Consider the following 111,819-nt stretch of genomic DNA (forward strand, 5'->3'; position numbering starts at 1 on the left):
GTACTTGGCGGTTAAATCCTTTCGGCGTGTTTCTTGGTGTCTCGGCTTATTGATGCTTTCTGGTCCATCGACTTTCCGCCATCCAGGGGAGAAAGCCCGTGGAGTTCCATTGGCCGCCCCTGATCAGGTCCCTGCTGGATCCTTCCCGTTATCCCCACCCCGTCTCACGGGTCGAGGTGGTGGAGACGCACATCTCCTACGTCCTGCTCACCGGCGACTACGCCTACAAGGTCAAGAAGCCGCTCGACCTGGGCTTCCTGGATTTCTCCACCCTGGCCAAGCGCCGGCACGGCTGCGAGGAGGAGCTGCGCCTCAACCGGCGCACCGCACCGGGGCTCTACCAAGCGGTCCTGCCCATCACGGGGAGCCCCGAGGATCCCGAGCTGGACGGCGCGGGGGAGCCCAACGAATACGCCGTGCGCATGGTGCAGTTCGACCCCGCCCTGCGCGCCGACCGCTGCCTGGAGCGGGGAGAGCTGGGTGCCGCGGAGATGGCGGATCTGGGCGAGCGGGTGGCCGAGCTCCATGAGGGGGCCCGCCAGCCGGCACCGGACCAGGAATACGGCACCTGGGATGCGGTGCGGCGGGACCAGCGGGAGAACCTGGAGCAGCTGCGCGCGGAGCTGCCGGGGCTCGGCCTGGAGGAGGAGCGCTTCGCGCACCTGGCGGCCTGGGTGGAGGGGTTCCTGGAGAGCCACGGCGACCTGTTCGGGGAGCGCCGCAGCACCGGGCGGGTCCGGGAAGGGCACGGCGACCTGCACCTGGCCAACCTGGCTCTCCTCGACGGCGTCCTCACGCCCTTCGACGCCATCGAGTTCGACCCCGCCCTGCGCTTTACGGACGTCATGGCCGATGTGGCCTTCACCTGGATGGACCTGCGGTTCCGGGAGCGGCGGGACCTGGCGGTGCCCTTCCTGAATGCCTACCTCGAGGCGGGGGGCGATTATCCGGGGCTGCGCCTGCTGCCGTTCTACACCGTCTACCGCGCCCTGGTGCGCGCCAAGGTGGCGGCCCTCCAGGCCGGCGAAACGGAGGACCCGGAGCGGCGGGGACGCCTGCGGGAGGAGGCCCTGCGCTATTTCGCCCTGGCCGAATCCGCCGCCGGGGAGAACGCGGCCATGCTCATCATTGCCCGCGGCGTGACGGGGGTGGGGAAGAGCCTGGTCTCGCGCCCCCTCCTCGCCCGCCTGGGCGGGGTGCGGATCCGCTCGGACGTGGAGCGCAAGCGCCTCGCGGGCCTGGAGCCCGAGGCGGGCAGCGGTTCGGCGGTGGGGGGCGGCATCTACGGCGAGGAGCTGTCGGCGCGGACCTATCAGCGCCTCCTGGATCTCGCCCGTCCGGCGTTGGCAGCCGGCTTCCCGGTCTACCTGGACGCCACCTACCTCGCCGGTGAACGGCGGCGGGCGGCCCACGCCCTGGCCGCCGACCTGGACGTGCCCTACGTCATCCTGGACCTGCACGCCCCCGAGGCGGTCATCCGTGGCTGGCTGCGCGAGCGCGCCGGCCAGCAGGGGGTGGTCTCGGAGGGAAACGAGGCGGTCCTGGAGCATCAGCTGGCCCATCAGGATCCCCTGGACGCCGACGAGCAAGCCCACGCGGTACCGGTGGATACCAGCCGGGAGCTGGATTTCGACGCCCTCGCCGCCGAGGTGCGGCGGCGCGCGGCCCCTGCCAACGGCGGGGCCTAGCGAGCCCCGCCGACGGCCCCCGGGCTAGAAGAGGTCGTCCATCATCTCCGAGGATCCGGAATCCCGGCGCTCGCCGCTTCCGCCCCCACGGTCGTTCTCCTCCTCCCCGGATCCGCCGTCGGAAGCCACGGAGGCGGGCCGGGGCGTGGTCTCAGTGGGCGCGTTGCCCTTCCGGAAGTACTCGAAGAGGGTCTCCTCGCTCCAGGGAGCGGCCAGCTTGCCGGTCTCCGCGTCGATGCGCACGTTCACCACCCCTTCGGGCTGCTCGAATTCCCGCACCTCGCGGCCCTTCAGGGTCTGGCGCATGAAGTCCACCCAGATGGGCGCCGCCGCCCGGGAGCCGGTCTCATGGCTGCCCAGGGTCTTGGGCTTGTCGAAGCCCACGTAGGCCCCACCCACCAGCTCGCTGGAGAAGCCCAGGAACCAGGCGTCCCGCTGGGCGTTGCTGGTGCCCGTCTTGCCGGCCAGGGGTAGCCCCAGGCGCTTGGCGCGCCATCCGGTGCCCCGCTCCACCACGCCGCGCAGCATGCTCACCATCTGGTAGTTCACCTGCGGGGAGAGGACCCGCTCGGGCCGGATGGAGGGGTGGAACCGCATCTCCGGGTTTTCGGTCTGGGCCTCGGGGTCCAGCTCCCCGGGGCTGCCGGCGCGATGGCACTGGATGCAGCCCGAGCGGGCGAGGTTCCGGGTGACCGGTTGCCCGTGGCGATCCTCGATCCGCTCGATGAGGATGGGGTCCACCTGCAGGCCGCCGTTGGCGAAAACCGCGTAGCCGCGCACCACGTCCATCGGCGCAACCGAGGCCGAGCCCAGGGACAGGGACAGGTTCCGCGGCAGGACGTCCCGGTCGAACCCGAACCGGGAGGCGAAGTCCAGGGCGTAATCGGTCCCGATGTTGCGCATCAGGCGGATGGTCACCAGGTTGCGGGAGTGCTCCAGGCCCTGGCGCAGGCGCGTGGGGCCGTAGAATTTCTGCGAGTAGTTCTCCGGCCGCCAGCGGGTCTCCAGGGCCTCGTCCTCGAAGACGATGGGCGCGTCGTTGATGAGGGTGGCCGGGGTCATGCCCTTGGACAGGCCCGCGGCGTACAGGAAGGGCTTGAAGGACGAGCCGGGCTGCCGGCGCGCCTGGGTGGCCCGATTGTAATGGGACCGCCATTCATCGAAGCCACCGATCATGGCTCGGATCTGCCCGGAAGGGGGATCCATGGCCACGAAGGCCCCTTGCACCTTGGGGACCTGGCTCAGGAACCACGGCCCGTTGGGGCGCTTCTCCAGGCGGATCACGTCGCCAGGGGACAGGACCTCCGCCGCCGTCTCCGGCTCCGGCCCGCGCTCGGTGGGCGATTTATAGGGCCGCGCCCAGCGGATGCCGTCCCAGGAAAGGGTGATCTCGCGGCCATCGGCCAGCAGGACGCGGGCGCTGCGGGGCGGGTCCTCTTCGGCGGCCGTATCCTCCTCCCCCTCCCCAGTACCGAGATACAGGACCACCCCGGTCTGTAGCGGGCCGATGGGCCGGAGCTTGGCCAGGCGCTCGAGCAGCGCCTGGCGGATCCCCACCCCCGCGCCGGGCCGGTCGAACGTGAACCCGGTCCCACCACCGCTCTCAGTGGTGGGACCGGGGAGCGCCGTATCCCGGACCAGCTCCTCAAGGTCCCAGTGGTCCTCGGGGCCCCGGTAGCCGTGGCGGTAGGTGTAGTCCAAGAGGCCCTTCTGAACGGCCTTGCGCGCCTGGTGTTGCATGTCCGGGTCCACCGTGGTGAAGACCCGGAACCCTTCCGTATAGGCCCGTTCCTTGCCGACACGCTCCACCATTCGCCGGCGCACCTCCTCTGCCACCTGGGGCATGGGGTTGGTTACCGGGCTATGGCTCCGGGCATGGACGGGAGTGGCCAGGGCCTTCTCCACGGCCTTCGGGCTGGCCTTGCCGGTATCCCGCAGGCGCCGTAGTACGTAGTCCCGGCGCTCGCGGGCCCGCTCCGGATTGTTGACGGGGTTGTAGCCGGAGGGGGCCTTGGGCAGCCCGCCGATCATGGCCCGTTCGGCCAGGGTCAGCTCGTGGACGGATTTCCCGTAGTAGTTCTGGGCGGCGGCCTCCACCCCGTAGGCCCCGTTGCCCAGGTAGATCTGGTTCAGGTAGAGGTGCAGGATCTCGGCCTTGGTGAGGCGCTCCTCGATGCGGAAGGCGAGCAGCATCTCCTTGAGCTTCCGCATGATCTTGCGTTCGCGGGTCAGCAGGAAAGTCCGGGCCACCTGCTGGGTGATGGTGGAGGCCCCCTGCACCGGCGCGCCCGCCTTGATGTCCGCGATCAGCGCACGAATGATCCCCGGCACGTCGATGCCGGGGTGGTCGAAGAAGCTGGAGTCCTCCGCCGCGAGGAAGGCGTCCTTGAGCTGTTCGGGGATGGCCTCGGGCGGCAGGGGCAGGCGCCGCTGGCTGCCGAACTCGCCGATGAGCTGCCCGTCCCGGGCGAAGACCCGCATGGGGGTCTGGGGCTCGTAGTTGGTCAGCTTGGTGATGGGCGGGAGCTGGGAGCTCAGCCAGAGATACCCCCCAAACCCGCTAACCGCCCCGATGAGGAGAAAAACCCCTGAAGCGATCAAGATTCGTCTGAGGAAAGTGGGCATTATGCGCCTGCGGGTTGATTGTTAATACAAATCGGACTTGTCTTGGACGCCCATGAGCGGTCCGGGTTCCAGGGGTGTGGGTTGTTTCCCTTAAGGGTCTTCCCTGATATAAAGGGCAGGTCCGAATAATACCAAAACGTGTTTTCCGGGAAAGCGGCCCGCCCATGGCCAAGCTGTACAACAAACCCCTGTTTGGGCTCGATCTCTCCACCACCGGCGTCAAGGCCGTGGATCTGGAGCGGCGGGGCCGTACCTACCGTCTGCGCGGATTCGCCACCGAGCCCCTGCCCTCCGGGGCCATCAGTGACCACGCGGTGGTGGACCCCGACGCGGTGTCCGCCGCTATCGGCCGGGCCCGCAAGGGCGTCAAGGCGCGCACCAAGTTCGTGGCCGCCAGCGTAGCGGGTGCCGCCGTGATCACCAAGAAGATTTCCATCCCCGCCGGGCTGGAGGAGTCCGAGCAGCAGTCCCAGGTGGAGCTGGAGGCCGACTACCACCTGCCGGCGGGCATCGAGTCCATGTACCTGGACTTCCAGGTGCTCGGCCCGGATCCCGCCGACGAGGCGAACCAGCTCGAGGTCCTGCTGGTGGCCTGCAAGCGGGACGTGGTGGACGGCCATCTGGAGGCCATCGAGAAGGCGGGCCTGAAGGCCTCCGTGATCGATGTGGACCCCTTCGCCGTGGAGAACGCCTTCGAGCTCGGCGCCCCCGAGGACTATCTGGAGCAGACGGTGGCCCTGCTGAACATCGGGGCACAGGTGACCAACATCAACGTGCTCCATCGCGGCCAGTCCATCTTCACGCGCGACCACTACTTCGGCGGCCAGCAGCTCGTGGAGTCCATCGCCGAGTCCTACGGCTGGCAGGAGGCCCAGGCCGAGCAGCGCTTGGCCCGCGGGGACCTGCCCGAGGACTACACCCAGCGCGTCCTGGACCCCTTCCTGCAGAACCTGGCCATGGAGATTGGCCGCAGTCTGGATTTCTATGCCTCCAACCAGCCCGAGCACCCGGTGGACCGGGTAGTGGTTTCCGGGGGCTGCGCCCTCCTGCCCGGGGTGGCCGAAAGCCTGGAGGCGCAGCTCGACGTCGGGGTGACCGTCGCCAACCCCTTCGCGGGGATGAAGGTGGGGGGGGGCCTCAAGCGTAACGGCCTGGAGCAGGTGGCGCCCCGGCTGATGGTGGCAACCGGCCTCGCCCTGCGGAGCTTCGACCCGTGATCCGCATCAACCTTCTCCCCTACCGCGAACAGCGCCGCAAGCTCCAGCTGATGCGGGACGGCTTGGGCGCCGGGATCTTTCTGGTGATCGTGCTGGGCCTTTTGGCGGCCACCTACTTCCACCTGCAGAAAGTGGAGAGCCAGCATAAGGCCCGGGTGGAGTACATGCAGGCGGCCCTGGCCGATATCCGGGACAAGCTGGACGAGGTGGACCAGCTGAAGGAGCAGCGCCGGGAGCTGATGAGTAAGCTGAAGCAAATCCGCAAGCTCCAGAAGGGTCGGGACCTGTCCGTGCGCCTGTTCGAGAACCTGGGTGGGGCGGTGCCCAAGGAGGTTTCCTTGAGCTCCGTTCAACAGACGGAAAAAGGCCTGCAGCTGGAAGGGACCGCGCGCACCAACAACGACATCTCCAGCTTCATGCGGCGCCTGGAGGCCTCCGCGTTGTTCACCGATCCCGACCTGGAGGTGATCACCGGCGGCAACCGGGACGGGGGATCCGTCAAAAGCTTCAAGATGGGGGTGAAGCTGGTGGAGCCCGGCGACGGCGAAACCGACGGGAAGAAGGGGTAAAGGGGGCACATGGACGTCCAGGACCTGAATCTCGATGCCGCCCTGAACGCCCCCGATTGGGTCAAGGCGGTGGCCCTGCTGGTGCTGACCGCCCTGATCGGGGGCTCCTTCTGGTGGTTCGTGTACCTCCCTCACCAGAAGGAAGTGGCGGAGATGGAGCAGCGGGTGCAGAGCCTCACCGCTCAGTACCAGAAAAAGAAGCGCCAGGTGGCCAACCTCCCGGTCCTGCGTGAGCAGTACGAGAAGCTGGAGAAGCGGATGGAGGGCGCCCTTGAGCAGCTTCCCGACCGCACGGAGGTGGCCGACCTGCTGGATGCGGTGAATGACGTGGGCAAGGCGGAGGGGCTGGACTTCAAGCTGTTCCGACCTGCGGACGAGGTCCCCAAGGGGTCCTACGCCGTCCTTCCCGTGGAGCTGGAGGTGCGCGGCACCTTTGACGCCATGGGGCGGTTCCTAGCGGCCACCGCCTCCCTCCCCCGGATCGTGAACGTCGGGGACATGCAGCTGAGCGGGGCCAAGGGGGGGGAGCTTACCCTGAAGGGCCGGGCCCGGACCTACCGGTTCCTGGGCGAGGACGAGCAGTCGAAGGGTAAGAAGAAGTGAGCGTGCGCAGCGCCCGAGCGGCTGTACTGGGGACGGCGATCCTTCTGACAGGCTGCGGCGGCCAGGAGGATCCGGTTGCGGATTTGCGAACGATGGTGGAGAAGCCTCCGCCGCCGCCGGACGAGGAGGAGGCGGCCAAGCCCCTCCCGGACCCCGTGGAGCCCACCGACGTGGCCTTCCAGGAGCCCAAGCGGTCGCCCTTCGAGCCGTTTCACCAGGAACGGGAGCCGCGAGAGCGACGGAGCCAGGGGCCTCAGCCGGATACCGACCGGCAACCGGGCCCGCTGGAGGATTTCGACCTGGGCACCCTGGAGATCGTGGGGACCATGAAGGTTCCCGGCGAGGGTTGGCAGGCCTATGTACGCGCCCCGGACGGCATCGTCCATACGGTGACGGTGGGCGATTACATGGGCAAGCAGTACGGAGAGGTGCGGGAGATCGGCCCGGATAGTCTGACGCTCCGGGAGCTGGTGTCGCGCGGCCAGGGCCGCTGGGAGCCGCGCAAGCGCACCGTGGAGATCGAGTCAAGAGGGGGATGACATAGTGGCTGGGCGGATTTCTTGGTTAACCGCCGCGTTTCTGGTGTTCCTGGCGCAGGCCCTGGTCTCCACGGCTGCCATGGCCGAGGTGCAGGTGAGCAAGGTGGAGCTGTTTGAGGAAGGGGAAGAGACCGGCCTGCTCCTCACCGGAGACGGTCCCCTTACCTACCGCCTCCTCTCCCAGGAGGAGCCTCCCCGGGTGCTGGTCCAGCTCCCGGACGCCGCCATCGAGGAATCGGCCCTTCCCGAAACCGCCTCCGAGGGGCTGGTGGAAGAGCTTACGCTCCACACCTCGGAGGGGCAGCCGCCGCGTCTGGAGCTTCGGCTAAGCCGGGTGGCGGAGGCCTCGGCCACCCGGGAAGGGGCCGCCTTGGCCATCACCTTGGCCCCCGCCAAGCGGACGAACCCGGCTTCCGCTGAGATGGAACGGGAGCCCGAACCGGAGCCCCAGCCGTTGCAAGCGCGTCCGGAGCCCGAAAAGGATGCGGGGCCGCTGACGCTTGAGGACTTCGATCTGAAGGAGGGGGCGCAAGGGGCCTCCCTGACCCTGAAGACCAGCCGGGAACCGCGGCAGTTTCAGTCCTTCCAGCTGGACGACCCCCGGCGGCTGGTGGTGGACCTCCAGGACGCCAAACTGGGCGTTTCGAAGAACCGTCATCCCCAGAACCACCCCCTTATCGAACGGGTACGTTTCGGCCAGGGCAGCGACCACGCCCGGACCGTCCTGGACCTGAAGGGCCAGGTGACCCACAACCTGGAGCCCGCCCCCGAGGGCTTGCGGGTGTCCCTGCGCCGGCCGAGCAGGAGCCAGGACGGCCGGGAGGTGACAGATGTGGACTTCACCGTGGGCCCCGAGCCGGATGTGGGCCGGGTGGAGCTGTCGCTGGACAGTACCGGGGCGGAGGCCCAGGTGCAGCTGGAGGAAGGCCGGGTGGTGATGGACCTGCCCAAGACCCGCCTGCCCGAGGAGCTGGAGAAGCGCCTGCAGGTCACCGATTTCGGTACCGTGGTGGAGAGTGTGGATCTCTACCAGCGAGAGGACGCCGTCCGGGTGGTCGCCTCCGGCAAGGGCCCCCTGGAGCCCACCACCTACCAGCTGGACGACAAGCTGGTGCTGAACGTCGGCAAGCGGGTGTCGCAGGAGGCCAAGAAGGGTCCGGAGGCCACTGGTGAGCCCTACCAGGGCGAGAAGCTCAGCCTCAACTTCCAGAACATCGAGGTGCGCCAGGCCCTCAACATCCTGGCCGACTTCGCCGACCTCAACATGGTGGCCAGCGATAGCGTGGGCGGCCAGCTCACCCTGCGGCTCAACGACGTGCCCTGGGACCAGGCCCTGGACATCATCCTCGATAGCCAGGGCCTGGGCATGGACCGCCGGGGCAACGTGATCCGCGTGGCCCCGCAGGCGGAGCTCCAGCAGCAGGCCCAGCAGGAGCTGGAGGCCGAGCAGAAGCGCCGGGAGCTGGTGCCGCTACGGACCGAGATCCTCCAGATCAACTACGCCAAGGCCTCCGAGGTGAAGGCCCTCCTGGAAAGCCAGGGCGAGGGCGAGGGCGGCATGCTCTCCCGGCGCGGCAGCATCAGCGTGGACGAGCGCACCAACAGCCTCCTGGTGCGGGAAACCCCGGAGCAGCTGCGGGCCGTGCGGCAGATGGTGGAGAAGCTGGACCGACCCACCCGCCAGGTGATGATCGAGGCGCGCATCGTGAAGGTGAACACCTCCTTCGAGCGGCAGATGGGGGTGCGCTGGGGCGGCTTCCACACCGACACCACGGGCTTCGAGTTCCCCAATCGTCTGGACTTCTCCGGCTCCCTGAGCGGGGCCCAGAACGCCGAGCCGGACCTGGCCGTGGATCTCCCCGCCGCCGGCGTGGGCGGCGGCGCCGCCGGCAGCCTGGGGATGCGCCTGGGCCACATCGCCAACAACACCACCCTCGACCTGGAGCTGTCGGCCATCGAGGCGGAGGGCAACGGCAAGATCATCTCCAGCCCCCGGGTGGTGACCTCCAACCAGCAGGAGGCCACCATCAAGCAGGGCACGGAGATCCCCTACCAGGAGGCCACCTCCTCCGGAGCCACCAACATCAGCTTCCAGGAGGCGGTGCTGAGTCTGGGGGTCACGCCGCAGATCACCCCCGACGGCAGCCTCATTCTGGACGTGGAGGCCAGCAACGATAGCGTGGCCCAGAACACCGCCGCCGGCCCCGCCATCGACACCGAGGAGGTGGAGACCCAGGTGCTAGTGGACGACGGCGAGACCCTGGTGATCGGCGGCATCTACGCCAAGGCGGAGCGGGAGGACGAGACCGGAGTGCCCTTCCTGCGGAAGATCCCGCTGATCGGGGCCCTGTTCCGCAGCCGCACCACCACAACCCAGAAGGACGAGCTGCTCATCTTCCTGACCCCGCGCATCGTCGAGGACAAGGCCACCGGGGGACGGCAGGTGAAACAGGACCAGAGCTGAGCCCGGGCGGATGGGTTCAGGAACCATTGAAAAAAGGGGGAATTATGGGATTACGGGGACCACCAGGAACGTTGAAAGGGGTACAACATGCGCTTACGGGGAGGCGCCAGGCTCGCTATGGCCGGGGCGGTAGTTAGCGTTGTTTTAGGGGCTGGTCTTACGGGCTGCGGGGATGCGGATGAGAGCTCCGGGGATCCCGCCTACATTGTAATGTCGGGCGGGACCCATGTAGTGAAGGAAGGCTCGGAGGGAAACCTCCGTTATAAGGATCCATGGACGGTTCTGGTCACCTCAACGGATGGGCAGCCTGTGGAAGGGGCAGTGATAAACCTGCGAGTGGTGACAACAAGCTATACGAAGGGGGTGAGAGAGTGGGACACAGAAAAAGAATTCTGGAAGATTGAGCCAACCGCTGGCCCCTGTGCGAACGAGGACCGGAACCTTAACGGAACGCTGGATTCCGGGGAGGACGCAAACGGCAACGGGGTGCTCGATCCTCGCAATGTGGCCACATTCTCGGGCAATGTGGAGACAACGGAGGAGAGCAACGATTCGGTGACGGTGGGCCGAATCACCACCGATGAGCGAGGCTATGCGGACTTCTTCGTGGTGTACGGCACCGAATTCGGCCATTGGGCCACGGTCAGCCTAACCGCAGAAACACAGACCACCGGTACCGAGGGATCGCAGAGCCGGGCCTTTGGGCTCCCGGTGGCGCAGGAGGATGTGGAAAAACAGGACGAACCTCCGGTAGGGGAAATCAGTCCCTTTGGGGATGGGGCCAGTTGCTGAAGGTTTTCAATGCATGAATGTGGGCCGGACAAGCCTTTCTTGGTGGGCCCCATGGGCTCGGGCAAGTCCACCGTGGGCCGGGCTCTGGCCCACCGCCTGGGGGTCGAGCTGGTGGACCTGGACGCCGTCATCGCGGAACGGGCCGGCTGCGCCATCCCGGAGATCTTCGCCGCCGAGGGCGAGGCGGGCTTCCGCGACCGCGAGCAGGCGGCGCTGGAGGAGGTGGTTGCCCGCCCCGGGCCCCTGGTGGTGGCCACCGGCGGCGGGGTGGTGCTGCGGGAGGCCAATCGCCGGACCATGGCGGCGAACGGCACCGTGGTCTATCTGCGCGCCGACGTGGAGACTCTGCTGGAGCGAACGGCCGGGGACGCCAACCGTCCCCTGCTGCAGGTGGACGACCCCCGGGCGAAGCTGGAGGCCCTGCAGGCCGAGCGCGAGCCCCTCTACCGCCAGGCCCACCTGATTGTGGACACCCCCGGCCGCACCGCCCAGGAGGTGGCCGAGGAAATCCTCGCCCGCCTGGATTCCGCCGATCCGGGCGCGGTAGACTAGCCCTCAAGCGGCCCGCATCTAGAGCCCGGCTCGGCTTCCGCCATAGGCGCACCCGCTGGGCCCGCCTCCTGCGGTACCAACCACGACCCTATCCCCACCCCAAGCTCCAGAGCCCATGAAGACCCTCACCGTCGACCTCGGCGAGCGCAGCTACCCCATTCACATCGGCCCCGAGCTCCTCGGCGCGGGCGAGCTGATCGCGGCGGCCCTGCCGACCCCACGGGCGGTGATCGTCACCAACGAGACGGTGGGGCCCCTGTACGCGCAGCGGCTGGCCGAGGGGCTGGAGGCCGCCGGGATCAAGGTGGTGGCCCGGACGGACCTGCCCGACGGGGAGCAGCACAAGAGCCTGGCGACCCTGGAGACCGTGTACGACCGGCTCCTGGAGAGCCGAGCCGATCGGCAGACGGCTGTTATCGCCCTGGGCGGCGGCGTGGTGGGGGACCTGGCCGGCTTCGCCGCGGCCACCTACCAGCGCGGGGTGCCCTTCGTCCAGGTACCCACCACCCTGCTGGCCCAGGTGGACGCAGCCGTCGGCGGCAAGACGGCGGTGAACCACCCCCGGGGCAAGAACATGATCGGCGCCTTCTACCAGCCGCGGGTGGTGGTGGCCGACATGGATACCTTGGCCACCCTGCCCGACCGGGAGCTGCGCGCCGGGTTTGCCGAGGTGGTCAAATATGGCCTGATCCGGGACCCGGCGTTCTTCGCCTACCTGGAGGAGCAGGCCCCGGCCATTCTGGGGCGGGACCCGGGGGCCCTGACCGAGGCCGTCTACCGCTCGTGCCGCAACAAGGCGGAGGTGGTGGCCGCCGACGAGCGGGAGGCCGGCCAGCGGGCCCTGCTCAACCTGGGGCACACCTTTGCCCACGCCATCGAAACGGGGACGGGTTACACCGATTGGCTCCACGGCGAGGCGGTGGCGGCGGGCATGGTGATGGCCGCCGAGACCTCCCGGCGCCTGGGCTTTCTCTCCGAGAACGCCGTGACCCGCACCCGGGCCCTGCTGGAACGGTCCGGGCTGCCGGTGGCGGGCCCCGCCGGCCTGTCCACCGACCGCTACCTGGAGATCATGGGAGTGGACAAGAAGGCCGCCGGGGGAAGGGTGCGCTATGTCCTCCTCGAGGATATCGGGCGGGCCTTTGTCACCGCGGAGGTTCCCGAGGCCACCGTGCGCGAGGCCATCGAAGCCTGCCGCTGACCCTCCGCCTCTGCCCGCCCCGCTTTGACTCCCGTCAACGCACCCCGGTTGGGCAATGGTAGCCTGGGACTGCGGGTAGTGGAGGAGCGTTGACACCCCAGCCCCGCCAACCGTAGGTTGAATCGCAAATGATCCAGGACTTCTTTCATGGCGTCGGCAATGGACTCCTGCTGCTGATCGGCATCGCCTTGACGGCGCTGTTCATCCTCTGGGTGACCCTGCCGTTTCTGGTGCTTCAGCTGGTGCGCTCCAACCGCGCCTTGACCGAGGAGGTTCGCCGCCTGCGCCTCCTGCAGGAGAACGACGAGGAGGAGGCGGAAGACGGCCCCCAGAGCCACCAATAAGGAGGGTCTAATGGCGACCGAGGTGGACTACCTGGACGAGGAGCTGGCCCGGCAGAACGGGCACTTCCAGAACCTGCTGGAACGCCACCGCAGCCTCGATGACCGGATCGACGAGCTCGAGGACGGGCGCGGGCACGTGGACGACCTGGAGCTGAGCCGACTCAAGCGCGAGCGGCTGTACGTGAAGCAGCAGCTGGAGTTCATGCGAAGTAGGCTGCGGGCACAGGCCCAATAGGGACACGGATCCAGAGGAAAAAGGGCGCATTACGCGCCCTTTTTTTGTACACTCGGGGGCCTTGCGGGAACCTCCCGACCGACCCGACCACCATGTTTCCGGCAGGGGTGAGCCATGCTGGCGCGCGACGTTATGAGCACCGATTTCTTCATCCTGACTCCGGACGCACTCGTCCACCAGGCGCTGGAGCCGGTCTGGGAGAACCGCCGGCGGGAGCTGCCGGTGGTGGAGGAGGGGCGCTTTCTCGGGGTGCTGACCATGCGCGAGCTGATCCGTCAGGCGCTGCCCTCCTACATCCGCAACGACCGGCATTTCGCCAATCTCACCTTTGCCCCGGACCTCCACCAGGTCACCGACCGTCTCCAGGAGTTGGGCCAACGGACGGTGCGCGAGGTCATGAGCCGGGAGGTGCGCAAGGTGGGCCCCGACACGGCCCTCCTCGCCGTGGCTACGGCCCTCATCCGGGACGAGGACAAGGAGGCCCGCAATGTCTGGGTGGTGGACGACGGCCACAAGCTGGTGGGGCAAATCTCCGAATGGGAGGTGATGCGCCACATCTTCGGGAGGCTGGATTTCAGCAGCTAGCAAGGACCGCCCGCCAGGGCGCCCACCAGGAACCACAGAGCTAGGGAATCACGGGCAATGCAAACCAGCCACGGGGGAAGCCACGACAGCACCTCACAGGTCCTTCTCGGCCTGGATCCTTTCTGGATGGCCACCGCCGTCTTCGTGCTGAGCTACGTGGTCATCATGACCGAGCGCATCAACCGGGCGGTGGTGGCCCTCATCGGCGCCGGCCTCCTGATCGTCCTCGGCATCCTGCCCCAGAGCACGGCGGTCGCCGGCATCGACTTCAACACCATCGGCCTGCTCACGGGCATGATGGTGATCGTGGCCATCAGCCGGCAGAGCGGCGTGTTCCAGTACCTGGCCATCAAGTCGGCGAAATGGGCCCGGGGCCGACCGTGGGGCATCCTGGTGATGCTTTCCATTGTCACGGCGGTCCTGTCTGCGCTGCTCGACAACGTCACCACCGTGCTCCTGATCGTGCCGGTGGCGCTGCTCATCTGCGACGAGCTGGAGATCAACCCCTACCCCATTTTGCTGGCCCTGATCATGGCCTCCAACGTGGGCGGCACCGCCACCCTCATCGGCGACCCGCCCAACATCATGATCGGCACCCAGACCGACCTGACCTTCAACGACTTCCTGTTCAATCTGGCTCCCATCGTGCCGCTGATCTTCGCAGTCACCCTGGTTCCCCTGTACCTCATCTACGGGCGCTACATGGGGGCCAGCGAGGAGGGCATGCAGCGGGTCATGGCCTTCCGCGAGCGGGACGCCATCACCGACCCGGGCCTGCTCAAGCGCTCCCTGCTGGTGGTGGGGCTCGTGGTGGTCGGCTTCATGATGCACCACAGCCTGGGCCTGCAGCCGGCCACGGTAGCCATGTTCGGCGCGGCCCTGCTCCTGCTCCTCTACACCGTGGGCCTGGCCCCCGACGAGGCCAGCGAGCGCGTGCACAACATCTTCGCCGAGGTGGAGTGGGTCACCATTTTCTTCTTCGTGGGCCTGTTCATGCTGGTGGCCGGCATCGAGCACGTGGGCCTGTTGGAGCTGATGGCGGACAAGGTGCTGGCCGCCACCGGCGGGGACTTCATGGCCACCAGCTTCGCCATCATGTGGGTATCGGCCGTCGCCTCGGCGATCGTCGACAACATCCCCTTCGTGGCCACCCTGATCCCCATGATCAAGTCCATGCTGCCCGCCTTCCAGGAGGCGGGCCTGCAGGGCGCGCCGGAGAGCGCCATCTGGTGGTCCCTGGCCCTGGGAGCCTGCCTGGGCGGCAACGGCTCCCTGATCGGGGCCTCGGCGAACCTCATCACCGCGGGCTTCGCGGAGCGGGCGGGCCACCCCATCCGCTTCCTGCCCTTCCTGGCCGTCGCCTTCCCCCTGATGCTCCTGCAGGTGGCGATCGCCAGCTTCTACGTCTGGTACCGTTACTTCTAGATCCCGGCGCCGCCCGCGGGCCGGCGCCCCTTTCCCGTCCAGGATGCAGCGAATGACGCGCCCCGAGAACGACACCTTCCTGCGCGCCTGCCGGCGCGAGCCCACCCCCTACACCCCGGTCTGGCTCATGCGCCAGGCGGGGCGCTACCTGCCCGAGTACCGCCGGGTGCGCGAGCAGGCCGGGGACTTCATGAGCCTGTGCCGCAGCCCGGAGCTGGCCACCGAGGTGACCCTGCAGCCCGTGGACCGACTGGGGGTGGACGCTGCCATCCTGTTCTCGGACATCCTCACCATCCCGGCCGCCATGGACCGGGGCCTGCGCTTCGCCCCCGGCGAGGGCCCGGTGATCGACTACCCCGTGCGCAGCGCGGCCGATGTGGATGCCCTGCCCATCCCCGACCCCGGCGAGGAGCTGCGCTACGTCCCGGACGCGGTGGCCGCCATTCGCAAGGCCCTGAACAACCGGGTGCCGCTCATCGGCTTCGCCGGCTCGCCGTGGACCCTGGCCACCTACATGGTGGAGGGCGGCTCCTCCAAGACCTACGGCACCATCAAGCGGCTCGCCTACGACGAGCCCGCCGTGCTGCACCGCCTGCTCGACAAGCTGGCGGTGGCGGTCACCGACTACCTGAACGCCCAGATCGAGGCCGGGGCCCAGGCGGTGCAGATCTTCGACACCTGGGGCGGCGTGCTCACCCCGCCCGCTTACCGGGAATTCAGCCTCACCTACATGCAGCGGATCGTGAACGGCTTGAGGGCGGTCAACGACGGGGAGCGGGTGCCCGTGATCCTCTTCACCAAGGGGGGTGGGCCCTGGCTGGGGGACATGGCCGCCACGGGCGCCGACGTTCTCGGCCTGGACTGGCAGACCGACCCCGCCGACGCCCGCCGCCGGGTGGGCGGCCGGGTGGCCCTGCAGGGCAACCTGGACCCCACCGTGCTCTACGCCCGCCCGGAGCGCATCGAGCGCGAGGTGGCCCGCACCCTGGACGCTTTCGGTCCCCAACCGGGGCACGTGTTCAACCTGGGCCACGGCGTGAACCCCGACGTGCCTCCGGAGCACGCCGAGGCCTTCGTGGCGGCGGTCCACCAGCTCAGCCGGCGGGACTAGGCGGGCCGCCCCGCCGAACCGGCGGGGAACGTCCCGCCCTCCGCCCGGGTCCATACAAGCGGGCCCCGCACAGCGCAGCGCAGGAGACACGGCCATGGCCGACCAGCAGGTGGAATTCGCCCTCGACCTGATCCGGAAGTACGACAAGAGCGGCCCCCGCTACACCTCCTACCCCACCGCGCCGCAGTTCCACGAGGATTTCGGCCCTGAGGCCTACGAGGAGGTGGCCCGGGCCACCAACGCGGAGGCCCCCAAGCGGCCGCTGTCGCTGTACTTTCACATCCCCTTCTGCGACACGCTGTGCTTCTACTGCGCCTGCAACAAGATCGCCACCAAGGACCGCTCCAAGGCGGTGACCTACCTGGACTATCTGTTCAAGGAGATCGAGCTGCAGGGGGCGCTGTTCGACGGCGACCGACCGGTGGATCAGCTGCACTGGGGCGGGGGCACCCCCACCTTCCTGAATCCCGACCAGATGCGGGCCCTCATGGCCAAGACCGCCGAGCACTTCCGCCTGCGCGACGACGACAGCGGCGAGTACGGCATCGAGGTGGATCCGCGCGCGGCGGACTCGGCCACCATCGCCGCCCTGCGCGAGGTGGGCTTCAACCGCCTGTCGGTGGGGGTGCAGGACTTCGATCCCAAGGTGCAGGAGGCGGTGAACCGCATCCAGCCGGCGGAGCAGACCTTCGCCGTCATCGACGCCGCCCGCCGCGAGGGCTTCCACTCCCTGTCCCTGGACCTCATGTACGGCCTGCCCTTCCAGTCGCGGAAGACCTTCGCCCACACCCTGGAGCGGGTCCTGGAGGCCCGCCCGGACCGGCTGGCGGTGTTCAACTACGCCCACCTGCCGGACCTGTTCCCGCCCCAGCGCCGCATCCGCGACGAGGACCTGCCTGCGCCGGAGGAGAAGCTCGAAATCCTCCAGTACACCATCGAGCGCCTCACCGCGGCCGGCTACGTCTACATCGGCATGGACCACTTCGCCCTGCCCGACGACGAGCTGACCCGGGCCCAGCAGCAGGGCCAGCTGCACCGCAATTTTCAGGGCTACTCCACCCACGCCGATTGCGACCTGGTGGCCATGGGCGTCACCGCCATCGGCAGCGTGGGCGCCACCTACAGCCAGAACGTGCGCACGCTGGAGCCCTACTACGCGGCCCTGGAGGCCGGCGAGCTGCCGGTGTTCCGCGGCTACGAGCTGACCGGCGAGGACCGCCTGCGCCGCGCCGTGATCACCCGCCTCATGTGCGACTTCGCCCTGGACTTCGACCGGGTGGAGGCGGACTGGGGGGTGGACTTCCGGGAGCACTTCGCCGCCGAGCTGGCGGACCTAGCGGAGATGGCCGCGGATGGGCTCATTGAGCTGATGGAGCGGGGTCTGACGGTGACGCCGCGGGGCCGGCTGCTCATCCGCAACATCGCCATGGTCTTCGACGCCTATCTGCGGGCCAAGGAAGGCGCCCAGCGCTACTCCAAGGTCATCTGAGCGGTAGCGTGGCTCCGCCCTCCCCCGGCTCCGTTGGTCGGACCGGGGGTTTGCTTTACCCTTGCCTTCCCCTTTCCAGCCGAGCGGTAGCGCGCCTATGGACCTCCCCCTGCAGGCCTTCGTCTTCGACTTCGACGGCGTGATCGTGGACAGTGAGCCGGCTCACTACCGGGCCTTCCAGGCGGTGCTGGAGCCCCTCGGACAGGGCTACGGCTGGGACGAGTACCTGGCGCACTACATCGGCTTCGACGACCGCGACGGGTTCCGGGAGGCCTTTCGCCGGGGCGAACGGGAGCTCGCCGAGGCGGATCTGGAAGGCCTGATCGAGGCGAAGAGCGCGGCCTTCGACCGCGAGCTAGCCGCCGGCCTGGAGCCCATCCCGGGGGCGGTGGAGTGCGTGCGGCGTCTGGGGGAGCTCCTGCCCCTGGCGGTATGCAGCGGGGCGCTGCGCCAAGAGATCGAGCCCACCCTGGCGGCCCTGGGCATCGCCGAGGAATTCCGGGTGGTGGTTTCCGCCGAGGACGTGGCCCACAGCAAGCCGGACCCGGCCAGCTACCGTCTGGCCGTGGAGCGCCTGGGCGAGAGCCTGGGAAAGCCCCTGGAGCCGGCCGCCTGCGCGGCCATCGAGGATACCCCCACGGGGGCGGCCAGCGCCCGGGGCGCTGGCCTGTGGGTGGTGGGCCTGGACCGCGGGGGAGACGCGGGGCTGGAGCAGGCCCACCGCGTGGTGCGGGAACCGGCCGAGGTGGACGCCGACCTGCTCGCCGCCCTCGGCCGGGGGGAGCAGGCCTAGCCTTCTCCCTTCCCGTGCTCGCGGGGGACCACCACCAGGTGGATGGCCTCCAGCTGGCGCTCGGGCCCCTGCTCGTCGGCCACCTCGAAGGAGCGGTGCTCCACCTCCTGGTAGATGGCCGCCACCTGATCCCCCTCGCGGATTTCCCCCAGCTCGACCGGGCTTCCGTCGGGCCAGCGGATGTCCGTCTTGTTCGTTACGTAGAGGTGGGTGCCGCCCATGCCCAGGATGCCGCCGATGGTCAGCTCGTGGGTCAGCGGCCGAATTTCGTGGACCGCCGCCGAACAGGCCCCCACCTTGCCGGTGGCCCGGGCCCAGCCGGCGTCCTCATCGGGCACCATATCCCGTCGTACCCCCGCGTTCGGGTCGCGGTTCACCTCGAAACCGGTACCCCAATGCTCGTTGATCGCCATGCCAGTCCTCCGTATATGGTCGGAATCGAGCGAGCTCCGTATGCCGTTCATGAATTAGACACCGGCTTCGGGGGGAAGCTCCGGGCAGTGCCCCCGTCCGGCCGGGGGTAGTACAATCGCCCTGCAGTCTGGACCCGGGTCAGCGGAGGGAGCCCATTGAGCGAACGAGTGGACGTGGCGGTGGTGGGCGGCGGCATGGCCGGCGCGACGCTGGCCTGGGCCCTGCGCCAGCGCGGTTTGGAGGCGGCCCTGGTGGAGCCGGGCGAGCCGCCCGAGCCCGGGCCGGAGCCGGCGCCCCTGCGGGCGAGTGCCATCAACGCCGGCTCCCGGGCCATCCTGGAGGAGTGGGGCCTGTGGGCGGACATCGCGGACCAGGGCGGCGCCCCCATCGAGCGGATCGAGGTCACCGACGGCGACCGGGGCGGCCGAACCGTCCTCGACCGGCACGAGGCCGGGGTGGAGGCCCTGGGCCACGTGGTGCCCAACCGGGCGGTGGTGGCCGCCGCTTGGCGGCACCTGCGGGAGGACGGGGGCGTCCGTTTGCTTCAGCCGGCAACGGTGCACGGCCTGGAGCGGGACGCCTCCGGGGCGCGGCTGCTGGTGGAGCGCGGTAACGGGACCGAAACCCTGGAGGCCCGCCTGGTGGTGGGGGCCGACGGCGAGCACTCCCGCGTCCGCCGGGCCGCCGGCATCGGCACCCGCGGTTGGCACCACAACCGCCACGCCCTGGTGGCCGTGGTGGACTGCGCGCGGGACCTGGACGGCTGGGCCTTCGAGCGCTTCCTGCCGGAGGGCCCGTTGGCCTTCCTGCCCCTGGGGGGGCGGCGGGCCTCCATCGTCTGGACCCTGACCCCCTCGGCGGCGGCCGAGGTCGCCGCCCTCGACGATGCCGCCTTCCTGGCCCGCCTGCGTGCACGCTTCGGGCCCGCCCTCGGTGCCCTGGAGGGGGTGGGCGAGCGGGCCCTGTTCCCCCTGGAGCTGCGCCTCGCCGAGCGGTTCACCGCCGATCGGGCCGCCCTGGTGGCCAACGCCGCCCACCTGGTGCACCCGGTGGCGGGCCAGGGCTTCAACCTTGGCCTGCGCGACCTGGCGGCCCTCGCCGAGGAGCTGGGCAACGCCCGCGCCCGGGGCTGGGACCCCGGCAGCCCCGCCGTCCTGCAGCGCTACGAGCGCCGGCGCCGAGGCGACACGGCGCGGGTGGTGGCCTTCACCGAGGGCCTCAACCGCCTGTTCGCCAACGAGGCCCCGCCCCTGGCCCTGGGCCGGCAGCTGGGGCTGCGCCTCCTGGACCGGGTGGGTCCCTTGAAGCGGCTGCTGATGGACCAGGCCCTCGGCCGCAGCCCGGCCCTCCCCGCCCGCCTTCCCGTTCCCCCCTTCATCGAGGAGGCCCGGCCATGAGCGGCAATCCTTCCGGCGGCGACCCCCGTCCCTACGACCTGATCGTCATCGGTGGCGGCATGGTGGGCGCGGCGGTGGCCGCCGCCCTGGCCCCCACCCCCCTGCGGGTGGCGGTGGTGGAGGCCCGCCCGCCGGAGGGCCAACCGGCCCGTGACGGCCGCCGGGTGAGCGCCCTCACGGCCGGCTCCGTGCGCATCCTGCGCGCCCTGGGGGTCTGGGAGCAGGTGCGCGGCGGGGACACCGAGTCCATCCAGGGCATGGTGGTGTGGGACGGCGACCACGCCGGCACCATCGCCTTCAGCGCCGAGGAGGTCGGCCTGGAGTCGCTGGGGGCCATGGCCCCCAACGCCGCCATCGCCGGCGCCCTGCAGACGGCCACCGCCGAGGCGGAGAAGGTGGATTGGTACTGCCCCGCGGAGTGGACGGCCCTGGAGCGCGGCGGGGACCGGGCGGTGCTCACCCTGACCGTGGACGGGGAGCCCCGCTGCCTCAGTGCCCCCCTGGTGGTGGGCGCCGACGGCCGGGACAGCGCCCTGCGGGCCGAGGCGGGCATCCCCACGGTGGGGTGGAGCTACGGGCAGAGCGCGGTGGTGGCCGAGATCCATCCGGAGCGCCCCCACCGCGGCCGGGCCTTCCAGCGCTTCCTGCGCGGCGGGCCGGTGGCCCTCCTGCCCCTGTCCGAGGGGCGCAGCTCCCTGGTGTGGTCCGTGCCGCGGGCGCGGGCGGAGGGGCTGCTGGACCTGGACGATGACGCCTTCGCGGACCGCCTGCAGCGGGCCTTCGGGCCGGAGCTGGGCCGCCTGACGGTGGGCGGTCCGCGCGGCGCCTTCCCGCTGCGCCTGGAGCACGCCAAGCGCTACGTGGACCGGCGCGTGGCCCTGGTGGGCGACGCCGCCCACGCCGTCCATCCCCTCGCCGGGCTGGGCCTCAACCTGGGCCTGCGCGACGCCGCCCAGCTCGCCGAGGTCCTCGCGGAGGCCCACCTGGCCGGCGAGGACCTGGGGGGCGAGGCGGTGCTGGGGCGCTACCAGCGGGCGCGCCGCCCGGACAACTGGCTGGTCTCCGCCTACACCGACGGCTTCCACCGGCTGTTCGCCAACGACAGCCGGGTCCTCGGCGACCTGCGCAGCCTGGGCCTGGGTCTGGTGGACCGCTCCGGGCCGCTGAAGAAGCTGCTCATGCGCCAGGGCATGGGCGTGCTCGGTGCGCCGAACCGGCTGGCCCGGGGCAAGCCGCTCGGGGCGGGGTAACGGAAAAGACAAAGCCAAGAAGCCAAGACGGCGAACCGCCAAGGACGCCAGGAACGCCAAGAAAGAAACAGAACAGGAGAATACCTGAGCACTCTCCGATCGGGCGTCTCAGGCCCTTAATGAAGTAACTGTTTGTCTTTTCGCCGTACCTTGGCGGTCTTGGCGTCCTTGGCGGTTATTCCTTCTGTTTTTTCTTGGTGCCTTGGTGCTTTCTATTCGCCGCCGGCGAAGCCCTGCTGCCGCCAGGCCTCGAACAGGGCGATGGCGATGGAGTTGGAGAGGTTCACGCTGCGGTTGCCCGGCACCATGGGGATCCGCAGGCGGTGCTCCGGGGGGAAGGCGTCGCGGCTCTCCGCCGGCAGGCCCCGGGTCTCCGGGCCGAACAGCAGGGCGTCGCCCTCCGCGAACCCCGCCTCCGTGTAGCGCCGCTCGGCGTGGGAGCTGAACACCCAGATCCGCGCCGTGCCGAGGGCCTCCAGGCAGCTCTCCAGGTCCCGGTGCTCGTGGACGTGGGCCAGCTCGTGGTAATCGAGGCCGGCCCGCTTGAGGCGGGTACTGTCCATGGAGAAGCCCAGCGGGTGCACCAAGTGCAGGCGGGCGCCGGTGTTGGCGGCCAGGCGGATGGCGTTGCCGGTATTGCCGGGGATCTCGGGCTGGTAGAGAACGATATGGAACATTCGTACGATTCTGGAGCGGACGACGTGGTGACCGGACGGATTCCGAGGCGGCCCCTCAATCGGGGCGGGTGTGAGCAGCCATGACGGCCGGGACGGAGCACGGCGACGCGCTGCGGGTGCGCTTCGCCGGGATGGATATGGCCAGCCCGGTGGTGCTGCTCTCCGGCTGCGTCGGCTTCGGCGAAGAGTACACCCGGGTGGCGGGCTTTTCCAACGCCGATGTGGGCGGCATCTGCCTCAAGGGCACCACCCTGGAGCCGCGCCTGGGCAACGCCCCGCACCGGGTCTACGAGACCCCCGCCGGCATGCTCAATGCCATCGGTCTGCAGAACCCGGGGGCCCGGGCGGTGGTGGACGACATCCTGCCGGGGCTGGACCTGGAGGAGACCCGCTTCATCGCCAACATCTCCGGCTCCACGCTGGAGGAGTACGTGGAGGTGGCGCGCGTCTTCGACGCCTCCCCCATCCACGCCCTGGAGATCAACATCTCCTGCCCCAACGTGAAGGCCGGTGGGGCCTCCTTCGGCAACTACCCGGACATGTCGGCGCGGGTGGTGGAGGCGGTGCGGGAGGTCACCGACAAGCCGCTGATCACCAAGCTGTCCCCCAACCAGACCGACATCGCCGAGAACGCCCGGCGCTGCATCGAGGCGGGCAGCGACGCCCTGTCGGTGATCAACACCCTGATGGGCATGGCCGTGGACCTGGAGCGCCGCGCCCCGGTGCTGGGCAATCGCCAGGGCGGGCTCTCCGGGCCGGCCATCAAGCCCCTGGCCCTGCTCAAGGTGCACCAGGTCCATCAGGTGGCGGCGCCGCACGGCGTCCCCATCCTCGGCCAGGGCGGCATCGCCTCCGCCGAGGACGCCCTGGAGTTCCTGGTTGCCGGCGCCACCGCCGTGGGCGTGGGCACCGCCCTGTTCTACGATCCCCTGGTGGTGCCGGATATTAACGCCGGCATCGCCGACTACCTGGCCCGCCACGGCTTCGCCTCGGTCCGGGACCTTACCGGCACCCTGGAGCCTTGAGCATCGGTTCCACCGCAGAGCCGCGGAGGGCGCAGCCCGGCGAGGCGTTATAAGCTTCCCGGCCCGAACCGTGCCGGGCCTGGCTGTTCTTGATGGGTCCGGATCCCAAAGAGGCCTACCCGGGGTCAGCTTGAGCCGGTAATCCACTTTTTTCTCCGCGACCTCGGCGTCTCTGCGGTCCCCCTTCGGGATCCCTCAGGCCCGCGCCACCGCCACCACGCCCACCTTCTCCGCCCCCGCCTCGAGCAGCGCCCGCGCCGCCGCGTCCGCGGTGGCGCCGGTGGTGACCACGTCGTCCACCAGGGCCACCCGGCGGTCCGCCACCGGCCACCGGCGGGCCCGGAAGGCATCGCGCACATTGGCGGTGCGCTGCCGATCCGCAAGCCCTACCTGGGTGCCGGTGGGTCGAGTCCGGGCCAGGGCGAAGGCGCGCACGGGCAGGCCATGGCGGGCGCCGAGGAGCCGGGCGAGCAGCAGCGCCTGGTTGAAGCCCCGGTCCGCCATCCGGCGCCGATGCAACGGAACGGGCACCAGCAGGTCGAAGCGGTGCAGGTGGAGCCAGTCCCCCAGGTCCTGGTCCGCCACCGCCGCCAGGGTGCGGGCCAGTCCCAGATGGTGGCCGTACTTCAGCTCCCGGATCCACCCCGCCAGGGGCTCCCGGTAGGCCCCCGGCGCATGCACCGCCTGAAAGGCAGGCGGCCGGCGCTGACAGCGCCCGCAGGGCCGGTCGGGGGCCGCGCCGGGGTAGGCGCAGCGGGGGCAGCGCCGCTCCGGGCTCCGGGGCAGCCCGGCCCGACAGGCCGGGCAAAGCCGTATCGGCCCGGGGACGGCCTCCCCGCAGACCAGGCACCGCACCGGGTAGAGCAGGTCCACCAGGTCCCGCAGCCGTCCCGGGAGGAGGGCGCCGGGAGTTTTAAGTTGCATGTGAAATCTTACTTTATTAGGGTTAGAATTCCGTTATACTCTTGACAGCTTCTACACTGCTCGGGGTGAGTCCGATGGACCAGGCGAATCGCGAAGACATCCAGTTCATGTCCCCCTCCCGGATCCGCTTCCGGGCGGCCCTCTTCCACGTCGGCAACCTGGTCTGCATGCTGGCGGCCATCGGGGCAGGCGTGGCCTACTTCCTGGACTCGGGTCTGTTGAGCACGGTGCTTTCGGTGGCCCTGATCCTGCCCACCATCCTGTGGTTCGGCGCCTCCATGGCCCTGTACTCTTTCTTCGCCGAGGACCCCCACAGCCTGGTGGCCCGCCACACCCGGCGCGCCGGCTACCAGTTCTACGGCGCCGCCGGTGCCGGCCTCATGACGATCGCCTTCCTGCAGAAGGTTAGCATGGCCTACCTGCTGCCCATCCCCGCCCTGGTGGTCGGCGTGATCATGGTCATGGGCCTGCGGGACCTGTGGGAGATCTGGCAGGCGGACCTGGACAGCGAGGCCATCTCCCTGGAGACCGAGGTCGCCTGACGGGCCCGGTTGGCGAATCATTCTCGGTCGAGGGCCCGGCGGCAGCCGGGCCCTCTGCGTTCCGGGGTTGAACGGGCCGTTGGGGGTCCCCATCTACATACCGTCATGACCCGAGACGAGCCCATGCCCCCTACCTCAGCCCCCGATGCGGATCCCACGCCCGCGGTGGACCCCGCGGCACTGCGCCGCGCCCTCCGACGCGCGGCCCCCACCTACGACGGCGCCGCCTTGCTGGCCCACGAGGTGGAAGGGCGCCTGCTGGAGCGCCTGGAGCTCATGCGGGTGGAGCCCACCCGCATCCTCGTGGTGGACGCCCGCGGCGGCGCGGGGGGGCGGGCGCTGGCCAAGCGCTTCCCCGGGGCCGAAAAGGTGCAGGTGGACCCCGCCCCCGCCATGATCCGGCAGGCCCGAAAACGCCGCGGATGGCGTCGGCGGCAGCATTTCTGCGCCGCCTGGAGCGGGGGCCTGCCCTTTCCCGCCGCAAGCTTCGATCTGATCTGGTCCAACCTCGGTCTGCCCTGGGCCAACGATCTGGACGCCGTGCTCGGCGAGCTGCACCGGGTCCTGGCCCCCGAGGGCCTGGTGCTGTTCTCCTCCCTGGGCCCCGACACCCTCGCCGAGCTGCGCGCCGCCCTCCCCGCCGGCTATTCCCGGGCCCCCGATATGCCGGTGTTCCTGGACATGCACGATGTGGGGGACGCCCTCTCGCGGGCCGGCTTCGAGGGGGTGGTGATGGAGAACGAGACCCTCACCGTGACCTACCCGGACCTCCGGACCCTGCTGGCCGACGGCCGCGCCACCGCCAGCGGGGCGCTCCTGGCCAACCGGCCGCGTGGCCTGCTCACGCCCCGGCGGCTGGCCGCGCTGGAGGCGGCGCTCCCCCGGGAGGACGGTCTTTTGCCCGTGCGTTTCGAGGTGGTGTACGGCCACGCCTGGCGCCCGGAGCGCGCCGGGGTGGCCGCCGATGCCTCCGGTACCGCCCGCATCGGCCTGGACCAGATCGGCCGGGCGCCGGGGACGTGGTAGGCAGGGCTGTAAGGGAATGCTACAAGGATAGGAGGTTCGCGAGCCCAACGCTTACCAGGGGGAGGTAATGAAGGCAGTGATCATGGCGGGCGGACAGGGGTCCCGCCTCCGCCCGCTCACCGAAGGCATGCCCAAGCCCATGATCCCCATCCTGGGCCGGCCCATGATGGAGTACATCCTGGAGGCCGTGCGCGATGCGGGGATCACCGACATCCTCGTCACCCTCCACTACCGGCCCAACCTCATCCAGGATTACTTCGGCGACGGCGCCGACTGGGGAGTGAACATCGAGTACGCCATCGAGGAGCGCCCCCTGGGCACCGCCGGCTCGGTGAAGAACGGCGCCCACTTCCTCGACGAGCCCTTCCTGATCATCAGCGGCGACGCCCTGATGGACTACGACCTCCCCGCCCTTATGGACTACCACCAGCGCAGCGAGGCGCTGGTCACCTTCTGTTTGGCCCGGGTCCAGGATCCCAGCGAGTTCGGCATCGTGGTCACGGACGACGACGGCCGGGTGCAGCGCTTTCAGGAGAAGCCCGGGCCCTCGGAGGTGTTCACCGACACGGTGAACACCGGGATCTATGTGATGGATCCCCGGGTCCTGCAGGATGTCCCCCGCGACACCGAGTTCGATTTCTCCCATGACCTCTTCCCCGCCCTGCTGGAGCGGGGCGAGCCCCTCCGGGGCTACGTGGCCAAGGGCTACTGGAACGACATCGGCAACGTGGACCAGCTCGCCCAGTCCACCTGGGACCTCCTCGAGGGCCTGGTGGACCTGCCCATCCCCGGCGAGGAGATCCGGCCCAAGGTCTACGTGGAGGGCACCGCCCATGTGGAGGACGGCTGCACCCTGCAGGGGCCCGCGTGGATCGGCCGGGACGCCATCCTCCGCAGCGGCTCGGTGGTGGGCCCCTACGCGGTGGTGGGGCGTCACTCGGAGGTGGATTCGGGGGCGCGGATCCGCCGCTCCATTCTGCTGGATTCCTCCTACGTGGGCGAGCACGCCGAGGTGCGCGGTTCCTTCTGCGGCAACCGCGTGCTCCTGGAGCAGGAGGTGGAGGTGGAGCAGGGCGCCGTGCTCGGCGACGACGTTCACCTGGGCCGGCGGGTCTCCATCGAGGCCGACGTGCGGGTGTGGCCGCATCTGGAGGTGGAGGCCGACAGCCTCATCGACCAGAACGTGGTGTGGGAGTCGGTGGGCCGGCCCGCCCTGTTCAGCGAGTACGGGGTGGCCGGCCTGGCCAACCTGCGCCTGACCCCCGAGACCGCCGCCCGCATCGGCAAGGCCTTCGGCAGCTGGCTGGGCCGCAACCAGCGCGTGGTGGTGGGCCACGGCTCCCACGCCTTTTCCCACGTGCTGGAGAAGGCCTTTGTCTCCGGCCTGCTCTCGGTGGGCATCGAGGTGGAGGCCCTGGGGGTCTCCGCCCACGCCATCACCCGCTTCGCCGTGGCCCGCAACATCGAGTTCGAGGGCGGTGCCTTCGTGCGCCAGGGTCCGGAGCACGCGCAGGTGGCGGTGATCGAGCTCTACGACCGCAACGGCCATCCCCTGCCCCGCAAGGCCCGCCGCAAGGTGGAGGCCACCTACCGGCGGGCCGACTTCCCCAAGGTGGACGCCGACCACGTGGGCCGGCTGCTCTCCACCGGCGACCACGAGGCCCGCTACGTCAGCGAGCTCATGGCCGAGCTGGACCGCACGGCCCTGGTGGCCATGGAGCCCAAGCTCGCGGTGCTGTCGCGCAACCGCTGGAGCACCCGGGTCCTCGACATCCTGCTCGACGAGATCCAGACCGAGGCGGTCACCGTCTCCGGAGAGACCGGCACCCAGGGGCGGGACACCGAGGATCCCGGCCAGCGGCTGCGGGAGATCTACGCCCTGGGTGGCGAGCACCGCCGCATCGGCCTTTACCTCTCCGCCGACGGCCGCGGCATGTGGCTCCTCGACGAGTACGGCCACCTCTACGACCCCGATGCCGCCAACCACCTGCTCACCATGGCCTACCTCCTCGACGGTCCCCCCGCGGACCTGGAGCGGGGCACGGTCTTCCTGCCGCCGCAGGCCCCCGACGCCATCCGGGAACTGGCCGGGGCCCAGGGCTTCGAGGTCCGCGAGCGCCGGCTGGGCCTGGCGGAGACCATCACGGAGAACCGGGGCCCTCGACCCTACCGCTGGCTGGACTTCGAGCACTTCTACCTGGGCATGGCGGCGGTGCCGGCCTTCTTCCGCCTGCTCGACTTCCTGGCCCGTCACGGCACCGACCTGGCGGATCTGGCCGCCTACCTCCACGACAGCCATACGGGGGGCATCGACGTGGAATGCCCCTGGCGGGACATGGGCTGGGTCATGCGCCATCTTACCGAGGAGTACGCCGACCACCTGGAGGGGGTCTCCGACGGCGTCAAGGTGCGCCACCCCGAGGGAGGTTGGACCTACGTGGTCCCCGCCAGCAGCGAGCCCGTGCTGCGGGTGTACGTGGAGGGGGACAACGAGGCGGAGGTCCAGGAGCGCCTGGAACGGACCCGCCGCAACCTGGTGCGGATGATCCGGGAGGCGGGATGAGCCGGCCTGGCCCCGCAGACCGCGGCCGCCGTGCCCGTTCCCCGGGTTCGGAACGGGGGTAGCCATGCCCGCGGGGCTGCTGGCCACCGACATGGATCGCACCCTGCTGCCCAACGGTCTCCAGGACCCCGAGCCCGGCGCCCTGGACCGGTTCCGGGAATGGGCCGGGCGCCGCTCCCCCCATCAGCTGGCCTTCGTGACTGGACGCCACCGGGCCCTGGCCCTGGAGGTGGTTGCGGAGTACCGCCTGCCCGAACCGGACTGGCTGGTGTGCAACGTGGGCACCGAGATCTACGCCGCGGGGGAGGAGCGGCCCCTGGGCCCCTGGGAAGAGGCCCTGGAGCGGGGTTTCGATCCCGAGGCGGTCCGGGAGTGGGCCCGGGGGGCCCTGCCCGGGGCCCGGCTGCAGGAGGCCGCCAAGCAGTCCCCCCTCAAGGTGAGCTTCTACCTGGACGAGGAGCCCGATGCTTCGGCCCTGCAGGAGCGGTTGGAGGCGGGGCTGCGGGAGGGCAGCCGGGCGGCCCGGGTGGTGGTCTCCTTCGACGAGACCGAGGAACGGGGGCTGGTGGACTTCCTGGCCCCCGGCTCGGGCAAGGCCAATGCCCTCGACTTCCTCCGCCGGCATCTGGGCTTGAGCCAGGAGCAGGTCCTGTACGCCGGCGACAGCGGCAACGACGCCGACGCCCTCCTTTCCGGGGTCTGCGGGGTCCTGGTGGGCAACGCCACCGAGTCGGTGCGCGACCAGCTGCGCGCCGAGCTGGGGAACCACCCGGCGGCCCGGCTGTATTTCGCTCGCCGGCCCTACACCGCCGGCATCCTGGAGGGCATGGCCCACTATGGCTGGGAGGAGCCTTGATCCCATGAAGATCGCCTTCGTCAGCCCCCACAGCGATCCCCTGGCGGAGCCCGGGGAGCCGGACTCCGGGGGCCAGTGCGTCTACGAGCGGCGCCTGGCGGCCACCCTGGGCGAGGCTGGGGACACCGTGCGCGTCTACACCCGCCGCTGGGGCGGCAAGGAGCCCCGGCGCGAAATCGCCGAAAACGCCCAGGCCCTGCGCGTCGACGCCCACGGGGAGGAGTTCGTGCGCAAGGAGGACATGGCCCCGGTCCTCCCCGCCTTCCTGGAGGAGATGTGGCGGCGCGACGGCGAGTGGCTGGAGGGCGCGGAGGTCTTTCACGGCCACTACTGGGACGGCGGCGCCGCCGCGCTCATGGCCAGCCTGCGTACCGGGCGGCCCCTGGTCTTCACCTCCCACTCCCTGGGCCGGGAGAAGCGCGACCGGGTGCCGGAGGACGGCACCCTCAACTACGCCCTGCGCATCGCCAACGAGCACCGCGTCATGGCCGCCGCCGACCGCATCATCGCCCTCACCGAGATGGAGAAGGGCGTCCTGGAGCGGCGCTACGGCGTGGATCCCGCCAAGGTGGCGGTGGTCCCCGCCGGCGTCGACACCGAGGCCTACCGCCCCACCGGCGACCCGGAGGCCCTGCGCGAGCGGCTGGGGCTCGCCGAAGACGAGCGCCTGGTGTTCACCACCGGCCGGCTGGATCCGCGCAAGGGCTACGAGCTGCTCCTGGACGCCATTCCGGAGGCCTCCCGGCGTCTCTCGGAGCAAGGGGTGCGGGCCCGCTTCCTGCTGCCCGCCGGTGGGGAGGAGTTGGACGACAACGAGCGCGCGGTGCGCGCGACCATGGAGGAGCGGATCGCCCGCCACGGCCTGGAGGACCGCGTGACCCTCTTCCCGCATCTGTCCTTCGACGAGCTCAAGGCCTACTACACCGCCGCCGACCTGTTCGTCCTGCCATCCCCCTACGAGCCCTTCGGGCTGGTGGCGGTGGAGGCCATGGCCTGCGGCACCCCGGTGCTGGCCACGCGCAACGGCGGTCCCCCCGAGATCATCGATCCGGGCAAGGAGGGGGACCTGGTGGATCCCTCCGAAGCCGGGGAGTTCGGCCGGGCCCTGGCCGACCTGCTCGGGGACGGGGAGCGGCTGGCCCGGATGGGGGAGCAGGCCCAGCGCAAGGCCCGGGAGGTGTTCGACTGGCGGGCCGTCGCCGCCTCCATTGGCGAAGTCTATCGCCAGGCGCTGGAGAACGCCCCGGGCTGAATCCGGGCCGCCATACGGGGCGGTTCCCTCGCCCCGTCCGCATCCTTCCCGCCGGACCGGTCGCCCCATCCCCCCTGGGGCCGATCCGACCACCATGCGCCCCCTTTTCCTGCCAACCTCTGCCGTTTGCCGGGTACGTCCACCCGGCACCGCTCCGGTGCTCAGAACCTATCGAGCGCACCGTTCCCTCTCCCGCGCACGCCGCCTCCTACCCCCTGCCCTCTATCGGCAAAGGCGCCCCTACTGCGCCTTGCCGTTCTTTTTAGGGAAAACCCTTACATAGTGTGCATAGCAAAACGATGAATACGGTTTACCCGCCCCTGTCTGCCCAGGGCAGAGGGCCGTCTTTCCCGCAAAGTGCCAGCGCGCGCCCGCGGACAGAGCGTCCGAGCGAAGGTTAGGGTTTTCTAATATTACAATCGCGTTAATTAATTCTTTAACTTTTGACTAATTAAAAGTTTCATTATTGTTTTGTTTTGTGTGGACAGCTGGGTTAGGATCGTTACAAATACGGGGAAGAGGGCCTCCGCAATGCCGGGAACGGGAGAACCTTCGTGGGCGAGGGCGAGCATAGTCCGGGACCCGAGGACCAGCGATTCGTCATTCGACCCAACCGCTCCCTCTCCTGGCGGGGCGCCAAGCGGTATTTCGGTCTGCAGGCCCTGGCCAGCGCCGCCGTGGCGCTCCCCCTCGCCTGGCTCGGGGCTTGGCTGATTCTGCCCTTCACGGCCGTGGCGCTGGTGGCGGTAGCGGTCAGCTTCTATCTGGTGCTGCTGCGGACCAACCGGATCGAGGTGGTCTGGCTGACGGAGAACCAAGTGGCGGTGGAGCGGGGCCGACGGGGTCCCGAGGAGCGCACCGAGTTCCCGCGCAGCTGGGTGCAGGTGGTCCTCGAGCCCGCGGAGAAAAGGCTGGGAACCAATCACCTCTTCCTGCGGGCCTACGGGCGGCAAACGGAGATCGGGGCCTTTCTTACCAACGAGGAGCGGGAGCGCCTGGCGCGGGATCTCGCCCGGGCGATCCGGTCGGGGCCGACCGGCGGGGGCCCGCGGTAAGGAAGGAAAAGCCGCGCAGGATAAGCATCCATCGGAGTGGGGAGGACGCATGTTCAAGATACGCGGAATGGGACGGCTCGGGACCCTGCTGGCGGGGGCGTTGCCACTGCTGGCCCCGGGATCGGCGTCAGCCGGCTGGGACGCCCTCAACATGCCGGCGGGGGTCACCCCCTTGAGCGGCGAGGTCTACAACCTGCACATGCTGATCCTCTGGATCTGCGTGGCCATCGGCATCGTGGTCTTCGGGACCATGATCTACTCGATCATTCGCTTCCGGAAGCGGAACGGCGCCGAGGCCGCCCAGTTCCACGAGAGCACCACGGTGGAGATCATCTGGACCATCATCCCCTTCCTCATCCTCGTGGGCATGGCCATCCCCGCCACCGGGACCCTGATCGATATGGAGGATGCCTCCGGCTCGGACATCACAGTGAAGGTCACGGGCTACCAGTGGAACTGGCACTACGAGTACATGGGCGAGGGGGTGGACTTCTACAGCAACCTCGCCACCCCGGTGGCGGAGATCCAGAACCAGGCCGCCAAATCCGAGGATTATCTCCTGGAGGTGGATAACCGTCTGGTGGTGCCCACCGATACCAAGATCCATTTCCTGATCACCGCCGAGGACGTGCTCCACTCCTGGTGGGTGCCGGACCTGGGCATGAAGAAGGACGCCATCCCGGGCTTCGTCAACGAAATGTGGGCCCGGATCGACGAGCCCGGCGTCTACCGGGGGCAGTGCACGGAGCTGTGCGGGCGCGGCCACGCCTTCATGCCGGTGGTGGTGGAGGCCAAGCCTCCGGAGGAGTACCGGCAGTGGCTGGAGGAGCAAAAGCAGGAAAGCGCCCAGGCCGAAGCCGGGTCCCCGGAGCAGGTGGCCCAGACGGAGAACTGACCATAGGCGGATGAACGTGGCCGGAAGCGGCTGCGCAGGGAGGTTTTAGATCATGAGCGAGGCAGTGGAGCACGGAACCCATCACGGTCCACCGAGCGGGATCCTGCGGTGGGTGTTTACCACCAACCACAAGGACATCGGCACCCTCTACCTGGTGACCTCGTTCCTCATGCTGCTGGTGGGCGGCGTGATGGCGCTGGTGATCCGCACCGAGCTGTTCCAGCCGGGCATGCAGGTGGTGGATCCCATGTTCTTCAACCAGATGACCACGATGCACGGGCTGATCATGATCTTCGGGGCGATCATGCCGGCCTTCGTGGGTCTGGCCAACTGGCAGGTTCCCCTGATGGTGGGGGCACCGGACATGGCCCTGCCGCGCATGAACAACCTGTCCTTCTGGATCCTGCCCTTCGCCTTCCTGCTGCTCCTGGCCACCCTGTTCGTGGAAGGCGGGGCGCCGGCCTCGGGCTGGACCATCTACCCGCCGCTGGTGCTGCAGACGGGGGACGCCTTCCCGTTCCTGATCCTCTCCATCCATCTCATGGGGCTGTCGTCGATCATGGGGGCGATCAACATCATCGCCACCATCCTTAACCTGCGCGCCCCCGGCATGACCCTGATGAAGATGCCGTTGTTCGTCTGGACCTGGCTGATCACGGCCTTCCTGCTGATCGCGGCCATGCCGGTGCTGGCAGGGGCGGTGACGATGCTGCTGACCGACAAGTTCTTCGGCACCAGCTTCTTCAACGCCGGGGGCGGCGGGGACCCGGTGATGTACCAGCACATCTTCTGGTTCTTCGGGCACCCCGAGGTCTACATCATGATCCTGCCGGCCTTCGGCATCGTGTCGCAGATCATCCCCACCTTCGCCCGCAAGCCGCTGTTCGGCTACACCTCCATGGTGTATGCCACGGCGAGCATCGCCTTCCTCTCCTTCATCGTGTGGGCGCACCACATGTTCACGGTGGGGATGCCCCTGGCCGGCGAGCTGTTCTTCATGTACGCCACCATGCTCATCGCCGTGCCCACCGGGGTGAAGGTGTTCAACTGGGTGGCGACCATGTACCGGGGCTCCATGACCTTCGAGACCCCCATGCTCTTCGCCATCGCCTTCGTGGTCCTGTTCACCATCGGCGGCTTTTCCGGGCTCATGCTCGCCATCACCCCCGCGGACTTCCAGTACCACGACACCTACTTCGTGGTGGCGCACTTCCACTACGTGCTGGTGCCGGGTGCCCTGTTCGGGATCATCGCCGGAGTCTACTACTGGCTGCCCAAGTGGACCGGGCACATGTACAACGAAACCCTCGGCAAGTGGCACTTCTGGCTGTCGGCCATCTTCGTGAACCTGCTCTTCTTCCCGCAGCACTTCGTGGGCCTGGCCGGCATGCCGCGGCGGATTCCGGACTACGCCCTACAGTTCACGGAATGGAACCAGGTTTCGACCGTCGGTGCCTTCGGTTTCGGCTTCTCCCAGGTGCTGTTCGGGTACATCGTCTGGCGCGCCGTCCGCGGCGGCGAGCAGGCGGAGGCCAGGGTCTGGGAAGGCGCGCGCGGCCTGGAATGGACGGTGCCCTCCCCGGCGCCCTACCACACCTTCGAGGAAGCGCCGGAGGTGAAGTGAACCCGGCTACGGAAGGGGCGACTCAATGAGCGCAAGCATGGCCCAAAACGACGAAGAGCTCCGGAAGCGCAAACGGGCCGCCGTCCGCACCGCCTTGGTGCTGGCGGGCCTGGCCCTGGCCATCTACGTGGCCTTCTTTCTGAGCATGGGGCTGGACTGAGCCGGGGATGGACCCGGCCCCCAGCCAAACCGGGCAGGCTCCAGGAAAGGGATGGCTAATGAGTGAAGCACACGGCGGGTACTACGTTCCGCATCAGAGCCACTGGCCGATCGTCGGCTCCATAGGGCTGTTCGTGCTGATGGCGGGATTCGCCTCGCTCCTCAACGGGGCGAGCTTCGGCCCCACCCTCATGATGGCGGGCGGCCTGATCACCGTCCTGATGATGGTGGGATGGTTCGGCACGGTGATTCGGGAGAACCAGCAGGGCATGTACCACGCGCGGGAGGACATGTCCTTCCGCTGGGGCATGGGCTGGTTCATCTTCTCGGAGGTGATGTTCTTCGCCGCCTTCTTCGGCGCCCTGTTCTACGCCCGGGTGCTGTCCGTGCCCTGGCTGGGCGGGGCGGAGCCCGAGCAATGGACCCACCAGCTGCTCTGGCAGGGGTTCGAGGCGGGCTGGCCCACGAACGGGCCCGCCGGCGTGGGCGGGGAGTTCCAGCCCATGGCGGCCTGGGGGATCCCGGCCCTGAACACCCTCATCCTGCTCTCCTCGGGCGTGACGGTGACCTGGGCCCACTGGGGGATCAAGGAAGGCAACCGGCGGAAGCAGATCGGTGGGCTGGCCGCTACGGTGGCCCTGGGCTTCCTCTTCATGGCCTTTCAGGTCTACGAGTACGGCGAGGCCTACTCCCACCTCAACCTGACCCTGCAGAGCGGCATCTACGGCTCCACCTTCTTCATGCTGACCGGGTTCCACGGCATGCACGTGACCGTGGGCGCCATCATGCTCCTGGTCATGTTGGGGCGGGCCATCGCCGGCCATTTCACCGAGGACAACCACTTCGCCTTCGAGGCGGCGGCCTGGTACTGGCACTTCGTGGATGTGGTGTGGCTGGGCCTGTTCGTCTTCGTCTACTGGCTCTAGGGCCGTCCGGCCCCGGCCTTACTGGGGCGGAACCGCGGGATGGGGCGAGATGACGCCGGTGGCGAACCCCAGCATGAGCAGGAGGAAGAGGGCCACGGAGAGCCCCACCCGCACGGTCAGGGCGCGGACGGTCCGGTCGGACTTGCCGTTGTCCCGGAGCAGGTGGAACAGCCCGGAGCCCAGGCTGGCCACGATGAGGAGCAGGAGGGCGATGATGAATCCCTTGACGAGCATGGGGCCTCCTTGGCGGGCACTCGAAGGTGGTTCCAGTATAAACCTGCACCTCGTTGAGACTACACCGGGGGAGCCCCGTGCGCATCGGGCGGTTTGAATTCCGCCCGCGTCTGGTCCCGGCGCTGGCGACCCTGGTCCTTTTGCCCGGGCTTCTTGGCCTCGGTTTCTGGCAGCTGGAGCGGGCGGAGCAGAAGCGGGACCTGCTGGCCGGCTGGGAGGCGGCCAAGGAGGGAGCACCTCGTCCCCTTTCCAGGGCCCTGGAGGGCAAGGACACCGCCCGGTTCTCCCGGGTGGCCGCGGAGGGGCGATACGACGGCTCTCGGCAGTTCCTCCTCGACAACCGGATCCGGGACGGTCGGCCCGGGTTCCAGGTCCTGACCCCCCTCCGGCTGGAAGGGCGGGAGGCGGCGATCCTGGTCAATCGGGGCTGGGTGCCCATGGGCGAGGGCCGGCGGCCCCTTTCCGACCTTTCCGTGCCTCGGGGGCCGCAGCGGGTGGCGGGCCTCCTGGCGGATCCTCCCAGCGTGGGGCTCCGTCTGGGCCCGCCGGACGCAGGCAACGGGGAGTGGCCCCGCGTGGTGCAGTACGTGGCCCCGGAGCGCGTGGCGGACCAGCTCGGGTATCCGGTGATGGGCAGGGTCCTGCAGCTGGGGGAGGGCCAGGCCCACGGGTACCGGCGGGACTGGGAGGCCCCGGTGTCCTTCGGACCCGAGCGGCATGTGGGATACGCCGTCCAGTGGTTCGCCTTGGCCGCGGCCCTGGTCACGATCTTTCTGGTGGTGAACACGAAAGGGAGCACACCCCGTCATGCAGACACAGTCGCAAACCGGGACAACCTCGGCGCCTGAGCGCGGGAGCCGCGCGCAGCTCTGGCTGCTGCTGCTGGTTTTCGTCGGCCCGGTGATCGTTGCCGGGGTCCTCTACGCCAACGCCGACCGCTGGCTCGGCGGCACCGCCACCGGCCACCACGGCCAGCTCGTTAACCCGGCCCGGCCCCTGCAGGGCCTGCCGGTGCTGGATGCCGATGGCAACCGCCTGGGCCTGGAGGCGATCCGGGGCAAATGGACCCTGGTCTACATCGGCCCCGGCCAGTGCGGGCAGGACTGCAAGTCGGATCTCTACGGTATGCGCCAGGCCCACAAGGCCCAGGGGAAGAACATCGCCCGGGTCCAGCGCCTCTTCATCGCCCGGGACGGGACCCTCCCGGACCGGGCCTTCCTGGCCGAGGAGCATCCCAATCTGGAGGTGGGGCGCTTGGCGCGGGGAGCCTCCCTGGAGCCCTTTGCCGCCGGAGACGGGGAGGAGCCGCCAACGGGGATCTACGTGGTGGACCCCAACGCCAACCTGGTCCTGCGTTATGAGCCGGGAACCCAGCCCAAGGGGATCCTCAAGGACCTGGAATCCCTCCTCAAGCACTCCACCATCGGATAGCCATGATCGCCCGATCCCGATACGCCCTGCTCGCCCTCCTCGCCGCCGTGCTTGCCTTCGCCGTGGTGGTGCTCGGCGGGTATGTGCGCCTGTCCAACGCCGGCCTGGGGTGCCCGGACTGGCCCGGGTGCTACGGCCAGCTCGGGGTGCCCGAGGCGGTGGGCCCGGGCAGCGGCTACGAGCGGCCCCTGGAGGCGGGCAAGGCCTGGAAGGAGATGATCCACCGCTATTTCGCCGGGGCCCTGGGAATGGTGATCGCGGCCCTGGGCCTGCTGGCGTGGCGGCGGCGCCACGAGCCGGGGCAGGCGGTGGCCCTGCCGGTGGGCCTGGTGGGCTTGGTGGTCTTCCAGGCCCTGCTGGGCATGTGGACGGTCACCTGGCTGCTCAAGCCGCTGGTGGTGACCGCTCACCTGCTAGGAGGCATGGCCACCCTCGCCCTGCTGGTGTGGCTGGCCCTGCGCCAGGGGGGCGTACCGGCCCCCGTCGAGGCATCCGGCCCCTGGCGGAAGTGGGCTCTGGCGGCCCTGGGGGTGGTGGTTGTGCAGATCGCCCTGGGCGGATGGACCAGCGCCAACTACGCGGCCCTGGCCTGCCCCGACTTCCCCACCTGCCAGGGACGGTGGTGGCCGGAAACCGATTTCGGCGCCGCCTTCACCCTGTGGCACGGCCTGGGGATCGACTACGAGGGGGGCATCCTCGACAACGCGGCCCGCATGACTGTCCATCTGGTCCACCGGATCGGGGCGGTGGTGACCCTGCTGACGGTGGGTGGCCTGGTGGTCGCCCTATTGCGGCGGGCCCGCTCCCCCCGGGTGCGGAGGGCGGCCCTCGGCGTGGGGCTGCTGCTCCTGGTCCAGGTGGGCCTGGGGGTGGGCAACGTGGTCCTCGGCCTGCCGCTGACGGTGGCGGTAGCGCACAACGCGGGCGCCGCCGGGCTGCTGCTGTCCGTGGTGGTGCTGAACCACGTGCTGCGTCCCGTGGCCCAGCCCGTTCCCGACAACGCCCCGGCGCCCGCGGCGCAGACGGGGCTGGAATCCGCATAGGAAGGGGAAGACATGCCGCAAGCACCGACGAAAATGGCCCTGGTGGGCGGGCAGGTCCGGGCCCACTGGCGGGATTACTACGAGCTCTGCAAGCCCCGGGTGGTGGCGCTGATCGTGTTCACGGCCATGGTGGGCATGTTCCTGGCCTCCCCGGGCGCCGTGCCGCTGGGGGCCTTCCTGTTCGGGACCCTGGGCATCGCCCTGTGCGCCGCTTCCGGCGCGGCCATCAACCACGTGGTGGACGAGGAGGTGGACGCCCGCATGGCCCGGACCAAGCGGCGGCCGCTGCCCACCGGCCACCTGAACCGGGCGGGGGCCCTCGGCTTCGCCTTCGCGTTGGGCCTGGCGGGCATGGCCCTGCTGATCTGGCTGGTGAACCCCCTGACGGCCTGGCTGACCTTCGCCTCCCTGGTGGGCTACGCGGTGGTCTACACCGTGTTCCTGAAGCGGGCTACGCCCCAGAACATCGTCATCGGCGGCGCGGCGGGGGCGGCGCCCCCGGTGCTGGGCTGGGTGGCGGTGACGGGGGAGGTCCAGCCGCACGCCTTGTTGCTGTTCCTGATCATCTTCGCCTGGACCCCGCCCCACTTCTGGGCCCTGGCCATCGCCCGGTACAGGGACTACGCCGAGGCGGAGATCCCCATGCTGCCGGTCACCCACGGGGTGGCCCTGACCCGGCTGCACCTCCTACTGTACACCGTGCTCCTGGTGCTGGTCTCACTGCTGCCCTTTGCCACCGGAATGAGCGGATGGATCTACCTGGTGGGGGCGATGGGCCTGGGGGCGGGCTTCCTGGGCCAGGCGTTGGCCCTACTGGTCACCGGTGACGACGCGCGGTACGCCATGCCCACCTTCGGCTATTCCATTTTCTACTTGATGGCCCTGTTCGCCGTCCTGTTCGTCGACGCCTACCTTCCCCTCCTGGGCGGCTTACTGGCCTGACCCACCCGGCCCCGCCCTCGGCCCCCGCCGACCCTGTCCCCGGCAGGGTTTGACAGGCGGGGGTCTACGCTTATAATTCCACAATGTTTTTGCGGGATCTCGCCGTATAAAGCATATTCTTATATGCCGAATCTATTGCCTTGGATTAGGCCATGCGCGTAGGATATTGTTCCGCATTTCCAGGGTGAGTTATTACTAACCGGAGTCGGCGGAGGCTCCGACGGACGTATATCCAGCCCAAAGAGAACAAGCCGGAGGGGAGACCATGGCACAGGCGCAAGCAGCAACCGCCGGCCAGACGGGCGTCAACGAGGAGTATAACTACCACGTTATACGCCAATTCGCGGTGATGACGCTGGTCTGGGGCATCGTAGGGATGTTCATGGGGGTGTTCATCGCCCTCGAGCTCGCGTACCCGGAGCTCATGTACGCGCTCACGGGTAGCAGCGAATTCCTGAACTTCAGCCGGCTGCGGCCTGTGCACACCAGCGGTGTGATCTTCGCCTTCGGCGGCTCGGCCCTGTTCGCTACCTCCTACTACGTGGTGCAGCGCACCTGCCAGGCGCGGCTGTTCGGCGACAAGCTGGCCAGCTTCACCTTCTGGGGCTGGCAGGCCATCATCGTCCTGACGGTGATCAGCTACGTCCTCGGCTACACGCAGAGCCGCGAGTACGCGGAGATGCCCTGGCCGGTGGATATCTTGATCGCCCTGGTCTGGGTCGCCTACTTCGTGGTGTTCATTGGCACCATCATGAAGCGCCGCCAGCCCCACATCTACGTGGCCAACTGGTTCTATCTCGCCTTCATCGTGACCACCGCCCTGCTCCACATCTTCAACAACCTCCAAGTGCCCATCGCCTGGAACTCCATGTGGTCCTACTCCCTGTTCTCCGGGGTGCAGGACGCCATGACGCAGTGGTGGTACGGCCATAACGCCGTGGGCTTCTACCTGACCGCCGCCTTCCTCGGCATGATGTACTACTTCGTGCCCAAGCAGGCCGGCCGCCCGGTGTACTCCTACCGGCTGTCCATCATTCACTTCTGGGCGCTGATCTTCCTGTACATGTGGGCCGGCCCCCACCACCTGCACTGGACCGCCCTGCCCGACTGGGTGTCCACCCTCGGCGCCACCTTCTCCATCATGCTGCTCATGCCCTCCTGGGGCGGCATGATCAACGGCATCATGACCCTGTCCGGGGCCTGGGAGAAGCTGCGCACCGACCCGATCATCAAGTTCATGGTGGTGGCGCTGTCCTTCTACGGCATGTCCACCTTTGAAGGGCCCATGATGGCGCTGCAGAACGTGAACGCCCTGTCCCACTACACCGACTGGACGGTGGGGCACGTGCACTCCGGCGCGCTCGGCTGGGTGGGCATGATCACCTTCGGCTCCCTGTACCACCTGATCCCGCGCCTGTGGAACACCGAGCTGTACAGCACCCGGCTGGCCAACGTGCACTTCTGGCTGGCGACTCTGGGCGTGCTGTTCTACATCGTCGCCATGTGGATCAGCGGCATCCTGCAGGGCCTGATGTGGCGGGCCTTCGACGAGTACGGCAACCTCGTCTACACCTTCGCGGAGTCGGTGGAGGCCATGCATCCCTTCTACGCGATGCGGGCCTTCGGCGGGATCCTCTACCTCGCCGGCATGATCCTGCTCACCTACAACTGCTATAAGACCATCGCTCAGGCCAAGGCCGCCCAGCCGGCCGCCGCCCGGGCGTAAGCGGCCTTTCGGCGCGAAGGAGCTCGCTACATGCGACACGAAAATATCGAGAAGAACATTGGCCTGATGACCATCCTGACGCTGATCGTGGTCAGCGTCGGGGGGCTGGTGGAGATCGTCCCGCTCTTCTACATCGACGATACGGTGGAGGAGGTGGAAAGCGTACGGCCCTTTACGCCCCTGGAGCAGCGGGGCCGCGATATCTACGTCAAGGAGGGCTGCTACCTCTGCCACTCGCAGCAGGTCCGCCCCTTCCGGGATGAGGAGATCCGCTACGGCCATTACTCCCTGGCCGCCGAGAGCAAGTACTCCCATCCCTTCCAGTGGGGCTCCAAGCGCACCGGGCCGGACCTGGCGCGCGTGGGCGGGAAGTACTCCAACGAGTGGCAGGTACAGCACCTGATCGCGCCGCGCTCGGTGGTTCCCGAGTCGGTCATGCCCAACTATCCGCACCTGATGGAGGAGCTGGACTACAGCCAGCTGCAGGCCCGCATGCGGGCCCTCAAGGCCGTCGGCGTCCCCTACACCGAAGAGGGTGAGGACGAGCTGTACCAGAAGAACGTGGAACGCTGGGGCGAGGACGTGGCCGAGCGGCTGCACATCCCCAACGCCGAGGAGTCCCTCAAGGCCGAGGCCGAGGAAGGCAATTTCGATGGCGATCCGAGCAAGCTGACCGAGATGGACGCTATCGTCGCCTACCTCCAGGTCCTCGGCACCATGGTGGACTTCGACGAGTACAGCGAGCCGGAGCAGGGCCGCTCCCGGGGCTTCTAGAGCCCGGGCGGCCCCGCGCCGCGGGATAGGAAAATGACCGAATTATTCGCATGGATCTCCGAAGCCCTGACGGATATGCAGACGGCGGGTCAGATCGCCACGGTGATCTTCTTCCTGACCTTCTGCGGCATCCTCATCTACGTATTCACCGGGAAGCACCGCAAAAAGCGCTTCGACAGCTATCGGTACATCCCCCTGGATGACGAGGACGCGGAAACGGGCAAGGAGAAGTCCAGCGAAGAAGAGCGCAAGGGGAGTGCCGACGATGGCCAGCAATGAAAAGCATCAGGTCCAGACCACGGGGCATACCTGGGACGGGGACCTGGCCGAGTACAACAACCCGCTGCCCCAGTGGTGGGTGTGGGTCTTCTACGCGACCGTGGTGTTCGCCGTGGTCTACTGGGTCCTCTACCCGGCCTGGCCCATGGGCGGGAGCTACACCCAGGGCGTCCTGGACTACTCCAAGCGAGCCAAGCTCCAGGAGGCCACGTCCGAGGCGACCCTGCGGGAGCAGTACCCGGAACGGTTCGACGCCCTGAACAAGATCGCCGAGATGAGCCCGGCGGCCATCGCGAAGGATGAGGACCTCATGAACTTCGTGAACTCCTCCGGGAAGGTGCTGTTCGGGGACAACTGCTCCGCCTGCCACGGCGCCGGCGGCCAGGGAGTGGTGGGCCACTACCCAAACCTGGCGGATAGCGACTGGCTGTACGGCGGGACGCACTCCGACATCCGGCAGACCCTCATCAACGGGCGCAACGGCTACATGCCCGCCCACGAGGACAAGCTCTCCGATCAGGAGATCGAGGCGGTGGCCACCTATGTGGGCGACCTAGCCGGTGAGGACTGGGCCCAGGATCCCCAGAAGATCGAGCAGGGCGAGGAGATCTTCCACGGGGACCAGGCCGCCTGCTACGCCTGCCACGGCCAGGACGCGAAGGGCAACCAGACCCTCGGCGCCCCCAACCTGACCGACGCCATCTGGTTCTACGGCGGCGAGAAGGAAACCGTGATCGAGACCCTCGTTCAGGGCCGCCAGGGCGAGATGCCCGCCTGGCAGGACCGGCTCTCCGAGAGCGAGATCAAGATCCTCACCGCCTACGTCCACGCCCTGGGCGGGGGCCAGTGAATCGGTCCCTACCCTAGCGGTGGGATGGGTACGGCAGGCCGGGCATGCGCCCGGCCTGTTTTGTTTGGGCACGGGGAATCGAGGTCCGAGCCCGTTGTCCAATGCGGTGACCCGGCTTTTATATTAGATTATACTTATATTTAGATCCCAATGCCCCGCCAGCTTCCCGCGAGAGGATAGCCCATGGCCGAGCAAACCGAAGGCCTATACGCAGCCCACGAGAAAGTCTATCCCCAGTCCGTGCACGGTTTCTTCCGTCGCATGAAGACCGCCATCCTGGTGGTCGCCTACGCGGTGTACTTCCTCCTGCCCTACGTGCGCTGGGGGGATCGGCAGGCCGTGCTCTTCGATATCCCGGGCCGCCAGTTCTTCCTCTTCGGCCTGCGAGTGGCCCCCGAGGACATCATCTGGCTTTCCGGACTGCTGTTTATCGCCGCGGTGGCCCTGTTCTTCGTAACCAGCCTGGCCGGGCGCGTGTTCTGCGGCTATTTCTGTTTCCAGACCCTGTGGTCCGACCTCTTCATGTGGATCGAGGAGAAGGTGGAAGGGGGCCGCAGCCGGCGGATCCGGCTGGACAAGCAGCCCCTGAACGCCGACAAGGCGATCAAGAAGACCCTCAAGCACGCCCTGTGGCTCGGGGTGGCCCTGATCACGGGCATCACCTTCACCCTGTACTTCGCCGATGCCTTCCAGCTCTGGTACCAGTACCTGACCTTCCAGGCCCACGTGCAGGCCCTTTTCACGGCCGGGCTGCTCACCGCCACCACCTACACCATGGCCGGCTGGGCGCGGGAGCAGGTGTGTACGTACATGTGCCCTTATGCCCGTTTTCAGGGGGCCATGTTCGACAAGGACACTCTCATCGTCGCCTACGACCCCAACCGCGGGGAGCGCTCCCAGGGGCGCCAGCCGCCCAAGCGGGGCGAGAGTTACGAGGACCGCGTAGCGGCGGGCAAGGGCGACTGCATCGATTGCGGCTACTGCGTGAAGGTCTGCCCCACCGGCATCGATATCCGTGAGGGGCAGCAGTACCAGTGCATCACCTGCGGGCTGTGCATTGATGCCTGCAACACGATCATGGAGAGCCAGGGCTTTCCCCAGGGCCTGATCCGCTACACGTCGGAAAACGAGCTCGAGGGCGGCAAGACCCACCTCCTGCGGCCCAAGATCCTGGGGTATGCCGCCGTCCTGTTGGCGGCCACAGCGGCGCTCGGCTACAGCATCGCCACGCAGTCCCTGATGGACCTGAACGTGGCGAAGGTCCGCAATCCCAACTTCATCCTGGAGCCGGACGGCCGGATCAAGAACGTCTACGAGCTCCGGGTGAACAACAAGGACCAGGAGACCCATCGGTACCGGCTAACCATGGAGGGCCTGGCCGGGGCGGAATACGAGATCCAGGGAGGCTTCCAGGAGTTAAGCGTGGACCCGGGAGCCAACCAGACGGTGCGCGCCTACGTCTGGGTGGATCCGGACCGGCTGGAGAGCCCTCGCAGCCATTTCACCTTCCGCGCGGTGCGGACCGACGTTTCCGGAGGCGGGGAGCCGGAGTCCAGCGAGGCCAGCGCCTTGTTCTATACCCCCGAGCAGCACCTTTAGCGCCTGAAGCGTCAGGCGCGGGGGTCTCCTTGGCCCCGGACCTACAGGCCGTGGGCCCGAATGGGGGCTTGCGGCCAAGGGTTTTCCAAGCGGTAATCGCGTCCCAGCCTCCAGGAGTTAGGCACGTATGAGCACCCAGTCCGAGACCCAGAGCTCCGAGGCCCACAAGACCCGGCGGGCCCTGCGGTTGTGGATCCTGGCCGCCGTGGTCTTTGCCACCACGGTGCTGGGCTACAGCGCCACCATGGTCTATCTGGCCCAGCGCGATTATCCGGGCTCGGTGGTGAACAACTACTTCGAGAACTACGAGAAGTTCAACGAATACTCCGCGAGTCTGGAGGAACAGGAGCAGCTGGGCTGGCAGGTGGCCACCAGCATCGACAGCCTGCCCACGGTGGGCAACGAGCTGGAGATCGAGGTCTTTGCCCAGGACGATCAGGGCCGCACCATCCGCGACGGGGAGGTCCTCGTTCACTTCGTGCGCAACGTGAATTCCCGGGTGGACCGCAAGGTGCGCCTGGGCGCCCGGGGCGACGGCAGCTACTTCGGCCGGGTGGAACTGCCCCGGCCCGGCAATTGGACGATCTACACCACCCTTCGCGATGACGGCAAGGAGTACACCGCCCGGCGATTCCTTTGGGTGGAGGAGGCGTTGTAGTGCCCTCTTCCGCGGCGGGGTGCTTCCATTGCGGGCTTCCGGTCCCCGGGGGCGACCCGTGGCGGGGAACCGTTGCCGGGGAGGAGGCCTCCTTCTGCTGCGCCGGCTGCCGGGCCGTTGCCGAGGCCATTGACCGCGCCGGGCTGGTGGATTACTACCAACAGCGCACGGCCTTCCCGGAGCGCCCCGAGGAGGCCGTCCCCGCGGAGCTGGGCGGTGCCGAGCTCCTCGACCGCGAGGAGGTGCAGCGCAGCTTCGTACGCGACGATGGAGCGGCGCGCGAGGCCTCGCTGATCCTGGAGGGGATCACCTGCGCCGCCTGCATCTGGCTGAACGAGCGCCAGCTGCAGCAGACCCCAGGCATCCTCGATGCGCAGGTGAACTACACCACCCATCGGGCACGGGTCCGCTGGGATCCGGAGCGCATCACCCTCTCCCAGATCCTGCAGCGCATCGGCGCCATCGGCTACACCGCCCACCCCTACGATCCCGAGCGCCAAGAGGCGGCCATCGCCCGCGAGCGCCGCGACCTCCTCAAGCGCATCGGCGTGGCCGCCATGGGCGCGGTGCAGCTCATGATGATCGCGGTGGGCATTTACGCCGCCGACTTCTACCCCATCGACGAGCGCTTCCTGGAATTCTTCCGCTGGATCTCCTTCGCCTTGGCGGTACCGGTGGTGGCCTATTCCGCCCGGCCCTTCTTCACGGGGGCCTGGTCGAGCCTGCGGCGCGGGCAGGGCAGCATGGACATCCCGGTGGCGCTGGCCCTGGGGCTGACCTTCGCCGCCTCCTCCTGGGCCACGGTCTCCGGGCGGGGGGACGTGTATTTCGAGACCATGGCCATGTTCGTCCTCTTCCTCCTCACCAGCCGCTACCTGGAGATGAACGCCCGCAAGCGGGCCGCCGAGGCCAACGAGGAGCTTTCCAAGCTGGTGCCCAACATGGCCCGGCGCCTGGAAGCGGACGGCGGCACCGCATGGGTGCCGGTGGGCGATCTGCAAAGCGGCGACCGGGTGCGCGTGGTGCCGGGGGAGACCATCCCGGTGGACGGCACCGTCGCCGAGGGGCACTCGGACGTGAACGAGTCGGCCCTCACCGGGGAGCAGACCCCCGTGCACCGCGGCCCGGGCGAGACCGTGCTCGGCGGCACCACCAACGGCGAGGGGCCGCTCACCATCCAGGTGGAGCGGGTGGGCGAGGAGACGTTCATGTCCGGGGTCCTGCGCCTGTTGGAGGACGCCCAGGCGGCCCGCCCGCGGATCGCCCGGCAGGCCGAGCGGGCCTCGCGCTGGTTCGTCTGGGCCCTGTTGGCCACGGCGACGGTGGTGGGCGCGGCCTGGTGGGTCTACGACCCGGAGCGGGCCTTCTGGATCGTGGTCGCCCTGCTCATCGTCACCTGCCCGTGCGCCCTGGCCCTGGCCACCCCCACGGCCCTGGTGGTGGCCACCGGCGAGTTGGCTAAACGGGGTGTCCTGGCCGCCCGGGGTGAGGCCCTGGAGACCCTCTCCGAGGTCACCCGGGTGGTCTTCGACAAGACGGGGACCCTGACCCGGGGCCGTCTGCGGCTCAGCGCCTGGAAGGGCCACCCCGGGGCCCTGAAGCGGGCGGCCGCCCTGGAGCAGGCCTCGGAGCATCCGGTGGCCGCAGCCCTGGTGGGCGCCGCGGACGATCCCGGGGAGCCGGGCGAGCGGCTGGAGAACTTCCCGGGACGGGGAGTGAGCGGCCACCTGGAGGGCCGCCGGTACTGGGTGGGGGCCTACGGCTGGGTGGCGGAACAGGCGGGCGCCGCCCCGGAGGTCCTAGCCGCCGAGGCCACCCGCATGGACGGCCGTGGCGAGACCGTGGTGGGGCTGGCCAGCGAGACGGGCTGGGAGGCGGTGTTCGGCATCGCTGATGAGCCCCGGCCCGAGGCGCGTGCCACTGTCGCGGCGCTGCGGGAGCGCGGCTGGGCGGTGAGCATGGTCACCGGCGACAGCGAGGCGGCGGCAGGTAGTCTGGCGCGCCAGGCCGGGATCGGGGAGGTGCACGCCCGGCAGCGGCCCGAGGACAAGCTGGACCTGGTGCGGGCCTGGCAACGGCAGGGCGAGGTGGTGGCGGTGGTGGGCGACGGCCTGAACGACGGCCCGGTGCTGGCCGGGGCGGACGTCTCCTTCGCTATGGGCGCGGGGGTTCAGGCGGCCCGTGCATCGGCCGACTTCATCCTGCTGTCCAACCGCCTGGAGCGCCTCCCCGAGGTGGCCCACATCGGAGAGGCGGCCCTGCGCAACATCCGGCAGAACCTGAAGCTGTCCTTCGGCTACAACGCCCTGGTGGTCCCCCTGGCGGCCCTGGGCTGGGTGGCCCCCTGGATGGCCGCTATCCTCATGCCCGCCTCGAGCCTGATGGTGGTGGGCAATGCCCTGCGCCTGCGAGGGCTGGGACGGCAACGGGCCCGGGCCGCGGCTCGGGCCCCCGCCCCGGTCCCCCACGCCTAAGCGACGGGAGGAACGTCATGGAGACCCTGTTCGCCCTGCTGCCCATTGTGCTGGTGCTGGTGGGGTTCGCCCTCGCGGCCCTGTTCTGGGCCATCAAGAGCGGCCAGTTCGACGACCTGGAAGGTCCCGCCTACCGCATCCTCCACGACGACGACGACCCGCGCATCCCCTTCAACCGCCAGCGGGAACAAGGCAGGGAAGAGGCGAAAGACGGCGATGGGGAGGAGCCGCGGGACGAGGACCGCCCTTCCGGATCTTGAAAAACGGAGAAAATAAATATAGATTAATATTTCAATCCAATTATCCTGACTGAATTTGTCGGATTTACGGGAGACTGGAACGATGGATCATACCCGCATTACTCTCGGCGTGGTGGTCGCCCTTGTGACCCTGGCGTACACCAGCTTCTTCTCCGTCGTCCTCGGCGGCTAACCGCCCCGACGCGGTAGAACCTCCTCCTTTGCGCGAAAAAGGCCTGCTCCTCGGAGCAGGCCTTTTGCTTTCCCGGGGAAATCCCCTTCCCTAGGCGCTTCCGTACTTCTCGTAGTATTCCCGCACCCGGTCCACCTCCTCCTTGGAGCCGATGACCACCGGCACCCGCTGGTGGAGGGATTCGGGCTGGATGTCCAGCATCCGCCGCATGCCGTCCGTGCAGGCGCCGCCGGCCTGCTCGGCCAGGAAGCCCATGGGGTTGGCCTCGTAGAGCAGGCGCAGCTTGCCGGGCTGCTCGGGCTTCTTCAGGTCGCGGGGGTACAGGAACACACCGCCGCGCATGAGGATGCGGTGGAAATCGGCCACCATGGACCCCACCCAGCGCATGTTGAAGTTCTTGCCGCAGGGGCCGTCCTTGCCCTCCTCGCAGTCCTGCACGTACTGTTGGATGGCCGGCTCCCAGAACCGCCGGTTGCTGGCGTTGATGGCGTACTCGGCGGTCTCGTGGGGGATCTTGAGGTCCTGGTTGGCGAGGACGAACTCGCCGACGTGGGGATCCAGGGTGAAGGCGTGCACGCCGTTGCCGGTGGAGTAGATCAGCTGGGTGCAGCCGCCGTAGACCGTGTAGCCCGCGGCCACCTGCTCGGCGCCCGCCTGGAGGAAGTCCTCCACGGTGGCGTCCACCCCCGGCCGCGGGGCCTTGAGGATGGAGAAGATGGTGCCGACGCTGATGTTGACGTCGATGTTGCTGGAGCCGTCCAGGGGGTCGAAGACCAGCAGGTACTTGCCCTTGGGGTAGCCGGCGGGGATGGCGTAGGGCTCGTCCATCTCCTCCGAGGCTAGGCCCGCCACGTGGCCCATGGCTTCCATGGACTGGAGGATCAGGGTATTGGCGAGCACATCCAGCTTCTTCTGCTCCTCGCCCTGGACGTTGGTGGCCCCGGCCTGGCCGAGCACGTCCTCGATCCCGGCGCGGTTCACCGCGCTGGAGATGGCCCGGATGGCCGTGGTCAGGTCGCTCATCAGCCGGGTGAACTCCCCGGAGGCGTCGTTGTACTTGCGTTCCTCCTCCAGGAGGAAGTGCGTCAGCGTCGTGCCGATATCCATGAAGATTCCTCAGGCTTGATAGGGCTTCAAGTGCAAAATCGGGAAATGGGGGACCCTACAGGGTAAACCAGCCCAGGACCACGTCCACCGGCTCCGGGGAGACGGCGAGGCGGTCGGAGGTATGCAGGCCGACCCGCACCCCGGTGGGGCCGGGCTCGAAGGACGGCAGGGACGGGGCCCCGAGCACCCGGACCTCCACCAGCCCGCTGATGGGCGCCCGGTCCCATTCCAGGGTATGGCCCTCGCCGTCCAGCCGGAGCTCCTCGCGCTGCAGGGAATCGCGCAGCAGGCGCAGGATGGTCTCCCCGGCGGTGCGCACGGGGCCCAGTAGCTCCAGCCAGCGGTCGAAGCGGTCGGCGGCATCGGGCGAGGCCGCCCAGGCCGCGCTTCCGAGCCGGACGTCGGGCTCCGCGTCCGGGCGCAGAGAGGCCCGGTAGGCCGCGATCCAGGGATCCTCCTCCAGGGCCTGGAAGTACGCGGGCCAATCACGCGGCAGGCGATCGGCGAGCTGGTCAAGCCCGCTGCGGAGGCGTTGCACCTTGTCGGTGTCGGCCCCGGGCCGGGCGGCGAGATCCCCCAAATACTCGGTCCACCGCCGGGTCTCCCGGATGAGGCCCGTCTCCAGCCCCTCGGGGGCGATCTCCCCCAGGTACCCGGCCAGGCGCGCGGCCGCCATGTGCTGGAAGACGGGCACCTCCCAGTGGCGGGCCTCCTCCAGGGTCCGGACCACGGCCTCCAGTTCCAGAAGGCCGGCCATGGTCCCGCTCAGGGGGAATTCGTAGACGTGCTCTGCGGCGTCGCCCGGAGCCATTGCTCCACCTCCCAGATGGCATCGTTTGCGGCCTCCCCCACGGGCTCCCCCGTGACCAGCACAGTGGCCCCGGCGTTCACCAGCCGCTGCCGGCAGCTGCGCCAGAGGCGCTCGGCCTCCTCCCGGCCCAGGCCGGCGAAGGGCAGGTCAAGGAGGGCCAGATCGGGCGCGGCGGCCAGTACCCCCGCCAAGGCCACCCGTCGCCGCTGCCCGGGGGTGAGGGATTCCGGGGCCCGGTCCCGGAACGACCGGCAACCGGCCAGCTCCAGGGTCGCCTCCGCATCCTCGGGGGAGCGGGCGTTCATGCCGACGTCCGCCTCGACGCTCGGGGCGAGAAGCTGGTAGTCGGGGTTCTGGAAGAGCATGGCGACCCGGTCCGGTTCCGGGGCCGACCCGTTCAGAATCACCCTGCCCTCCTCCGGGAGCGCCAGACCCGCCGCCAGGTAGAGGAGCAGGGTCTTGCCGCTACCGGTGGCCCCCTGGGCCCAGCCCACCTCGCCGGACCCCAGGGCGAGGCGCACCCCGCCCAAGGGACCCAGGGAGACGTCCTCCAGGGCCAGACCGCTCACCGCCCCCGGCCCTCCTGAGCGGCCAGGCGGCGATAGCGCTCCATGAGCTCCCGCACCTGCCCCTCGGTCTCGGCCCAGGGGCCGTTGTTGTCGATCCGGTCGTCGGCGTACCGGAGCCGCCGCTCCCGGGGCCACTGGGCGGCCATGATGGCGCGCACCTGCTCGGCGTCGCGGTCCCCCCGGGCGACGGCCCGCTGGACCTGCACCTCGGGGTCCACGTCCACCACCGCCACCCGGTCCACCATGTCCCGGGCCCCCGATTCCAGCAGCAGGGCGGCGTCGTAGAGGACCACCGCCCCGGGGAACCGTTCGCCGAGGGCCTGCGCCCGGGAGTGGGCCAGGGCGTTGATTCGCGGGTGGAGGATGGCCTCCAAGGTGGAACGGGCCTCGTCGTCGGAGAAGACGCGCTCGGCCAGCCGGGCCCGGTCCAGCTGCCCTTCCGCCGTTAGGAGATCCCGGCCCAGGGCGGCTACTACCTCGTCCAGGGCCCCGGAGCCGGGGGCCAGCACCTCCCGGGCCAGCTCGTCGGCATCGAGGACATGGGCCCCCAGCTCGCCGAAGGCCCGGCTCACCGAGCTCTTCCCGGAGCCGATGCCCCCGGTGAGGCCGACGAGGAGCATGTCAGCGCAGGACGTAGACGGTGCGCTCTCCCTCCGGGCCCGTCCGTACGATCTCCTGTGGCAGCCCGGAGGCGCGTCCGTTCTGCTGGCGGACTTCCCGGAACCGCCAGACCACCCCGTCGGCATCCCGCAGCAGCACCGGGCGCTGGCCGTCGCGGTCCACCGCCAGCCGCATTCCCGATGCCTCTTTGCGGGCGCCGAAGAGGCGCACGGCCCCGGAGTCCTCCTCCCAGCCCAGGCCGGTGGCCTCGGGGAAGATGCCCCGCCCCAGGAAGTGGCGGTTCAGGGCGTCCGCTCCTTTAGGGCGAAGGAGCCATTCGGGCCAGTCCGCGGGACGGCCCCTCGCCCCCTCCTTCGGCTGGTAGGAAGCGCTGCCGACGCCGTTATCGCGGAGCCACTTCCCCAGGGCTTGGTGAACGCTCACCTCCCCTGCATGGGCCAGCCAGGGCAGGAGGGTCAGCCCGATAATCCCGACAAGGCGAAATACCATCGGATAATCGCATCCTTCCAGAGGAACAGGATCCATCCGCCGGCCGCCAGGAAGGGCCCGAAGGGGATGGCCAAGTGCCTGTCGCCCCCCCGCAGGAGGATCAGCAGGCCACCGATTAGGCTACCCATCAGGGCCGCCAGGAACAAGGTGAGCAGAACCGCCACGGGCCCGATCCAGGCGCCGAGGGCGCCCAGCAGCTTGAGGTCGCCCCCGCCGAGCCCCTCCCGGCCGGTGGCCCGCTGGTAGGCCCAGCCCGCCAGGAACAGCAGCCCGTACCCGAGCAGGGCCCCCAGGCCGGCGGCCAGCAGGCTCGGCGGGGCCCCCGGGGCGCCGGGCGGGACGGCGGGAAGCGCGAGGAAGGCGGCGGCCAGCGCGTACAGCAGCCCCAGGGCGCCCAGCGGCAGGGTGAGCCGGTTCGGCAGGAGCTGCAGGTCCAGGTCGATACGGGTCAGCACCAGCAGAAGCCAGGTGAACACCAGGGCGGGGCCCAGGGTCCAGACCGGCCCGATGACCCAGGCTGTCACCGCGCCGAGGATGCCGGCGGCCAGCTCGGTAAGCGGGTAGGTCGCCGAGATGGGGGACCCGCAGCCCCGGCAGCGGCCGCGCAGGATCAGGTAGCTGAGCAGGGGGATGTTCTCCCAGGGGCTCAGGCGGTGGCCACACTCTGGGCAGGCGGAGGCGGGACGGACGATGGAGGCCGCGCGAGGCAGGCGGTGGGCCACCACGTTCAGGAAGCTGCCCACGATCAGGCCCAGCAGGCCGGTGGCGGCAACGAGAAGACCGGTTTCGGGGCTCATTCCATCCCCAGCTTCTGGATGCGGTAGCGCAGGGAGCGCAGGCTCACCCCCAGCCGGTGGGCGGCGGCGGTCTTGTTGCCGCCGGTGGCCTCCAGGGCCTGACGGATCAGGCCGCGCTCCACCTCTGCCAGGTGGTGGTCGAGCTGGAACCCCCCGCCCATGGGGGTTTCCGTCGCGGCGGCGGCTTCCTCCGCCGCTTCCGCCTCCGAGGCGGCGCGCTCGCGGCCGCCCTGGACGTTCTCGGCGGGGATGGTGTCGCCGTCGGTCAGGCTTACCGCCCGCTCCAGGATGTTCTCCAGCTCGCGGACGTTGCCGCGCAGAGGCATGGCCCGCAGCCTGTCCAGGGCCCCCGGGCTCAGGATGGGTGGCGGCGGATCGTCCCGGCGGCGGAAACGGCGGGCGAGCAGGGCTGTGGCGATCTCGGGGATGTCCTCCGGGTGCTCGCGGAGGGCGGGAAGGTGGATCTGCAGCACGTCCAGGCGGTAGTACAGGTCCTCCCGGAAGCGGCCCGCCTCCACTTCCTCTTCTAGGTCCTTGTTGGTGGCGGCGAGGATGCGCACGTCCACCGGGATCTCGCGGGTGGCCCCCAGGGGCCGGATGGCCCGCTCCTGGAGGGCGCGCAGCAGGTTGGCCTGCACGGACAGGCCCAGGTCCCCCACCTCGTCCAGGAACAGGGTGCCCCCTTCCGCCTCCTGGAACAGGCCCTTCTTGTTTGTGGCGGCGCCAGTGAAGGCCCCCTTGTGGTAGCCGAACAGCTCGCTCTCGATGAGGTGCTCGGGGATGGCGGCGCAGTTCACCGGGACGAAGGGATGGCGGGCCCGCAGGCTGGCCTTGTGGATGGAGCGGGCTACCAGCTCCTTGCCGGTGCCGCTTTCGCCGGTGATCAGCACCGGGGCCTCGCTGCGCGCCACCCGTGCCACGCGGGAGCGCACGGCATCCATGGTGGCGCTCTGGCCCACTAGGTCCGAGTCCAGCTCTTCCGGCTCGGCGCTCGCCGCCTGGGTAAGGCGCAGGCCGTGCTGGGCCAAGGCGCGCAGCCGGTTGGTGTCGATGGGCTTGGACAGGTAGTCGTAGGCCCCGGCCCGCATTGCCTCCACGGCGCTCTCCGGGGTGCCATAGGCGGTTATCACTGCCACCGCCGGCGCCGGACGCAGCGCGGCGCTCTCCTCCACCAGGGCCATGCCGTTGCCGTCGGGCAGCCGCAGGTCGGTGAGGATCAGGTCCGGGGCCTCCTCAGCGAGCGCCTGCCGGGCCTCGGCGAGAGTCCCGGCCTCGCGCACCTCGAAGCCGAGCGGCTCCACGGTGAGGCCGATGAGCTCCCGTATGGAGGGCTCGTCATCCACTATGAGCAGGACCGGATTCACCTGTTTCCCCCTTTGAACAGTGTCGCGGCAGTTCCACGGCGACGCAGGCTCCCCCGCCCGGCCGGTCGCCGATGGCGATTGTACCGTGATTGGCTTCCACCAGCTCCCGGATCAGTCCCAGGCCCAGGCCCGTCCCCTCGGGCGAGGTGGTGTAGAAGGGCTCGAAGACCGTCTCGCGCAGCCGCTCGGAAATCCCCGGGCCGTGGTCCAGGACCTCCAGCCGGACCCGCTCGGCCCCCGCCGCCCGGGCGCGGATCCGCCCCGGCGTATCGGCGGAGGCGCCGCCGTGCCGGACGGCGTTGACCCCCAGGTTCCACAGGATCTGCTGCAGGTGGCCCTCGTCCACGCAGGCCGTCAGCCCATCCGGGGCCTCCCAGTGGAAACAGCCCGGATTTTCCGGGCCGGACTCGCTGGCCAGCAGGCGGACGGCCCCCTCCAGCATGGGTCCCACCTCCAGCTCCCGCGCCTGTCCGTTGGGGGGGCGGAGGTGGCGGAGGAGGGTCTCCACCCACTCGTCCAGGCGTCGGGTCTCGCGCTGGATGATGCCCGTCAGGCGGCCGTCGGCGCCTTGCTCGTCCAGGAGCTGTCCGGCGTGCTGGATGGAGCTTAAGGGGTTCCGGATCTCGTGGGCAAGGTTAGCGGACAGCCGCCCGAGGGCGGCCAAACGCTCGGTGAGCTCCTGGGCGTGCTGCCGTCGCCGGGCCTCGGTGAGATCGTAGAGGCTGATCAGGGTGGTCTGGTGCCCGGGGAAGCCGAGGGGGGTGAAGCGGAAGGCGAGGACGTGGGGCTCCTGGTGCGGCTCTCCGTAGGATTCGGCCTGGAGCTCCCCGGTCTCCGGGCCGAGGCCCCGCCGCCATTGGCGAAAGGCCCGGAAAAGCCGGGGGCTGCGGCTGTCCAGCTGCTCCAGCTCGGGCGCGGGGGCGGGGGCCAGGAAGCGGTCGGCCTGGGGGTTGGCGAAACGGATGGCCCCCTGGTCCTCCACCACCAGTAGACCGTTGTCCACGCGGTCCAGAACCTGCTCGGTCAGGGCGGTGAGGGTGTGGACGTCCTGGGCCCGGCGGTGGGCCTGCTGTTGATGGCGCAGGAGCCGGGTGGTCAGGCCGTCGCTCAGCGCCGCCAGGGCAACAAGCAGCAGGCCCTGCAGCGCCAGGGCGCGGATGGCGACGTCGGGCTCCGGCCCGCCTAGGAGCAGGTAGCCCAGTCCCTGCAGCAGGAAGGCCGCGGCAGCCGCGTAGAAGGAGACCCCCGGCCCGAGCAAAAAGCTGGAGGAGACCACCACCAGGGGGTAGAGGAACACCAGGGGCCCGTCGATGGGACCGGAGAACCATACGAGGTGGGTGGCGGCCAGGAAGTCCCCGACCACCAGCGCTCCGGCAAGGCGGACGGGGTGCCCCCCGGCGCGCAGCCGGTAGAGGACCCACAGGCCCACCACTACCTCGATCCACAGGGCCGCGGCGAGATCGCGGAGGGCGAGAGGTTCGAAGGGAGCCAGCTGCCCCCAGCGAACCGTGACGGCAGCCAACAACAGAACCAGCGCTGTCCGGTAGAGAACCGACCGCCGCAGGTTGGCGAGGGAAGGCGTCCAGCCGTTGGGCATGGTGTCGAATTAGCCGACTGCCTCGCCCATCTTGAAGATCGGCAGGTACATGGAGATCACCAGGCCGCCCAGGACCACGCCCAGCACCACCATGATGATGGGCTCCAGCAGGTCGGTGAGGCCGTCCACGGCGGCGTCCACCTCGGATTCGTAGAAGTCGGCGATCTTGGCCAGCATGGTTTCCAGGCTTCCCGATTCCTCGCCGATGGCGATCATCTGGGTGACCATGGCGGGAAAAATGCCACTGTTCTCCATAGGGTCCGAAAGCCGCTGCCCCTGGCTCACGGCGTCCTGGGTGCTTTCCATGGCCTCCTGGATAACCCGGTTGCCTGCGGTGCGGCTGACGGTCTCCAGGATCTCCAGCATGGGCACGCCGGCGGCGGTAAGGGTGGCAAAAGTGCGCGTCATGCGGGCCACGGAGGCCTTGAGGGCGATGTCGCCGAAGACGGGAAGCTTCAATATCTGTTTATCCACAGTGTAGTGGAATCGCTCAAAGCGACGGTAGGCTTCCCGGAAGGCGAAGAAAAAGGCCGCGATGCCCCCGAAAATCCAGTACCAGTTGGCTTGGAAGCTGTTGGAGAGGTCGATGACAAACTGGGTGGGGGCTGGCAAGGAGGATCCGAAGCCGGCGAAGATCTCCTTGAACTGCGGGATCACCCAGACCAATAGCACCGTCGTTACCAGACCAGCCACCACGATGACCGCGGTGGGGTAGAACATGGCCGATTTGACCTTGGCCCGGAGTGCCTCGGTCTTCTCCAGATAGGTGGCCAGGCGGTCCAGTACGGTGTCGAGGATGCCGCCCTTCTCGCCGGCCCGGACCATGTTCACGTAGAGCTCGTCGAAGACCTGAGGGTGGGCGGCAAGGGCGTCCTGCAGGGGCTCCCCACTCGCGATGTCGTCGGCGACCTGGTCGATCACCTTGCGCATGGAGCCGTTCTCGCTGCCCTTGGCGATGAGCCGGAAGGCCTCCACCAGGGGCAGGCCGGCATTGATCATGGTAGACAACTGACGGGTCATGACCACCACATCCTGGGTGGTGATCTTCTGTTTTTTCTGGAAAAGCGGCTGGGGCTTTTTCTTGACCCGGGCGGGGATGATGCCCTTGCGACGGAGGGCGGCGGTGGCCGCCTCCACCGAGACGGCCTCGATCTCCCCCTTCTGCGTGGTTCCCTGACGGTCCCGTCCCTTCCACTGGAACTCGATTTGTTTAGGCTTCTCCGCCTGCTTCCCTTCCGCCATATGCCTGTTTCCCCTTATGGGCGGGTCAAGTTCCCAATTGTCCCTGTAGCCGATGGATTAACGACTCCACCACCGGCTCACTCCCGGTCCAGCGAGAATAGCTTATGGCCCCCTGGCGGACTAGCATTCCAAGGCCGTTGGCTACAGGAAGCCCAAGCTGGATTGCTGAATGAAGGAGGGGCGTCCGGGCGGGACTATAGATAAGGTCGTAGACGATGGTTCCCTGAAGGGCATGGGTCAAATCTAATTCCGGGATGCTTTCACCCTTTAGGCCGAGGCTGGTGGTATTTACCACGAGGCCACTCTGCTTCAATGCTGGGTTGATAGTTTGGATATCTAGCCCCATGCCTCGGCCGGATTGGGGGGCCATTTCCGAGGCAACTTGTTGGGCCCTTTTTTTATCCCGATTAGCAATGAAGATTTCCGGCAAACCCGCTTTCCGCAAAGCATAGACAACCGCCCGGGAGGCTCCCCCTGCCCCGAGTACAAGGGCTGGTTTTTCGACCCATTTCATGTCCGAAAAGCGGTGCCGAAGATCTTCTAGAAACCCGATTTGGTCAGTATTGTCACCAGTAAGCAGTTCGCCGTTGTTGATGATGGTGTTGACTGCCCCTATGGCTCGAGCGCTTTCAGTCAATTCATCAAGGAACGGTATGACAGTTTCTTTATGGGGAACGGTAATGTTTACCCCACGTAGGCCAAGAACTGTTACGGAAGAGACGGCGGCTTCTAGATTCTCGGGAGAAATCCGAAAGGGGACGTATATAGTATCCAACCCAGAAGTTTCAGAGAAATCCGCATGGATTATTGGGGATAGACTATGTTCCACAGGGTCCCCGAATAATCCCAGGACAGTGGTGTTTCCGGTAATTTGCAAAGCGCTACTCCGGCGCGGTAGAAACGTTGTTTTTAGTGGTAATGCTCCAGTCGCCAATCATCTGGGTCATAGCGTCTTCGAGGCCCGGGCCGGCGGGACGCACCTCCAGGATTTGGTGCCCGGCCTCCTCCAGTTTGTGGAGCATGGACCAGAGGGAATCCGGGTGGCTAATAGCGACCCATCGATTCCCACCTTCAAGCCGGGCCCCGACTCCGGCAGGCTCCTGTTCCCCTTTGGATCGGATTACATACTCCGAGAGGTGGTCCGCTACGATCTCGGAAGGTGATCCGACCCGCTGCAGTTCGCCCCCGTGGAGAATTCCTATACGATCGGCCAACCGTTCAACATCGGCAAGTATGTGGGAGCTGAACAAAATGGTGCCTCCCCGGTCCCGGAAATCAACCAGAAGGTTTACCACCTGTTTTCGCCAAATAGGATCTAAACCGCTCAGAGGCTCATCAAGAATCAAAAGGTTGGGGGTGCCAGCCAAGGCATGCCCGATTGCAGCCCGCTGAAGCATTCCTTTGGAAAATTTTCGCAAAGGCTTCCCAGTGACCCCAGACAGGCCGAGCTCGTCCAGCAAATAGGTGATGCGTTCACTGGCTGTGCTGGTGGAGAGCCCGTGGACCCGGGCGGCTCCCATCAAGGTTTCCCATGGAGATAGGTGGCCATAGAGGGCGGGATTTTCGGGAAGGAAGCCAAGGGATTTCCGGCTCGGAGCTTGGCTAGCGGGAGCCCCATTGATCCAAGCTGCTCCATCAGATGGGAACAGCAACCCAAGAAGCAGTTTGATGGTGGTGCTTTTTCCCGCGCCGTTCGGGCCTACGAGGCCGAACGCCTCCCCCGGCCTGAGCTGCAAGCTTAAACCGTTCAGCGCTGTCACCTTGCGGGGCCGGCGGAACCACTGCCGATCCGTAAAAACTTTGGATAAGGTGCGGGTCTCGAGCGGAGGTTCCGCCGTCGTTCGGTTACCACCGAAAGAGATGAGACTAACCATTTTGACCTCGGTTCGAGGAGAGGGTCTTTGGCGGTGTGATTATGACATGGCCATCGGTATCCAGCTGGTAGCCGCGTTTGAATGGGTCCTCTGGAATTTCCTTAAGCCCTGCGAACCCGATCAGATCAGGAAGGGTGTCAGGGGATTGACCGGTTTTCTGGCGATAGGATCTTTCGGCCTCTTGAAGGCGGATAAGCCCCCGCAATTGGTCTTGGCGCTTGTCCAGATCCCTCTTCAGTTGTCTGTGTCTGGTCGATTCCGCCATTGCTTGAACCATTTTCAGGGCCTCTTGGGGGCGGGTTCCTAGCGAAATCCATCTTCCCGCAAGAGAACGGAGGCCCGCCTTTTGGGGGTTGGAGGTCCGATCGGCCGCTTTAAGGATATAATGGGCGCCGGATTCGGGGTCTTTAGCGAAATAATACAAGTTAAAGCCGGCGAAATAAGCGGGGAGCCAGTCCCAGGGCCGCTCCCGCGTGGCCGCCACTTGGATCCGCTGGTTGAGACGGTGGAAGCCCTCCCAGGGCAACGTTGCCTGTGCTTGATAGTAAGCGTCCTCATGGGAGGGGTTCAGAGCCATGGTGGTCTCCAGAAGGTCCCCAAACAGTTTGGTTTCTTGCCGGTTATCCAGGTGCGTGCCAACCACCATTGCCTTAAAAATGCCCAAATTTGCAGCAAGGTATGAATCCCCCGCCGCCATCCCCGTTGCAACGGGTGGGGGTAGAACGAGGGTAAGGTCCGGATCGAGCTTCCCATTCCGTGGATGTTGAAAATGAAGCCACCATCCCCCCCATAGGAAAGCGATCGCTCCCAGTAGGATCATTAACGGGATAGATGTTTTGGCCAGCATGGCTCTAACCGAACTCGCGGCGGTTGAAAACCAGTACCGACAGACCAAGCAAAAGCAAAATATAGCCCGCTCCATTGGCCAATGCTGCCAATATGAAATCGGTTTCCGGCCACTGGCCGTAAAGGAGCCCATCTCGGAAATCCAGTCGGCTCAGGTCAGGAAGTAGCCATCGAATGAAGTTAAGAGGGCCTTCGAAGCCTTTTTCTAGGCCTCTAGCCTGCTCGGAGGATAGATAAGCCAAAACCGGTCCCAGCGTCCTAGCGGCCCAGGCAAAGGCCAGACCCAAGAGGAAAGGGAGAAGGGGCGAGGTGGAGACACTGCTGAGAAGCCAGGTAAAAGCGGCAACCGTCATCAAATCCACCCACAGGCCACCAACAACACCTGCCACAGCTATTCCGTTGTTAACCGGGGTAGATTGCTGATATCCAAAACCGGCGGCGGATCCCAGTCCAGCCAATAAAAGCCCAAAGACAACAAGAGCGGCAAGGACCAAAAGCCCCAAACCTAAAAATCGCCCTAGAACATAGCTCCTACGGGGGAGGGGGTAGGTCAGGGTGGAAAACAGGACCTTTCGATCGATGTCCCGGGAGAACAGTTCCTGGGTCCAAAATAGAACCAACAGCACGCCCAGGATGCGAATGGCCGATACCCCGACATCCATGGCAATGGTGGCCGGGTGCCGTCCGGAAAAGAAGGAGGCGAAATAAGCCGCTACCATGGCTAAGAGGCCCACCAGGACAAGGGCGAAGAAGCTCCGACTTCGCACTCCTAGCCTGAGCCCAGTCAAAAAATGGAAGTACATGATGCATCACCTCGTTATAGCATCCGGGCGCGGTACTCCGTTGGATTCCCTTCCACTTCGCGTCCCAGGATAAGAATCCGTCCAGGGAGGATACTCGAGCCGCCCTTGCAGCCAGAAGCGGGGGTTACGCGGGCCGATCAGCTCTTGGTGGAGGGTCTCGGCTTTATGAAGCTGCGGAATATGCGGAAAAGTTATGGCCATGATCAGGATGGGTGGAAGAGCAACAATTCCCAAAAACGCAGCAGAACCTCCCCCCTTCAGAGAAGCTGTCTTGACGCTTTTGGGAAGAGGCTCGTAGCTCCAAAGGGAAGCGGCGATCACCGCCAAAAGGAACTGGCTTGCGGGCATGACGATTATGCCGCTAACCAAACTGTGGCCCAGCCCCGCCAGAAGGCTCGCGAGAAGGGCGGTATGGATGATTTGTGCGGCCCCGCCACCGTGCCCAACCGCCGACGATAGCTGTCCCGTTTCCTGCCGGAAGAAACGCAAGAGCCCCCAGGCGGAGAGGATCACCAATAGAAAAAGGGCCGGAAGCCCCCACTCGGAGCCAATCTGGAGGAGGCTGTTGTGGGGGTGGGCACTGCCGGGGGGACCGCCCCCCAAAGCGTAATGCATCGGCCCCTGGCCTAGCCAGGGGGCTTGGGCAATGGCATCCAAGGCATGCTCCCAGAGCTGAAGGCGGGATTCTCCGGATGGGTCGCCGCTAAGCTTGGAAGCCGTCCGCTCCACCCCTGGGCTCTGACCTGAAAAGATCAGGAAGTAGAGCAGCCCTCCCCCGGTAAGGAGGGACAGATTGACCTTTTGCCAGGCCCATGCACGGGGGAAGAACACCAGGATCACCATGGCCCCTAGGACCCCGACCCAGGTCCCCCGGGTGCCGGTAGCGAACAGCATGGCAAACCAGAAGGCGGCAATGACGGCTAACAACCAGAACAGGGTGCGGCTGAAACGGGCCGCAAGGAGGACGGTGGCAGCGAGGAGGGGCAAGGTCAGTGTCTGGACCTGGCTGAAGAAGCGTACATTGGCGAAGCGGCCAAAGGGCCCGATCCACTCGATGGAATTTCCCCGTACCCAAGTCGCCCAGACGTAGTGATCCATGAAGCCCCCGGAGTAGGCCGTGATTCCGCCCAAGAGGCCGACCATCAAGATCCCGGCCCCGGTACGGGGGGTTAGCTCCAGTGCTGCCGCAACAGCCATGCTCAATTGGAAAAGGGCGAGAAACCATGCCCACTCCAAAAGGGCGGCCTGCGGTTTGGCGGCAAGGCCGGCTGAAGGCAGGCCTAAAACGAAGAACAGGATCAGGCCCAGTCGGCCGATTCGGGGGATGGCTTGCCAAAGGGCGCGGGCTCGTTGTCGAAATAAATTCGAGGCGAGAAGGGCTAGGGAGCCAGCGGAGAAAACGGCGATCAGGTATAAGCGCTTGAGGTCATACTCAAGGCTCCCTACCGGAAAGTAGGGTTTGCTGTTCATGAGGGCAAAGAAGGCTGCTCCGACTACCCCCAAGAATAGGGAAGGAAGTAATGGGGCTTCGTAAAAATGCCGGGCGGATCCCACGGTGCCTAGCGACCTCGGGTAGGGGTATCGGGAGGGGTCCGGTGGAGGCAGAATCTGAAGGGCGCGATGGCAGGCCTTAGGAATCCGCACAGCATTTGACCTGCGGTCTGCCGAGAGCGCCTTATCCGGCCGGTAGGTGCGGGAGCATGATCTCCCCGCAATGGATATTCGGGACCCGGCCAATGGTTGTCCCAAGGCGGTAAAACAATGAGAAAGGGAAGCCGGAGTGAGTTCCTGCTTCCCTCTCGTGAATCTATCCGCCCCTTTTAGGTGGCGTCGGCGTCGCTCCAGGCGGAGCTGGCGGCGGAATCAGCCCCCACATCCTGGGGGTTGTAATCGTATTCCTGGACCGAGCTTTGAGCCGTGCTGGCCCCAAACGCCTTGGTCCCCCCCTGGTGGGCGGCGCTAACCACAATATCGTTCGACAGGGCGGATCCGACGCCCATTTGGACTTTCACGCCGGGAGAGGCCGTTGCCTGGAAGGAGTTGCGCAGCAACTCATTCCCACCGGCGTTCGTGATATTGGTCTTATCGCACTTTACTTGGACGGCATCCGTTTCGCCAATGCCGCTAACCGCGCAGTCGGATTCTCCAGCCAGAGCAAAGGAAGGAGCCAGCATCCCGCAAAGCATAAGGACAGTGAGCTTACGCATTGTGATTCTCCATGGTTGAATGAAACTGGCAGCGCACCGCCAAGTTAGTACATGTTAGCGATCGCATTGGTGTTGTTGTTCCGGACATCGCTTTGGGAAGCCTTATCGTTGGCATCCCGTTGGAAGGACTGGAACTGCGGAATGGCGATGGAGGCGAGGATGCCGATGATGGCCACCACGATCATCAGCTCGATGAGCGTGAAGCCCTGCTCGCCCTTCTTGGCGCTCAGCTTCTTGAGCATTGGTGCTCCTCCTGTGGGTTTGTCCGTAAACGGTGGGCCGTGGCCCGCGTCCGGATAGGTAAGCAATTGGCGTGCCAAGGTTTTGGGTACGGCGGCGGGCGGGCTGGCGGGGCGGTGGAAGGGTTGGGGTGACAAGATTGGTCACCCCAAGAGACAAGGAGCGTGTCCCCATCTGGACAGAAATGTCGCGGTCAGTCCCGCTCCCGGGTCTCCTGGAGGCAGCGGTCGGAGCAGTAGAAGTGCCCCCGGTCGTCGGTGTGGGCGCGGTCCTTGGGCACGAAGGTGCCGCAGGTCTTGCAGGGGACCACGGGCTGGGATTCGGGCGTGGGTGGGTCCTGCGGCTGCGGCGGTCGGAGCTTGGCGAGGGCCCGCCGGACGAGCCGGTAGGCGAAGTAGATCAGGACGGCGAGGGCGATCAGGCGCAGGATCATGGGGCGGCGGCGGTGTCCGTTCGGGGGTGGCGGCGGCCCGGGCGCGAGGGCCCGGCTTCCTGGAATGCTTGGACCGCGCCGGGCCCTCAGAAGTCCCGGGTGACCACGAAGTCCGCCAGGGCCTCCAGGGCGCGGCGTTCCTCGGTGTCGGGCAGGCCGGCCAGCGATTCCTTGGCGGTGTCCACCCGCTCCCGGGCCGACTGGACGGTGTACTCCAGGGCCCCGGTTCGCTCGATGGCCGTGCGCACGGGGTCGAGCAAGGCCACGCCCTCCTCTTCCAGGGCACGGCGGATGGCGTCGCGGCCCTGGTGGTCGGTGTGGGCCAGGGCGTGGATGGTGGGCAGGGTGGGCTTGCCCTCCTCCAGGTCGTTGCCCAGCTGCTTGCCCCAGGCCTCGGCGGTGGCGCTGTAGTCCAGGCAGTCGTCGATGAGCTGGAAGGCCACGCCCAGGTGGTGGCCGTAGGCGGCGATCCGCTCCTCCTCCTCGGCGGGGCGGCCGCTGACGATGGCGGCGATGCGGGCGGCCGCCTCGAACAGCACGGCGGTCTTGGCTGTCACCACCCGCAGGTAGCTGGCTTCGTCCACCTCGGGATCGTGCATGTTGGCGAGCTGCAGCACCTCGCCCTCGGCCAGCTCGCGGGTGGCCCCGGAGAGGATCTCCAGCACCCGCATGTCGCCGTCGGACACCATGGCCTCGAAGGAGCGGGCGAACAGGAAGTCGCCCACCAGCACCGGGGCCTGGGCCCCCCACAGGGCGTTGGCGGTGGGCCGGGTGCGGCGCTGCTCGGCGTCGTCCACCACGTCGTCGTGCATGAGGGTGGCGGTGTGGATGAACTCGATCACCGCGGCCAGCTTGAGGTGGCGGTCGCCCTCGTAGCCGAACATGCGGGTGGCCGCCAGCAGCACCATGGGGCGCAGGCGCTTGCCGCCGCTGTCGATGACGTAGTTGCCGAGCAGCGGGATGAGCGGGATGTCCGAGTCCAGGAGCCCGTGGATCGCCTGGTCCACGGCCTGCAGGTCATCGGCTAGGAGGGATTTGAGCTGTTCGATCGCCATGGGTACCGGTTTCCGGGGGCCGGGGCAAACCTAGGGCGGCGGGCGGGCCGTGTCAAGGCGCCAATTCTTGCAAGCCCGGCCCCGGAAGGCAAATCGGCGCCCCTTCCTTGACACGCGGCCGTTTTCCGGGCACCAAGCAGGCATTATGGCCCAGACCGATCAGCAAGACCCCGTCGAGTATCTGCGCGGCCTCCTCCGGGAGAACCCGCGTCTGTTCCGCGACCACCCCGAGCTGCTGGAGGAGCTCGACCTCGGCCCGGACGCCGAGGCCACCGTGGTGGCCCTCGAGCACGCCCGCGGCCGGCGCCTGCAGCGCAAGGCCTCCGACCTGGAGGGGGAGCTCGAGCGCCTGGTGGGCATGGCCCGGGACAACGACCGCCTGGCCGCCCACCTGCACCGCCTGACCGTGGACCTCCTGGCCTGCGCGGACCGCGACGAGCTGGTGCACACCCTCCTGGAGGGGGTGCGCGACAACTTCCGCGTGGACGCCGTGGGGCTGCGAGTGGAGCGGGAGGACTTCGCCGGGCGGCTGGACGCCCGGTTCCTCGCCTCCCGCGACTGGATCCGCGAGCGTTTCGTCACCGAGGACCGCATCAGCCTGGGCGAGCTCCCGGACCCGGCGCTGGTGGGCGCCCTCTACGGCGAGGAGGCGGCCCTCCAGTCCCACGCCCTCGTCCCCCTGCGCCACGGCTCCCGGCTCTTCGGTCTGCTGGGCCTGGCCAGCCGCGACCCGCAGCGGTTCGTGGCCGGCATGGGCACCACCTACCTGGAGCGGCTGGGGGAGCTGGCCGGCGTCCTGCTGGCCGGCCCCGGGTGGCGGGCGGGTTGAGCGCGGCGGACGGGTCCGCCGATCCCCTCCCCCGCTTCCTGGCCCACCTGGCCGAGGAGCGCGGCCTGTCGCCGCGCACCGTGGACGGCTACCGCCGCGACCTGGAGGCCTTCCGCGCCTTCCTGGGGGAGACGGAGCCGGACTGGGGGAGCGTCAGCCGCCAGCAGGTGCGGGGCTTCGTGGGGGACCTCCACCGCCGGGGGCTGTCGGCCCGCTCCATCCACCGCGCCCTGTCGGCCCTGCGCACCTTCTACCGCTACCTGATCCGGGAGCGCCTGGTCACCGCCAGCCCCGCCGAGCAGGCCGCCGCCCCGCGCATGGAGCGCAGCCTGCCCCGCGTCCTGGCCCCCGAGCAGGCCGCCGGCCTCCTCCAGCGCTTCCCGGAGGGCTTCGAGGGCGCGCGCGACCGCGCCCTGCTGGAGCTGCTGTACTCCTCCGGCCTGCGCGTGGCCGAGGCCGCCGCCCTGGACCTGGGCGGCGTGGACCGGACGGCGGGCGAGGCCCGGGTGGTGGGCAAGGGCGGCAAGACCCGGGTGGTCCCGGTGGGCCGCAAGGCCCGGGAGGCCCTGGAGGCCTACCTGCCCCTGCGCGCCGAGCGGGCCGCCGCCGGCGAAGCCGCCCTGTTCATCACCCGGCGCGGCCGCCGCATGGCGGTGCGCACCATGCAGGATCGGGTGCGCCGGCTCTCGGGCGGGGCCGCCTCCCCTCACACCCTGCGCCACAGCTGCGCCAGCCACCTGCTGGAGAGCTCCGGGGACCTGCGCGCCGTGCAGGAGCTCCTCGGCCACGCCAACCTCTCCACCACCCAGGTCTACACCCACCTCGACATCCAGCAGCTGTCCGCCGCCTACGACCGCGCCCATCCCCGGGCGCGGCGCGGAACCTCCGACACTGAGAGTGAGGACTAACCCTCTAGAAGGTATACTGGCCGGTTTCCCGCGGCTTCCGCCACCCACCCACGGTAAGGGGCAGCCATGGCCGACTTCGAAGGCACCACCATCCTCTCCGTGCGCCGGGGCCGCCGCGTCGCCATGGGCGGCGACGGCCAGGTGACCCTCGGCAGCACCGTCATGAAGGCCAACGCCGTCAAGGTGCGGCGCATGTACCAGGAGCAGGTGCTGGCGGGCTTCGCCGGCTCCACGGCCGACGCCTTCACCCTCTTCGAGCGCTTCGAGGGCAAGCTCGAGGCCCACCGCGGTAACCTCAAGCGGGCGGCGGTGGAACTGGCCAAGGACTGGCGCACCGACCGCGCCCTGCGCCGCTTGGAGGCCCTGCTCGCCGTGGCCGACGCCGAGTCCAGCCTGATCCTCTCGGGCAACGGCGACGTCATCGAGCCCGAGGGCGGGCTGATCGCCATCGGCAGCGGCGGTCCCTACGCCCAGGCCGCGGCCCGGGCGCTCACCGAACACACCGATATGGATCCGGTGGACGCGGTCCACCACGGCCTCAACATCGCCGCGGAGATCTGTATCTATACCAACGCCAACCGCACGGTGGAGGTCCTGGAGAGCGATGAGTGAGCTGACCCCGCCGGAGATCGTCCGGGAGCTGGACAAGTACATCATCGGCCAGCAGGAGGCCAAGCGGGCGGTGGCCGTGGCCCTGCGCAACCGCTGGCGCCGCAACCGGGTGGGCGGCGACCTGGCCCGGGAGATCACGCCCAAGAACATCCTCATGATCGGCCCCACCGGCGTGGGCAAGACGGAGATCGCCCGCCGCCTGGCCACCCTGGCGGGCGCGCCCTTCCTCAAGGTGGAGGCCACCAAGTTCACCGAGGTGGGCTACATGGGCCGGGACGTGGAGTCCATGGTCCGGGACCTGGTGGAGCAGGCCATCAAGATGGTGCGCGAGGAGGCCAAGGAGGGCGTCCGGAAGCGGGCCGAGGACGCCGCCGAGGAGGCGCTGCTCGACATCCTCCTGCCGCCCGCCCGCGACGGCAAGGGCGAGGAGGACTCCGATACCCGGCAAAAATTCCGCAAGATGCTGCGCGAGGGCCGCCTCGACGAGCGCGAGGTGGAGATCGAGGTGCAGGAGAGCGGCTCGCGCATGCAGATGATGGTGCCCCAGGGCATGGAGGAGATGGGCAGCCAGCTCCAGGAGATGCTCCAGGGCCTGGGCCAGGGCAAGACCAAGACGCGCAAGGTAACCGTGAAGGAGGCCTTCCAGATCCTCACCGACCAGGAGGCCGCCAAGCTGGTGGACGAGGAGGACATCCGCCACCGCGCTGTCCGCCGGGTGGAGAACCACGGCATCCTGTTCATCGACGAGCTGGACAAGGTGGCCGGCTCCGGGCAGGGTAGCGGCGGCGGCAGCCCGGACGTGTCCCGGGAGGGCGTGCAGCGCGACCTGCTGCCGCTGGTGGAGGGCTCCACCGTGTCCACCAAGCACGGCATGGTGAGCACCGACCACATCCTGTTCATCGGCTCCGGGGCCTTCCACCTGTCCAAGCCCTCGGACCTGATTCCCGAGCTGCAGGGCCGGCTGCCCATCCGGGTGGAGCTGGAGGCTTTGGCGACCGAGGAGTTCGTGCGTATCCTCACCGAGCCCCAGGCCGCCCTCACCCACCAGCACCAAGCGCTGCTGGAGACGGAGGGGGTCCAGCTGTCCTTCAGCGACGACGGCCTGCGGCGCCTCGCCGAGGTGGCCTTCGAGGTGAACGAGCGCACCGAGAACATCGGCGCCCGGCGCCTGCACACGGTCATGGAGCGGCTGCTGGAGGAGGTCTCCTTCGAGGCCGCCGAGCGCTCCGGGCAGACCCTGACCGTGGACGCCGCCTACGTGGATGAGCACCTGGGCGACCTGGCCGCCGACGAAGACCTGTCCCGCTACATCCTATGAGTACGAAAAACGGTTACACGCCCGCGGACACGGCGCACATCCTCAACGAGGCCCTGCCCTACATCCGCCGCTTCCACGGCTCCACCATCGTGGTGAAGTACGGTGGCAACGCCATGGTGGACGAGGGCCTCAAGGAGAGCTTTGCCCGCGACGTGGTGCTCATGAAGCTGGTGGGCATGAACCCGGTGATCGTCCACGGCGGCGGCCCCCAGATCGGCAAGACCCTGGAGGAGATGGGCCGCAAGACCGAGTTCATCGCCGGCATGCGGGTCACCGACGCCGACACCATGGAAGTGGTGGAGATGGTGCTCGGCGGCCACGTGAACAAGGAAATCGTCCGCCTCATCAACCGCCACGGCGGCAAGGCGGTGGGCCTGTCCGGCAAGGACGGCGGCCTGATCCGCGCCCGCAAGCTGCAGGTAACCCGGGAAAGCCCGGAGGCGGACGCGCCGGAGATCATCGACGTGGGGCTGGTGGGCGAGGTGGAGTCCATCCATCCGGAGGTGGTGGAGACCCTGGACACCGGGGACTTCATTCCCATCATCGCCCCCATCGGCGTGGGGCCCGAGGGCGAGACCTTCAACATCAACGCGGACCTGGTGGCGGGCCGGCTGGCCCAGGAGCTGGCCGCCGAGAAGCTGGTCCTGCTCACCGATGTCCCCGGCATCCTGGACAGCGGCGGCGGGCTCCTGACAGGGCTCGACCCGGAGCAGGTAAACGGGTACATTTCCGATGGGACAATCGCCGGCGGCATGCTCCCCAAGGTGCGCTGCTGTCTGGACGCTGTCGGCGGGGGTGTGCAGAGCGCCCACATCATCGACGGGCGCGTGGACCACGCTCTGCTGCTGGAGGTCTTCACCGACGCCGGGGTGGGGACATTGATCCGGGGAACGGCGGGACGGACACAAAAATAGGGGAAACGGTTTGGCCAGAAAGGGGCAACGCCGCGAGGAGATCCTCCAGGCCCTCGCGCGCATGCTGGAGAACAACACGGACGGGCGGGTTACCACGGCGGCGCTGGCCCAGGAGGTGGGCGTGTCCGAGGCGGCGCTGTACCGCCACTTCGGCAGCAAGAGCCAGATGTTCGAGGCGCTCATCGAGTTCATCGAGGAGAGCCTGTTCACCCGCGTGAACCGCATCGTGGAGGCTGAGGAGGACCCCCGCGAGCAGTGCGAGTCCATCCTCCGCCTGTGGCTGGGCTTTGCCGGCAAGAACCCGGGCCTGGCCCGGCTCATGCTCGGCGAGTCCATCCAGGGCGAGTCGGACACCCTCAAGGGTCGGGTCAACCAGCTCCTGGAGCGGCTGGAGACGCAGCTCAAGCATGTCCTCAAGCGTGCCCGGCTGGAGTCCCAGCTGTCCGGGGACACGGACGCCCTGGCCGCCGCCAACCTCCTGGTGGCCGTGGTGCACGGCCGCATCAACCAGTACTCCCGCTCCAACTTCAAGGTGGACCCCACCCACCAGTGGTCCGCGCAGTGGGCCATCCTCGAAGACGGGCTGTTCCAGTAGCGCCTCCTTACGAACCGCAGAGACGCGGAGGGCGCGGAGAAGAACCGCAAAAGAGGATACGGGGGTACGGAGAAAACCATAAGAGCCCTTTCGCATCCTTCCGGGAGGGTGCTTGTGGGAGGGGCTACTAGCCCCGTCTCGGACCGGGCCCCATTCTGTGGCGGCCACTGGCCGCTCCCACAAGGGCCGGGGCCGGGTTTCCCCCAGATTGCGGCCGTACGAGCTGGATCGGCCCTCCAGCGTTGCCCTTGTCTTGAAGGTCTCCCGTCTTTTTGCCGTTTTCTCCTTGCCGTTTTCTCCGCGCCCTCTGCGCCTCTGCGGTTACCCCCCCGCCGAATCCTGTAGCACTACCAGATCCAGCTTCGCGATCTCTCCGTCCAGCCGGAACGCCCGTACCCGCCACTCCCCCGCCTCCCGGGCGAGGATCAGATGGGCCGCCTCCGGGTACTGGTTGGCGGCCACGTCCGTGGCGCTCGGATAGGCCGGGCCGTGCGGGTGGGAGTGGTAGATGGCCACCAGCTCGCGGCCGGACTCCCGGATCCGCCGCATGGCGTCGATGAGCCCGGCGGGCTCCATGTCGAAGGCGTGGGGGCTGTGGAGGGCGTTCTCCACGGGCAGGCGGGTGTCGGCGGTATCGCCGTGGCCGGCGAGGAGGCCGCAGACTTCTTCGTCGGGCCGGGCGGCGGCCTCGGCCCGGAGGTCGTTCAGGAGGCGGGCTGGAAGGCGGAGCACGCCGGGCATTGGGGGTCCCGGGCCAGCCGGATGGTGCGGAAGTCCATGGCCAGGGCGTCCACCAGCAGCAGCCGGCCGGCTAGGCCCTCGCCGATGCCGGCCAGGCGCTTGATGGCCTCGGCGGCCATGGTGGTGCCGATCATGCCGGCGGCGGGGCCCAGAACCCCAGTGACCGAGCAGCGCTCCGTTTCCCCGGCGTCCGGGGCCTCGCGGTAGAGGCAGCGGTAGCAGGGCCCGCCCTCGGCGCCGAAGGGGAAGACCGTCACCTGCCCCTCCATGCGGATCACCGCCCCGGTTACCAGGGTGCGCCCATGGCGCAGGCAGGCGGCGTTGACGGCGTAGCGGGTGTCGAAGTTGTCGCTGGCGTCCACCACCAGGTCCGCACCCGCCACCGCCGCATCGAGGTCCTCCCCATCCAGACGCGCCGCCAGCGGCCGCACCTCCACCCCGGGATTCAGCTGGTAGAGGGCGGCGGCGGCCGACTCCGCCTTGTTCCAGCCCACCCGGCTCTCGGTGTGTAGCACCTGGCGGTGGAGGTTGGAAACCGCCACCTCGTCGTCGTCGGCGACGGTCAGCTCCCCCACCCCCGCCCCGGCCAGGTACATCGACGCCGGCGCCCCCAGGCCGCCGGCGCCGATGAGCAGCACCCGCGCGGCCAGCAGCTCCTGCTGGCCCTCCACGCCGAGCCGGGGCAGCAGGATCTGGCGGCCGTAGCGGTCGAGCTGGTCGTCGGTGAGTCCGGCCATGGGGCCCTCGCAGAAGGAAGGATGTACCGCGGAAACGGAGGACGGCAATTCAATCCGTGATGGGGACCGATGGTAGGAGCGGCGTCCCCGCCGCGACCGCTGCCTCTTGGGCCGCCGCCGATCGCGGCGGGGCCGCCGGTCCTACAGGGGACCCTGTAAGCGCATTCCTTCGTTCGCTCTGCGCTTTTCGCGTCTCTGCAATTCTTTAGCCGTTCGGAAACGGCCTCAGGCGCCGGTCCCGGGCCATCGCCCCTCGACGACGCGGTCCCGCCCCCCATAATCGCGGTGCACGGCCACCTCCGTGAAGCCGTTTGCCTCGAAAAGTGCGGCGACCGCCTCCCCCTGGTCCCAACCGATCTCCACCACCAGCCAGCCGCCGGGCACCAGGTGGGCCGGCGCCCCGGGCACCAGGACGCGGTAGGCGTCCAGGCCTTCCGGGCCGGCGGCCAGGGCCTCGCGCGGCTCAGCGGCCACATCGCCCGCCGTCAGGTGCGGGTCGGCCTCGGGGACGTAGGGCGGGTTGGCGACAATCAGGTGGTAAGTCTCCCCCGCCACGGGCTCGAACCAGCTGCCGGTTTGCACCGTGACCCGCTCGGCGAGGCCGAGGCGCTCCATGTTGTCGGCGGCCACGGCCGCCGCCTCCGAACCCGCCTCCACGGCGTCTACCCGCAGCTCGGGGCGCTCGGAGGCGAGGGCGGCGGGGATGCAGCCGGTGCCGGTGCCCAGGTCCAGGGCGCGGGTCCCCCCTTCCACGGGCAGGAGCTCCAGGGCCCGCTCCACCACCACCTCCGTATCGGGACGGGGGATCAGGGTGTCGGCGGTGACGCGCAGGGGCAGGGACCAGAACTCCCGCTCCCCCAGCAGATGGGCCACCGGGGCGCCCTTGGCGCGGGCGCGCACCAGCTCTCGGTAGGCGTCGCGTTCGGTCTGATCCAGCGGTCGGTCGGGGTCGAGATAGAGCTGCAGGCGCTCCACGCCCAGGGCGTGGGCCAGCAGCAGTTCGGCATCGAGGCGGCCCGTGTCGCTGCCGGCCTCGTTGAGGTGGCCGGCGGTCCATTCCAGGACGGCCCGGACCGTCCAGGCGCCGCTCATGGCCCTCAGGCCTCGAGCTGGGCCAGCTGCTCGGCCTGGTCCTCGGTGATGAGGGGGTCGATGACCAGGTCCAGGTTGCCTTCGAGCACCTGGTCGAGCTGGTAGAGGGTGAGATTGATGCGGTGGTCGGTGACCCGGCCCTGGGGGAAGTTGTAGGTGCGGATGCGCTCGGAGCGGTCGCCGCTGCCCACCAGGGAGCGGCGCTGGTCGGCGCGCTCCTGGTCGGCACGCTGGCGCTCGGCCTCGTAGAGGCGGGCCTGCAGCACCTTCATGGCCTTGTCCTTGTTCTTGTGCTGGGACTTCTCGTCCTGGCACGAGACCACCACCCCGGTGGGGATGTGGGTGATACGCACCGCCGAATCGGTGGTGTTGACGCTCTGGCCGCCGGGGCCGGAGGCGCGGAAAATGTCGACGCGCAGGTCGTTGGGGTCGACGTTCACCTCCACCTCCTCCGCCTCGGGCATTACGGCCACGGTGCAGGCGGAGGTGTGGATGCGGCCCTGGGTCTCCGTCTCCGGCACCCGCTGCACGCGGTGGCCGCCGGACTCGTACTTGAGCCGACTGAAGGCGCCCTGCCCCCGCACCTGGAGGATCACCTCCTTGAAGCCGCCGCGGTCGCTCTCGCTGGCGGACATGACCTCCGTCTTCCAGCCCTGGGATTCGGCGTAGCGGCTGTACATCTTGAGCAGGTCGCCGGCGAACAGGGCGGCCTCCTCGCCGCCCGCGCCGGCGCGGACCTCCAGGAAGACGTTCTTCTCGTCGTTGGGGTCCTTGGGCAGCAGCAGCCGCTGCAGCTGGTCCTCCAGCTCCGAGAGCTTGGCCTCCGCTTCCTCCAGCTCCGTCCGGGCCATCTCGCCGAGCTCGGGGTCCTCGAGCATTTCCCGGCTCTGGGCGGCCTCGTCCTCCCACCGCTCGTACTCGCCGAAGGCCTTCACGATGGGCTCGAGCTCGGCGTACTCCTTGGAGCGGGCCTGGAACTCCTCGATGTTCTCCATGAGGGCGGCGTCGGAGAGCATGTGGCCCAGCTCGTCGAGCCGGTGCCGGGCGTTCTCCAGCTTGTGGCGGATCGCCTCTTTCATGAATCCTCGTCCAGCCGGAAGAGCTGATGGGTGGCCTCGATCAGATCTTCGCCGTTGCCGTTCTCGCTGCAATGGCGCAGCTGCATGGTGGGCTCGTGCAGCAGCTTGCTCACCAGGGCCTGGGAGAGCTTGTCCAGGGCGGTCTCCATCTCCTCGGGCACGTGGCCGAGGCGCTTGCGGGTGCGCTCCAGCTCCTGCTCGCGGATGGCCTCGGCCTTGGCGCGCATGGCCTTGATGGTGGGGACGATCTCCTGGTTGCGCAGCCACTGGAGAAACTCCTCCACGTTGGCCTCCACGATCCCTTCGGCGCGTTCGGCCTCCTGGCGGCGCGTCTGGAGGTTCTCCTCCACCACCGCCTGCAGGTCGTCCACCGTGTACAGGTAGACCCCCGACACCTCCTCGGCGTCCTCCGGCAGGTCCCGGGGCACCGCCAGGTCCACCAGGAACATGGCCTGGCGCTTGCGGCGCTTCTGGGCACGCTCCAGCCAGGCCCGCTCCACCACCTGGGTCGGGGCGCCCGTGGAGGAGATCACCACGTCCACCTCCCCGAGCGCCTCGGGCACCGCGTCCAGAGTCAGGGCGCGGCCCTCCAGCTCGGTGGCCAGCTCCTCGGCGTTCTCCTGGGTCCGGTTGGCCACCAGCTGGGTGGCTACGCCCGCCTCGCGCAGGTGGCGGCCGGCCAGCTGGATGGTCTCCCCGGCGCCGATGAGCAGCACCCGCGAGCGGGAGAGGTCGCCGAAGATGCGCCGGGCCAGCTCTACGGCGGCGTAGCTCACCGAGACCGCCTGGCCGCCGATGTCCGTCTCGCTGCGCACCCGCTTGCCCACCTTGAAGGCGTGGTGGAAGGCGCGGTTGAGCAGGGGCCCCAGGCTGCCTACGTTGTAGGCGGACCGGTAGGCCTCCTTGAGCTGGCCGAGGATCTGGGGCTCGCCCACCACCAGGCTGTCGAGGCTGCCGGAGACCCGGAACAGGTGGGTGACCGCCTCGCGGTCGTGGTAGGCGTAGAGGTGGGGGCGCAGCTCCTCCGGGGTCAGGCCGTGGAAACTGGCCAGCCAGGTGATAACCGCTTCCTGGTCCGCCACCGTGTCGGCGACCGCGCAGTAGCATTCGGTGCGGTTGCAGGTGGAAAGGATCGCGCCCTCCCGCACGCCCCGCTGCTGGGTGAGGTCCAACAGGGCGTCGGGGAGGGTTTCCGGACCGAAGGAAACCTGCTCGCGGATGGCCACGGGGGCCGTCTTATGGTTTACGCCTATGGCGAGGAGGTGCATGGATTACGCAATTGGACGCTGCGTTCGACACGGGGGAATCGCTTCTCCCCAAACCTTCCCGGCCGGGGGGCAGCGTTCCGCGGTTGGATTGGGGGCATGGCAACCGGCAAATACTGCGCCATTGCCATTTCGAATGCAACCATTAGGCCCCACTGGCGGCGGGGCTTTGGACACCCTGTCCCGCCTATGGGACAATCGAAAACCAGGAACGATCCGTGCGGCCCCGCCCTGGCCTCCGCGGAGCCGCACGGTGTTTTCCGGCTTCGGTGGGCGCGGCCCCGTTCGGTCTTCGGTCCCCCGCCACTATCCCCCTCCCGGATCCCGGAATGGATGATACCCGCGTGAAAGCCCGTTTCCTCCCCGGGCGGCTCCTCCTCGTCGGTGGCCTGGCGAGCATCCTGGCCGCCTGCCAGACCGCACCCTCCGACCAACCTGCCTCGGATGCCGGGCCCATGCCGTCCATGGAGGACGGGGCCGCCCCGGAGAAGGCCGGCGCGTCCCCCTTCCAGCGGGGCATGTACGCCTACCTGACTGCCGAGATGGCCCGCCAGGAAGGGCGCCTGGATATCGCCTCGGAATGGTACGCCCGGGCCGCCCGAGTGACCGGCCGGGGAACGCTCTTCGAGCGGGCGACGGAGGCCGCTCTGCACGGTCGGCAAGGCGAGAAGGCGGCGGCCTATGCACGGGAATGGCGCGAAGCGGCCCCCGAGCGGCCCGAGCCGCTGCTGGCCCTGGCCCAGGCCCGGCTGCTGCTGGGCAAGCCCGGGGAGGCGGTGGGCGTCCTGGGTGCCCTGGTGGACCAGTTCCCCCGCGCGGAGGAGGTGTACCTGGGTGCCGGGGAGCGCCTGGTGCAGTCGGGCGGCGTGGAAACCGCCGTACGCGTCCTGCGCGAGACCGCTGGGAACAATCCGGATAATGCCGCGGCCCAGCTCGCCTATGGCTACCTCCTCGCCCGCCTGGAGCAGCGGGAACAGGCGGCCGATGTGCTGGAGCGGGCCCTGGAGCTGCGCCCTCACTGGGAGGCGGCGGCGGTGGAGCTGGCGCGCACCCGGTCGGTGAACGAGGGCATGGGGATTCTGCGTGACTTCATCGACGAGCACCCCCGTGCGGACCAGGCCCGGCTCCGGTACGGCCAGGGGCTGCTGGCGCAGGGTGGGGCCGAGGAGGCCGAGCGGGTGTTCCTGGGTCTGGCCGAGGAGGGGATGCGGGACGCCCGCGTGTACATGGGCCTCGGCATGGCCCGCTCCCAGCAGGGGGACTGGCGGGGGGCGCGGCGCGCCCTGCAGCGTGTTCTGGAGCTGGACCCCGGGAACAACGAGGCCCTCTTCCACCTCGGTCAGGTGACCAAGGAGCTGGGAAGCTACGAGGCGGCTGCCGACTACTTCGGCCGGGTGAATGGCGGCCGCTACCTGGAGCAGGCCCGCATGGAGGAGGCGGCCGCCGCGGTGGAGCTGGGCGACCTCCAGCGGGCCCTACGGCTGGTGCGCCAAGTGCGTGCTTACCGGCCGGACGAGCCGGAATATTTCCGGCTGGAGGCGCGGATCCTCGCCGAGATCGGCCAGTACCGGGCCGCCGAGGAGGTGGCGTCCAAGGGCCTGCAGCAGGATCCCGACCACAAGGAGCTGCTCTACACGCGCTCCCTGGTCCGGGAGAAGGTGGGGGACTACGCCGGGATGGAGGCGGATATCCGGAGCGTGATCGAGGACCACCCCCAGGAGGCCCGGGCCTATAACTTCCTCGGTTACAGCCTGGCGGATCGCGGGGTGCGCCTCAGTGAGGCCCTGCGTCTGCTCGAGCGCGCCAACGAGCTGGAGCCGAACCAGGGCTACATCCTCGACAGCCTGGGCTGGGCCTATTTCCGCCTCGGCCGCCTGGAGGCGGCCGAGTCCTACCTGCGGCAAGCCCTGGAGCGGAGCGAGGAGGAGGACCCCGAGATCCTCGTCCACCTGGGGGAGGTCCTGGAGGCCCGCGGGCGCCCGGGGGAGGCCCGGGAGATGTGGCTGCGGGCCCTGGAGATGGTGGAGGAGGACTCCGACATGGCCCGGGAGCTGAGGCGCCGCCTGGATGAGGGGAAGCAGTGAGGCTCGGGCTCCTGCTCGCGGCGGGGCTCGCCACGGTACTGGCGGGCTGCGCCGCTCTGGGTCCGCAGCCCGCGGAGGATCGCGGCCGGGCGGAAGCGGCCTACCGTGAACGGGCAGGGGCGCTCGCCGCGCCCGAGGGCTGGCGGATGCGAGCCCGCGTGCGCGTGGAGGGTCCGGAAGAATCGGGCCAGGTCCGGCTCCACTGGGCCCACGAGGGCCGGTCCGATCGTCTCCAGGTGCGCAACCCCTTCGGGCAGACGGTCCTGGAGATCCGCTACGGCCCCCGCGGCCTGCAGGTCCGGGATTCCCGCGGGCGCACCTACCGAGGGGCGACCGCGCGGATGGTGCTCCAGCGGCGGCTGGGGTGGCGGGTTCCCGTGGAGTCCATGGCACGGTGGGCACTGGGGCTGGCCGACGAGGGGCGCCTGCCGGAGGTGCTCGATGATCGGGGGGCGCCGTTAGAGCTGCGTTCGGGCCCCTGGCGGGTGACCTACGGGGATTACCGGCAGGTGGAGGGTATCTGGCTGCCCGGCGACATCCGCCTGGACCGGGAGGACGCGGAGGCACGCCTGCTGGTGGAGCAGTGGGATCTGCAGGGAACGTGAGGAACGCGGGAGGGCTTGCGAAGGTGAGTGACCGGGTGAGCGAGGGCGCGGCCCCGGCTGTGGATGTCCCGGCGGGGCTGGAAGGGCCCCATTGGGACGGGGAAGGGGTCCTGGCGGCGCCCGCCCCCGCCAAGCTGAACCTGTTCCTGCACATTACCGGTCGGCGGGCGGACGGCATGCACACCCTCCAGACCCTGTTCCAGTTCCTGGACTGGGGGGACACGCTGCACCTGACGCCCACCGCGCAGCCGGTGATCGAGCGGGCGGCCACCATTCCGGGCATTCCCGAGGAGGAGGATCTGACCCTCCGCGCCGCCCGCCTGCTGGCCGAGCACACCGGTCATGACGGCGGGGTCCGCCTCTGCCTGGAGAAGCGGCTCCCCGTGGGGGGTGGCCTGGGGGGCGGGAGCAGCGACGCCGCCACCGTCCTTCTGGCGCTGAACCGGCTATGGGGCTGCGGGCTTTCCCGGGCCGAACTGGCCGGGCTGGGGGCGGCGCTGGGCGCCGACATCCCGGTCTTCATCGGCGGCAGCGCGGCCTGGGCCGAAGGAGTCGGGGAGCGGCTGAGCCCGGTTGGGGAGCTCGCGGAGCCCTGGTACCTGGTGGTGTGGCCCCCCGGTGAGGGGGTTTCCACCCGGCGGGCCTTCGCGGACCCTGCCTTGACACGGAACCACCCTGAAGTAACAATATTGGACTTTTCGCAGGGCCGGTGCGGCAACGATTTCGGCCCTGTGGTGGAAAGGCTGCATCCGGAATTGGTCCGGATCCGCGAGTGGCTGGACCGGAACGCCCCGGGGCCCGGACGCCTGACGGGATCCGGGGCGTGCTCGTTTGCGGAATGCAGTGACCGGGCCCAGGCGGAGGCCTTGCGGGCCCTGGTGCCCACCGAGTGGAGCGCGGCGGTGGCCCGGGGACGCAACCGGCACCCGCTGGCCGACTGGGCTTTCGCCACCGGCCGGGAAGGCTGATCCGGGCGGGCGGCCAGCCAGTTTCAGCGCTTGGGGCGTCGCCAAGTGGTAAGGCACCGGATTTTGATTCCGGCATTCGCAGGTTCGAATCCTGCCGCCCCAGCCAAACCCGAAGCGAAGAGTCCTGTTCGCGGGCGGATCCCGGGAGGGGTCCGCCTGCGGTCGTGGGGCCGCCGCGCGTACGCCACCCCAGTCAACCCATCGCCCGAAACAACGACGGAGTCCCCCTGAATGGCCAATTCCGATCTGGCCCTGTTTACGGGGAACGCCAATCGGGACCTGGCGGAGAAGGTCGCCCACCACCTCGGGGTGCCCCTCGGCCAGGCCGAGGTCGGCTCGTTCAGCGACGGCGAGGTCCACGTCGAATTCCTGGAGAACGTCCGGGGCCGCGACGTTTTCGTCATCCAGCCGACCTGCGCGCCCGCCAATACCCAGCTCATGGAGCTGCTGGCCATGCTGGACGCCCTGAAGCGGGCATCGGCGGCGCGCATAACCGCGGTGGTGCCCTACTTCGGGTACGCCCGGCAGGATCGGCGGGCCAACGGGCGCACGCCCATCACGGCCAAGCTGGTGGCGGACCTCATCACCACCGCCGGAGCGGACCGGGTCCTGACCATGGATCTCCACGCGGACCAGATCCAGGGCTTCTTCGACATGCCGGTGGACAACATCTACGCCTCCCCGGTGCTGCTCGGCGAGCTGAACCGCATGGCCCTGGAGAACCTGGTGGTGATCTCCCCCGACGTGGGCGGCGTGGTGCGGGCGCGGGCCTTGGCCAAGCGGCTGGATGCCGAGCTGGCCATCATCGACAAGCGCCGGCCGCGGGCCAACGAGGCCCAGGTGATGCATATCATCGGCTCGGTGGAGGGTCGCCACTGCGTCATCGTCGACGACATGGTGGATACGGCCAACACCCTCTGCCGGGCCGCCACGGCCCTCAAGGAGAAGGGCGCCAAGTCGGTAATGGCCGCCGTCACCCATCCCGTGCTCTCGGGCAAGGCCATGGAGAACATCGAGGGCTCGGGGCTGGACACCATGCTGGTCACCGACACCATCCCGCTGAGCCCGGAGGCGGCGGCGAGCGGTAAGATCCGGGTGCTGACCATATCCGAGCTGCTGGCGGAGGCCATCCGCCGGGTGAACCGCGAGGATTCGGTGAGCTCCCTGTTTCCCGAATAAGAATCCAGGCGTCCCAAGAGCGCGAGGCTTGCAACGATGGCGGACTATTCCCTCAACGTAGTGGAACGGAAAGAAAAGGGCACCCCGGCCAGCCGGCGGATGCGCCGCACGGGCATGATCCCGGCCAACGTCTTCGGGGCCGAAAAGGACCCGCATATGGTGGCCCTCAACGAGAACGAGCTCATGCAGCTCATGGACGACGAGGGCTTCTTCTCCAGCCTGATCAGCCTGGAGGGCCTCAACGAGCGCCAGGACGTGCTGGTGCGCGAGGTCCAGATGCACCCCTACAAGCCCAAGCCCCTCCACGTGGACTTTCAGCGGGTTCAGGCCGACCAGAAGCTGAGCCTTAACGTGCCCCTGCACGTGGTCAATGACGAGCGGGCGCCCGGGGTGCTGGCCGGCGGCACGGTTTCGCCGCTGATGACCGAGGTGGAGGTCACCTGCCTGCCCGCCAAAATCCCCGACCACATCGAGGTGGACGTGGGGGCCATGGAGATCGGCGACACGCTGCACCTCTCCGATCTCCAGGCCCCTCCCGGCGTGGAGATCAGCGCCGATCCGGAAAACGACCAGCCGGTGGTGAACATGGCCGGGACCAAGGCGGAGCCCGAGGCGGCCGTGGCGGCGGAAGTGGCCGAAGAGGCCGCCGAGGAAGGCGGTGAAGAGGCAGGGGCCGGCGAGGAAGAGGAATAGGCGCGACCTTGGTCCGGATGGTCGTCGGCCTCGGCAACCCCGGCGCCCGCTACCACCGCACCCGGCACAACATCGGCTTCGACTGGGTGGACCGGGTGGCGGACCGCCTCGGCGTCCGCTGGACGGCCCAGCGACGCTACCAGGCCGAGGTGGCCGAGTGGCTGGTGGACGGCCAGCCGGTGTGGGCCATGAAGCCGCAGACCTATATGAACCGCAGCGGCCAAGCGGCGGCTCCCTTCGCCCGGGCCAAGGGCATCGAGCCCGCGGAGATCCTCGTCGTCCACGACGAGCTGGACCTTGACCCCGGGGTGGCCCGCCTAAAGGCGGGCGGCGGGCACGGCGGCCACAATGGCCTGCGGGACCTCGTCGAGCACCTCGGCTCCAAGGACTTCCTGCGTCTGCGCCTCGGCGTGGGCCACCCCGGCGACCGCAGCCAGGTGACTCCCTATGTGCTGGGCCGCCCCTCCCCGGAGGAGCGCAGCCGCATGGAGGCGGCCATGGACCGCGCCCTGGAGGTTCTGCCGGACCTGGCCGCCGGGAAGTGGCAGCGCGCCGTCAATCACCTCCACGCGCCGGTCTCCTCCGGAGACTGACCCCCGGCCCGAATTCAGGATCAGGACGACCCCTCATGGGATTTCAGTGCGGCATCGTCGGCTTGCCCAACGTGGGCAAGTCCACCCTGTTCAACGCCCTGACCCGCGCCGGGATCCAGGCGGAGAACTACCCCTTCTGCACCATCGAGCCCAACATGGGCGTGGTTCCGGTGCCCGACCGGCGGCTGGACGAGCTGGCCCGCCTGGTGCAGCCCCAGGAGGTCACCCCCACCGCCATCCGGTTCGTGGACATCGCGGGACTGGTAGCCGGGGCGGCCGAGGGCGAGGGCCTGGGCAACCAGTTCCTGGCGCACATCCGTGAGGTCGACGCCTTCGCCCACGTGGTGCGCTGCTTCGCCGACGAGAACGTCGCCCACGTGGCCGGGGGCGTGGACCCGGTCCGCGACATCGAGACCATCGAGAACGAGCTGGTCCTGGCCGATCTGGAAACGGTGGAGAAGGCCCACGCCAAGGCGGCCAAGAACGCTAAGAGCGGGGACAAGGAGGCCATGGCCGAGCGGGACCTCCTGGCCCGTCTCCAGGCGCACCTGGCCGAGGGTGGCCAAGCGCGAACCCTGGAGCTCGGCGAGGAGGACCTGGAGGCGCTCAAGGGCTTCCACCTCCTCACCCTCAAGCCCATCATGTACGTGGCCAACGTGGATGAAGGCGAGAGCGGGGAGGACAGCCCCGCCGTGCAGGCGGTGCGGGAGTACGCCGCGCGCTCGGGGAGCGAGGTGGTGGTCGTGAGCGCCGCCACCGAGGCGGAGCTCATGGAGCTCGAGGACGAGGACCGGGATGAGTTCCTCGCCGAGCTGGGCATGGAGGAGCCGGGCCTGAACCGGGTGATCCGGGCGGGCTACCAGCTCCTGGGCCTGATCACCTTCTTCACCGCCGGCCCCAAGGAGGTCCGTGCCTGGACGGTGCCCGAAGGCTCCTCCGCCCCGCGGGCCGCCCGCGAGATCCACAGCGACATGGAGCGCGGCTTCATCCGCGCCGAGGTGATCGGCTTCGAGGACTACGTCGCCTACGGTGGGGAGCAGGGCGCCAAGGAGGCGGGTCGCATGCGCTCCGAGGGCAAGGACTACGTGGTCGCCGACGGCGACGTGATCCTGTTCCGCTTCAACGTCTAGCCCCCGGTTGACAGCATCGGCCGGATTCCTAAAATAAGTAGCCCTCTGGCGGATTAGCTCAGTGGTTAGAGCAACGGAATCATAATCCGTGTGTCCGGGGTTCAAATCCCTGATCCGCCACCATCTTGCAAGCCGCCTCGCAACGAGGCGGCTTTTTTATGGGTGGGCCAAAAACCCCTCCCATCCAGGTGATGGTTTAAATTCTCGGCTAGGGGTACCATCACCCCAGGTTCCGGACCAAGGATTCCCCCGCATGTTCCGGATAGCCCGGGCGAAATCGTGGAGTGCTGGCTGGCTAGGGCGGGTTCTGGACAGATATCGGAACCGCCCCGATTCCGAGCACGAGCAGGCCGTGGTCCGGGTGGGGGTTGCCAGCGCCATAACCGCCTACCTTTCCATCTATGGCAGCGTGCACCCCGGCGCCTACGCCGGAATGGCGGGGGCCCTGGAGATCCTGGGCCTCTTCCTGGTTTTTGGCGTTGCCCTTCTCGCCTGGATCGGCGTGCGTCCGGGCCCTTCCCATGGCCGGCGCCTCATCGCCAACATCTCGGATCACGGCACCCTTTCGCTGCTACTGGCCCTGTACGGGGAGGCGGTGGCGCCCCTGTATATCGTTTACCTGTGGGTGGTGGTAGGCAACGGCCTCCGCTTCGGCCAGGGATACCTTTACCTATCCATGGGCCTGGCCCTGGCCGGTTTCCTTGGCGTGATCCTGTCCCATCCCTTCTGGCAGGAGAACCCCACCCTCGCCTGGGGTCTATGGACAGGCTTGGTGGTACTGCCCCTCTATTTCTCCGCCCTGCTTGCCAAGCTGATCCGGGCCCGGGCGGAGGCCGAGGCGGCCAACCGGGCGAAGAGCCAGTTCCTGGCCAACATGAGCCACGAGATCCGGACCCCCATGAACGGGGTCATCGGCATGATCGATCTCCTGGGGGACACCTCCCTGACCCCCATGCAGCGGCATTTCACCCAGACGGCCCAGCGTTCCGCCCGGGCCCTCCTGGAGCTCCTGGAGAACGTGCTCGACCTGTCCAAGATTGAGGCCGGGAAGCTCACCCTCCAGGAGGAGGACTTCGACCTGTACGCCACCGTACGCGGAACGGTGGACATGCTGGCCCATCAGGCCGAGCAGAAAGGCCTCCGGCTGGACCTGCACATCGATCCGCACACCCCTTGCCGGGTGCGGGGGGACGAGGTACGCCTGCGCCAGATCCTGATCAACCTGATCAACAACGCCATCAAGTTCACCGAGAGGGGCCATGTGGAGGTGCGGATATGCCCCTCCCCGGAGCCGGAGGGTAGCCTCAGGGTCTGCTTCGAGGTGGTGGATACGGGCATCGGCATCGCCGAGGATGTCCAGGAGCACATCTTCGAGGTGTTCACGCAGGCGGATGGGTCCATCACCCGGCGTTACGGCGGCACGGGTCTGGGAACGGCCATCTCCAAGCAGCTGGTAAATCTCCTCGGGGGCACCATTCAGGTGGAGAGCCACCCGGGGATCGGGACCCTCTTTCAGGTCTCCCTCCCCTGGCAGCCCCCGGAGCAGGAGGCGGGGGCAGAGGTCATGGGGCCGGGTGGCGGCGTGCTGCTCCTGACCCGCGATCCGGTGCTGCGCGACAGGTTGATGGAATGGTTCGCCCTCTGGGGCCTCCAAGCGGAGGTGGTGGGGAGCCAGGACGAGGTGCTGGCCCGGACCGGGCGGCCGGGAGCCCGTTTCCGGGGCGTGGTCATCGACGAGGGGGAGCTCCTGGATCCCTCGGCCTTCCTCGCCTGCTGCCGCGCTCCGGGAAATCCGTCCGATCCGGGCCTGGTGCTGCTGCGGCGGGATCCAGACAGCCGGCGGCTCCAGGGCCTGGAGGGGCGCTTCGATTCCGTCCTCGACCTGCCTCCCGACAAGCCGTTACTTTTCAATGCGCTGTATGCCCTTCAGGCCGAGCTGCCGCGGGACGAGCGGGTGGTGGACCTGGCCCGGCGGCGGGCAAAACGGCAAGGCCGGGAACGGCCCCGCTACATCCTGGTGGCGGAGGATAATCCGACCAACCAGGAGGTGATCGGGCTGATCCTGGAGAAGGGGGGCTACGCGGCCCGAACGGTCGCCGACGGCGAGGAGGCCTTGCAGGCCCTGGAGGAGGAGGCCTTCGATCTCGCCATTCTGGATATGCATATGCCGGAGCGCAGCGGGCCGGAGGTGGTCAAGCTGCACCGGTTCATGGATACCGGCGATCGGCCCATGCCCTTCGTGCTCCTCACCGCCAATGTAACGAGCGAGGCGGCGCGGGAGGCAGAGGAAGCGGGGGTGGCCGCCTTCCTGACCAAGCCGGTGGAGGCCCAGCGACTGCTGGAGACCCTGGAGCAGGCCCTGGACCGGGGGGCGGCTCCGGCGGGGGCCGGCACACCATCCGGGGAAGCCGCCGAGACCGAGGAAGGCGCCTTGGTTTCGTCCCGCACCATGAAGGAGTTGGCGGGCATGAGTCGGGACCCCTCCCTGCTTGCCGACCTGATTCAGGGCTTTCTGCGGGATTCCGAGGACCTGCTGGAGCGGATGGAGAAGGCGGCGGAGGAGTGTCGGCTGGAGGAGCTGCAGGGATGTGCCCATTCCCTGAAGGGGAGCGCGGGCAACCTGGGGGTGGAGGCGGTCGCCAATGTGTGCGAGCGCCTGCAACGGGCTAGCGCCACGGACCTGGCCGCAGGGGGCATTGCCCACGAGCTGGAAGGGCTGCGGGACCTGCTGGCGCGGGCCCGCCCTGCCCTTCTGCTGCATGCCAGCGGTCAGCTCCAGCATTGACCACCGGCATGCCGCTACTTCCTCACTCGGCCCGGGAGAGCTTCTGACCCGTCCGCCGATCCTGAGCCCGCACCAAGCGCTCCATGGTCCGGAGCTCGCGTTCCCCCAGCCCCAAAGCCGAGTCGACCCAGAGTTCGGTGATGTCCCGCAGCTCCTCGAAGGGTACCCGGTTGTGGGAGGAGTGGATGCGCCGCAGGAGCCCGTGCACGGAACTGTGCTTTTCCGCCTCGGCAATGTACTCGACGAGCTTCTCGCGCCCCTGCCCGGGCTCGGCGAGTACATCCACCACCCCCATCTCGTAAAGCTCCTCGGCTTCATAAAGCCGGCCCGACAGGATCATGCGCTCGGCCAGGGAGGGCGCAATCCGCCTGGAAAGGTAGCTGTAGGCTCCCATGCCCGGAAACAGGTTGAACAGCACCTCGGGGAAGCCCATTTGGGTTCCCTTCTCCGCGATTACCACGTTGCAGGAAAGGGCCGCCTCCAAGCCGCCACCCTGGGCCCGCCCTTCCACCAGCGCCAGACTGGTAAGGGGTAGGTCCATTCCCACCGAGAACCGGTGCCCGGCCCGAACGCAGGCCAAGGCGTAACCCAGCAGGCCCTCTCGGTCTCCGGCCCGGATCAGGGAGAGGAAGCGGGACAGATCACCCCCGAAGTTGTAGATTCCGTCCAGATTGGAGGCCAGCACCATGTAGCGGATGTCCGGGGAGCGCCTCTGCGGCTGCTGCCGCACCCGGTGCGCAACCTCTTTCTGGAAGGCCTCGATATCTGCGAGCAGTTCGGGGGTGAAGGCAGGACGGGGTTGCGGGGCCATGTTCAAAGTTGCCACCCCCAGCTCGCGGTCAAGCTCGACCTCCGACTGCTGATACACGTGGCTGGCTTCGGGGAATTGGAACAGATTGCTCATGGTGCGCTCCTTCTTGGAGGTTGTGGGGCCGCCCAGCAGACGACCGGGGAGGTAGCCGCCCCGTCGGGAACCGGCGGGGCGGTGGAAACTGGTAGCCTGCCTGGGGGACCGGGCCGGTGGGGGCCTCGGGAAGGGACGGCGAGAGGATGCACCAAGAGCGTAAGAGAAGAACCAGCGGGCCGCTGGCTGTTGGGCAAGATGGCACGGAGCCCCCCTTTTTGGCTCGTTTCCTGCGCCTCTCCCAGACTAACCCATTGAACAGCAAAGGGAAGGGGCTATACCGGACGATCGTCCAAGGGTTGGGGAGTCCGGACCCTTGGCCCCTATCTGCCCAAGCCCTATAATGCGGTTTTGACGGAAACCCACTTCCCGAAGCCCGCCCATGCCCCGCAAGCTCCATATCCGCACCTTCGGCTGCCAGATGAACGAGCACGATTCCACCCGCATGGTGGACCTGCTCGACTCCGCCCTGGGGGTGGAGTGCACCGAGGATCCCGCCGAGGCCGACATCCTGCTGCTCAATACCTGTTCCGTGCGCGAGAAGCCCCAGGAAAAGGTCTTCTCCGAGCTGGGGCGCTGGCGGCCCTTCAAGGAGGCCCGGCCGGGGACCCTGATCGGGGTGGGGGGCTGCGTGGCCCAGCAGGAGGGGGAGCGCATCCGTCGGCGCGCCCCCTACGTGGACCTCGTCTTCGGGCCGCAGACCATCCACCGCCTGCCGGAGATGATCGCGGCCGCCGAGCGGGAGCGCTCCGGCGTGGTGGACGTGGATTTCCCGGAGATCGAGAAGTTCGACCACCTGCCGGCACCCCGGGTGGAGAAGGCCCGCGCCTTCGTCACCATCATGGAAGGCTGCGACAAGTTTTGTACCTTCTGCGTGGTGCCCTACACGCGGGGGCGGGAGCTCTCCCGGCCCTTCGACGACGTGCTCGCCGAATGCTACGAGCTGGCCCAGCAGGGGGTGCGCGAGGTCACCCTGCTCGGCCAGAACGTCAACGGCTACCGCGGGGCCATGGAGGACGGCACCGAGGCGGATCTGGGCCTGCTGCTCTACTATCTGGCGGGCATCGAGGGCCTCGACCGGCTGCGCTTCACCACCTCCCATCCCAACGAGTTCGGCGAGGGGCTGATCGAGGCCTTCGCCGAGCTGCCCGAGCTGGTCTCCCACCTGCACCTGCCGGTGCAGACCGGCTCCGACCGGCTCCTGGCCCGCATGCACCGCAACCACACCCGGGCGGAGTTCCTGGACAAGGTGGAGCGGCTGCGCACGGTGCGCCCCGACATGTCCATCGGCAGCGACTTCATCGTCGGCTTCCCAGGGGAGACCGACGAGGACTTCCAGGACACCCTGGACCTCGTGGCCGAGGCCGACCTGGACCATTCCTTCTCCTTCAAGTACAGCCCGCGCCCCGGGACCCTGGCGGCCGAGGTGCCCGACGACGTCCCCGAGGCGGTCAAGCAGGAGCGCCTCACCATCCTCCAGAACCGCCTCGGCCAGCAGACCATGGAGAAGAGCCGTGCCCTGGTGGGGCGGGAGGTGGAGGTGCTGGTGGAGGGGCCCAGCCGCAAGGACCCCAACGAGGTCATGGGGCGCACCCCCTGCAACCGCATCGTGAACTTCCCCGCGCCGGAGGAGACCGTGGGCAGCCTGGTGCGGGTGACCGTCACCGAGGCCCTGCCCAACTCCCTCCGCGGCCGGCTGAGTCGGGAGGCCGCCGTGGAGCGGGCGGTCTGAGGTCCGGGTGGTCCCGGCCTCCCGTGGCCAACGGGGAACCCGTCGCGCGTGATCGGATCCCAGAGCCATCCATACCGTATTCCATCGCTTGCCGGGGCGGCGCCCCGGCGCCATGCTGATCGCAAATCCCCCCGGTATCGGGGAGGTGAGGTACTGCCTGTGAACGATTCCGTCCCCGCCCCTGATGGCGTCGAGGAGGTCCACCCGGTGGTGGTGCAGCTCCCGCCGGAGGCTTCGGACCTCCCCGACCCCGCCCGGATCCGGGAGTGGGTCCACGCCGCCCTGGCCGGGGTCCCCGAGGAGGCCCAGGCCGGGGAGGTGGTGGTGCGCGCTGAGGACGGGGAGGCCATGGCCGAGCTGAACGCCAGCTTCCGGGGCAAGGCAGGGCCCACCAATGTGCTTTCCTTCCCCGCCGACCTGCCGCCGGGGCCCTGGGAGTCGATGCTCGGGGACCTGGTGATCTGTCCGGAGGTGGTGGCCCGGGAAGCGGCCGAGCAAGGAAAACCTCTGCAGGCCCATTGGGCCCACATGGTGGTGCACGGCACTCTGCACCTGCTTGGCTACGACCATATGGCGCCCGATGAGGCGGAGGAGATGGAGGCGCTGGAGCGGGAGATAATGGCGCAGTTAGGATTCCGGGACCCCTATGCGGAGGAGTAGAGCGGTGGCGGAAGAAGGCCCCAGACGACGAAGTTGGATTGAGCGTTTGACGCGGGGGCTCGGAGCGGCCCCCGAGTCCCGGGAGGACCTCCTGGAGATCCTGCGGGAGGCCGAGTACCAGGGCCTCCTCGATCCTGAAGACCTGCACATGATCGAGGGGATCTTCAAGATCTCTGGCACCCGGGTGCGGGACGTCATGGTTCCCCGGGGCCAGATGGAGGTGGTTCGCACCGACGAGGCGCCGGAGGATTTCATTCCCCGCATCGTCGAGGTGGGCTACAGCCGCCTGCCGGTGGTGGGCGAGGACCGCGACGACGTCCGCGGCATCCTGTACGCCAAGGATCTGCTGCGCTACTGGGCCGCCGAGCAGCGTGACCAGTTCGACCTTCTCTCCGTCATCCGCCAGCCGGTGTTTGTCCCCGAGAGCAAGCACATCGACAGCCTCCTCCACGAGTTCCGCGCCAGCCGCAACCACATGGCCATCGTGGTCAACGAGTTCGGCGGCACCGCCGGGCTGGTGACCATCGAGGACGTCCTCGAGGAGATCGTCGGCGAGATCGAGGACGAGTTCGACATCGAGGCGGTCATGGTGGAGCAGCGCGGCCGCGGCCGCTTCCAGGTGGACGCCCAGATCCCGCTGGAGACCTTCGCGGCCCGCTTCGGCGCCCGTCTGGAGGCTGAGGGCGTGGATACCCTGGGCGGCTGGATGGTGCGGGAGATGGGCCACCTCCCGGAGGTGGGCGAGTCCCTGCGGGTGGACGGCCTGCTCCTGGAGGTGATCCGCGCCGACCGCCGCCGGATCCGCAGCATCCGGGTGGTGGAGGTGGGCGAGGCGGAGGCCGGAGCCCAGGGCGGAGCGGGCTGAACCATCCCATGGAGACCCGCGCCTTGGCGGAAGACCCGCCCGTGACCGGCCGCGCTCGCACCCTGGCGGTGGACCTCGCCTATCTGGCCGCCGGCATGCTGGCCCCCCTGGCCTTCGCACCATGGGACTGGTACGCCCTGGCCTGGGTGCTCCTGATCCCCCTCTTCCTCGCCACGGAGATCCCCGCCTCGGGGGTGCGTTTCCGCCGCGGCCTGGCTTTCGGCCTGGGCATGTTCGGCGCCGGCCTGCACTGGCTGCTGCCCACCATCCACACCTTCGGCCACATGCCCCTCGCCCTGGCGGTGCCCACCTGGGCCCTGCTGGTGGCCTATTGCGCCCTCTACCCCGCCCTCTTCGCCCTGGCCGGGGGCTGGCTGGGCGGGGGCTGGCTGGGCGGGCCCCGCCCTTGGCGCATGGCGCTGGGCCTGCCCCTGCTGTGGGTAGCCCTGGAGGGGCTCCGCGGCCTGGCCTTCACCGGCTTCCCGTGGCTGACCCTGGGGGTGACCCAGACCCAGGGACCCCTGGCCGGCTTGTTCCCGGTGGTGGGCAGTCTGGGCGCAGGGCTGGCGGTGGCCTGCGTCAACGGCGCCCTGCTGCTCGCCTACCTGGCCCGGGACCGGGGCATCCTCCTGCCCCTGGCCTGGCTCGGCGGTGCGGCTGCGGTGGTGGGGGCGGGGCTCCTGGCCGCCACCCCCACCTGGACCAGCCCGTCGGGAAGCCCCCTGCGCGCGGCCCTGGTGCAGGGGGCGGTGCCGCAGGAGATGAAGTGGAGCGCGGAGCGGCGGGCGGCCATCCTGGAGCGCTACCGCCGGCTAACCCTGGCGAATCTGGACGCCGATCTGGTGGTGTGGCCGGAAACCGCCGTGCCCCTGTTCGCCGACCGGGTGGGGGACTATCTGGACGCCCTGGAGCGGACGGTGGCGGCGCGGGGGGGCACCCTGCTGCTGGGGGTCCCGGAGCGCGACTGGGAGGACGGCGAGCGGCGCAACTACAACGCCGCCATGGCCCTGGGGGCCGGGGACCAGCAGCCCTATCGCAAGCGGCACCTGGTGCCCTTCGGCGAGTACGTGCCGCTGCCGTCGCTGCTGTTCTTCGCCGAGCGCTTCGTGCCCGGGGAGGGGGTCTTCGCCGCCGGGGAGAGCGCCGCGCCGCTGGAGGTGGACGGGCACCGGGCGGGGATGTCCATCTGTTACGAGGACGCCTTCCCCCGGGAGGTAGCCGCCACGGTGCGGGAGGGGGCGGACCTGTTGGTGAACGTCACCAACGACGCTTGGTTCGGCGGCTCCATCGGCCCGGACCAGCACGCCCAGCTGGCCCGCGTCCGGGCCATGGAGATGGGGCGGCCGCTGCTGCGGGTGGCCAACACCGGCATCACCTACGCCGCCGACCATCGGGGCCGGGTGCTGGAGCGCATCCCCCGCGACGAGCCCGGCGTGGCCCGGGCGACCGTCCAGCCGCGCATCGGCGCCACCCCCTACCAGTGGCTGAGCCGGGGCTGGCTGCTGGGCGGGGTGCTCGCCGGTCTGGGGCTGTTCGTCCTCCTGGCGCGGCGACGCGGGAGGCTGGTGTAGGAGCGGCCGTCCCGGCCGCGACAACCCGCAACCAAGCTTCAAACCTGAATCTTCGGACCGGAGCGGCAGCCCTCGCTGCGACCAATGCGCCTCGGAGACAAATCGCGGCCGGGACGGCCGCTCCTACCATTCCCTCTCCCGCCCTTGCAGTATTTGGGGCGCGGGCTTACCCGGGCCCGATCTCCCCGCCCTCAATCCAGCCCCAGCTCCTCCCAGAACCCGTCCACCCGCTCCCGGGTGGCGGCGTCCATGCGCACTGGGTGGCCCCACTCGCGCTGCGTCTCGCCCGGCCACTTGTTGGTGGCGTCGATGCCCATCTTGGAGCCCAGCCCTGACACCGGCGAGGCGAAATCCAGGTAGTCGATGGGGCTGTTGTCTACCAGGTGGGCATCGCGCACCGGATCCACGCGGGTGGTCAGGGCCCAGATGACGTCCTGCCAGTCGCGGGTATTGATATCGTCGTCCACCACCACCACGAACTTGGTGTACATGAACTGGCGCAGAAAGGACCACACCCCCATCATCACCCGCTTGGCGTGGCCGGGGTACTGCTTCTTCATGGACACCACCGCCATGCGGTAGGAGCAGCCTTCCATGGGCAGGTAGAAGTCGGTGATCTCCGGGAACTGCTTCTGCAGCAGCGGGATGAACAGCTCGTTCATGGCCAGGCCGAGCACGGCGGGCTCGTCCGGCGGCCGCCCGGTGTAGGTGGTGTGGTAGATGGGGTCGCGGCGGTGGGTGATGCGCTCCACGGTGAGCACCGGGAAGCGCTCCTGCTCGTTGTAGTAGCCGGTGTGGTCGCCGAAGGGCCCCTCCACCGCCAGGTCGTCCGGATAGATGTGGCCCTCCAGCACGATCTCCGTGTGCGCCGGGATCTGCAGGTCCACGCCGATGCCGGTGGCCAGCTCCGTGCGCGCGTCGCGCAGCAGGCCGGCGAACTGGTGCTCGGAGAGGGTATCCGGGATGGGGGTAACGGCGGCCAGGATGGTGGCCGGATCGGGCCCCAGCGCCACCGCCACCGGAAACGGCTTATCCCCATGGACTTCTCGCCAGCGCTGGTAGTCCAGCGCCCCGCCGCGGTGCGCCAGCCAGCGCATGATCACGCGGTTGGGGCCGATGACCTGCTGGCGGTAGATGCCCATGTTCTGCCGGTCGCGGTCCGGCCCGCGGGTCAGGGTGATGCCCCAGGTGATGAGCGGCCCGGCGTCCTCCGGCCAGCAGGTCTGCACCGGCAGGGTGGAAAGGTCCACGTCCTCCCCCTCCACCACCACCTCCTGGCAGGGCGGGCTCCGGCGCTCCTTGGGGCGCATGTTCAGGGCCTTGCGCAGGATCGGCACGGTGTCCCACAGCTCGCGGAAGCCCCCCGGCGGCTCGGGCTCCTTGAGGTAGGCCAGCAGCTGCCCCACCTCGCGCAGCTCCGTGGTGGAGGAGCGGCCCATGCCCATGGCCACCCGGTTGGCGGTGCCGAACAGGTTGGCCAGTGCCGGCATGGAACCGCCGGTGGGCTGCTCGAACAGCAGGGCGGGCCCGCCCCGGCGCAGCACCCGGTCACTGATCTCGGTCATCTCCAGGTGGGAATCCACCGGGTGGGCGATGCGCTTGAGCTCGCCCCGCTGCTCTAGATCGGCAATGAAGGCGCGGAGGTCTTTCATGGAGCCTTTTCCAAAAGATAAACCGCCAAGGACGCCAAGATCGCCAAGAAAAAAGACGAACGGAAAAGGCCGAAAAAAATCGTTGGGACCGGAGAAAGTTTTGGTTAACGAATTTTCGGGTTTTGTCTTTACTTGGGGCTCTTGGCGTCCTTGGCGGTTAGTTATTTCTGTTTTGCGGTGTAAAAGGTATCAGGCGGTGAGGTACTCCAGCACGATGCCGGCGAACACCGCCCCCCCGAGCCACTGGTTGTTCAGGAACGCCCGCAGGCACGGGCCGCGCGCGCGATCCCGGATCAGCCAGTGCTGGTAAAGCCCGAAGCCCACGGCGCCCAGCAGGCCCAGGGCGTACCAGACGCCGAAGCCCGCCAAATAGCCCACAACCCCCATCAGGGCGAGGGCGATCAACTGGTTCACCCCCACCGCCACCCGGTCCCACCGCCCGAACAGGATGGCCGTGGAGCGCACGCCGATGGCCAGATCGTCGGGCCGATCCTCCATGGCGTACATGGTGTCGTAGGCCACCGTCCAGAAGATGTTGGCCGCCAGCAGGATCCAGGCCACCGCCGGAACCTGCCCCGATACGGCGGCGAAGCTCATGGGGATGCCCCAGCCGAAGGCCACGCCCAGGTAGGCCTGGGGCATGTGGGTGAAACGCTTGAAGAAGGGATAGGTGGCCGCCAGAACCACCGCCACCAGGGCCAGGTACAGGGTCAGGCGGTTGAGGAGCAGCACCAGCCCGAAGGCCACTAGGCACAGCGCCACGAACAGAGCGATGGCCTCCCCCGGACGCACCTCACCGCTGGCCAGGGGCCGCTCCGCGGTGCGCTGCACGTGGGGGTCGAAGTCGCGGTCGGCGTAGTCGTTGATCACGCAGCCCGCCGAGCGCATGAGCAGCGTGCCGACCACGAAGACGACGACGATCCAGGCCGGCGGGCTGCCCTCCCCCGCGATCCACAGCGCCCACAGGGTGGGCCACAGCAGCAGCAGGGTGCCGATGGGCCGGTGCAGCCGCATCAGGCGGGCGTAGGCCCCCAGCTTGGTGGTCAGGGCTGCGGCGGGCATAACGCCTCCATGGCCGGAAGGAAGACCTCCCCCACCAGCAGACGCTCGGCGCCCACCCGGTGCAGGGAGCGGCGCGCCCACAGGGTGGCCCCGTCGGCGTCGGACACCGGCGCGGCCTCCAGGGACAGGCGCTCGGCGTCGCTCCCGGGCTCGAACAATTGGTCGCCCAGGGGCTGCTCCCCCGGGTCGGGCAGGGCCTGGCCGGGGATCCAGCTGCGGGCGAACACCACCTCTCGGCCGCCGCACAGCAACCAGACCTCGCGCTGCAGCACGGGGCTGCCCGCGGACAGGCGGAGCAGATCCGCACCGGCCGGTGGAAGGGAGACGGTGACCCGCCGGTGGATGCGCAGTCCGAATTCCTGCGGGCAGGCCGCCCGCAGGGCCCCCGTCAGCGAACCGCCGCAGGCCAGCCAGGCCGCCAGGCCGGGGTCCGGCGCCCACGGCCCCCCCAGCACCGCGGGATCCCGCCAGGGTTCCCGGGCGGGGAAGAGGTCGTCTGCGGTGGGAAAGGGATCGTCCATGATCGAGGGCTCTCGCCGGCGGTCGCAGGCGGGATTCTAGCGCAGCCGAGGATCGGCGTCAGGAGGCGGAATCCCCCGCATCGAGCCGGCGGTACTGCACCGCTTCGGCGATGTGGGCCCGGGCGATGCGGTCGGTGCCGGTTAGGTCGGCGATGGTGCGGGCCAGCTTGAGGATGCGGTGGTAGGCGCGGGCCGACAGGCCCAGGCGCTTGCTGGCGGTTTCCAGGAAGGCCAGACCGTCCGCGTCCGGCTGGCAGTGCTCCTCCACCCCCCGGGCGGTGAGCGCCGCCGCCGGAACCCCCAGCAGTTGCAGCTGGCGCTCCCGGGTGGCCTCCACCCGGGCCCGTACCGCGGCGCTGGGCTCCTCGCCGCCATTCCCCTGCCCGGGTCGCAGCTCCTCCACCGGCAGGGCCGGCACCTCCAGCTGCAGGTCGATGCGGTCCAGCAGGGGCCCGGACAGCTTGCCCCGGTAGCGCTGGATCTGGGCCGGGGTGCAGGCGCAGGCCTGGCGGGAATCGCCGAGGTGGCCGCACGGGCACGGGTTCATGGCGGCGAGCAGTTGGAAACGCGCCGGGAAGCGGGTGGTGGCGCGCGCCCGGGCGATGGTCACCTCCCCCGTCTCCAGGGGCTCGCGCAGGGCCTCCAGGGTGCGACGGTCGAATTCGGGAAGCTCGTCGAGGAACAGCACCCCCCGGTGGGCGCGGGTGATCTCCCCGGGCCGGGGCGGGCTGCCGCCGCCCACCAGCGCCGGCAGGGAGGCGGAATGGTGCGGATCCTGGAAGGGGGGATGGGGATCCAGGGCGGCCACGCGCTCGCCGCGCACGGACCGGATCCGGGCCACCTCCACCTGGGCGTCCCGGTCGAGGGGCGGCAGGATGCCGGGCAGGCAGCGGGCCAGCAAGGTCTTACCGGCCCCGGGCGGACCGGACAGCAAGATAATGTGTCCCTTTTAAGTTACTCTGACAACTTCCCTTGTAACCGGGAGGCCCTATGCCCAAAGCCTACTCCTACGTCCGCTTTTCGCACCCAGACCAAGCACGTGGCGACTCCCAGCGCCGCCAAGTGGAAGCGGCCCGCCAGTGGGCCGAACGCAACGGCTACGAATTCGATGAAAGCAATACCCTAGCGGACCACGGGGTCAGCGCCTACCACGGAGACAACCTAACCGAGGGGTCGCTCGGGGCATTCATTCAGGCCGTACAGGACGGCCATATCCCCCCGGGTTCTGTCCTCGTCGTCGAGAGCCTCGACCGCATCAGTCGGGAGCAGATCCACGCGACCCTAAGCCGGTTCATGGACCTTCTCGCCCGGGGGATCGAGATCGTCACCCTGACTGACAATAAGCACTACACCACCCAGAGCTTGAACGATCTGGCCGACCTCATGACTTCCCTTGTGGTTATGGCCCGGGCTTACGAGGAGTCGGCAACCAAAGCCCAGCGGTTGGCAGCCTCTTGGGAAGAAAAGCGCCGAAAAGCCCGTGAGGGGGAGGAAAAGGCGACAGCCCAGTGCCCGGCTTGGCTACGCCTTTCCGAAGACCGGAAGGCCTTTGAGGTAATAGAGGACCGAGCCGAGGTCGTGCGCCGCATTTTCCAGTTATCCAGTGATGGAGAGGGAAACAAAAGGATCGCGAAAATTCTCAACGAGGAAGGGGTCCCTGCCTTCCGATCAAAGAACGGCTGGCAACCCTCCTACATTCAAAAGATCCTCCAGTCTGAGGCCGTGTTTGGCCGCTACCAGCCCTGCACAAGCCCAGGAGGCAGGGGGAAGCCCCAGCCGGACGGCGATCCCATCGACGGTTACTACCCCGCCGTAGTCGATGAAGCCACTTTCTACGCGGCCAAAGTTGCACGGGAACGCCGTAAAGTTGCCCGGGCCGGGGGCCGACCCAACAAAGAGGTCACAAACATTCTCCGGGGCCTCGTCGCCTGCGGTCGTTGCGGGGAATCGATGCATTACCTTTGGAAAGGTGACAGTGAGATAGACCGGGCGATCTATCAGTGTGGCGGGTACTTGCGAGGTTCTGGATGTGACCACTCCTACACATACCCCTACGACCCCGTTATCCAGGAGGTCTCGTTTTCCGAACAAGCCAGCAGGGCCATGTTCGAAGATGAACGAAGAGCCGAGGCGGAGCGGTCGGAAGCCGAAGCAGACCGGTTATCGGAAGAGATAACCCGCAAGAGTCGGGCCCTTGACCGCCTCCTTGAGATGTTCGGTGACGAGGAACCAACCAGGGAGATCCAGGACCGCGTTAAAGTCCTATCCACTGAGTTGGACGATCTTCGGAATCAGCATCAGCGGGCTAAGGAACACGCTAAAGGACTGCGGGCTAACGATCTGATTGAGGAGGTGGAGGAGGGGCGAGAGCCGAAATCAGGACCCGCACAAGCTGGCCCGGATAACCGCATGGCGCAGCGCGTGCGCGAAGTGGTCAGGAAAGTGGTCTTTTTGGAGGGGACTATATCCATCCACTTTCACCATGGCATTCCCTCCGAGTTGGGCGAGATCCGCAAGCCGCTCGGGCCGCACAACAAGATCCTGACCCAGGCCGAGGAGGAGGAGCTCGCGCAGCTCCGGCGAGAGCAATTTCTGCCTCTCAATGAACTCCAGGACGAGGCCCGGCGCCGGTTCAACAAGGAGCTTTCGACCAGCGCCATGCACAGGGCCATGAAACGGCACGGGCTCGGTAACCTGTACCGGCTTCGCAGAGGTGAGGGAATAGGATAAGCTCGAATTCCTCTGCACCAGTTTCGGCGGCGACCTTGAATCCCCTTTGTTTCGCCGCCGGGCCCCGCCTTCGGGCGGGGCTTTTTAGTTTCTGCCTCAGGAGTAGGTTATGGCTTTATGGGAAGTCAGGGCCCGGTCCGCTGAACTGCTGTCGGGCCCCTTTTCCGAATACGACAGGCTTATCCAGGAATGCTTCGAGGTTATCGCCGAGTGCATCGACCTGTGCAGCCACCGCCGGGACCAAGCGTATTTTCTGGCGACGGGTCTGGCTTTGACCAAGGCCCGCCGGTTCGCTTTAGGGTCTTACTCCTTGATGTTGGACGGCCTTGGCCAGGAGGGCGGCGCCCTCCTCAGGCCGCTCATCGAGTACTACGAGCTTCTGACCTTTGTCCGCATGTTCCCCCATCGCGCCCAGGAGGTGATCGACAACCGGCAGCCTTCTGCGGGGAAGGTGGCTCAGGAAATTGAAGGCCGATGGAAGGGCTTGCGGGAGTATCTGAATGATCATGCCTCCCATGGATCGTTTTCCGATCATTCCACAGGCCACCTGTACCGGGCGGATGGCTCCCTCGCTTCCGGCGAAAACGTTGGCGAGGAGACTCTTGGAACCAACATGTCCGTTTTCTACGCCGTCTCCTGGTTGGTCGCGGCGGAGGGTGTCCATAACCTCTCAGAAGGCGAAGCTGGATTGGTGAACGATCAAGCCTGGAAGCTCGAAAGCCTTAAAGCGGAGAGCTACCAAGTTTTTGACTTCGAGAAGGGCCGGACTTAAAACCCAATTTTGGGTTCGTATATGGGTAGCAATTACCCGGTAGCCCAAGGACTATACCCCCCCCTCCCAAATAGGCGTTTTTCCGGTAATTTGGGGATTGTCGACCCCCGTCCCTCAAAGGAGGTTGCCTTGGGCAATATTTTGGACGGGGGGCGCCGAGCCGGTTAGTTGCTGGTCTAGAAACCGGGCTGAATGGCCCCCCAGCAAGGCCCGGAGAGGCCACCCAAGGCCGGCACGGGCAATGCGGGTAATAGCTGACACCGACCAACAGAAGGGGCCTATGTTGGCTCGTTAACGTCGGTCGCCCCCGTAACCCACGGCCCCGCCGGATTCGGCGGGGCTTTTTACTCGATGCCGTACTTTTCCTTGAGCCTAGCCCTTAACTTCTTGGCGTCGTAGGTGAACACATCCTCGGGTTTTTCCTGAAAGCAGACGATGATCTGCTCAGTACCCGGTTTGGTTACCGGGATCGTATTGCCGCCTTGGGTCGTAGTGGTGGCGTTCCCATAAACCGTATTCCCGGTTTGCTGGGCGTTAAAGTTGGTGGTGCTCGTTTGCGGGGTGGTTATGGTGCCCCGGGTGGTGGTCTTGTCGGAGCGGGCAATTGCGAAGTAGTTGAAGCCCTTTTCCAAGGTCAGCTCGGCCGACCTCAGCAGAGTAAAGTCCTGAGCTCGTTGGCGGGACGTATAGCCGTTCCCGTTGAAGTGAACTCGGAACATGTTGTCTTTGAGCTGCGTGGTTGAGTAGCCGCCCGTAAAGCCTTTCTCTTGGTAGGCCGTGGCGCATCCAGCCAGGATAAGCGCTGTTGCGCCAGCTAGTAGAATTCCTCGCATTGGCTCCTCCCCAAATTTGCCGCTAAATGCCAAGCAAGAACTTAGCGTAGGCGCTGACTACCCCGCCTACGATGAACCCGATAATGGTCCCCGCGATCATCCGCCGGTTCCGGCGGCGCTCAATTTCCGCTTGAGCATAGGACCGTCGAACCGGGTCGCTTTCCTTGTTGGTGTCCAGACGAGCGTACAGGTCCCCCAAGGGTACGATCCGAATCCGGTAAGCGTACTGAGCAAAGCTTCGGGAGCCACCCAGCCAGTTGTCCCCTTTGTGCTTGTCCTTGCCCCAGCGGTGACGACACCAGTCTCTAGCCCATTCCCAGGCTCCCATATGCCCTCTCAGCTTTATCCGTTAGGGTCATCAATATCGGTTCTAGGTAGGTGTTTTTCTTCCCAGGCGCGCTTCCAGTTGTGAACTTCTTCTCGGACGTCGGCAACTTGGTCGGTGAGGTCGTCGACCTCCGCCTCTTGCCTTTGTGTATCCACTGTTAACTTAGCTAGAAACGTGTTGGTTGCGGAAAGCTGGATGATCACAATTAAAACGAGTATCCCGACCCCTATCACAACCCAAAAAAGTGGCGAAAATTCCGATAATCCCATGACCTATCCCTAGTCGTTTGCTGATTTTCGGTTACGGTAAACCTTCGCAAACCACTCCGTCCCCGTCACCGTCCAAACGGTGGGGGTCGCCGGGCTTATGGCTCTCATAGAACTCCTGCGCGGCCCGTTGGGTGTCGAAGTCCGAGCAGTCCCGGTCCCGGCTCCCCGACGAACTCCCCCGACTTGCACCATTCCGCCATTGCCAGGGTGGGACAGGGTTTGAGGCGGCCCATAGGCCCCGCCCCTCCTCCCGGGCTTCCGCTTCCAAGTCAGGGAGCCTGGAGCCGGGTTCTAGGTAATGGTCATAGGCCCACGCGTGGCCTTGCTGCACCAGCCATGCGTTAATGTCCCGACCCTGGTGGTACACCCTCCCGATAAGCCGACCGTGACTACCCCTACCGTCCGTCTCGATCCGGACTGTCTCACCTAGGACCAGCCGACGGACTGCTTGGCCGGCTTCATCGCCGTGAGGCTGTCCGGATTCCGGGGTGTCGATTCCTCCCAGGCGCACTACCCTCTCGCCAAGCTCGATGGTGTCACCATCCCGGACGTGGGTAACTTCAGCCTCAAAATCCGCAGAGGCCGAACCTGTCAATAGGCAGCCGACAATCAGAAGAAAACCAACGATGTAATTGGGAGCCCGTTGTGGTTGGCTCTCAGTAACCTCCTCAGTCCTTCTCGCAGGTCTCCTTATTCTTTTCCAGGAAAGCGTGGGCACAGGTGTATCCCGCTTATTTTAAAAACAAAGGTAACGACATAAGAATAAGGAAAACGATGAATATCTTGACTCGGGAGGTATCTGCAATATCGTCTTCAAGTTGTTCTGGGTTACCGATACTAAGGAAAAAGGCAACAAGGGAGGGAAGCAGCAAAGAAAATGCGCCCATCTTTAGCCCCATGTAGAGGTTCTTTAATGGGACATTTTCTTCGCTGTTTATCCAAAACATGCCCCCTATTAAGCTAATAAAGAGAGCAGCAAGACCGAGATCTTTGTTATTCATTGGTATCTAGGCAGGAGGTTCAAGCCCGAGGGCTAGAAACATTAGGGCAATTAGGACCGCGGCCCCCACGAGCAAACGGAAACGGGCCTTATAGTGATCAAAATTTTTCAATAAAAACTGCGGGCTGTACACCAAGATACCGCCGAGAGCAAAAGACCCCATTACTGAGCCAAGGCCTTGTCCCAGAGCACTTTCCAGGGGAAGTGCTTTCAGGACCATATATCCCAAAGAGGTTAGCGCCCATAGGGTTGCTGCCCCGAGCCAAAAGCGGGATTGCTCCATAGTTCTCTTCCTTGCCCTCAAGTTGAAATAGGCGTGGACAGTCACAACGATGCCGCAACTAAAGTGGACAAAATACCTTTAGAGGTCAACCTCGGGGGGCGGAAGCAAGAGGCTTTACAAAATAGACTAATAACCTCTTTTTGCGGTGCGAACCTCCGAGGTTTCTTGGCGGGGTGGGCTTCTCCACCCTAAGGCTCGCCCCTAGCTTGTAGTTCCGCCTCAATCTCCTCCAGTTCCCCTTCGGTCAGTTGGGCACTGATGTTGGCATCAAAGCCTAATTCTTCCAGGTCGGTTGGGGCTCCATCCTCAGCAATCTCTTCCATTCGGAAGGCGTTCTCCCGTTCCGCCTTAAGTTGGTTGGCCCTCCGATGAAGTTCGGCGGTCGGCTTGTCTGTGTAGCACATCATTCTTGCCCCCCGAGGCTATGGCGGCGGTGGAATTCCGCCCTAGGTGTGGATCTCGGTTGCTTAACTCGGAAGTTTCTCGCAGCTCAGACTCTGACCTGAACCCAAAAAAAGAGCCCGGCGGGGTTGGTTTGGCGGCCACCCACCGGGCTTCACCCAGGTCAGATCTATGTCCCAGCCTATTCTCCCCACCCCTCCGGGTGAACCCTCTCAGCATTCCTACACCACCTGGATCGCTACGGCCAAAAAGGAATGGGCCAAGCAAGAGGCCCGAACCGCAAGGATCAATGGCGCCGGCCGCTACGCTGACCATCCTCACATCGACAAACTGGTTGAAGAGGCTGGCCGCCATGCCAGGGTCGACGTCGAGGTCTTTATCGGCCGGCTTCTTGAGCATGCCCATCCGGCTGGTTTGGACTCTAGGTCTGAGGATCCCGACATCCGCAAAAGGGCCAAGCAGCTAGCCTCCGTATGGTCCTACAAGGACTGGCTCCGTGTCTTTGAGTCGGATGCATGGCCCCTGGCCGCCGCCCAACTCGACGTGGCCCAAGTGGCACCCCCTCCAGGAACCCCGAAGGCAGCCGCCAAACGTGCAAAGAATGAGATGTGGTGGAGGCGGCGCCTACGGGACACACTTAGAACAGGTCGGGGGCGAATCGATACCCTGCTCGGCCTGGTCGAAAAGTACGTTTCCCCCTTCGCCGCCCAAAATCGTCGGGAACAAGAAACGAGGTCTCGGGAGACTCTTGAGCGGCTGGATGCCGTGAGCAATGAGGGTGACCGCGTGAATGTTGCCCAGGTTGCCGATGCGGGCCGCCGTGGGCGAGCTGCTCGCCTAAAAGCCCAGGCGTTTGGATATGCTGCCCGTGCTCAGGCGGAAGGTCTTACTGGGTATCTCGTCACCCTCACCTGCCCTTCCCGCATGCATCCCGGTTCCCATAAGTGGGACGGCACTATGCCGGACGAAGCCGCCGAATGGCTTAGGGAGCAGTGGCGGTTGTGGTACAACCGCGAAGGCCGCATGACCCAGAGCCGGGAACCGTTGCACGCCTATATGCTGTCCGTGGTCGAGCCTCATAAAGACGGAGCCCCACATCTCCATGCGGTCGTTTGGACCGACGAAGGGGACCGGCTAAGGGAGGGGCTGCGTGAATACTTCCTTTATGCCTCTGACCCCGAAGAACCGGGGGCCGATGAACGTCGTGTCCAAGTAGAGGCGGCCCGGAGCCAAGGTGGGGCCGTGGTTTACGCGCTTAAGTACGCGACCAAATACGCCACCCCGGAGGCCCTCACCCAGGAGACGGCCCCTAAAACAGAGCCCGAGTTTCGCCACGAGGACAATACTGTCGCCGTCCGAGCATGGCGGGGACAATGGGGAATACGGGGATTTGACTTCGCGGCCACGCACCAACAGGCTCCGCCCGTTGGAGTATGGGATGAACTTCGTAGGGTCCCCATGATGGATCCTACTCACCCTCTATTCCCCCAATGGCAAGCAGCCCAGGGAGCGGATTGGGCGGGGTTCATGGACTCTTGGTCCCAGGCCCCTTCCAGGGTCGTCTACGAAGTTAAGGTCAACGCCTACGGGGAGGAGGTGAGAGGTGCCCCCCGTGGAGTCGACCTCCGGGTTGGAGGCGCTTACCTCGAAACCCGCCCTTTGACTTGGTCTATTGAGCCAAAACCCCCGGAAGAAGACCCTGCCTGTTACGAAAAACCCGTCTCACCGGGCGTTGCAATTGTTGATAGAGGGCCAAGGGGGGCGACCGAACCTACGGGAACAGGGCCCAAAATGGCGGCCTTCCGGGGGACTGACCCCCCGCCACGAGACCTCGCGGTCTTTGATAGCGTTGCCGAGGACGACGACATTCCCTTCGACTACGAATAAAAGCAAAGGGGAAGGGCGGGATGTGCCTTGTTAGCAATTTTGGCTTAAAGGTAAGGCATTCTATTCGCATCCTGTTTCTTTGGATATGGAAACATTTCTTATTTTCCAGGAATTTGGCCTAACCTCTGTAGCATGGAATTTTGTTGTTTTAGGGGCTCCATTTTTATCAAACTGAACAACTCCGCAGACTTCTCTTTTTTTGTCTTCAAAGAAAAAGTGGGGTTCCGTTGCTACATGCATATTTTTAAATGCTGCCTTACTGTTTTTTGGGACTTTAAAATTTTCTTTCGCAGCTTTTTTAATTTCTTTAATTGTCCCGCTTTCCCAAGAATCCAGTTTTACTGGTGATGTAAGCATGTGGTATGCCCCTAAAACAATTAGAACAAGAGAAAATAAAAACCCGATAGATAGCATATCTTCAATTTGTATGCCCGTATAGCGCCCTAAAGCAGTAACAAAAAGAATAATAAAACCAATCCAAAAAATTACTTCCATAGAGTTTCCAATTACAAAGATGTTTGGCTTCTAGGGTATGAAGGATTGTACCCCTAAAAAAAGAGAAATTAAATTACTATAAACCTATTTGAAACAGCAGGCTGTTGAGGGGGGAGGGGGAGGAGACATTTTAAGGTTCCCCCTACTGGCCGGTGACTTCCCGAGCCCCCACTTGGCGGAATCTGGCTGTTTGCGCCTGCTCCGTGCGGGCCGGGCCTCCGGCCCAGTCCTCCTCCGCGGCCGGCGCCCTAGTGCGGCCACTTGCGGTCCACGATCTTCCGGCGGGGGTAGTACCCGCCGAGGACCGATAACCCCCAGCGCCCGGAGCTCCTCATGGCCGCAGCTTGCTTTGTTCCCCCCAGGGAGCCCGTTCTCGACCCGGGCATCCCGTCCCTACTCCGGGGTCTCCCCCGGGATCTCGTTACATTCATTCCGGCGGGGCCCGGAATGAATGTAACGCCAGGAGAAGGAGGGCCCGTTAACCGGTTAGCCGGGATGCCCGTGGGATCTCCGGCCCCCCTACCATGCTGGCTTGCTGGCCTCGCCGAGGATTCGCTTAACCTGGACGGTCTCCGTCAAGTAAAAGGAGAGCCAATGCCGAATCGCGGAAAAGGGGGAAAATCGTGAGCACTCAGCTTACTTTGCGAATCTCGGACGACCTTCTGGCCCAGGCCCAGGAGCAGGCCGGAGATAGCCGAGCGGAGGTCCTCCGCAGGTGGGTGGAGATGGGCGCCCGGGCCGAGGAATCCGTCCGCAACATCCAGGACCAGGTGGATGCCTTGCGGAGGGTGGTCGAGGAGCAGCAGGCCTTGATTGAGCGTCAGGCCGAGCGTCAGGCCCAGGAGGCCCAGGACGCCAAAGCTCGGGACGATGCCTTGGCCCGAAGGGTTGAGGAACTGATGAAGGGCCTCAAGGCCCAGGACCAGCACGCCCAGATTCTGAAGCGCGAAGTCTCGGGCCTCTGGCGGGGTCTCGGGGCGCAGCTCCTCAGTCGCCGTAAGCGCGACAACGAAGCGGCCCAGGCTGAGGCCCAGGAGCTCCGGGAGCTTGCTGGCCTCAAGTGAACCACTGCCGCCCCCCTCGGGGGATGAGATCGACGGCCCGGTCCAGCGCCGGGCCTTTCTCGTCCCTTGGGGCCGGTAGTGGTCCACGGCCGCAGCGCCGCTCGGGCCCCGGCTCGGAAGCGCAGCCGAAGGCGAGCATCCCAGCCGGGGAGCGGCGCAGGCAGAACCCAACCGAGGATGAGCACACAGCCGACGCACCTGTGCCGCTGGCATCGTCGGGCGGTTTCCGACATCCCAAAGGAGGAGGTCAACACACCCGACGCACCCTAGGTGCTGTACAAACGGGGGCTTCGTTGCGGCGCAGAAGCCCCCAGGAGCCCGTCTTACCGTGTCTTACCATTTGTCTTACCCCGTAAGACCCCTGCCAGCAGTGCCAGCATCCCTGCCAGCATTTGCCCCCGCTTGACCGCGCTTTCGGCGCGTCTTACTGCGTCTTATGGCTGCTGGCGGGGTCCGCATCCCACTAGAGATCCCGGACTAGGTGTGGGGTCAGTCCCTATTCGCCACAGACGAACGGCAAGGCGGAGCGCTTCATCCAGACAGCGCTCAACGAATGGGCCTATGCGGCGGAGTACAGCTCCTCCGAGCAGCGCCGCCAGCGGCTTCCCGAGTGGCTCAAGGAGTACAACTGGCTACGGCCGCATGGGAGCCTGAATGATCAGCCACCGGTCAGCGTGATCGGGTAACTGTGGACAACCTCTTGTTACAGCACAACTAGACCACGTAGTGCCCTGGACGGTAATACACAACACTCCTACTCTAGTAAGGAGCACTCGTAACTTACTACAAATAAAAGGACAACTGTATGAATATTAATAATCCAGCTAACTGTATTTTATTAGTACTGGCTATAGTGCTTACTGGCTGTGGCGGAGGTGGAGATGGAGGTGGTAGCTCCTCCAGTTCTTCCTTCATTCTCGAAGAGGGTATTGAAGTCTCAGATTCCACTCTCCGAACTTACCAAAACGGGGAGACCTGGGACTACTTGTTAGAAGGAACCCACGAAGATGGGTCTACAAAGGAAAACCTATCAGGAAGCTACAAAATATCCTATTTTACCAAAACGAAAACCGCTCCAGACACCCAGACCGTTGATACGGAAAGCATAAGCGGAAAACTAACCATCAGCGAGGGGTCCACTATAAATTCTAATATCCAAAATTATGTTTATCAGGATAGCAATGGAGACATGTATTATTATGGAGATCAAGAAGATGGATGGATTAAATCTGGTCCCGTCCTAAATACGCCTGGAACTATTTACACAGGGTACGCAAAGAGCCACAGCTTCACTTACGAGAACGGAGCCAGACACGAATCAACTGTAAACGTTGTCGGGACCGCCAAAGTGGAAACTCCTGCCGGTAGCTATGAGACCTACAAGATTGAGGGTTCCTCCACTATTACAGACACTGATGGATCCTACAAAAAATCCAATTCTACTTCTTGGTTTTCCCCGAAGCTAGGCCAGACAGTGATAAGAGAAAGGAATGTTTCCTACTACGACGCCTACGATTCCTTCGAAGATTCCTTTACCTGGACTATCAAGCTAACTGGGGGCAGTGCTACCTAACTGTGGGGTTTAACCGGTTTACGGTATTAACCGGTTAGGGCCGATCTAAACCGGTTAGAACTAAGAGTTGTCGCAGGGTTGTAAACAGGCTACGAAATGAGCAGCCCGTGCCCGCCGGCGGCGGCCACCTCCAGGGCCCGCTTGGCGGGCGCCTGCCCCCGCACGTCGGCCAGGTCGGGCGGGTGGTGGTCCGGGGGCGCCCCGGGAGCGGCGGGCGCCAGGTCGGACTCGCCGCGCAGGAAGGCGGTGACGGCGGTGAGGGAGGCGGCGCCGTGGACGGGAACGGTGCCCGCCACGGCCGCCTCGGCGGCGTTGGCCTCGGGCACCAGGAGCGCCTCCCCGGAACCGGCCAGGGCCAGAGCCGCGGCGAGGGCCCCGTGCACCGGGCGCAAGCGCCCGTCCAGGGTCAGCTCGCCAAGGAACTCCCGGCCCGCCAGGGCCTCCGCCGGCAGCTGGCCGGAGGCGGCCAGGATCCCCAGGGCGATGGGCAGGTCGAAGCGCCCGCCCTCCTTGGGCAGGTCCGCGGGGGCCAGGTTGACGGTGACGCGCGCGGTGGGGAAGTCGAAGCCGCTGTTCACCAGCGCGGCGCGCACGCGGTCCTTGGCCTCCCGCACCGCCGCCTCCGGCAGGCCCACGATGGCCAGCGCCGGCAGGCCGCCGGCCAGGTCCACCTCCACCTCCACGGCGGGGGAATCCACCCCCGCCAGGGCCCGGCTGCGTACCACCGCGTGGCCCATGCGCCCCCTTTCCCGCTGTGCCCCGGAGGGGGCCCGTTACTTGCGCGGCTCGTTGGGATCCCAGTCGGTGGAGGGATCCGCCGGATCCTCGGCCAGCGGCTCCGCGTCGAAGTGGGTCTCGCCGCTCCCCTCGGGGCGCTCGACGCCGAGGCGGGCCTCCAGCTCCTCCACCCGCTTCAGGGTGGCGTCCAGGGCCTGCTGCTGGCGGTCGAACTCCTCCCGGGTGATCAGGTCCATGCGCTCCAGGACGGGGCGGATCGCGTCGCGGACGGCCTGCTCCATGCGCTCCGGGGGCAGGCCCAGGCGGCCCAGGGCGCCGCCGATCTCGCGGGCGAGATTGTCCAGCAGGCTGGTGGTGGATTGGCTCATGGCTCCCTCCCGGGACGATGGGGAAAAACGCGGATTTCGCCCCATCCTAGCAGAGACTTGGGCGTTCCGGACCAGCCCCCGCACCCCGCGAAACGGGCCCGCCGGAGCGCGGGTTTTCCCATCCGTTTCAGGAACGTCCTATAATCCCCCCGAGCCTCCGGTACGCCGTCCGGAAAACCCCGCCAGCCCAAGGGATCGCCAGCCGCCATGACCGACCGGTCCACGCCCCCCTTCGTCCGCTCCTTCCGCGACGCTGCGCCCTACGTCCACGCCTTCCGGGGGCGGACCTTCGTGGTGGTGTTCGGCGGCGAGATGGTGGCCGAGGGCCAGTTCACCGCTCTGGCCCACGATCTGGCCCTGCTCAACAGCCTCGGCGTGCGGCTGGTGCTGGTGCACGGCGCGCGGCCCCAGATCGAGGACCGCATCGCCGCCCACGGCGCCGCGCCGCGCGTGGAACGGGGCTGGCGGGTCACCGACGCGGCCGCCCTGGGGGCGGTGAAGGAGGGCGTGGGCCGGTTGCGCCTGGAGGTCGAGGCGGCCCTGTCCATGGGCATGGCCCATACCCCCATGGCCGGGGCGGCTCTGCGGGTGGTGTCCGGCAATTTCCTTCGGGCGCGGCCGGTGGGGGTGCGGGACGGGGTGGACTACGAATACACCGGGGAGGTGCGCAGCGTGGACGTGGAGGGCATCCGGCGCTGCCTGGACGCCGACGAGATGGTCCTGCTGTCCCCGGTGGGCGCCTCCCCCACCGGCGAGCTGTTCAACCTGCGCGCCGAGGAGGTGGCCTCCGCCGCCGCCGGGGCGCTGCGGGCCGACAAGCTGCTGTTCCTCGTGGACGCACAGGGGCTGGAGGACATCGACGGTCGGCTGCAGGGCCACCTGGCCCCGGAGGAGGTGACGCGGGTCCTGGAGGCGCGCGCCGACTTGCCGGAGGAGATCGCCTTGCACCTGCACACCGCCGTGGACGCCTGCGCCGCCGGGGTGCGGCGGGTGCACCTGGTAAGCCGCCACCGCGACGGGGCCCTGCTCCAGGAGCTGTTCACCCGCGACGGCGTGGGCACCCTGGTCACCGCCGAGCGCTACGAGGAGACCCGGCCGGCGGGCGAGGACGACATCGGCGGCATCCTGGAGCTGATCGAGCCGCTGGAGGCCGAGGGGGTGCTGGTGCGCCGCGGGCGGGAGCGCCTGGAGACGGAGATCGGCGACTACCTGGTCATGGAGCGCGACGGGGCGGTGGTAGCCACCGCCGCCCTCCATCCCTTCCCCGACCAGGGGGTGGCGGAGCTGGCCTGCCTGGCGGTGCATTCGGACTACCGCGGCGAGGGCCGGGGCGAGGCCCTGCTGGAGGAGGCGGAGGCGAGCGCCCGGGAGCGGGGCCTGAGCGGGCTGTTCGTGCTCACCACCCGGGCCGCCCACTGGTTCCTCGAGCGGGGCTTCACCGAGGTGGGGCTCGACGCCCTGCCGGTGGAGCGCCGCGCCCTGTACAATCTGGACCGCCGCTCCAAGGTCTTCTGGAAGGACCTCGGCTGACCGGACGGGAACCGGGGCCCGCCCCGGTTGCCCTATACCCTGTCAGGTACGCGGCCGTACGCAACGTTGGGGAAGACCCTGCCCATGGACGATTCGCTGTTTTTCCTGCCCGCCTCCGAGGAGCACGTGGCCCGGGAGAAGGCCAAGGCCCGCGAGCTGCGGCGCAGCCAGTGGTGGAAGCGCCGTCGCGCCAAGGGGGTGTGCCACTACTGCGGGGAGTCCTTCCCGCCCCGCGAGCTCACCATGGACCACGTGGTGCCCATCATCCGCGGCGGCGAGACCACCAAGGGCAACGTGGTGCCCGCCTGCCCCGACTGCAACGCCGAGAAGAAGTACCAGCTGCCCCTGGAGTGGCAGGGGGTGCTCGACGGCGACGACTAAAGGCGAACGGCAGGAAAACGCCGAAAAAAACGCCAAACCGCCAAGGACGCCAAGGCACGCCAAGAAAACCAAAATTGGCTATCTGGACCGGTCAGGAAGGCAGTTGAAAACCAGAGCTCGGCTACTGTGGGAGCGGCCATCGGCCGCGACCGAGTCGTCCCTTGCGGCAGGTCGCGGCTGGTAGGCGCTCCCACAAACCGCTTTCCTGAGCCAACCGGATAGCCAATTAATAGAAAAGGCACCCCCTCGGGGGTGCCTTTTTGCTTCCGGCCCGCTGCGCCTGCCTCAGAAGGCGGCGTCCAGGCCCATCAGCAGGTAGTGCTCGCGCTCCCGGTGGGCGAAGTCGTTGGTGTCCTGGAAATCGTAGTTGGCCTCCACCACGCCGCGCACATTGCTGGCGAAGTAGTAGGAGGTGGTGAAGGTCAGGGTGTTGAGGTTGAGGCCGTCGTAGCGGGTGTTGGCGAGGTCGTCGTTGACAGTTACCCCGAAGTCGGACAGTTGCACCTCGTCGAGATCGTCGGCGTCGCCGTAGTTGTACAGCAGGGAGAAGGCCCACTCGGGGCTCATGATCCAGTCCACCCCGGCGAAGCCGCCCCACCAGCTGTAGTCCTCGCCCTCCTCCAGGAAGTCGCCCCACTCGTTGTAGAGCCCCTGCAGGTACCAGTAGACGTCGCCGCCGACCTGGCCGGAGAGGTCGAGGCCGGCGATGCGCTTGTCGGCGGTGTGGCCGGGCAAACTGTCAGGTGCATCGATGTTCCCGGCCTCCTGCTGGAAGCCGTTGGGCTGCTGCCCGGCGAAGCCGAACACGCCGATCCCCACGCCGGCCACGTCGGTGGCGATGCGCCCGAATACCGACTTCTGGTCGTTGTTGTCGAAGCTGTGGTCGGGCCGGCTGTAGCCGCTGGCGGTCAGGGTGCGGCTCTCGTCGATGCCGTTGCTGTTGACCACGCCCAGGGCCAGGTCCACGGGGCCGAGACCGCGCTCCAGCAGCAGGCCGCGCTCGTAGGTGATGCCCGCCATGCGGTAGGGGATGTAGTCCTGGAAGGACAGGCGCACCTCGCGGGGGAACATGAGGTCGGAGACCTGGAACTGGCCCAGCATGGCCTCCACCCCGGTGCCGAAGACGTCGTCGTGGCGGAGCCAGGCGTCCTCGATGAGGACGGTGCCGTTCTCGCCCTTCTCGGCGAGGATGCCGTAGAAGTAGGTGTTGATGTGGTCGGTGAGGGGCGCGCCGCCGAGCAGCTTGATGAAGTAGGGGCTCTGCAGGTCCACGTTGGCGGCCTCCTCGCCCTCGGCGGCCCGGTCGGCGGAGCGGAGCTGGCCGAAGCCCTGGATGCGCACCGCCAGGGGGACGGAGTCCGGCAGATGCAGCCGGTCGTCGCCGTAGCTCTCCCGCTTGTCCTTCCAGTTGGGCAGCCGGTAGCCGTTGGCGGCGAAGTCCTCGCCGAAGCTGTTCAGCTTGGGCACGGCGGCGTGGCAGGTGTTGCAGCTCATCTCGGTCTGCCGGGCGAAGGCCGGGATGGCCGAGGCCTGCTGGGGCAGCAGGGCCAGCAGGCCGGCCAGGGCCACAAGCCCGGTCCCGATGCGGGCGGTAATGCGGGTCATCGGTGTCGCTCCTCCTGGGGTTGACGCTGGAAGGGGGCGGCGGACATCTGGGGAACGGAGTGGGGACAGTCTAGCAGGGCCCGCTGAAAGCAAACTTAATCCGGGTCAAAGGACGGACAGGAGGGCCGGGTATCCGGCCCATTCCGGCGGCTGCAGCTAGTCGGCGGCGAACAGGCGGGAGACCTCGAAGACATGCTCCTCGTCGGAGCCCTCGGGCTGGACGTGGACTTCGAGGCGCACCTTCTCGGGCGGGTTGATGCGGAAATCGGACAGGTAGTAGATGGCCTCCCCTTCGTCCACCTCCCGCATCTCCAGATCGCGGCGCTGAGAGGAGAGGTTGACGGCCACCGCCCAGACCTTGGCCCGGACCGGCTTCTCCTCGCCGCCGTTGCCCGTTTTGCGGACGGCCACGGTGACCAGGCCCCGGTGGTCGCTGCGGGTGATGCCGTATTCCCGGGCGACCTGCGGCGTGAGGTTGGAGGTGAGCATGGTGCCGTGGTGGATTACGTAATCGCCGAACAGCTTCTGGGCGCTGACGGAGGCCGGGGCGACGGCCAGGAGGAGGCAGAGGCCCAGGAGCAGGCTCACGTGGCGCATAGGACACTCCTTTCACCGGACTTGCCGGTAGCTGCCGGATGTCCTTCCAGTGTAGGCCGGGCCTCTGCGGGATGCCAGGGGAAAGAGGCGGTTACGTGCTCATCCCCGGGCCGCGCTGGATGCGGTACATGGCGGTGGCGCCGAACAGGTTGGGGACTTTCCGGGCAAGCAGCCCCGAGTGCCCGCGCCGGTCCAGGACGCGCCGCTCCAGGATCTCGATGTCCTCCTTGGTGCAGAGGGACTCGAAATCGCGCAGGGTGTGCAGGTGGATGTTGGGGGTGTTGTACCAGTTGTAGGGCAGGCTGGGCGTGCGCGGCATGCGTCCCCCGGCGCACAGCTGGTAGCGGGCCAGCCAGTGGCCGATGTTGGGGAAGGAGACGATGGCCTCCCGGCCCACCCGCAGCATCTCCCGCAGGAGGAAGTGCGGGTAGCGGATGGCCTGCAGGGTCTGGGAGAGGACGACGAAGTCCACCGAGTCCGCCTCGAAGTCCTCCAGGCCCGTGTCCAGGTCGGTCTGGATCACGGGCACGCCCTTCTCGATGCAGGCGATGATGTTGTTGATGTTGATCTCCACGCCGTAGCCGGAGACCCGCTTGTGGTCCCGCAGGCGGGCCAGCAGGGTGCCGTCGCCGCAGCCCAGGTCGAGGATCCGGGCCTCGGGGCTGACCCAGTCCTCGATGACGTCGAAATCGACCCGGAAGCGCATGGACGCGTGCTTCATAGCCCCCACTCCCGGGCCAGGTGGTCCATGTAGGCCCGCACCATGTCGTGGTAGGGGCCGATCTTGAGCAGGAAGGCGTCGTGGCCCTGCGGGGCCTCGATCTCGGCGAAGGTCACGTCCAGATTGTTGGCGTACAGGGCGTGGGTGATCTCCCGCGAGCGCTCCGCGGAGAACCGCCAGTCGCTGGAGAAGGCGATCACCAAAAAGCGGTTGTCCGAGCGGGCGAAGGCCTGGGAGAGGTCGCCATCGTGGGCCCCGGCGGGGTCGAAGTAGTCCAGGACCTTGGTGAGGTAGAGGTAGCTGTTGGCGTCGAAGCGGTCCACGAAGCGCCGGCCCTGGTAGCGCAGGTAGCTCTCCACCTCGAAGTCCACGTCGAAGCCGTAGGACAGCGGCTGACCCTTGCGCAGGTCGCGGCCGAACTTGTCCCGCATGGCGTCCTCGGAGAGGTACGTGATGTGGCCGATCATGCGGGCCAGGGCCAGGCCGCGCCGCGGGGTGTCGCGCTCGTAGTAGCGGCCGCCGTGGAACTCGGGGTCCGTCATGATGGCCTGGCGGGCCACCTCGTTGAAGGCGATGTTCTGCGCGGAGAGCTTGGGGGCGGCGGCGATGGCCAGGCAGGCGTCGAGGCAGTCGGGGTAATCGATGGTCCACTGCAGGGCCTGCATGCCGCCCAGCGAGCCGCCCACCACCGCCACCCACTTGGCGATCCCCATGCGCTCCATCAGCCGGCGCTGGGAGGCCACCCAGTCCTTGACGGTGACGATGGGGAAATCGAGGGCGTAGGGCTCGCCGGTGCCGGGGTTGGTGCTCGCCGGGCCCGTGGAGCCCTTGCAGCTTCCCAGGACGTTCACGCACACCACGAAAAAGCGCCGCGTGTCCAGGGGCTTGCCGGGGCCGATCATGTTGTCCCACCAGCCCGGCTTGCGGTCCTCCATGGACTGGTAGCCGGCGGCGTGCTGGTCCCCGGACAGGGCGTGGCAGACGAGCACGGCGTTGGAGTGGTCGGCGTTGAGCGTGCCGTAGGTCTCGTAGGCCAGCTCGAAGCGCTCCAGGCGCTCGCCGCTCTCCAGCTCCAGCGGCTCGTCGAAACGCTCCACGGCCCCTTCCACCAGGCCGACGGAATCTTCCGGGATGGTTTCCGGCATGGGCTATCGCGTGTCCTTAGAGCCTACCCGCGCGGGCTAACGCGGTGGGTGGCGCCATTGTACACGTTCCGGTCCCCTTCCGGGCCTCCCGCCGCGCGGGGGGGAACGGGGGCCGGATTCGGCAAAGGGGTTACGGTTCCGGGGCGGGCGCCAGGAACTCCCCGGGCTCCCCGGAGTGGCCGCGCACGCGCACCCGGTCCCCCGCCACCTCCAGGCGGCCCTCGGCGAACCAGCGCACCGCCTGGGGGAGGAGGCGGTGCTCCACGGCCTGGACGCGCCGGGCGAGGGTCTCGGGGGTGTCCGTGTCGTCCACCCGCACGGCACCTTGCGCAATGATGGGGCCGGCGTCCAGGTCGTCGGTGACTAGGTGGACGGTGGTGCCGTGCAGACGGCACCCCGCCTCCAGGGCCTTGCGGTGGGTGTCCAGGCCGCGGAAGGCGGGCAGCAGAGAGGGGTGGACATTGATCATCCGGCCGCTGAAGGGGGCGGTGAACTCGGGGGTGAGGATGCGCATGAAGCCGGCGAGCACCAACAGGTCGGGCTCGAAAGCGCCTACGGCATCCCGCAGGGCGACGTCGAAGGCGGCGCGGTCGGCGTATTCCGTGTGGTCCACCACCTGCGCCGGCACGCCGGCCTCCCGGGCGCGCTCCAGGGCGTAGGCCTGTGGGCGGTTGCTTACCACGCCGACGA

The 111,819-nt window shown here is 67.6% G+C and carries 110 protein-coding genes, 2 tRNA genes and 3 pseudogenes (1 of these 115 only partly in view); 69 read left to right on the top strand and 46 right to left on the bottom strand.

Translation table 11 applies throughout. The annotated features are described in order from the left end of the window. Positions 1 to 98 precede the first annotated feature (98 nt). Complete coding sequence (locus tag AN478_RS01985; RefSeq protein ID WP_054964947.1) at positions 99 to 1,688, top strand: bifunctional aminoglycoside phosphotransferase/ATP-binding protein; 1,590 nt, start codon at positions 99 to 101, stop codon at positions 1,686 to 1,688. 24 nt (positions 1,689 to 1,712) lie between these two features. Here the strand turns inward: AN478_RS01985 and AN478_RS01990 are convergent, their stop codons facing one another. Continuing rightward, positions 1,713 to 4,289, bottom strand: a complete 2,577-nt coding sequence (locus AN478_RS01990; RefSeq protein ID WP_054964948.1) for a penicillin-binding protein 1A — start codon at positions 4,287 to 4,289, stop codon at positions 1,713 to 1,715. A 188-nt stretch (positions 4,290 to 4,477) separates the two neighbouring features. On the opposite strand from AN478_RS01990, the gene pilM reads away from it, so the two are divergent. The 15 genes from pilM to AN478_RS02065 all read left to right on the top strand — a co-directional run bounded on the left by pilM (position 4,478) and on the right by AN478_RS02065 (position 18,232). Further along, positions 4,478 to 5,530, top strand: coding sequence for a type IV pilus assembly protein PilM (gene pilM / locus AN478_RS01995; RefSeq protein ID WP_054964949.1), 1,053 nt, complete (start codon positions 4,478 to 4,480; stop codon positions 5,528 to 5,530). Beyond that, positions 5,527 to 6,099 (top strand): PilN domain-containing protein, encoded by a 573-nt coding sequence (locus tag AN478_RS02000; protein WP_054964950.1) that lies wholly within the window; start codon positions 5,527 to 5,529, stop codon positions 6,097 to 6,099. Before pilM ends, AN478_RS02000 begins: the two co-directional genes overlap by 4 nt. A 9-nt stretch (positions 6,100 to 6,108) precedes the next feature. Beyond that, positions 6,109 to 6,702, top strand: coding sequence for a type IV pilus inner membrane component PilO (gene pilO / locus AN478_RS02005; protein ID WP_054964951.1), 594 nt, complete (start codon positions 6,109 to 6,111; stop codon positions 6,700 to 6,702). A 92-nt stretch (positions 6,703 to 6,794) separates the two neighbouring features. Then, positions 6,795 to 7,241: a pilus assembly protein PilP gene (locus AN478_RS02010; protein ID WP_054964952.1), complete on the top strand. Its 447-nt coding sequence runs from the start codon at positions 6,795 to 6,797 to the stop codon at positions 7,239 to 7,241. Positions 7,242 to 7,245: 4 nt separating this feature from the next. Next, positions 7,246 to 9,705 (top strand): type IV pilus secretin PilQ, encoded by a 2,460-nt coding sequence (gene pilQ, locus AN478_RS02015; protein ID WP_176758753.1) that lies wholly within the window; start codon positions 7,246 to 7,248, stop codon positions 9,703 to 9,705. Between the two features lie 321 nt (positions 9,706 to 10,026). After that, the gene (locus AN478_RS13840; protein WP_176758754.1) at positions 10,027 to 10,497 is read left to right on the top strand and encodes a hypothetical protein; all 471 of its coding nucleotides are present in this window, start codon (positions 10,027 to 10,029) and stop codon (positions 10,495 to 10,497) included. Between the two features lie 9 nt (positions 10,498 to 10,506). Next, positions 10,507 to 11,049 (top strand): shikimate kinase, encoded by a 543-nt coding sequence (locus tag AN478_RS02025; RefSeq protein ID WP_054964955.1) that lies wholly within the window; start codon positions 10,507 to 10,509, stop codon positions 11,047 to 11,049. A 115-nt stretch (positions 11,050 to 11,164) separates the two neighbouring features. Next, positions 11,165 to 12,250, top strand: coding sequence for a 3-dehydroquinate synthase (gene aroB, locus AN478_RS02030; RefSeq protein ID WP_054964956.1), 1,086 nt, complete (start codon positions 11,165 to 11,167; stop codon positions 12,248 to 12,250). A 128-nt stretch (positions 12,251 to 12,378) separates the two neighbouring features. Continuing rightward, entirely contained in the window at positions 12,379 to 12,594 is a 216-nt protein-coding gene (locus tag AN478_RS02035; RefSeq protein ID WP_054964957.1) for a hypothetical protein, read from the top strand. A 10-nt stretch (positions 12,595 to 12,604) separates the two neighbouring features. Beyond that, the gene (locus AN478_RS02040) at positions 12,605 to 12,829 is read left to right on the top strand and encodes a YdcH family protein (protein WP_054964958.1); all 225 of its coding nucleotides are present in this window, start codon (positions 12,605 to 12,607) and stop codon (positions 12,827 to 12,829) included. 114 nt (positions 12,830 to 12,943) lie between these two features. Beyond that, complete coding sequence (locus AN478_RS02045; protein ID WP_054964959.1) at positions 12,944 to 13,414, top strand: CBS domain-containing protein; 471 nt, start codon at positions 12,944 to 12,946, stop codon at positions 13,412 to 13,414. A gap of 57 nt (positions 13,415 to 13,471) precedes the next feature. Further along, the gene (locus AN478_RS02050; protein WP_054964960.1) at positions 13,472 to 14,839 is read left to right on the top strand and encodes an ArsB/NhaD family transporter; all 1,368 of its coding nucleotides are present in this window, start codon (positions 13,472 to 13,474) and stop codon (positions 14,837 to 14,839) included. A 52-nt stretch (positions 14,840 to 14,891) separates the two neighbouring features. Beyond that, complete coding sequence (gene hemE, locus AN478_RS02055) at positions 14,892 to 15,950, top strand: uroporphyrinogen decarboxylase (protein WP_054964961.1); 1,059 nt, start codon at positions 14,892 to 14,894, stop codon at positions 15,948 to 15,950. Between the two features lie 94 nt (positions 15,951 to 16,044). After that, complete coding sequence (gene hemN, locus AN478_RS02060; RefSeq protein WP_054964962.1) at positions 16,045 to 17,439, top strand: oxygen-independent coproporphyrinogen III oxidase; 1,395 nt, start codon at positions 16,045 to 16,047, stop codon at positions 17,437 to 17,439. Positions 17,440 to 17,536: 97 nt separating this feature from the next. After that, entirely contained in the window at positions 17,537 to 18,232 is a 696-nt protein-coding gene (locus tag AN478_RS02065) for an HAD family hydrolase (RefSeq protein ID WP_054964963.1), read from the top strand. Here the strand turns inward: AN478_RS02065 and AN478_RS02070 are convergent. Continuing rightward, on the bottom strand, positions 18,229 to 18,645 hold the full coding sequence (locus AN478_RS02070) for a hypothetical protein (protein ID WP_054964964.1): 417 nt from the start codon (positions 18,643 to 18,645) through the stop codon (positions 18,229 to 18,231). The genes AN478_RS02065 and AN478_RS02070 overlap by 4 nt on opposite strands. Before the next feature lie 156 nt (positions 18,646 to 18,801). On the opposite strand from AN478_RS02070, the gene AN478_RS02075 reads away from it, so the two are divergent. Together AN478_RS02075 and AN478_RS02080 are read left to right on the top strand one after the other, a co-directional pair. Further along, positions 18,802 to 20,043: a UbiH/UbiF/VisC/COQ6 family ubiquinone biosynthesis hydroxylase gene (locus tag AN478_RS02075; RefSeq protein ID WP_074471347.1), complete on the top strand. Its 1,242-nt coding sequence runs from the start codon at positions 18,802 to 18,804 to the stop codon at positions 20,041 to 20,043. Further along, positions 20,040 to 21,293 carry a UbiH/UbiF/VisC/COQ6 family ubiquinone biosynthesis hydroxylase gene (locus tag AN478_RS02080; protein ID WP_054964966.1) on the top strand — a complete coding sequence of 418 codons (1,254 nt, stop codon included), beginning with the start codon at positions 20,040 to 20,042 and terminating at the stop codon, positions 21,291 to 21,293. Before AN478_RS02075 ends, AN478_RS02080 begins: the two co-directional genes overlap by 4 nt. A 212-nt stretch (positions 21,294 to 21,505) precedes the next feature. Here the strand turns inward: AN478_RS02080 and AN478_RS02085 are convergent, their stop codons facing one another. Beyond that, the gene (locus AN478_RS02085) at positions 21,506 to 21,970 is read right to left on the bottom strand and encodes a tRNA (cytidine(34)-2'-O)-methyltransferase (protein ID WP_054964967.1); all 465 of its coding nucleotides are present in this window, start codon (positions 21,968 to 21,970) and stop codon (positions 21,506 to 21,508) included. Positions 21,971 to 22,050: 80 nt separating this feature from the next. Here AN478_RS02085 and AN478_RS02090 point away from each other — a divergent pair, with 80 nt between their 5' ends. Beyond that, positions 22,051 to 22,995 carry a dihydroorotate dehydrogenase gene (locus AN478_RS02090; protein WP_054964968.1) on the top strand — a complete coding sequence of 315 codons (945 nt, stop codon included), beginning with the start codon at positions 22,051 to 22,053 and terminating at the stop codon, positions 22,993 to 22,995. Positions 22,996 to 23,190: 195 nt separating this feature from the next. Here the strand turns inward: AN478_RS02090 and AN478_RS02095 are convergent, their stop codons facing one another. Continuing rightward, positions 23,191 to 23,919: a double zinc ribbon domain-containing protein gene (locus AN478_RS02095; RefSeq protein ID WP_054964969.1), complete on the bottom strand. Its 729-nt coding sequence runs from the start codon at positions 23,917 to 23,919 to the stop codon at positions 23,191 to 23,193. 74 nt (positions 23,920 to 23,993) lie between these two features. Here AN478_RS02095 and AN478_RS02100 point away from each other — a divergent pair, with 74 nt between their 5' ends. From AN478_RS02100 to AN478_RS02140, 10 genes and pseudogenes are all read left to right on the top strand, one after another. Then, positions 23,994 to 24,461, top strand: a complete 468-nt coding sequence (locus AN478_RS02100) for a hypothetical protein (protein ID WP_054964970.1) — start codon at positions 23,994 to 23,996, stop codon at positions 24,459 to 24,461. Between the two features lie 123 nt (positions 24,462 to 24,584). Then, a complete protein-coding gene (locus tag AN478_RS02105; RefSeq protein WP_074471348.1) occupies positions 24,585 to 25,487 on the top strand; it encodes a methyltransferase domain-containing protein in 903 nt (300 codons plus the stop codon). 67 nt (positions 25,488 to 25,554) lie between these two features. After that, the gene (locus tag AN478_RS02110; protein ID WP_054964972.1) at positions 25,555 to 28,050 is read left to right on the top strand and encodes a sugar phosphate nucleotidyltransferase; all 2,496 of its coding nucleotides are present in this window, start codon (positions 25,555 to 25,557) and stop codon (positions 28,048 to 28,050) included. 64 nt (positions 28,051 to 28,114) lie between these two features. After that, positions 28,115 to 28,906: an HAD-IIB family hydrolase gene (locus tag AN478_RS02115; RefSeq protein ID WP_054964973.1), complete on the top strand. Its 792-nt coding sequence runs from the start codon at positions 28,115 to 28,117 to the stop codon at positions 28,904 to 28,906. 4 nt (positions 28,907 to 28,910) lie between these two features. Continuing rightward, positions 28,911 to 30,158 (top strand): glycosyltransferase, encoded by a 1,248-nt coding sequence (locus AN478_RS02120; RefSeq protein ID WP_054964974.1) that lies wholly within the window; start codon positions 28,911 to 28,913, stop codon positions 30,156 to 30,158. A 554-nt stretch (positions 30,159 to 30,712) separates the two neighbouring features. After that, complete coding sequence (locus AN478_RS02125) at positions 30,713 to 31,213, top strand: DUF2244 domain-containing protein (RefSeq protein ID WP_054964975.1); 501 nt, start codon at positions 30,713 to 30,715, stop codon at positions 31,211 to 31,213. A gap of 67 nt (positions 31,214 to 31,280) precedes the next feature. Beyond that, positions 31,281 to 32,063 (top strand): annotated as a pseudogene (gene coxB, locus AN478_RS02130) (cytochrome c oxidase subunit II); the annotation flags it as partial. 97 nt (positions 32,064 to 32,160) lie between these two features. Then, positions 32,161 to 33,732, top strand: coding sequence for a cytochrome c oxidase subunit I (gene ctaD / locus AN478_RS02135; protein ID WP_054964977.1), 1,572 nt, complete (start codon positions 32,161 to 32,163; stop codon positions 33,730 to 33,732). 25 nt (positions 33,733 to 33,757) lie between these two features. After that, positions 33,758 to 33,892 (top strand): hypothetical protein, encoded by a 135-nt coding sequence (locus AN478_RS14635; protein ID WP_269434434.1) that lies wholly within the window; start codon positions 33,758 to 33,760, stop codon positions 33,890 to 33,892. Between the two features lie 58 nt (positions 33,893 to 33,950). Continuing rightward, positions 33,951 to 34,817 carry a cytochrome c oxidase subunit 3 gene (locus AN478_RS02140; RefSeq protein WP_054964978.1) on the top strand — a complete coding sequence of 289 codons (867 nt, stop codon included), beginning with the start codon at positions 33,951 to 33,953 and terminating at the stop codon, positions 34,815 to 34,817. 18 nt (positions 34,818 to 34,835) lie between these two features. On the opposite strand, the gene AN478_RS02145 is transcribed toward AN478_RS02140, so the two are convergent. After that, a complete protein-coding gene (locus tag AN478_RS02145; RefSeq protein ID WP_054964979.1) occupies positions 34,836 to 35,051 on the bottom strand; it encodes a twin transmembrane helix small protein in 216 nt (71 codons plus the stop codon). Positions 35,052 to 35,128: 77 nt separating this feature from the next. Between AN478_RS02145 and AN478_RS02150 the strand changes: the two genes are divergently transcribed. The 12 genes from AN478_RS02150 to ccoS all read left to right on the top strand — a co-directional run bounded on the left by AN478_RS02150 (position 35,129) and on the right by ccoS (position 47,087). Then, positions 35,129 to 35,899, top strand: a complete 771-nt coding sequence (locus AN478_RS02150) for an SURF1 family protein (protein WP_054964980.1) — start codon at positions 35,129 to 35,131, stop codon at positions 35,897 to 35,899. Beyond that, on the top strand, positions 35,859 to 36,482 hold the full coding sequence (locus AN478_RS02155) for an SCO family protein (RefSeq protein ID WP_054964981.1): 624 nt from the start codon (positions 35,859 to 35,861) through the stop codon (positions 36,480 to 36,482). The genes AN478_RS02150 and AN478_RS02155 overlap by 41 nt, the downstream gene beginning before the upstream one ends. A gap of 2 nt (positions 36,483 to 36,484) precedes the next feature. Further along, a complete protein-coding gene (locus AN478_RS02160) occupies positions 36,485 to 37,525 on the top strand; it encodes a COX15/CtaA family protein (RefSeq protein WP_054964982.1) in 1,041 nt (346 codons plus the stop codon). A gap of 12 nt (positions 37,526 to 37,537) precedes the next feature. Then, entirely contained in the window at positions 37,538 to 38,467 is a 930-nt protein-coding gene (gene cyoE, locus AN478_RS02165; protein WP_231627313.1) for a heme o synthase, read from the top strand. A 265-nt stretch (positions 38,468 to 38,732) separates the two neighbouring features. Continuing rightward, a complete protein-coding gene (gene ccoN / locus AN478_RS02170; protein ID WP_054964984.1) occupies positions 38,733 to 40,193 on the top strand; it encodes a cytochrome-c oxidase, cbb3-type subunit I in 1,461 nt (486 codons plus the stop codon). Positions 40,194 to 40,223: 30 nt separating this feature from the next. Beyond that, complete coding sequence (gene ccoO, locus AN478_RS02175; protein ID WP_054964985.1) at positions 40,224 to 40,967, top strand: cytochrome-c oxidase, cbb3-type subunit II; 744 nt, start codon at positions 40,224 to 40,226, stop codon at positions 40,965 to 40,967. 33 nt (positions 40,968 to 41,000) lie between these two features. Then, positions 41,001 to 41,246, top strand: coding sequence for a cbb3-type cytochrome oxidase subunit 3 (locus tag AN478_RS02180; RefSeq protein WP_054964986.1), 246 nt, complete (start codon positions 41,001 to 41,003; stop codon positions 41,244 to 41,246). Beyond that, on the top strand, positions 41,233 to 42,096 hold the full coding sequence (gene ccoP / locus AN478_RS02185) for a cytochrome-c oxidase, cbb3-type subunit III (protein ID WP_054964987.1): 864 nt from the start codon (positions 41,233 to 41,235) through the stop codon (positions 42,094 to 42,096). The genes AN478_RS02180 and ccoP overlap by 14 nt, the downstream gene beginning before the upstream one ends. A 183-nt stretch (positions 42,097 to 42,279) precedes the next feature. After that, a complete protein-coding gene (gene ccoG, locus AN478_RS02190) occupies positions 42,280 to 43,695 on the top strand; it encodes a cytochrome c oxidase accessory protein CcoG (RefSeq protein ID WP_054964988.1) in 1,416 nt (471 codons plus the stop codon). 127 nt (positions 43,696 to 43,822) lie between these two features. Further along, positions 43,823 to 44,353 carry a FixH family protein gene (locus tag AN478_RS02195; protein WP_054964989.1) on the top strand — a complete coding sequence of 177 codons (531 nt, stop codon included), beginning with the start codon at positions 43,823 to 43,825 and terminating at the stop codon, positions 44,351 to 44,353. Beyond that, entirely contained in the window at positions 44,353 to 46,827 is a 2,475-nt protein-coding gene (locus tag AN478_RS02200) for a heavy metal translocating P-type ATPase (RefSeq protein ID WP_231627314.1), read from the top strand. Before AN478_RS02195 ends, AN478_RS02200 begins: the two co-directional genes overlap by 1 nt. A gap of 17 nt (positions 46,828 to 46,844) precedes the next feature. Continuing rightward, the gene (gene ccoS / locus AN478_RS02205; RefSeq protein ID WP_054964990.1) at positions 46,845 to 47,087 is read left to right on the top strand and encodes a cbb3-type cytochrome oxidase assembly protein CcoS; all 243 of its coding nucleotides are present in this window, start codon (positions 46,845 to 46,847) and stop codon (positions 47,085 to 47,087) included. A gap of 262 nt (positions 47,088 to 47,349) precedes the next feature. Here ccoS and AN478_RS02210 read toward each other — a convergent pair whose 3' ends face one another. The 18 genes from AN478_RS02210 to AN478_RS02285 all read right to left on the bottom strand — a co-directional run bounded on the left by AN478_RS02210 (position 47,350) and on the right by AN478_RS02285 (position 63,314). After that, a complete protein-coding gene (locus AN478_RS02210; protein WP_054964991.1) occupies positions 47,350 to 48,366 on the bottom strand; it encodes a class 1 fructose-bisphosphatase in 1,017 nt (338 codons plus the stop codon). A 55-nt stretch (positions 48,367 to 48,421) separates the two neighbouring features. Further along, positions 48,422 to 49,177 (bottom strand): cell division protein ZapD, encoded by a 756-nt coding sequence (gene zapD / locus AN478_RS02215; protein WP_054964992.1) that lies wholly within the window; start codon positions 49,175 to 49,177, stop codon positions 48,422 to 48,424. After that, positions 49,132 to 49,746, bottom strand: a complete 615-nt coding sequence (locus AN478_RS02220) for an ATP-binding cassette domain-containing protein (RefSeq protein ID WP_054964993.1) — start codon at positions 49,744 to 49,746, stop codon at positions 49,132 to 49,134. Before AN478_RS02220 ends, zapD begins: the two co-directional genes overlap by 46 nt. Continuing rightward, positions 49,743 to 50,366: a dephospho-CoA kinase gene (coaE, locus tag AN478_RS02225; RefSeq protein ID WP_054964994.1), complete on the bottom strand. Its 624-nt coding sequence runs from the start codon at positions 50,364 to 50,366 to the stop codon at positions 49,743 to 49,745. The genes AN478_RS02220 and coaE overlap by 4 nt, the downstream gene beginning before the upstream one ends. A gap of 1 nt (position 50,367) precedes the next feature. Next, positions 50,368 to 50,856 (bottom strand): hypothetical protein, encoded by a 489-nt coding sequence (locus tag AN478_RS02230; protein WP_054964995.1) that lies wholly within the window; start codon positions 50,854 to 50,856, stop codon positions 50,368 to 50,370. Further along, entirely contained in the window at positions 50,823 to 51,653 is an 831-nt protein-coding gene (locus tag AN478_RS02235) for a prepilin peptidase (protein ID WP_054964996.1), read from the bottom strand. The genes AN478_RS02230 and AN478_RS02235 overlap by 34 nt, the downstream gene beginning before the upstream one ends. Beyond that, a complete protein-coding gene (locus AN478_RS02240; RefSeq protein WP_054964997.1) occupies positions 51,650 to 53,017 on the bottom strand; it encodes a sigma-54-dependent transcriptional regulator in 1,368 nt (455 codons plus the stop codon). Before AN478_RS02240 ends, AN478_RS02235 begins: the two co-directional genes overlap by 4 nt. Next, positions 52,989 to 54,614, bottom strand: coding sequence for a sensor histidine kinase (locus AN478_RS02245; RefSeq protein ID WP_054964998.1), 1,626 nt, complete (start codon positions 54,612 to 54,614; stop codon positions 52,989 to 52,991). Before AN478_RS02245 ends, AN478_RS02240 begins: the two co-directional genes overlap by 29 nt. A gap of 9 nt (positions 54,615 to 54,623) precedes the next feature. Continuing rightward, on the bottom strand, positions 54,624 to 55,856 hold the full coding sequence (locus tag AN478_RS02250) for a type II secretion system F family protein (protein WP_054964999.1): 1,233 nt from the start codon (positions 55,854 to 55,856) through the stop codon (positions 54,624 to 54,626). A gap of 25 nt (positions 55,857 to 55,881) precedes the next feature. Beyond that, a complete protein-coding gene (gene aroE, locus AN478_RS13425; RefSeq protein WP_082432739.1) occupies positions 55,882 to 56,790 on the bottom strand; it encodes a shikimate dehydrogenase in 909 nt (302 codons plus the stop codon). Beyond that, entirely contained in the window at positions 56,738 to 57,730 is a 993-nt protein-coding gene (locus AN478_RS13430; protein ID WP_074471352.1) for an ABC transporter ATP-binding protein, read from the bottom strand. The genes aroE and AN478_RS13430 overlap by 53 nt, the downstream gene beginning before the upstream one ends. Further along, complete coding sequence (locus AN478_RS13845) at positions 57,723 to 58,577, bottom strand: hypothetical protein (RefSeq protein ID WP_176758756.1); 855 nt, start codon at positions 58,575 to 58,577, stop codon at positions 57,723 to 57,725. Before AN478_RS13845 ends, AN478_RS13430 begins: the two co-directional genes overlap by 8 nt. A 4-nt stretch (positions 58,578 to 58,581) precedes the next feature. Beyond that, positions 58,582 to 59,379, bottom strand: a complete 798-nt coding sequence (locus AN478_RS02260; protein WP_054965001.1) for an ABC transporter permease subunit — start codon at positions 59,377 to 59,379, stop codon at positions 58,582 to 58,584. Between the two features lie 6 nt (positions 59,380 to 59,385). After that, entirely contained in the window at positions 59,386 to 60,849 is a 1,464-nt protein-coding gene (locus AN478_RS02265) for an O-antigen ligase family protein (protein WP_054965002.1), read from the bottom strand. 350 nt (positions 60,850 to 61,199) lie between these two features. Further along, entirely contained in the window at positions 61,200 to 61,586 is a 387-nt protein-coding gene (locus tag AN478_RS02270) for a hypothetical protein (protein ID WP_054965003.1), read from the bottom strand. A gap of 44 nt (positions 61,587 to 61,630) precedes the next feature. Continuing rightward, the gene (locus AN478_RS14640) at positions 61,631 to 61,828 is read right to left on the bottom strand and encodes a type IV pilin protein (protein ID WP_054965004.1); all 198 of its coding nucleotides are present in this window, start codon (positions 61,826 to 61,828) and stop codon (positions 61,631 to 61,633) included. A gap of 191 nt (positions 61,829 to 62,019) precedes the next feature. After that, positions 62,020 to 62,259: a PP0621 family protein gene (locus AN478_RS02280; protein ID WP_054965005.1), complete on the bottom strand. Its 240-nt coding sequence runs from the start codon at positions 62,257 to 62,259 to the stop codon at positions 62,020 to 62,022. 86 nt (positions 62,260 to 62,345) lie between these two features. Continuing rightward, on the bottom strand, positions 62,346 to 63,314 hold the full coding sequence (locus AN478_RS02285; RefSeq protein WP_054965006.1) for a polyprenyl synthetase family protein: 969 nt from the start codon (positions 63,312 to 63,314) through the stop codon (positions 62,346 to 62,348). Positions 63,315 to 63,459: 145 nt separating this feature from the next. On the opposite strand from AN478_RS02285, the gene AN478_RS02290 reads away from it, so the two are divergent. The 6 genes from AN478_RS02290 (at position 63,460) to slmA (ending at position 68,490) form a co-directional block, all read left to right on the top strand. Further along, entirely contained in the window at positions 63,460 to 64,143 is a 684-nt protein-coding gene (locus AN478_RS02290; protein ID WP_054965007.1) for a DUF484 family protein, read from the top strand. Then, positions 64,140 to 65,051, top strand: coding sequence for a tyrosine recombinase XerC (locus AN478_RS02295; protein WP_054965158.1), 912 nt, complete (start codon positions 64,140 to 64,142; stop codon positions 65,049 to 65,051). The genes AN478_RS02290 and AN478_RS02295 overlap by 4 nt, the downstream gene beginning before the upstream one ends. Positions 65,052 to 65,117: 66 nt before the next feature. Beyond that, the gene (hslV, locus tag AN478_RS02300; RefSeq protein ID WP_054965008.1) at positions 65,118 to 65,663 is read left to right on the top strand and encodes an ATP-dependent protease subunit HslV; all 546 of its coding nucleotides are present in this window, start codon (positions 65,118 to 65,120) and stop codon (positions 65,661 to 65,663) included. Continuing rightward, complete coding sequence (gene hslU / locus AN478_RS02305) at positions 65,656 to 66,981, top strand: ATP-dependent protease ATPase subunit HslU (protein ID WP_054965009.1); 1,326 nt, start codon at positions 65,656 to 65,658, stop codon at positions 66,979 to 66,981. Before hslV ends, hslU begins: the two co-directional genes overlap by 8 nt. Further along, complete coding sequence (gene argB / locus AN478_RS02310) at positions 66,978 to 67,895, top strand: acetylglutamate kinase (protein ID WP_054965010.1); 918 nt, start codon at positions 66,978 to 66,980, stop codon at positions 67,893 to 67,895. The genes hslU and argB overlap by 4 nt, the downstream gene beginning before the upstream one ends. A 10-nt stretch (positions 67,896 to 67,905) precedes the next feature. Then, positions 67,906 to 68,490, top strand: a complete 585-nt coding sequence (gene slmA, locus AN478_RS02315; protein ID WP_269434435.1) for a nucleoid occlusion factor SlmA — start codon at positions 67,906 to 67,908, stop codon at positions 68,488 to 68,490. A 321-nt stretch (positions 68,491 to 68,811) separates the two neighbouring features. Here the strand turns inward: slmA and AN478_RS02320 are convergent, their stop codons facing one another. The 5 genes from AN478_RS02320 to hemA form a co-directional block, all read right to left on the bottom strand. After that, positions 68,812 to 69,231 (bottom strand): Mov34/MPN/PAD-1 family protein, encoded by a 420-nt coding sequence (locus AN478_RS02320; RefSeq protein ID WP_054965011.1) that lies wholly within the window; start codon positions 69,229 to 69,231, stop codon positions 68,812 to 68,814. Next, entirely contained in the window at positions 69,195 to 69,968 is a 774-nt protein-coding gene (locus AN478_RS02325) for a HesA/MoeB/ThiF family protein (RefSeq protein ID WP_054965012.1), read from the bottom strand. The genes AN478_RS02320 and AN478_RS02325 overlap by 37 nt, the downstream gene beginning before the upstream one ends. A gap of 225 nt (positions 69,969 to 70,193) precedes the next feature. After that, entirely contained in the window at positions 70,194 to 71,060 is an 867-nt protein-coding gene (gene prmC, locus AN478_RS02330; RefSeq protein ID WP_054965013.1) for a peptide chain release factor N(5)-glutamine methyltransferase, read from the bottom strand. A gap of 5 nt (positions 71,061 to 71,065) precedes the next feature. Continuing rightward, the gene (gene prfA, locus AN478_RS02335; protein ID WP_054965014.1) at positions 71,066 to 72,139 is read right to left on the bottom strand and encodes a peptide chain release factor 1; all 1,074 of its coding nucleotides are present in this window, start codon (positions 72,137 to 72,139) and stop codon (positions 71,066 to 71,068) included. Further along, positions 72,136 to 73,407 (bottom strand): glutamyl-tRNA reductase, encoded by a 1,272-nt coding sequence (gene hemA, locus AN478_RS02340; RefSeq protein ID WP_054965015.1) that lies wholly within the window; start codon positions 73,405 to 73,407, stop codon positions 72,136 to 72,138. Before hemA ends, prfA begins: the two co-directional genes overlap by 4 nt. Positions 73,408 to 73,733: 326 nt before the next feature. Between hemA and AN478_RS02345 the strand changes: the two genes are divergently transcribed. The 10 genes from AN478_RS02345 (at position 73,734) to AN478_RS02390 (ending at position 83,441) form a co-directional block, all read left to right on the top strand. Beyond that, complete coding sequence (locus AN478_RS02345; protein WP_054965016.1) at positions 73,734 to 75,488, top strand: tetratricopeptide repeat protein; 1,755 nt, start codon at positions 73,734 to 73,736, stop codon at positions 75,486 to 75,488. Beyond that, the gene (lolB, locus tag AN478_RS02350; protein WP_054965017.1) at positions 75,485 to 76,093 is read left to right on the top strand and encodes a lipoprotein insertase outer membrane protein LolB; all 609 of its coding nucleotides are present in this window, start codon (positions 75,485 to 75,487) and stop codon (positions 76,091 to 76,093) included. Before AN478_RS02345 ends, lolB begins: the two co-directional genes overlap by 4 nt. Positions 76,094 to 76,116: 23 nt before the next feature. Beyond that, positions 76,117 to 77,061, top strand: a complete 945-nt coding sequence (gene ispE / locus AN478_RS02355; RefSeq protein WP_231627316.1) for a 4-(cytidine 5'-diphospho)-2-C-methyl-D-erythritol kinase — start codon at positions 76,117 to 76,119, stop codon at positions 77,059 to 77,061. Positions 77,062 to 77,092: 31 nt separating this feature from the next. Further along, positions 77,093 to 77,167: transfer RNA gene (locus AN478_RS02360), tRNA-Gln, on the top strand. Between the two features lie 125 nt (positions 77,168 to 77,292). Then, positions 77,293 to 78,240 carry a ribose-phosphate pyrophosphokinase gene (locus AN478_RS02365; protein WP_054965018.1) on the top strand — a complete coding sequence of 316 codons (948 nt, stop codon included), beginning with the start codon at positions 77,293 to 77,295 and terminating at the stop codon, positions 78,238 to 78,240. Between the two features lie 36 nt (positions 78,241 to 78,276). Beyond that, positions 78,277 to 78,933, top strand: coding sequence for a 50S ribosomal protein L25/general stress protein Ctc (locus AN478_RS02370; protein WP_054965019.1), 657 nt, complete (start codon positions 78,277 to 78,279; stop codon positions 78,931 to 78,933). A 17-nt stretch (positions 78,934 to 78,950) separates the two neighbouring features. After that, positions 78,951 to 79,526: an aminoacyl-tRNA hydrolase gene (gene pth / locus AN478_RS02375; protein ID WP_074471354.1), complete on the top strand. Its 576-nt coding sequence runs from the start codon at positions 78,951 to 78,953 to the stop codon at positions 79,524 to 79,526. Between the two features lie 35 nt (positions 79,527 to 79,561). Next, on the top strand, positions 79,562 to 80,656 hold the full coding sequence (ychF, locus tag AN478_RS02380) for a redox-regulated ATPase YchF (protein ID WP_054965021.1): 1,095 nt from the start codon (positions 79,562 to 79,564) through the stop codon (positions 80,654 to 80,656). Positions 80,657 to 80,703: 47 nt separating this feature from the next. Continuing rightward, positions 80,704 to 80,779: transfer RNA gene (locus AN478_RS02385), tRNA-Met, on the top strand. Between the two features lie 130 nt (positions 80,780 to 80,909). After that, positions 80,910 to 83,441, top strand: a complete 2,532-nt coding sequence (locus AN478_RS02390) for an ATP-binding protein (RefSeq protein ID WP_143004109.1) — start codon at positions 80,910 to 80,912, stop codon at positions 83,439 to 83,441. Between the two features lie 22 nt (positions 83,442 to 83,463). On the opposite strand, the gene AN478_RS02395 is transcribed toward AN478_RS02390, so the two are convergent. After that, the gene (locus AN478_RS02395; protein WP_054965023.1) at positions 83,464 to 84,345 is read right to left on the bottom strand and encodes a crotonase/enoyl-CoA hydratase family protein; all 882 of its coding nucleotides are present in this window, start codon (positions 84,343 to 84,345) and stop codon (positions 83,464 to 83,466) included. Positions 84,346 to 84,727: 382 nt separating this feature from the next. On the opposite strand from AN478_RS02395, the gene miaB reads away from it, so the two are divergent. The 4 genes from miaB (at position 84,728) to lnt (ending at position 89,173) form a co-directional block, all read left to right on the top strand. Further along, complete coding sequence (miaB, locus tag AN478_RS02400; protein WP_054965024.1) at positions 84,728 to 86,077, top strand: tRNA (N6-isopentenyl adenosine(37)-C2)-methylthiotransferase MiaB; 1,350 nt, start codon at positions 84,728 to 84,730, stop codon at positions 86,075 to 86,077. Between the two features lie 207 nt (positions 86,078 to 86,284). Further along, positions 86,285 to 86,737, top strand: a complete 453-nt coding sequence (gene ybeY / locus AN478_RS02405; RefSeq protein ID WP_054965161.1) for an rRNA maturation RNase YbeY — start codon at positions 86,285 to 86,287, stop codon at positions 86,735 to 86,737. 46 nt (positions 86,738 to 86,783) lie between these two features. Then, the gene (locus AN478_RS02410) at positions 86,784 to 87,602 is read left to right on the top strand and encodes an HlyC/CorC family transporter (protein ID WP_176758757.1); all 819 of its coding nucleotides are present in this window, start codon (positions 86,784 to 86,786) and stop codon (positions 87,600 to 87,602) included. 41 nt (positions 87,603 to 87,643) lie between these two features. Continuing rightward, a complete protein-coding gene (gene lnt / locus AN478_RS02415; protein WP_074471364.1) occupies positions 87,644 to 89,173 on the top strand; it encodes an apolipoprotein N-acyltransferase in 1,530 nt (509 codons plus the stop codon). 191 nt (positions 89,174 to 89,364) lie between these two features. Here lnt and ubiD read toward each other — a convergent pair whose 3' ends face one another. From ubiD to AN478_RS02435, 4 genes are all read right to left on the bottom strand, one after another. Beyond that, positions 89,365 to 90,825 (bottom strand): 4-hydroxy-3-polyprenylbenzoate decarboxylase, encoded by a 1,461-nt coding sequence (gene ubiD, locus AN478_RS02420; protein WP_054965027.1) that lies wholly within the window; start codon positions 90,823 to 90,825, stop codon positions 89,365 to 89,367. Positions 90,826 to 91,014: 189 nt separating this feature from the next. After that, the gene (gene ubiA / locus AN478_RS02425) at positions 91,015 to 91,887 is read right to left on the bottom strand and encodes a 4-hydroxybenzoate octaprenyltransferase (protein ID WP_054965028.1); all 873 of its coding nucleotides are present in this window, start codon (positions 91,885 to 91,887) and stop codon (positions 91,015 to 91,017) included. Then, complete coding sequence (locus AN478_RS02430; protein WP_054965029.1) at positions 91,869 to 92,408, bottom strand: chorismate--pyruvate lyase family protein; 540 nt, start codon at positions 92,406 to 92,408, stop codon at positions 91,869 to 91,871. The genes ubiA and AN478_RS02430 overlap by 19 nt, the downstream gene beginning before the upstream one ends. Positions 92,409 to 92,466: 58 nt before the next feature. Continuing rightward, positions 92,467 to 93,342, bottom strand: a complete 876-nt coding sequence (locus tag AN478_RS02435) for a YifB family Mg chelatase-like AAA ATPase (RefSeq protein WP_054965030.1) — start codon at positions 93,340 to 93,342, stop codon at positions 92,467 to 92,469. Positions 93,343 to 93,398: 56 nt separating this feature from the next. On the opposite strand from AN478_RS02435, the gene AN478_RS02440 reads away from it, so the two are divergent. Beyond that, a complete protein-coding gene (locus AN478_RS02440) occupies positions 93,399 to 95,138 on the top strand; it encodes a recombinase family protein (RefSeq protein ID WP_054965031.1) in 1,740 nt (579 codons plus the stop codon). 109 nt (positions 95,139 to 95,247) lie between these two features. Further along, entirely contained in the window at positions 95,248 to 95,910 is a 663-nt protein-coding gene (locus AN478_RS02445) for a hypothetical protein (RefSeq protein ID WP_054965032.1), read from the top strand. A 344-nt stretch (positions 95,911 to 96,254) separates the two neighbouring features. Here AN478_RS02445 and AN478_RS02450 read toward each other — a convergent pair whose 3' ends face one another. The 5 genes from AN478_RS02450 to AN478_RS14645 form a co-directional block, all read right to left on the bottom strand. Continuing rightward, positions 96,255 to 96,743, bottom strand: coding sequence for a CC0125/CC1285 family lipoprotein (locus tag AN478_RS02450; protein WP_054965033.1), 489 nt, complete (start codon positions 96,741 to 96,743; stop codon positions 96,255 to 96,257). Between the two features lie 342 nt (positions 96,744 to 97,085). Continuing rightward, positions 97,086 to 97,340 carry a hypothetical protein gene (locus AN478_RS13850; protein WP_143004110.1) on the bottom strand — a complete coding sequence of 85 codons (255 nt, stop codon included), beginning with the start codon at positions 97,338 to 97,340 and terminating at the stop codon, positions 97,086 to 97,088. Between the two features lie 31 nt (positions 97,341 to 97,371). Beyond that, entirely contained in the window at positions 97,372 to 98,058 is a 687-nt protein-coding gene (locus tag AN478_RS14810) for a thermonuclease family protein (protein WP_082432743.1), read from the bottom strand. Between the two features lie 13 nt (positions 98,059 to 98,071). Beyond that, positions 98,072 to 98,341, bottom strand: a complete 270-nt coding sequence (locus AN478_RS13855; protein WP_143004111.1) for a hypothetical protein — start codon at positions 98,339 to 98,341, stop codon at positions 98,072 to 98,074. A 470-nt stretch (positions 98,342 to 98,811) separates the two neighbouring features. After that, positions 98,812 to 98,946 carry a hypothetical protein gene (locus tag AN478_RS14645; RefSeq protein WP_269434436.1) on the bottom strand — a complete coding sequence of 45 codons (135 nt, stop codon included), beginning with the start codon at positions 98,944 to 98,946 and terminating at the stop codon, positions 98,812 to 98,814. A gap of 250 nt (positions 98,947 to 99,196) precedes the next feature. Between AN478_RS14645 and AN478_RS14815 the strand changes: the two genes are divergently transcribed. Further along, positions 99,197 to 100,912, top strand: a complete 1,716-nt coding sequence (locus AN478_RS14815) for a replication endonuclease (protein ID WP_082432745.1) — start codon at positions 99,197 to 99,199, stop codon at positions 100,910 to 100,912. A 60-nt stretch (positions 100,913 to 100,972) separates the two neighbouring features. Here AN478_RS14815 and AN478_RS13860 read toward each other — a convergent pair whose 3' ends face one another. Continuing rightward, the gene (locus AN478_RS13860) at positions 100,973 to 101,407 is read right to left on the bottom strand and encodes a hypothetical protein (protein WP_143004112.1); all 435 of its coding nucleotides are present in this window, start codon (positions 101,405 to 101,407) and stop codon (positions 100,973 to 100,975) included. Between the two features lie 623 nt (positions 101,408 to 102,030). Between AN478_RS13860 and AN478_RS02455 the strand changes: the two genes are divergently transcribed. The 3 genes and pseudogenes from AN478_RS02455 (at position 102,031) to AN478_RS13865 (ending at position 104,044) form a co-directional block, all read left to right on the top strand. Next, positions 102,031 to 102,471 (top strand): hypothetical protein, encoded by a 441-nt coding sequence (locus tag AN478_RS02455; protein ID WP_054965034.1) that lies wholly within the window; start codon positions 102,031 to 102,033, stop codon positions 102,469 to 102,471. Between the two features lie 494 nt (positions 102,472 to 102,965). Next, positions 102,966 to 103,189 (top strand): annotated as a pseudogene (locus AN478_RS13445) (integrase core domain-containing protein); the annotation flags it as partial. Positions 103,190 to 103,276: 87 nt separating this feature from the next. Continuing rightward, entirely contained in the window at positions 103,277 to 104,044 is a 768-nt protein-coding gene (locus AN478_RS13865; protein WP_143004113.1) for a hypothetical protein, read from the top strand. Positions 104,045 to 104,139: 95 nt separating this feature from the next. Here AN478_RS13865 and AN478_RS02460 read toward each other — a convergent pair. Beyond that, a pseudogene (locus AN478_RS02460) lies at positions 104,140 to 104,781 on the bottom strand (magnesium chelatase domain-containing protein); the annotation flags it as partial. 36 nt (positions 104,782 to 104,817) lie between these two features. Then, the gene (locus AN478_RS02465; RefSeq protein WP_054965036.1) at positions 104,818 to 105,150 is read right to left on the bottom strand and encodes an accessory factor UbiK family protein; all 333 of its coding nucleotides are present in this window, start codon (positions 105,148 to 105,150) and stop codon (positions 104,818 to 104,820) included. Between the two features lie 207 nt (positions 105,151 to 105,357). Between AN478_RS02465 and argA the strand changes: the two genes are divergently transcribed. Both argA and AN478_RS02475 read left to right on the top strand, forming a co-directional pair. Next, positions 105,358 to 106,680 carry an amino-acid N-acetyltransferase gene (gene argA / locus AN478_RS02470; protein WP_054965037.1) on the top strand — a complete coding sequence of 441 codons (1,323 nt, stop codon included), beginning with the start codon at positions 105,358 to 105,360 and terminating at the stop codon, positions 106,678 to 106,680. Between the two features lie 84 nt (positions 106,681 to 106,764). Further along, complete coding sequence (locus tag AN478_RS02475; RefSeq protein WP_054965038.1) at positions 106,765 to 107,061, top strand: HNH endonuclease; 297 nt, start codon at positions 106,765 to 106,767, stop codon at positions 107,059 to 107,061. Positions 107,062 to 107,346: 285 nt separating this feature from the next. Here AN478_RS02475 and AN478_RS02480 read toward each other — a convergent pair whose 3' ends face one another. The 5 genes from AN478_RS02480 to purN form a co-directional block, all read right to left on the bottom strand. Beyond that, on the bottom strand, positions 107,347 to 108,666 hold the full coding sequence (locus AN478_RS02480; RefSeq protein ID WP_054965039.1) for a hypothetical protein: 1,320 nt from the start codon (positions 108,664 to 108,666) through the stop codon (positions 107,347 to 107,349). 156 nt (positions 108,667 to 108,822) lie between these two features. Continuing rightward, on the bottom strand, positions 108,823 to 109,263 hold the full coding sequence (locus AN478_RS02485; RefSeq protein ID WP_054965040.1) for a DUF4426 domain-containing protein: 441 nt from the start codon (positions 109,261 to 109,263) through the stop codon (positions 108,823 to 108,825). Positions 109,264 to 109,354: 91 nt separating this feature from the next. After that, complete coding sequence (gene metW / locus AN478_RS02490) at positions 109,355 to 109,984, bottom strand: methionine biosynthesis protein MetW (protein WP_231627318.1); 630 nt, start codon at positions 109,982 to 109,984, stop codon at positions 109,355 to 109,357. Continuing rightward, positions 109,981 to 111,129 (bottom strand): homoserine O-succinyltransferase MetX, encoded by a 1,149-nt coding sequence (gene metX, locus AN478_RS02495; protein ID WP_054965041.1) that lies wholly within the window; start codon positions 111,127 to 111,129, stop codon positions 109,981 to 109,983. Before metX ends, metW begins: the two co-directional genes overlap by 4 nt. A 130-nt stretch (positions 111,130 to 111,259) precedes the next feature. Next, positions 111,260 to 111,819: the 3' portion of a phosphoribosylglycinamide formyltransferase gene (gene purN / locus AN478_RS02500; RefSeq protein WP_054965042.1), read on the bottom strand. It continues 100 nt past the right edge of the window; the window shows 560 of its 660 coding nt (coding positions 101–660); the start codon falls outside the window, past its right edge — the gene reads right to left on this strand; it ends in the stop codon at positions 111,260 to 111,262.

The sequence above is a fragment of the Thiohalorhabdus denitrificans genome (assembly GCF_001399755.1).
GTDB lineage: Bacteria > Pseudomonadota > Gammaproteobacteria > Thiohalorhabdales > Thiohalorhabdaceae > Thiohalorhabdus > Thiohalorhabdus denitrificans.

Bases quoted from the DNA above. Each gene is read 5' to 3' on its own strand.
- pilM (WP_054964949.1), top strand. From the start codon at position 4,478: ATGGCCAAGCTGTACAACAAACCCCTGTTTGGGCTCGATCTCTCCACC.
- pilO (WP_054964951.1), top strand. From the start codon at position 6,109: ATGGACGTCCAGGACCTGAATCTCGATGCCGCCCTGAACGCCCCCGAT.
- AN478_RS02010 (WP_054964952.1), top strand. From the start codon at position 6,795: ATGGTGGAGAAGCCTCCGCCGCCGCCGGACGAGGAGGAGGCGGCCAAG.
- AN478_RS02025 (WP_054964955.1), top strand. From the start codon at position 10,507: ATGCATGAATGTGGGCCGGACAAGCCTTTCTTGGTGGGCCCCATGGGC.
- aroB (WP_054964956.1), top strand. From the start codon at position 11,165: ATGAAGACCCTCACCGTCGACCTCGGCGAGCGCAGCTACCCCATTCAC.
- AN478_RS02035 (WP_054964957.1), top strand. From the start codon at position 12,379: ATGATCCAGGACTTCTTTCATGGCGTCGGCAATGGACTCCTGCTGCTG.
- AN478_RS02040 (WP_054964958.1), top strand. From the start codon at position 12,605: ATGGCGACCGAGGTGGACTACCTGGACGAGGAGCTGGCCCGGCAGAAC.
- AN478_RS02045 (WP_054964959.1), top strand. From the start codon at position 12,944: ATGCTGGCGCGCGACGTTATGAGCACCGATTTCTTCATCCTGACTCCG.
- AN478_RS02050 (WP_054964960.1), top strand. From the start codon at position 13,472: ATGCAAACCAGCCACGGGGGAAGCCACGACAGCACCTCACAGGTCCTT.
- hemE (WP_054964961.1), top strand. From the start codon at position 14,892: ATGACGCGCCCCGAGAACGACACCTTCCTGCGCGCCTGCCGGCGCGAG.
- hemN (WP_054964962.1), top strand. From the start codon at position 16,045: ATGGCCGACCAGCAGGTGGAATTCGCCCTCGACCTGATCCGGAAGTAC.
- AN478_RS02065 (WP_054964963.1), top strand. From the start codon at position 17,537: ATGGACCTCCCCCTGCAGGCCTTCGTCTTCGACTTCGACGGCGTGATC.
- AN478_RS02070 (WP_054964964.1), bottom strand. From the start codon at position 18,645: ATGGCGATCAACGAGCATTGGGGTACCGGTTTCGAGGTGAACCGCGAC.
- AN478_RS02080 (WP_054964966.1), top strand. From the start codon at position 20,040: ATGAGCGGCAATCCTTCCGGCGGCGACCCCCGTCCCTACGACCTGATC.
- AN478_RS02085 (WP_054964967.1), bottom strand. From the start codon at position 21,970: ATGTTCCATATCGTTCTCTACCAGCCCGAGATCCCCGGCAATACCGGC.
- AN478_RS02090 (WP_054964968.1), top strand. From the start codon at position 22,051: ATGACGGCCGGGACGGAGCACGGCGACGCGCTGCGGGTGCGCTTCGCC.
- AN478_RS02095 (WP_054964969.1), bottom strand. From the start codon at position 23,919: ATGCAACTTAAAACTCCCGGCGCCCTCCTCCCGGGACGGCTGCGGGAC.
- AN478_RS02100 (WP_054964970.1), top strand. From the start codon at position 23,994: ATGGACCAGGCGAATCGCGAAGACATCCAGTTCATGTCCCCCTCCCGG.
- AN478_RS02105 (WP_074471348.1), top strand. From the start codon at position 24,585: ATGCCCCCTACCTCAGCCCCCGATGCGGATCCCACGCCCGCGGTGGAC.
- AN478_RS02110 (WP_054964972.1), top strand. From the start codon at position 25,555: ATGAAGGCAGTGATCATGGCGGGCGGACAGGGGTCCCGCCTCCGCCCG.
- AN478_RS02115 (WP_054964973.1), top strand. From the start codon at position 28,115: ATGCCCGCGGGGCTGCTGGCCACCGACATGGATCGCACCCTGCTGCCC.
- AN478_RS02120 (WP_054964974.1), top strand. From the start codon at position 28,911: ATGAAGATCGCCTTCGTCAGCCCCCACAGCGATCCCCTGGCGGAGCCC.
- ctaD (WP_054964977.1), top strand. From the start codon at position 32,161: ATGAGCGAGGCAGTGGAGCACGGAACCCATCACGGTCCACCGAGCGGG.
- AN478_RS14635 (WP_269434434.1), top strand. From the start codon at position 33,758: ATGAGCGCAAGCATGGCCCAAAACGACGAAGAGCTCCGGAAGCGCAAA.
- AN478_RS02140 (WP_054964978.1), top strand. From the start codon at position 33,951: ATGAGTGAAGCACACGGCGGGTACTACGTTCCGCATCAGAGCCACTGG.
- AN478_RS02145 (WP_054964979.1), bottom strand. From the start codon at position 35,051: ATGCTCGTCAAGGGATTCATCATCGCCCTCCTGCTCCTCATCGTGGCC.
- AN478_RS02155 (WP_054964981.1), top strand. From the start codon at position 35,859: ATGCAGACACAGTCGCAAACCGGGACAACCTCGGCGCCTGAGCGCGGG.
- AN478_RS02160 (WP_054964982.1), top strand. From the start codon at position 36,485: ATGATCGCCCGATCCCGATACGCCCTGCTCGCCCTCCTCGCCGCCGTG.
- cyoE (WP_231627313.1), top strand. From the start codon at position 37,538: ATGCCGCAAGCACCGACGAAAATGGCCCTGGTGGGCGGGCAGGTCCGG.
- ccoN (WP_054964984.1), top strand. From the start codon at position 38,733: ATGGCACAGGCGCAAGCAGCAACCGCCGGCCAGACGGGCGTCAACGAG.
- ccoO (WP_054964985.1), top strand. From the start codon at position 40,224: ATGCGACACGAAAATATCGAGAAGAACATTGGCCTGATGACCATCCTG.
- AN478_RS02180 (WP_054964986.1), top strand. From the start codon at position 41,001: ATGACCGAATTATTCGCATGGATCTCCGAAGCCCTGACGGATATGCAG.
- ccoP (WP_054964987.1), top strand. From the start codon at position 41,233: ATGGCCAGCAATGAAAAGCATCAGGTCCAGACCACGGGGCATACCTGG.
- ccoG (WP_054964988.1), top strand. From the start codon at position 42,280: ATGGCCGAGCAAACCGAAGGCCTATACGCAGCCCACGAGAAAGTCTAT.
- AN478_RS02195 (WP_054964989.1), top strand. From the start codon at position 43,823: ATGAGCACCCAGTCCGAGACCCAGAGCTCCGAGGCCCACAAGACCCGG.
- ccoS (WP_054964990.1), top strand. From the start codon at position 46,845: ATGGAGACCCTGTTCGCCCTGCTGCCCATTGTGCTGGTGCTGGTGGGG.
- AN478_RS02210 (WP_054964991.1), bottom strand. From the start codon at position 48,366: ATGGATATCGGCACGACGCTGACGCACTTCCTCCTGGAGGAGGAACGC.
- zapD (WP_054964992.1), bottom strand. From the start codon at position 49,177: ATGGCTCCGGGCGACGCCGCAGAGCACGTCTACGAATTCCCCCTGAGC.
- coaE (WP_054964994.1), bottom strand. From the start codon at position 50,366: ATGCTCCTCGTCGGCCTCACCGGGGGCATCGGCTCCGGGAAGAGCTCG.
- AN478_RS02230 (WP_054964995.1), bottom strand. From the start codon at position 50,856: ATGGTATTTCGCCTTGTCGGGATTATCGGGCTGACCCTCCTGCCCTGG.
- AN478_RS02235 (WP_054964996.1), bottom strand. From the start codon at position 51,653: ATGAGCCCCGAAACCGGTCTTCTCGTTGCCGCCACCGGCCTGCTGGGC.
- AN478_RS02245 (WP_054964998.1), bottom strand. From the start codon at position 54,614: ATGCCCAACGGCTGGACGCCTTCCCTCGCCAACCTGCGGCGGTCGGTT.
- AN478_RS02250 (WP_054964999.1), bottom strand. From the start codon at position 55,856: ATGGCGGAAGGGAAGCAGGCGGAGAAGCCTAAACAAATCGAGTTCCAG.
- AN478_RS13430 (WP_074471352.1), bottom strand. From the start codon at position 57,730: ATGGTTAGTCTCATCTCTTTCGGTGGTAACCGAACGACGGCGGAACCT.
- AN478_RS13845 (WP_176758756.1), bottom strand. From the start codon at position 58,577: ATGCTGGCCAAAACATCTATCCCGTTAATGATCCTACTGGGAGCGATC.
- AN478_RS02260 (WP_054965001.1), bottom strand. From the start codon at position 59,379: ATGTACTTCCATTTTTTGACTGGGCTCAGGCTAGGAGTGCGAAGTCGG.
- AN478_RS02265 (WP_054965002.1), bottom strand. From the start codon at position 60,849: ATGAACAGCAAACCCTACTTTCCGGTAGGGAGCCTTGAGTATGACCTC.
- AN478_RS02270 (WP_054965003.1), bottom strand. From the start codon at position 61,586: ATGCGTAAGCTCACTGTCCTTATGCTTTGCGGGATGCTGGCTCCTTCC.
- AN478_RS14640 (WP_054965004.1), bottom strand. From the start codon at position 61,828: ATGCTCAAGAAGCTGAGCGCCAAGAAGGGCGAGCAGGGCTTCACGCTC.
- AN478_RS02280 (WP_054965005.1), bottom strand. From the start codon at position 62,259: ATGATCCTGCGCCTGATCGCCCTCGCCGTCCTGATCTACTTCGCCTAC.
- AN478_RS02285 (WP_054965006.1), bottom strand. From the start codon at position 63,314: ATGGCGATCGAACAGCTCAAATCCCTCCTAGCCGATGACCTGCAGGCC.
- AN478_RS02290 (WP_054965007.1), top strand. From the start codon at position 63,460: ATGGCCCAGACCGATCAGCAAGACCCCGTCGAGTATCTGCGCGGCCTC.
- hslV (WP_054965008.1), top strand. From the start codon at position 65,118: ATGGCCGACTTCGAAGGCACCACCATCCTCTCCGTGCGCCGGGGCCGC.
- hslU (WP_054965009.1), top strand. From the start codon at position 65,656: ATGAGTGAGCTGACCCCGCCGGAGATCGTCCGGGAGCTGGACAAGTAC.
- argB (WP_054965010.1), top strand. From the start codon at position 66,978: ATGAGTACGAAAAACGGTTACACGCCCGCGGACACGGCGCACATCCTC.
- AN478_RS02320 (WP_054965011.1), bottom strand. From the start codon at position 69,231: ATGCCCGGCGTGCTCCGCCTTCCAGCCCGCCTCCTGAACGACCTCCGG.
- AN478_RS02325 (WP_054965012.1), bottom strand. From the start codon at position 69,968: ATGGCCGGACTCACCGACGACCAGCTCGACCGCTACGGCCGCCAGATC.
- prmC (WP_054965013.1), bottom strand. From the start codon at position 71,060: ATGAGCGGCGCCTGGACGGTCCGGGCCGTCCTGGAATGGACCGCCGGC.
- prfA (WP_054965014.1), bottom strand. From the start codon at position 72,139: ATGAAAGAGGCGATCCGCCACAAGCTGGAGAACGCCCGGCACCGGCTC.
- hemA (WP_054965015.1), bottom strand. From the start codon at position 73,407: ATGCACCTCCTCGCCATAGGCGTAAACCATAAGACGGCCCCCGTGGCC.
- AN478_RS02345 (WP_054965016.1), top strand. From the start codon at position 73,734: ATGGATGATACCCGCGTGAAAGCCCGTTTCCTCCCCGGGCGGCTCCTC.
- AN478_RS02365 (WP_054965018.1), top strand. From the start codon at position 77,293: ATGGCCAATTCCGATCTGGCCCTGTTTACGGGGAACGCCAATCGGGAC.
- AN478_RS02370 (WP_054965019.1), top strand. From the start codon at position 78,277: ATGGCGGACTATTCCCTCAACGTAGTGGAACGGAAAGAAAAGGGCACC.
- pth (WP_074471354.1), top strand. From the start codon at position 78,951: ATGGTCGTCGGCCTCGGCAACCCCGGCGCCCGCTACCACCGCACCCGG.
- ychF (WP_054965021.1), top strand. From the start codon at position 79,562: ATGGGATTTCAGTGCGGCATCGTCGGCTTGCCCAACGTGGGCAAGTCC.
- AN478_RS02390 (WP_143004109.1), top strand. From the start codon at position 80,910: ATGTTCCGGATAGCCCGGGCGAAATCGTGGAGTGCTGGCTGGCTAGGG.
- AN478_RS02395 (WP_054965023.1), bottom strand. From the start codon at position 84,345: ATGAGCAATCTGTTCCAATTCCCCGAAGCCAGCCACGTGTATCAGCAG.
- miaB (WP_054965024.1), top strand. From the start codon at position 84,728: ATGCCCCGCAAGCTCCATATCCGCACCTTCGGCTGCCAGATGAACGAG.
- ubiD (WP_054965027.1), bottom strand. From the start codon at position 90,825: ATGAAAGACCTCCGCGCCTTCATTGCCGATCTAGAGCAGCGGGGCGAG.
- ubiA (WP_054965028.1), bottom strand. From the start codon at position 91,887: ATGCCCGCCGCAGCCCTGACCACCAAGCTGGGGGCCTACGCCCGCCTG.
- AN478_RS02430 (WP_054965029.1), bottom strand. From the start codon at position 92,408: ATGGACGATCCCTTTCCCACCGCAGACGACCTCTTCCCCGCCCGGGAA.
- AN478_RS02440 (WP_054965031.1), top strand. From the start codon at position 93,399: ATGCCCAAAGCCTACTCCTACGTCCGCTTTTCGCACCCAGACCAAGCA.
- AN478_RS02445 (WP_054965032.1), top strand. From the start codon at position 95,248: ATGGCTTTATGGGAAGTCAGGGCCCGGTCCGCTGAACTGCTGTCGGGC.
- AN478_RS02450 (WP_054965033.1), bottom strand. From the start codon at position 96,743: ATGCGAGGAATTCTACTAGCTGGCGCAACAGCGCTTATCCTGGCTGGA.
- AN478_RS13850 (WP_143004110.1), bottom strand. From the start codon at position 97,340: ATGGGATTATCGGAATTTTCGCCACTTTTTTGGGTTGTGATAGGGGTC.
- AN478_RS13855 (WP_143004111.1), bottom strand. From the start codon at position 98,341: ATGAATAACAAAGATCTCGGTCTTGCTGCTCTCTTTATTAGCTTAATA.
- AN478_RS14645 (WP_269434436.1), bottom strand. From the start codon at position 98,946: ATGGAAGAGATTGCTGAGGATGGAGCCCCAACCGACCTGGAAGAATTA.
- AN478_RS14815 (WP_082432745.1), top strand. From the start codon at position 99,197: ATGTCCCAGCCTATTCTCCCCACCCCTCCGGGTGAACCCTCTCAGCAT.
- AN478_RS13860 (WP_143004112.1), bottom strand. From the start codon at position 101,407: ATGGAAGTAATTTTTTGGATTGGTTTTATTATTCTTTTTGTTACTGCT.
- AN478_RS13865 (WP_143004113.1), top strand. From the start codon at position 103,277: ATGAATATTAATAATCCAGCTAACTGTATTTTATTAGTACTGGCTATA.
- AN478_RS02465 (WP_054965036.1), bottom strand. From the start codon at position 105,150: ATGAGCCAATCCACCACCAGCCTGCTGGACAATCTCGCCCGCGAGATC.
- argA (WP_054965037.1), top strand. From the start codon at position 105,358: ATGACCGACCGGTCCACGCCCCCCTTCGTCCGCTCCTTCCGCGACGCT.
- AN478_RS02475 (WP_054965038.1), top strand. From the start codon at position 106,765: ATGGACGATTCGCTGTTTTTCCTGCCCGCCTCCGAGGAGCACGTGGCC.
- AN478_RS02480 (WP_054965039.1), bottom strand. From the start codon at position 108,666: ATGACCCGCATTACCGCCCGCATCGGGACCGGGCTTGTGGCCCTGGCC.
- AN478_RS02485 (WP_054965040.1), bottom strand. From the start codon at position 109,263: ATGCGCCACGTGAGCCTGCTCCTGGGCCTCTGCCTCCTCCTGGCCGTC.
- metW (WP_231627318.1), bottom strand. From the start codon at position 109,984: ATGAAGCACGCGTCCATGCGCTTCCGGGTCGATTTCGACGTCATCGAG.
- metX (WP_054965041.1), bottom strand. From the start codon at position 111,129: ATGCCGGAAACCATCCCGGAAGATTCCGTCGGCCTGGTGGAAGGGGCC.